General features: G+C 39.0%; 104 protein-coding genes, 1 tRNA gene, 5 pseudogenes and 3 riboswitches (2 of these 113 only partly in view). Of the genes and pseudogenes, 18 read left to right on the top strand and 92 right to left on the bottom strand.

The features are described from left to right. The 14 genes from TEPIRE1_RS02230 to TEPIRE1_RS02165 all read right to left on the bottom strand — a co-directional run. Positions 1-1,188, bottom strand: the 5' portion of a protein-coding gene (locus tag TEPIRE1_RS02230) for a Sapep family Mn(2+)-dependent dipeptidase (RefSeq protein WP_013777567.1). 219 nt of this gene lie to the left of the window's left edge; 1,188 of the gene's 1,407 nt are visible here — the first part of the coding sequence; it begins with the start codon at positions 1,186-1,188; its stop codon lies beyond the left edge, outside the window. Positions 1,189-1,206: 18 nt separating this feature from the next. Beyond that, the gene (locus TEPIRE1_RS02225) at positions 1,207-2,217 is read right to left on the bottom strand and encodes an ABC transporter ATP-binding protein (protein WP_013777566.1); all 1,011 of its coding nucleotides are present in this window, start codon (positions 2,215-2,217) and stop codon (positions 1,207-1,209) included. Then, positions 2,189-3,154, bottom strand: a complete 966-nt coding sequence (locus TEPIRE1_RS02220) for an ABC transporter ATP-binding protein (RefSeq protein ID WP_013777565.1) — start codon at positions 3,152-3,154, stop codon at positions 2,189-2,191. Before TEPIRE1_RS02220 ends, TEPIRE1_RS02225 begins: the two co-directional genes overlap by 29 nt. A gap of 277 nt (positions 3,155-3,431) precedes the next feature. Beyond that, on the bottom strand, positions 3,432-5,066 hold the full coding sequence (locus tag TEPIRE1_RS02215) for an ABC transporter substrate-binding protein (RefSeq protein ID WP_013777564.1): 1,635 nt from the start codon (positions 5,064-5,066) through the stop codon (positions 3,432-3,434). A 172-nt stretch (positions 5,067-5,238) separates the two neighbouring features. Beyond that, a complete protein-coding gene (gene opp4C, locus TEPIRE1_RS02210) occupies positions 5,239-6,105 on the bottom strand; it encodes an oligopeptide ABC transporter permease (RefSeq protein ID WP_013777563.1) in 867 nt (288 codons plus the stop codon). Positions 6,106-6,120: 15 nt separating this feature from the next. Continuing rightward, positions 6,121-7,074 (bottom strand): ABC transporter permease, encoded by a 954-nt coding sequence (locus TEPIRE1_RS02205; RefSeq protein ID WP_013777562.1) that lies wholly within the window; start codon positions 7,072-7,074, stop codon positions 6,121-6,123. A 52-nt stretch (positions 7,075-7,126) separates the two neighbouring features. After that, on the bottom strand, positions 7,127-8,602 hold the full coding sequence (locus tag TEPIRE1_RS02200; RefSeq protein WP_013777561.1) for an FGGY-family carbohydrate kinase: 1,476 nt from the start codon (positions 8,600-8,602) through the stop codon (positions 7,127-7,129). A gap of 4 nt (positions 8,603-8,606) precedes the next feature. Next, positions 8,607-9,797: a trans-sulfuration enzyme family protein gene (locus TEPIRE1_RS02195; RefSeq protein ID WP_013777560.1), complete on the bottom strand. Its 1,191-nt coding sequence runs from the start codon at positions 9,795-9,797 to the stop codon at positions 8,607-8,609. Between the two features lie 24 nt (positions 9,798-9,821). After that, positions 9,822-10,880 carry an alcohol dehydrogenase catalytic domain-containing protein gene (locus TEPIRE1_RS02190; RefSeq protein WP_013777559.1) on the bottom strand — a complete coding sequence of 353 codons (1,059 nt, stop codon included), beginning with the start codon at positions 10,878-10,880 and terminating at the stop codon, positions 9,822-9,824. A 3-nt stretch (positions 10,881-10,883) separates the two neighbouring features. After that, entirely contained in the window at positions 10,884-11,867 is a 984-nt protein-coding gene (locus tag TEPIRE1_RS02185; protein WP_013777558.1) for a sugar phosphate isomerase/epimerase family protein, read from the bottom strand. A 32-nt stretch (positions 11,868-11,899) separates the two neighbouring features. Further along, positions 11,900-12,931, bottom strand: a complete 1,032-nt coding sequence (locus tag TEPIRE1_RS02180) for a 2-hydroxyacid dehydrogenase (RefSeq protein ID WP_013777557.1) — start codon at positions 12,929-12,931, stop codon at positions 11,900-11,902. Between the two features lie 46 nt (positions 12,932-12,977). Then, the gene (locus tag TEPIRE1_RS02175; protein ID WP_013777556.1) at positions 12,978-13,643 is read right to left on the bottom strand and encodes an L-fuculose-phosphate aldolase; all 666 of its coding nucleotides are present in this window, start codon (positions 13,641-13,643) and stop codon (positions 12,978-12,980) included. 26 nt (positions 13,644-13,669) lie between these two features. Beyond that, entirely contained in the window at positions 13,670-14,632 is a 963-nt protein-coding gene (locus TEPIRE1_RS02170) for a sugar-binding transcriptional regulator (protein ID WP_013777555.1), read from the bottom strand. Between the two features lie 291 nt (positions 14,633-14,923). Beyond that, on the bottom strand, positions 14,924-15,436 hold the full coding sequence (locus tag TEPIRE1_RS02165) for an L-2-amino-thiazoline-4-carboxylic acid hydrolase (RefSeq protein WP_013777554.1): 513 nt from the start codon (positions 15,434-15,436) through the stop codon (positions 14,924-14,926). 342 nt (positions 15,437-15,778) lie between these two features. Between TEPIRE1_RS02165 and TEPIRE1_RS14370 the strand changes: the two are divergent. Then, positions 15,779-15,950: pseudogene (locus tag TEPIRE1_RS14370) on the top strand (carboxymuconolactone decarboxylase family protein); the annotation flags it as partial. A gap of 415 nt (positions 15,951-16,365) precedes the next feature. Here the strand turns inward: TEPIRE1_RS14370 and TEPIRE1_RS02155 are convergent. From TEPIRE1_RS02155 to TEPIRE1_RS14365, 36 genes and pseudogenes are all read right to left on the bottom strand, one after another. After that, on the bottom strand, positions 16,366-16,602 hold the full coding sequence (locus TEPIRE1_RS02155) for a DUF3343 domain-containing protein (protein WP_013777553.1): 237 nt from the start codon (positions 16,600-16,602) through the stop codon (positions 16,366-16,368). Beyond that, positions 16,599-17,741 (bottom strand): aminotransferase class V-fold PLP-dependent enzyme, encoded by a 1,143-nt coding sequence (locus TEPIRE1_RS02150; protein WP_013777552.1) that lies wholly within the window; start codon positions 17,739-17,741, stop codon positions 16,599-16,601. The genes TEPIRE1_RS02155 and TEPIRE1_RS02150 overlap by 4 nt, the downstream gene beginning before the upstream one ends. After that, positions 17,738-18,358, bottom strand: a complete 621-nt coding sequence (gene yedF / locus TEPIRE1_RS02145; protein ID WP_013777551.1) for a sulfurtransferase-like selenium metabolism protein YedF — start codon at positions 18,356-18,358, stop codon at positions 17,738-17,740. The genes TEPIRE1_RS02150 and yedF overlap by 4 nt, the downstream gene beginning before the upstream one ends. A 108-nt stretch (positions 18,359-18,466) precedes the next feature. Next, entirely contained in the window at positions 18,467-19,492 is a 1,026-nt protein-coding gene (selD, locus tag TEPIRE1_RS02140; RefSeq protein ID WP_013777550.1) for a selenide, water dikinase SelD, read from the bottom strand. Between the two features lie 188 nt (positions 19,493-19,680). Beyond that, entirely contained in the window at positions 19,681-20,802 is a 1,122-nt protein-coding gene (locus tag TEPIRE1_RS02135; RefSeq protein WP_013777549.1) for an ABC transporter substrate-binding protein, read from the bottom strand. Positions 20,803-20,852: 50 nt separating this feature from the next. Continuing rightward, positions 20,853-21,635, bottom strand: coding sequence for an ABC transporter ATP-binding protein (locus TEPIRE1_RS02130; protein ID WP_013777548.1), 783 nt, complete (start codon positions 21,633-21,635; stop codon positions 20,853-20,855). A 2-nt stretch (positions 21,636-21,637) separates the two neighbouring features. Further along, positions 21,638-22,690 carry a FecCD family ABC transporter permease gene (locus TEPIRE1_RS02125; RefSeq protein WP_013777547.1) on the bottom strand — a complete coding sequence of 351 codons (1,053 nt, stop codon included), beginning with the start codon at positions 22,688-22,690 and terminating at the stop codon, positions 21,638-21,640. Between the two features lie 22 nt (positions 22,691-22,712). Then, a complete protein-coding gene (locus TEPIRE1_RS02120) occupies positions 22,713-23,339 on the bottom strand; it encodes a nucleoside-triphosphatase (RefSeq protein WP_013777546.1) in 627 nt (208 codons plus the stop codon). Positions 23,340-23,396: 57 nt separating this feature from the next. Beyond that, entirely contained in the window at positions 23,397-23,732 is a 336-nt protein-coding gene (locus TEPIRE1_RS02115; RefSeq protein WP_013777545.1) for a winged helix-turn-helix domain-containing protein, read from the bottom strand. Positions 23,733-23,747: 15 nt separating this feature from the next. Beyond that, on the bottom strand, positions 23,748-24,551 hold the full coding sequence (gene yqeB, locus TEPIRE1_RS02110; protein ID WP_013777544.1) for a selenium-dependent molybdenum cofactor biosynthesis protein YqeB: 804 nt from the start codon (positions 24,549-24,551) through the stop codon (positions 23,748-23,750). A gap of 2 nt (positions 24,552-24,553) precedes the next feature. Next, positions 24,554-25,390: an XdhC family protein gene (locus TEPIRE1_RS02105; RefSeq protein WP_041591475.1), complete on the bottom strand. Its 837-nt coding sequence runs from the start codon at positions 25,388-25,390 to the stop codon at positions 24,554-24,556. Positions 25,391-25,409: 19 nt separating this feature from the next. Beyond that, a complete protein-coding gene (locus tag TEPIRE1_RS02100) occupies positions 25,410-25,988 on the bottom strand; it encodes a nucleotidyltransferase family protein (RefSeq protein WP_013777542.1) in 579 nt (192 codons plus the stop codon). After that, positions 25,988-26,755 (bottom strand): selenium cofactor biosynthesis protein YqeC, encoded by a 768-nt coding sequence (gene yqeC / locus TEPIRE1_RS02095; protein ID WP_015294905.1) that lies wholly within the window; start codon positions 26,753-26,755, stop codon positions 25,988-25,990. The genes TEPIRE1_RS02100 and yqeC overlap by 1 nt, the downstream gene beginning before the upstream one ends. 221 nt (positions 26,756-26,976) lie before the next feature. Continuing rightward, entirely contained in the window at positions 26,977-27,807 is an 831-nt protein-coding gene (locus TEPIRE1_RS02090; RefSeq protein WP_013777540.1) for a UPF0280 family protein, read from the bottom strand. Between the two features lie 3 nt (positions 27,808-27,810). Beyond that, entirely contained in the window at positions 27,811-29,325 is a 1,515-nt protein-coding gene (locus tag TEPIRE1_RS02085; protein WP_013777539.1) for a 4Fe-4S binding protein, read from the bottom strand. 24 nt (positions 29,326-29,349) lie between these two features. Further along, complete coding sequence (locus TEPIRE1_RS02080; protein ID WP_013777538.1) at positions 29,350-30,510, bottom strand: amidohydrolase family protein; 1,161 nt, start codon at positions 30,508-30,510, stop codon at positions 29,350-29,352. A 77-nt stretch (positions 30,511-30,587) separates the two neighbouring features. Beyond that, entirely contained in the window at positions 30,588-31,574 is a 987-nt protein-coding gene (locus TEPIRE1_RS14325) for a xanthine dehydrogenase family protein molybdopterin-binding subunit (protein ID WP_013777537.1), read from the bottom strand. Beyond that, a complete protein-coding gene (locus TEPIRE1_RS14320; protein WP_331704466.1) occupies positions 31,571-33,397 on the bottom strand; it encodes a molybdopterin cofactor-binding domain-containing protein in 1,827 nt (608 codons plus the stop codon). The genes TEPIRE1_RS14325 and TEPIRE1_RS14320 overlap by 4 nt, the downstream gene beginning before the upstream one ends. Before the next feature lie 5 nt (positions 33,398-33,402). After that, complete coding sequence (locus TEPIRE1_RS14040; RefSeq protein ID WP_231848355.1) at positions 33,403-33,675, bottom strand: FAD binding domain-containing protein; 273 nt, start codon at positions 33,673-33,675, stop codon at positions 33,403-33,405. Positions 33,676-33,828: 153 nt separating this feature from the next. Beyond that, positions 33,829-34,274: pseudogene (locus tag TEPIRE1_RS14035) on the bottom strand (FAD binding domain-containing protein); the annotation flags it as partial. 101 nt (positions 34,275-34,375) lie between these two features. Continuing rightward, positions 34,376-35,467, bottom strand: a complete 1,092-nt coding sequence (locus TEPIRE1_RS02060; protein WP_013777534.1) for a PTS transporter subunit IIC — start codon at positions 35,465-35,467, stop codon at positions 34,376-34,378. Between the two features lie 839 nt (positions 35,468-36,306). Next, entirely contained in the window at positions 36,307-37,815 is a 1,509-nt protein-coding gene (locus TEPIRE1_RS02055) for an FAD-binding protein (protein WP_013777533.1), read from the bottom strand. Between the two features lie 66 nt (positions 37,816-37,881). Beyond that, positions 37,882-38,469 carry an amino acid synthesis family protein gene (locus tag TEPIRE1_RS02050; protein WP_013777532.1) on the bottom strand — a complete coding sequence of 196 codons (588 nt, stop codon included), beginning with the start codon at positions 38,467-38,469 and terminating at the stop codon, positions 37,882-37,884. 284 nt (positions 38,470-38,753) lie between these two features. After that, positions 38,754-39,914 (bottom strand): amidohydrolase family protein, encoded by a 1,161-nt coding sequence (locus TEPIRE1_RS02045; RefSeq protein ID WP_013777531.1) that lies wholly within the window; start codon positions 39,912-39,914, stop codon positions 38,754-38,756. Between the two features lie 175 nt (positions 39,915-40,089). Continuing rightward, a complete protein-coding gene (locus TEPIRE1_RS02040) occupies positions 40,090-41,361 on the bottom strand; it encodes a purine-cytosine permease family protein (protein WP_013777530.1) in 1,272 nt (423 codons plus the stop codon). A gap of 241 nt (positions 41,362-41,602) precedes the next feature. After that, positions 41,603-42,475 (bottom strand): isocitrate lyase/PEP mutase family protein, encoded by an 873-nt coding sequence (locus tag TEPIRE1_RS02035; protein ID WP_013777529.1) that lies wholly within the window; start codon positions 42,473-42,475, stop codon positions 41,603-41,605. Positions 42,476-42,495: 20 nt separating this feature from the next. Then, positions 42,496-43,911 (bottom strand): glutamate mutase L, encoded by a 1,416-nt coding sequence (locus TEPIRE1_RS02030; RefSeq protein ID WP_015294899.1) that lies wholly within the window; start codon positions 43,909-43,911, stop codon positions 42,496-42,498. Positions 43,912-43,916: 5 nt separating this feature from the next. Next, on the bottom strand, positions 43,917-45,071 hold the full coding sequence (locus TEPIRE1_RS02025) for a 2-methylaconitate cis-trans isomerase PrpF family protein (RefSeq protein ID WP_013777527.1): 1,155 nt from the start codon (positions 45,069-45,071) through the stop codon (positions 43,917-43,919). 33 nt (positions 45,072-45,104) lie between these two features. Continuing rightward, positions 45,105-46,952 (bottom strand): cobalamin-dependent protein, encoded by a 1,848-nt coding sequence (locus TEPIRE1_RS02020; RefSeq protein ID WP_013777526.1) that lies wholly within the window; start codon positions 46,950-46,952, stop codon positions 45,105-45,107. Then, positions 46,933-47,475, bottom strand: coding sequence for a LeuD/DmdB family oxidoreductase small subunit (locus TEPIRE1_RS02015; RefSeq protein WP_023211354.1), 543 nt, complete (start codon positions 47,473-47,475; stop codon positions 46,933-46,935). The genes TEPIRE1_RS02020 and TEPIRE1_RS02015 overlap by 20 nt, the downstream gene beginning before the upstream one ends. Then, positions 47,456-48,673 (bottom strand): 3-isopropylmalate dehydratase large subunit, encoded by a 1,218-nt coding sequence (locus TEPIRE1_RS02010; RefSeq protein ID WP_013777524.1) that lies wholly within the window; start codon positions 48,671-48,673, stop codon positions 47,456-47,458. Before TEPIRE1_RS02010 ends, TEPIRE1_RS02015 begins: the two co-directional genes overlap by 20 nt. Positions 48,674-48,690: 17 nt before the next feature. After that, positions 48,691-50,106, bottom strand: a complete 1,416-nt coding sequence (locus TEPIRE1_RS02005) for a hypothetical protein (protein WP_013777523.1) — start codon at positions 50,104-50,106, stop codon at positions 48,691-48,693. 1 nt (position 50,107) lies between these two features. Continuing rightward, positions 50,108-51,001, bottom strand: a complete 894-nt coding sequence (locus TEPIRE1_RS02000; protein ID WP_013777522.1) for an NAD(P)-dependent oxidoreductase — start codon at positions 50,999-51,001, stop codon at positions 50,108-50,110. A gap of 239 nt (positions 51,002-51,240) precedes the next feature. Beyond that, positions 51,241-52,809, bottom strand: coding sequence for a sigma-54 interaction domain-containing protein (locus tag TEPIRE1_RS01995; protein ID WP_013777521.1), 1,569 nt, complete (start codon positions 52,807-52,809; stop codon positions 51,241-51,243). A 250-nt stretch (positions 52,810-53,059) separates the two neighbouring features. Next, positions 53,060-54,160 carry a tRNA 2-thiouridine(34) synthase MnmA gene (gene mnmA / locus TEPIRE1_RS01990; RefSeq protein WP_013777520.1) on the bottom strand — a complete coding sequence of 367 codons (1,101 nt, stop codon included), beginning with the start codon at positions 54,158-54,160 and terminating at the stop codon, positions 53,060-53,062. A gap of 2 nt (positions 54,161-54,162) precedes the next feature. Next, positions 54,163-54,234, bottom strand: coding sequence for a hypothetical protein (locus TEPIRE1_RS14365; RefSeq protein ID WP_197537071.1), 72 nt, complete (start codon positions 54,232-54,234; stop codon positions 54,163-54,165). Between the two features lie 239 nt (positions 54,235-54,473). Here TEPIRE1_RS14365 and TEPIRE1_RS01985 point away from each other — a divergent pair, with 239 nt between their 5' ends. Then, entirely contained in the window at positions 54,474-55,055 is a 582-nt protein-coding gene (locus TEPIRE1_RS01985) for a YdcF family protein (protein WP_013777519.1), read from the top strand. 8 nt (positions 55,056-55,063) lie between these two features. Here TEPIRE1_RS01985 and TEPIRE1_RS01980 read toward each other — a convergent pair whose 3' ends face one another. The 4 genes from TEPIRE1_RS01980 to groES all read right to left on the bottom strand — a co-directional run bounded on the left by TEPIRE1_RS01980 (position 55,064) and on the right by groES (position 59,057). Next, positions 55,064-55,900 (bottom strand): amidohydrolase family protein, encoded by an 837-nt coding sequence (locus tag TEPIRE1_RS01980; protein WP_013777518.1) that lies wholly within the window; start codon positions 55,898-55,900, stop codon positions 55,064-55,066. Between the two features lie 32 nt (positions 55,901-55,932). Beyond that, complete coding sequence (gene mtnA / locus TEPIRE1_RS01975) at positions 55,933-56,979, bottom strand: S-methyl-5-thioribose-1-phosphate isomerase (protein ID WP_013777517.1); 1,047 nt, start codon at positions 56,977-56,979, stop codon at positions 55,933-55,935. Between the two features lie 154 nt (positions 56,980-57,133). Beyond that, a complete protein-coding gene (gene groL, locus TEPIRE1_RS01970) occupies positions 57,134-58,750 on the bottom strand; it encodes a chaperonin GroEL (protein WP_013777516.1) in 1,617 nt (538 codons plus the stop codon). A 22-nt stretch (positions 58,751-58,772) separates the two neighbouring features. After that, on the bottom strand, positions 58,773-59,057 hold the full coding sequence (groES, locus tag TEPIRE1_RS01965) for a co-chaperone GroES (RefSeq protein ID WP_013777515.1): 285 nt from the start codon (positions 59,055-59,057) through the stop codon (positions 58,773-58,775). 697 nt (positions 59,058-59,754) lie between these two features. Between groES and TEPIRE1_RS01960 the strand changes: the two genes are divergently transcribed. From TEPIRE1_RS01960 to TEPIRE1_RS01940, 5 genes are all read left to right on the top strand, one after another. After that, positions 59,755-60,924 carry an ABC transporter substrate-binding protein gene (locus TEPIRE1_RS01960; protein WP_013777514.1) on the top strand — a complete coding sequence of 390 codons (1,170 nt, stop codon included), beginning with the start codon at positions 59,755-59,757 and terminating at the stop codon, positions 60,922-60,924. An 87-nt stretch (positions 60,925-61,011) separates the two neighbouring features. Beyond that, positions 61,012-61,881, top strand: a complete 870-nt coding sequence (locus TEPIRE1_RS01955; RefSeq protein ID WP_013777513.1) for a branched-chain amino acid ABC transporter permease — start codon at positions 61,012-61,014, stop codon at positions 61,879-61,881. Between the two features lie 11 nt (positions 61,882-61,892). After that, a complete protein-coding gene (locus TEPIRE1_RS01950; protein ID WP_013777512.1) occupies positions 61,893-62,756 on the top strand; it encodes a branched-chain amino acid ABC transporter permease in 864 nt (287 codons plus the stop codon). A gap of 3 nt (positions 62,757-62,759) precedes the next feature. Next, positions 62,760-63,542 carry an ABC transporter ATP-binding protein gene (locus tag TEPIRE1_RS01945; protein ID WP_013777511.1) on the top strand — a complete coding sequence of 261 codons (783 nt, stop codon included), beginning with the start codon at positions 62,760-62,762 and terminating at the stop codon, positions 63,540-63,542. Then, complete coding sequence (locus TEPIRE1_RS01940; RefSeq protein ID WP_013777510.1) at positions 63,536-64,240, top strand: ABC transporter ATP-binding protein; 705 nt, start codon at positions 63,536-63,538, stop codon at positions 64,238-64,240. Before TEPIRE1_RS01945 ends, TEPIRE1_RS01940 begins: the two co-directional genes overlap by 7 nt. 73 nt (positions 64,241-64,313) lie before the next feature. On the opposite strand, the gene TEPIRE1_RS01935 is transcribed toward TEPIRE1_RS01940, so the two are convergent. The 4 genes from TEPIRE1_RS01935 to TEPIRE1_RS01920 all read right to left on the bottom strand — a co-directional run bounded on the left by TEPIRE1_RS01935 (position 64,314) and on the right by TEPIRE1_RS01920 (position 68,334). Further along, positions 64,314-65,222, bottom strand: a complete 909-nt coding sequence (locus tag TEPIRE1_RS01935) for a DMT family transporter (protein ID WP_414929839.1) — start codon at positions 65,220-65,222, stop codon at positions 64,314-64,316. A gap of 77 nt (positions 65,223-65,299) precedes the next feature. Further along, positions 65,300-66,712, bottom strand: coding sequence for a peptidoglycan D,D-transpeptidase FtsI family protein (locus TEPIRE1_RS01930; RefSeq protein WP_013777508.1), 1,413 nt, complete (start codon positions 66,710-66,712; stop codon positions 65,300-65,302). Further along, on the bottom strand, positions 66,705-67,928 hold the full coding sequence (locus tag TEPIRE1_RS01925; RefSeq protein ID WP_013777507.1) for an FtsW/RodA/SpoVE family cell cycle protein: 1,224 nt from the start codon (positions 67,926-67,928) through the stop codon (positions 66,705-66,707). The genes TEPIRE1_RS01930 and TEPIRE1_RS01925 overlap by 8 nt, the downstream gene beginning before the upstream one ends. Beyond that, positions 67,897-68,334, bottom strand: coding sequence for an FHA domain-containing protein (locus TEPIRE1_RS01920; RefSeq protein ID WP_015294884.1), 438 nt, complete (start codon positions 68,332-68,334; stop codon positions 67,897-67,899). The genes TEPIRE1_RS01925 and TEPIRE1_RS01920 overlap by 32 nt, the downstream gene beginning before the upstream one ends. 131 nt (positions 68,335-68,465) lie before the next feature. On the opposite strand from TEPIRE1_RS01920, the gene TEPIRE1_RS01915 reads away from it, so the two are divergent. Further along, the gene (locus TEPIRE1_RS01915; RefSeq protein WP_013777505.1) at positions 68,466-68,957 is read left to right on the top strand and encodes a YhcN/YlaJ family sporulation lipoprotein; all 492 of its coding nucleotides are present in this window, start codon (positions 68,466-68,468) and stop codon (positions 68,955-68,957) included. 145 nt (positions 68,958-69,102) lie between these two features. On the opposite strand, the gene TEPIRE1_RS01910 is transcribed toward TEPIRE1_RS01915, so the two are convergent. Together TEPIRE1_RS01910 and alr are read right to left on the bottom strand one after the other, a co-directional pair. After that, a complete protein-coding gene (locus TEPIRE1_RS01910; protein ID WP_013777504.1) occupies positions 69,103-70,170 on the bottom strand; it encodes an NAD(P)/FAD-dependent oxidoreductase in 1,068 nt (355 codons plus the stop codon). Between the two features lie 48 nt (positions 70,171-70,218). Then, positions 70,219-71,361 carry an alanine racemase gene (alr, locus tag TEPIRE1_RS01905; protein ID WP_013777503.1) on the bottom strand — a complete coding sequence of 381 codons (1,143 nt, stop codon included), beginning with the start codon at positions 71,359-71,361 and terminating at the stop codon, positions 70,219-70,221. 327 nt (positions 71,362-71,688) lie between these two features. On the opposite strand from alr, the gene TEPIRE1_RS01900 reads away from it, so the two are divergent. Together TEPIRE1_RS01900 and purE are read left to right on the top strand one after the other, a co-directional pair. Then, positions 71,689-72,831 (top strand): 5-(carboxyamino)imidazole ribonucleotide synthase, encoded by a 1,143-nt coding sequence (locus TEPIRE1_RS01900; RefSeq protein ID WP_013777502.1) that lies wholly within the window; start codon positions 71,689-71,691, stop codon positions 72,829-72,831. Positions 72,832-72,834: 3 nt separating this feature from the next. Further along, complete coding sequence (gene purE, locus TEPIRE1_RS01895) at positions 72,835-73,356, top strand: 5-(carboxyamino)imidazole ribonucleotide mutase (protein ID WP_013777501.1); 522 nt, start codon at positions 72,835-72,837, stop codon at positions 73,354-73,356. 145 nt (positions 73,357-73,501) lie between these two features. Here purE and TEPIRE1_RS01890 read toward each other — a convergent pair whose 3' ends face one another. The 15 genes and pseudogenes from TEPIRE1_RS01890 to TEPIRE1_RS01815 all read right to left on the bottom strand — a co-directional run bounded on the left by TEPIRE1_RS01890 (position 73,502) and on the right by TEPIRE1_RS01815 (position 89,738). Next, complete coding sequence (locus tag TEPIRE1_RS01890) at positions 73,502-74,464, bottom strand: acyl-CoA dehydratase activase (RefSeq protein WP_013777500.1); 963 nt, start codon at positions 74,462-74,464, stop codon at positions 73,502-73,504. After that, entirely contained in the window at positions 74,465-75,592 is a 1,128-nt protein-coding gene (locus TEPIRE1_RS01885) for a 2-hydroxyacyl-CoA dehydratase (RefSeq protein ID WP_013777499.1), read from the bottom strand. It lies immediately after the preceding gene. After that, positions 75,589-76,548, bottom strand: a complete 960-nt coding sequence (locus TEPIRE1_RS01880; protein WP_013777498.1) for an acyl-CoA dehydratase activase-related protein — start codon at positions 76,546-76,548, stop codon at positions 75,589-75,591. The genes TEPIRE1_RS01885 and TEPIRE1_RS01880 overlap by 4 nt, the downstream gene beginning before the upstream one ends. 161 nt (positions 76,549-76,709) lie before the next feature. After that, positions 76,710-78,104: an NADPH-dependent glutamate synthase gene (gene gltA, locus TEPIRE1_RS01875; RefSeq protein ID WP_013777497.1), complete on the bottom strand. Its 1,395-nt coding sequence runs from the start codon at positions 78,102-78,104 to the stop codon at positions 76,710-76,712. Then, the gene (locus TEPIRE1_RS01870) at positions 78,092-78,940 is read right to left on the bottom strand and encodes a sulfide/dihydroorotate dehydrogenase-like FAD/NAD-binding protein (protein WP_013777496.1); all 849 of its coding nucleotides are present in this window, start codon (positions 78,938-78,940) and stop codon (positions 78,092-78,094) included. The genes gltA and TEPIRE1_RS01870 overlap by 13 nt, the downstream gene beginning before the upstream one ends. A 33-nt stretch (positions 78,941-78,973) precedes the next feature. After that, entirely contained in the window at positions 78,974-79,810 is an 837-nt protein-coding gene (locus tag TEPIRE1_RS01865) for an Asp23/Gls24 family envelope stress response protein (RefSeq protein ID WP_013777495.1), read from the bottom strand. Positions 79,811-80,016: 206 nt separating this feature from the next. Next, positions 80,017-81,444 (bottom strand): stalk domain-containing protein, encoded by a 1,428-nt coding sequence (locus TEPIRE1_RS01860; protein ID WP_013777494.1) that lies wholly within the window; start codon positions 81,442-81,444, stop codon positions 80,017-80,019. A gap of 249 nt (positions 81,445-81,693) precedes the next feature. Beyond that, the gene (locus TEPIRE1_RS01855; protein ID WP_231848353.1) at positions 81,694-82,263 is read right to left on the bottom strand and encodes a DUF2284 domain-containing protein; all 570 of its coding nucleotides are present in this window, start codon (positions 82,261-82,263) and stop codon (positions 81,694-81,696) included. A 424-nt stretch (positions 82,264-82,687) separates the two neighbouring features. Beyond that, positions 82,688-83,007 (bottom strand): annotated as a pseudogene (locus TEPIRE1_RS14360) (reverse transcriptase domain-containing protein); the annotation flags it as partial. 1,117 nt (positions 83,008-84,124) lie between these two features. After that, entirely contained in the window at positions 84,125-84,787 is a 663-nt protein-coding gene (locus TEPIRE1_RS01840; RefSeq protein ID WP_013777491.1) for a hypothetical protein, read from the bottom strand. A 440-nt stretch (positions 84,788-85,227) separates the two neighbouring features. Beyond that, positions 85,228-85,305: transfer RNA gene (locus TEPIRE1_RS01835), tRNA-Arg, on the bottom strand. 56 nt (positions 85,306-85,361) lie between these two features. After that, entirely contained in the window at positions 85,362-86,129 is a 768-nt protein-coding gene (locus tag TEPIRE1_RS01830) for a prolipoprotein diacylglyceryl transferase (RefSeq protein ID WP_013777490.1), read from the bottom strand. A 106-nt stretch (positions 86,130-86,235) separates the two neighbouring features. Beyond that, positions 86,236-86,655 (bottom strand): PaaI family thioesterase, encoded by a 420-nt coding sequence (locus tag TEPIRE1_RS01825; RefSeq protein WP_013777489.1) that lies wholly within the window; start codon positions 86,653-86,655, stop codon positions 86,236-86,238. Between the two features lie 300 nt (positions 86,656-86,955). After that, positions 86,956-88,608: a cobalamin B12-binding domain-containing protein gene (locus tag TEPIRE1_RS01820; RefSeq protein WP_015294880.1), complete on the bottom strand. Its 1,653-nt coding sequence runs from the start codon at positions 88,606-88,608 to the stop codon at positions 86,956-86,958. Beyond that, positions 88,605-89,738 carry an NAD/NADP-dependent octopine/nopaline dehydrogenase family protein gene (locus TEPIRE1_RS01815; protein ID WP_013777487.1) on the bottom strand — a complete coding sequence of 378 codons (1,134 nt, stop codon included), beginning with the start codon at positions 89,736-89,738 and terminating at the stop codon, positions 88,605-88,607. The genes TEPIRE1_RS01820 and TEPIRE1_RS01815 overlap by 4 nt, the downstream gene beginning before the upstream one ends. Positions 89,739-89,834: 96 nt before the next feature. Beyond that, positions 89,835-90,002: riboswitch (cyclic di-AMP (ydaO/yuaA leader) on the bottom strand. A gap of 221 nt (positions 90,003-90,223) precedes the next feature. Between TEPIRE1_RS01815 and TEPIRE1_RS01810 the strand changes: the two genes are divergently transcribed. Next, complete coding sequence (locus TEPIRE1_RS01810) at positions 90,224-92,083, top strand: IS1634 family transposase (protein WP_231848312.1); 1,860 nt, start codon at positions 90,224-90,226, stop codon at positions 92,081-92,083. A 218-nt stretch (positions 92,084-92,301) separates the two neighbouring features. Here TEPIRE1_RS01810 and TEPIRE1_RS01805 read toward each other — a convergent pair whose 3' ends face one another. Further along, positions 92,302-92,448 carry a hypothetical protein gene (locus TEPIRE1_RS01805; RefSeq protein WP_013777485.1) on the bottom strand — a complete coding sequence of 49 codons (147 nt, stop codon included), beginning with the start codon at positions 92,446-92,448 and terminating at the stop codon, positions 92,302-92,304. Between the two features lie 253 nt (positions 92,449-92,701). Between TEPIRE1_RS01805 and TEPIRE1_RS01800 the strand changes: the two genes are divergently transcribed. The 4 genes from TEPIRE1_RS01800 to TEPIRE1_RS01785 all read left to right on the top strand — a co-directional run bounded on the left by TEPIRE1_RS01800 (position 92,702) and on the right by TEPIRE1_RS01785 (position 95,973). Beyond that, on the top strand, positions 92,702-93,793 hold the full coding sequence (locus TEPIRE1_RS01800) for a D-alanine--D-alanine ligase family protein (protein WP_013777484.1): 1,092 nt from the start codon (positions 92,702-92,704) through the stop codon (positions 93,791-93,793). 370 nt (positions 93,794-94,163) lie between these two features. Beyond that, positions 94,164-94,499: a rubredoxin-like domain-containing protein gene (locus TEPIRE1_RS01795; protein WP_013777483.1), complete on the top strand. Its 336-nt coding sequence runs from the start codon at positions 94,164-94,166 to the stop codon at positions 94,497-94,499. A 42-nt stretch (positions 94,500-94,541) separates the two neighbouring features. Further along, positions 94,542-94,700, top strand: a complete 159-nt coding sequence (gene rd / locus TEPIRE1_RS01790; RefSeq protein WP_013777482.1) for a rubredoxin — start codon at positions 94,542-94,544, stop codon at positions 94,698-94,700. A gap of 64 nt (positions 94,701-94,764) precedes the next feature. Then, entirely contained in the window at positions 94,765-95,973 is a 1,209-nt protein-coding gene (locus tag TEPIRE1_RS01785; protein ID WP_013777481.1) for an NAD(P)/FAD-dependent oxidoreductase, read from the top strand. 63 nt (positions 95,974-96,036) lie between these two features. Here TEPIRE1_RS01785 and TEPIRE1_RS01780 read toward each other — a convergent pair whose 3' ends face one another. The 4 genes from TEPIRE1_RS01780 to sfsA all read right to left on the bottom strand — a co-directional run bounded on the left by TEPIRE1_RS01780 (position 96,037) and on the right by sfsA (position 99,890). Beyond that, a complete protein-coding gene (locus TEPIRE1_RS01780) occupies positions 96,037-96,792 on the bottom strand; it encodes a fumarylacetoacetate hydrolase family protein (protein ID WP_013777480.1) in 756 nt (251 codons plus the stop codon). Between the two features lie 88 nt (positions 96,793-96,880). Beyond that, the gene (locus TEPIRE1_RS01775; protein WP_013777479.1) at positions 96,881-98,032 is read right to left on the bottom strand and encodes an iron-containing alcohol dehydrogenase; all 1,152 of its coding nucleotides are present in this window, start codon (positions 98,030-98,032) and stop codon (positions 96,881-96,883) included. Positions 98,033-98,119: 87 nt separating this feature from the next. Continuing rightward, positions 98,120-98,887 carry an IclR family transcriptional regulator gene (locus TEPIRE1_RS01770; protein ID WP_013777478.1) on the bottom strand — a complete coding sequence of 256 codons (768 nt, stop codon included), beginning with the start codon at positions 98,885-98,887 and terminating at the stop codon, positions 98,120-98,122. 322 nt (positions 98,888-99,209) lie between these two features. Continuing rightward, positions 99,210-99,890, bottom strand: coding sequence for a DNA/RNA nuclease SfsA (gene sfsA / locus TEPIRE1_RS01765; protein ID WP_013777477.1), 681 nt, complete (start codon positions 99,888-99,890; stop codon positions 99,210-99,212). Positions 99,891-100,285: 395 nt separating this feature from the next. Here sfsA and TEPIRE1_RS01760 point away from each other — a divergent pair, with 395 nt between their 5' ends. Together TEPIRE1_RS01760 and TEPIRE1_RS01755 are read left to right on the top strand one after the other, a co-directional pair. Further along, positions 100,286-101,362 carry a coiled-coil domain-containing protein gene (locus tag TEPIRE1_RS01760; RefSeq protein WP_013777476.1) on the top strand — a complete coding sequence of 359 codons (1,077 nt, stop codon included), beginning with the start codon at positions 100,286-100,288 and terminating at the stop codon, positions 101,360-101,362. A gap of 141 nt (positions 101,363-101,503) precedes the next feature. Then, the gene (locus TEPIRE1_RS01755; RefSeq protein WP_231848310.1) at positions 101,504-102,472 is read left to right on the top strand and encodes a LysM peptidoglycan-binding domain-containing protein; all 969 of its coding nucleotides are present in this window, start codon (positions 101,504-101,506) and stop codon (positions 102,470-102,472) included. Between the two features lie 212 nt (positions 102,473-102,684). Here the strand turns inward: TEPIRE1_RS01755 and gcvPB are convergent, their stop codons facing one another. From gcvPB to deoC, 8 genes are all read right to left on the bottom strand, one after another. After that, on the bottom strand, positions 102,685-104,133 hold the full coding sequence (gene gcvPB / locus TEPIRE1_RS01750; RefSeq protein ID WP_013777474.1) for an aminomethyl-transferring glycine dehydrogenase subunit GcvPB: 1,449 nt from the start codon (positions 104,131-104,133) through the stop codon (positions 102,685-102,687). Next, a complete protein-coding gene (gene gcvPA, locus TEPIRE1_RS01745; RefSeq protein ID WP_013777473.1) occupies positions 104,134-105,465 on the bottom strand; it encodes an aminomethyl-transferring glycine dehydrogenase subunit GcvPA in 1,332 nt (443 codons plus the stop codon). Between the two features lie 2 nt (positions 105,466-105,467). Next, complete coding sequence (gene gcvH / locus TEPIRE1_RS01740; RefSeq protein ID WP_013777472.1) at positions 105,468-105,854, bottom strand: glycine cleavage system protein GcvH; 387 nt, start codon at positions 105,852-105,854, stop codon at positions 105,468-105,470. A 17-nt stretch (positions 105,855-105,871) separates the two neighbouring features. Beyond that, positions 105,872-106,936: a glycine cleavage system aminomethyltransferase GcvT gene (gene gcvT / locus TEPIRE1_RS01735; protein WP_013777471.1), complete on the bottom strand. Its 1,065-nt coding sequence runs from the start codon at positions 106,934-106,936 to the stop codon at positions 105,872-105,874. A gap of 162 nt (positions 106,937-107,098) precedes the next feature. Next, a riboswitch (glycine riboswitch) is annotated at positions 107,099-107,190 on the bottom strand. 254 nt (positions 107,191-107,444) lie between these two features. Beyond that, positions 107,445-108,845, bottom strand: coding sequence for an MATE family efflux transporter (locus tag TEPIRE1_RS01730; protein WP_013777470.1), 1,401 nt, complete (start codon positions 108,843-108,845; stop codon positions 107,445-107,447). A 259-nt stretch (positions 108,846-109,104) separates the two neighbouring features. After that, the gene (locus TEPIRE1_RS01725; protein WP_013777469.1) at positions 109,105-110,013 is read right to left on the bottom strand and encodes a diaminopimelate dehydrogenase; all 909 of its coding nucleotides are present in this window, start codon (positions 110,011-110,013) and stop codon (positions 109,105-109,107) included. A gap of 100 nt (positions 110,014-110,113) precedes the next feature. Beyond that, positions 110,114-110,288, bottom strand: a riboswitch (Lysine riboswitch). Positions 110,289-110,366: 78 nt separating this feature from the next. Then, a complete protein-coding gene (locus TEPIRE1_RS01715) occupies positions 110,367-110,918 on the bottom strand; it encodes a pyruvate kinase alpha/beta domain-containing protein (RefSeq protein WP_013777468.1) in 552 nt (183 codons plus the stop codon). 27 nt (positions 110,919-110,945) lie between these two features. Further along, positions 110,946-111,617: a deoxyribose-phosphate aldolase gene (gene deoC, locus TEPIRE1_RS01710; RefSeq protein WP_013777467.1), complete on the bottom strand. Its 672-nt coding sequence runs from the start codon at positions 111,615-111,617 to the stop codon at positions 110,946-110,948. 187 nt (positions 111,618-111,804) lie between these two features. On the opposite strand from deoC, the gene TEPIRE1_RS01705 reads away from it, so the two are divergent. Beyond that, positions 111,805-112,242, top strand: coding sequence for a DUF1540 domain-containing protein (locus tag TEPIRE1_RS01705; RefSeq protein WP_013777466.1), 438 nt, complete (start codon positions 111,805-111,807; stop codon positions 112,240-112,242). 20 nt (positions 112,243-112,262) lie between these two features. Here the strand turns inward: TEPIRE1_RS01705 and TEPIRE1_RS01700 are convergent, their stop codons facing one another. The 4 genes and pseudogenes from TEPIRE1_RS01700 to TEPIRE1_RS01690 form a co-directional block, all read right to left on the bottom strand. Then, positions 112,263-112,676, bottom strand: a complete 414-nt coding sequence (locus TEPIRE1_RS01700; protein ID WP_015294874.1) for a YbaK/EbsC family protein — start codon at positions 112,674-112,676, stop codon at positions 112,263-112,265. 231 nt (positions 112,677-112,907) lie between these two features. Next, positions 112,908-114,767: pseudogene (locus TEPIRE1_RS01695) on the bottom strand (heavy metal translocating P-type ATPase); the annotation flags it as partial. A 90-nt stretch (positions 114,768-114,857) separates the two neighbouring features. Beyond that, positions 114,858-115,016, bottom strand: a pseudogene (locus TEPIRE1_RS14545) (cation transporter); the annotation flags it as partial. Positions 115,017-115,185: 169 nt separating this feature from the next. Continuing rightward, positions 115,186-115,343, bottom strand: partial view of an anaerobic nitric oxide reductase flavorubredoxin gene (locus TEPIRE1_RS01690; protein WP_013777463.1) — the end only. The gene runs 1,036 nt beyond the window's last position; the window shows 158 of its 1,194 coding nt (coding positions 1,037-1,194); its start codon lies beyond the right edge, outside the window; it ends in the stop codon at positions 115,186-115,188.

Below are 115,343 nucleotides of genomic sequence, written 5' to 3'. Positions count from 1 at the left end.
ATTTAGAACGTCATTGCATATGTCATTCATTGCTTGAATTGCTTCACTATCTGCTGATACATATGATGGTGGATTGTTATCTGAGCTTTTTACATATACACCATAACGATTACCAACTTCATGTATTTTACGAATCATATTTTCTTGATCAGTTGTAATCGGATATCTAATATTTATTTTAATAGTCAGTTCTCCATTTTCCATCTCGGCAACAGAACCGACATGTGTCAACTTACCTGATATATCATCACTGTAGGCAATTTCTAACCCGCCGCCATAAGCATCGTGAAAAGCATCCTCAATGAAATAAAGAACCTTACTGTCATTTTCTTCCACCAGTGAGTATTTATTGAGAAATGCAGCAAGTTTTTGAATGGCATTAATCGTTCCTTCCGGGAAAGCCGCATGACCTGAAACTCCTTTTGCGGTAATCTTTAGACATTCGCCCTCACAGGAAGCGAAAATACCTTCAGTTTTTTGCTCTGCTATCATATTTATAATTTGTTCTTTGTCATCACAACTCAAAACAGCACAGGCGGTATCAGGAACCATGTTTGATACGGTTCCACCATAGAAATTTTTCAAATTAGAATCAGATATTTTGCCTGCTAGTTCCATTTGAAGAATACCTTTTTCCCCATTGCAAACTGAAAAGGCACAATCAGGTACAATAGAAAAACTTGGTGCCTGGTGGTGGTCTAAATAATATTTCACATCACTCATACCGGTCTCTTCGTCACATCCGTAAAATATTCTGATGGAGTGATTCAGCTCAATACCCAATTCATGTAAGCATCGGACGGCATAGAGCGCAGCCATAGCAGGCCCTTTGTTGTCCCCCGAACCCCGTCCGATAATATACCCTTTTTCTACAACTGCATCATAGGGACTATATTCCCAACCATTACCCTCCGGAACAACATCTAAGTGAGTAAAAATACCGATTTCTTTATCTGTTTTTCCTTCAAGCACCGCTGTACCGCAATAATACTGATGATTTTTTGTTGAAAATCCATATTTCTCACTCATGGCAAGTGCTTTATCCAAGACCTTCCCGCAACCTGTTCCAAAGGGATATTTCCCGTAGGAAGGTTCTTTAACACTTTTAATGTTAATAAGTGAAATTATATCTTCTATCAAATGAGATTTGTTGTTTTCAATCCATATATCAATTTGATTTTTTAACATTTTCCATTCCTCCAAAGGCTATTCATACAAATGACAGGCAACCATTGTTTTGTCTGAAACGTTAACAAGGGCCGGTTCTTGTACTTTGCACTTTTCCATACAATGAGAACACCTAGTATGAAATCTGCATCCTGTTGGCGGATTCAAGGGACTTGGCACTTCACCTGTCAAAATAATTTTTCTCTCAGGTGCATCGATATCAGGTATAGGAATAGAGGACATGAGTGCTTTGGTATACGGGTGCAGAGGATCAATATACAGACTTTTTTTCTCTGCAATTTCCACGATTTTACCTAAATACATAACTGCCACTCGGTCACTTATGTGTTTTACCACACTGAGATTATGTGAGATAAATAAAAAGGTCAAGTTCAACTCCTGCTTCAGCTGTTGCATCAGGTTCAGTACCTGTGATTGAATGGATACATCTAAGGCAGAAACAGGTTCATCACATACAATAAACTCAGGATTTAAAATCAATGCCCTCGCTATTACAATACGCTGTCTCTGACCACCTGAAAATTCATGTGGATACTTGCGTAGATTTTGTTTGTCCAATCCCACAAGCTCCAGTATATCAATAACTTTTTCTTCTCTTTCTTTTTCCGTTCCAATATTAAAAGCGTCAAGTGGTGCTCTGATTAATTCTAACACTGTCATTCTTGGATTGAGGGATGCATATGGATCTTGAAAGATTATCTGCATCTTTTGACGCATATTTCGCATATCATTTTTGTTCAATTTTAAAATATCAACACCATTATAGTGAACCGAACCGGATGTAGGTTCCGTCAGCCTCAGTACAGCACGGCCAAAAGTGGACTTTCCGCATCCGCTTTCTCCAACCAACCCCAGTGTCTCACCCTTGCTAATGAACAAACTGATGTCATCTACAGCCCTGACTCTTTTTTCCTCTTTATTGAAAAAACTTTTTGGAGTTACGAAATGTTTTTTTAAATTTTTTACCTCTAAGATACCTTTCATTTCCGTCTTCTCCTGTTCATTTAGTATATTTCCAACACCTGACACTGCAATCTCCGACGGTACATAGAACAGGTGGTTTATTCTTGCATATTTCCATTGCATCTTGACATCTTTCACAGAAACGGCATCCTTTTGGCACGTTTTGAAGACTAGGCACAGAACCCTTAATCGCATATAAAACGTCTACATCTTTATCCAAACGGGGAATTGATGACAATAGCCCTCTTGTATAAGGATGGAGCGGGTTTATAAAGATACTTCTGGCATCAGCGTATTCTACCACCTGACCAGAATACATAACCATGATACGATCTGCCATCTCGGCTACGACACCCAAATCATGTGTAATAATTATAATAGCAGCTTCTGATGTTTTTTTAAGATCTTTCATTAATTCTATAATTTGTGCTTGTATTGTCACGTCTAAAGCAGTAGTCGGTTCATCTGCAATTAACAAAGATGGGTTGCATGACAATGCCATGGCTATCATCACTCTCTGCCTCATCCCTCCGCTCAATTGATGGGGGTATTCATTCATTCTCTGTTCTGGAGAAGGAATCCCCACCTTTTTAAGCATGTCAATTGCTTTTTTCTCCGCCGTCTTTTTATTCATCTTTTCATGCACAGTGATGGTTCCTATTAACTGTTTCCCAATTGTCATTACAGGGTTTAACCCTGTCATTGAGTCCTGGAAAATCATTGCAATTTCTTTCCCGCGAATTTGGCACATATCAGATTCAGATTTTTTAAGAATATCCTGACCTTCAAAGAGGATTTCACCTTGTGTGATTTTCCCGGTCTTACCTAAAAGTCGAAGGATTGCCATAGATGTAACACTTTTCCCACATCCCGATTCTCCAACAACTCCAAGTGTCTCACCTTTATTGACAGAAAAACTTACTCCGTCAACTGCAGTCACTGTGCTGTCTATTGTACTAAATTGTACTTGTAAGTTATTAACTTCCAGTAATGTATTTGCCATCTTTCGACCCCCAGTCAGATGCACATTGTCTGTGTATATCAAGTAATGGTTAAAAACTTTTTTAATCTTGATTCAATGTAGCATCAGGATTTATACACTTGCTAACAAAAATAGGGATTCAATTTGGACGCGAATAAAAGAACATCTGTTTTTTTGGTCAAGTTTAAACTGCTCCATAGTTTAGATAAAAGGGCTGGAAGATTGTATATACTTATTTTCACAGCCCCTTTATACTACCATTAAATTATATTATTATTATTCTTTTTTATCGGAGCAATTAGTCAACTTTCCATTCCCATACGCACCAGTTCATAAAAGCAAAATCTTCAACAGGCACGTTGCTTAATCTCTTATTGTATGCTTGAAGCTTATTGGGAAAATACAGCCATACAAATGGCATCTGCTCATTTAGGACCATCTGGTATTCATCATAAATCGGCTTGCGTTCTTCAAATGATGTTCCCCTCGAGCCTTTTTGCCCTAAGTTTCCAAGGGTAGGATCTGTCAGATGTGCGAAATTATTCATATGTCCAACTGTTACATTAAATACACTTTCACCGGGGTCTAATGAACCGGCTGAACCGATTAGACCTAGATCGTAATCGCCGTCACGAAGCATGGTTAACAATGTTGGGAAATCTGTTATTTGAATTCTTGTTTTTATACCGATCTTCTGAAGATCCTGTTGAATCAAGGGAGCAGATTTCTCTCTAACCTGATTACCCTGAGGAACTATCAGCAGTAGTTCTCTAGACTCGTCCCAACCTTCTTCTTCAACCATTTGCTTTGCTTTTTCCACATCATATTCGATAGGAAGCAATTCTTTATTGAAATAAAGATGGGTTTCGGGTAGGGGACCTGTAGCAGGAACTCCCTCACCTTTAAGAAGTTGGTTGATAATGACATCTCTGTTAATAGCCAAATCAATAGCCTGTCTAATCTTTTGTGTCATGTATGGCTTAGAGGTGTTGCATGTCATGTACTGATAGCCCAATGAAGGTATTGATACTGTAACAAGATTTTCCTGTGCTTGTGCCATATCCCAGTCCTGCAGTGAGATTGAACCCTCTGCGATAATGTCAATGTCTCCGCTTATCAAACCTGATAGAAGGTTTTGTGCCCCAACCACTTTAATTACCAACCTGTCAAAATCCGGTTTCCCTAGATAATAGTTTTCATTAGCAGTTAATTCAACTCTTTCACCTGTTATAACATTATCGAATTTACATGGTCCGGAACCAACTATTGGTTTCTGCCAAAACTCATTTTTGTTGATGTCTGCCATTTCAACACCTTCAAAAACATGTTCCGGAATTATATAAAAGTCTCTATTAAAAATTGCGAGGAAGTAAGATGGGTCCATAGGTGATTTCAAATGAAAGGCAACTGTTTTCTCATCTACAGCTTCCACTCCTATTGAACCGGCGGAAGTCTCTATACCACTGTCATCTGTACCTGTAAAGTATCTTGTACTTCTGCGTGCTGCAGGTACGTCGGCATTGGACATCACCTGTGCAGTAAATACCACATCATTTGCTGTAACCGGTTTGCCATCGTGCCACTTAGCGTTTTCATTCAGCTTAAATGTAAATACTGTGCTATCCTCGTTCATCTCCCAGCTATCTGCCAGCCTTGGTGCAAAAGTGCCATCACTTCTGATAATAGCCAGCTTATCAAAGATCTGGTTTATTATAACATCACTGTAGCTGCTGGTGGTATCATGAGGAATAAGAGAATCCCAATTTGAAACAATTGCCATGGTTACTACTTTAGGGCCCTGTTTGTCAGCATTTTGCGATGTTACCTCAGAATCCGGATTTGCACCTGATCCTCCACAACCCGTGAGTGCAATAAGTAGCACCAATAGTAATGACACGAGCATGGTTGCTGTTTTTCTTGTGGATTTAAACATTTGATTTGCCTCCTCTTTTTGTGCTTTTCTTGGTTTGATTTTTATGATATAGATTATGTGTTTTTTGCTGGTCACCTCCATAACAAATAATTCATTGCACTAGCCAAACTCATTTATATATACATTAAATCTAACAAGTTTGAGAAGGTTTAATAATAAGTCAAATATGCTGTTAAATTTTCATTTTTGTATCAAGAGCATCCCTTACACCGTCTCCAAAAAAGTTTATGCTAAGAACAGTAAGTACCAATGCAATTCCAGGAGGTACCCACAACCACGGCTTTTGTGAAAGAACTGTAATGGATTGTGCATCATACAAAATATTTCCCCAGGATGCTTGAGGAGGTTGAACACCCATGCCCAAAAAGCTTAAAGAGGATTCCATGATAATAGCATTTGCAGTGGAAAATGTAAGTGCTATTAGTACTGGAGCAAAAGTGTTAGGTAATATATATTTTGTAATGATACGAAAGTTTTTTTCACCAATTGCTCTTGCTGATTCAACATAATCCTTTTCTCTAACTGATAATACATTTCCGTAAATCAACCGTGCAAATTGTGTCCATCCCATTATTCCTATGACAAGTGTCACCGTAAAAATAGACGGTCCCACCACTGAAACCAATACCAATATTAGAATAATTGATGGAAAAGACATAAATACATCAGCAGATCTCATAACAATTGTTTCGAAAGTACCTCCATAATATCCAGCAATAACACCAAGGGGTACACCAATTGCTACACTGATGAGAGTGGATACAAGACCTACAAACAGCGAAACCTGTCCACCATATATCAGCCTTGCAAAGATATCTCTTCCAATATCATCAGTTCCCAAAATGTGTTCAGCACTTGGAGCGGCACCGAATGCATTTATATCTGAAGTATATGGGTCAATGTCAAAAATCATAGGTAGCAAAAAAACTAATAAAACTTCTAATATAATCACACACAGACCAACCATTGCCAGTTTATGTGCCTTAAATCGTCTGAATACATCTCCTAAATATGAACTGGATTTTCCCTGCTTTTTCACTTTTTCACCTCAGTATTATCTGTTTCGTATTCTTGGATCGATTGCACTGTATATCAAATCTGTTACAATGTTTCCTATTAATACAGCCACTGCAACAAAGACGGTTATTCCCATAATAACAGGATAATCACGCTGTGTTATGGACAGCACCATCAAACTTCCTAAACCCGGCCATCCAAAGATTTGTTCAGTAACAACTGCTCCTCCGATTAAAAAGGGGATCATCAAACCTAGCTCGGTTACAATTGGAATCAGAGCATTTCTCAGTGCATGCCTAACCAAAACTAAATTTTCTCTCAGACCTGTTGCTCGCGCTGTTCTTATATAATCCTCTGATAAAACCTCCAGCATACTGCCCCGGGTTTGACGTATCAGTCTGCCCACCTGCTGAATGGACAACACTGCCGCAGGAAGAATAAGATGCTTTACAAGCATTGGCAAAGTTCGTATACCGGATGTATCATACATACCGCCGATAGGCAGTATGTTTAACCGAACTGCAAAAAAGTAAATCAAAATTAAACCGGCAAAAAAGTTAGGTGTAGCAGAACCTATAAAAGATAGGCCTGATGAAGCATAATCCCAAAGCGAATAGGGCTTATATGCGGCCATAATACCAAGAGGCACCGCAACCAGCACGGAAAAAATGGTGGCAGAAAACGTGAGAACCAGTGTTGGTCCTAAGCGCTCTACAATCATCCCCCATACAGGTAAATGTGTTCTATATGAGAATCCCAAATTTCCCTGGAGCAGTTCCCCGAGCCATCTGATATATTGGATAATTACATGCTGATCAAGACCATACTCGATTCTTTTTCTTTCAATTTCCGCTGCCGTTATGAATGGATCCTGCAGTAATAGATCCAAAGGGCTGCCAGGTGCAAGAGATGAAACAATATACACCAAAACTGTTATTCCAAAGAAAGTCGGGATTGCAATCAGCAATCTTTTTATGACGTATTTTCCCATCTTCCCATTTTTCCTCCTATTCCTGTACAGAATTTCCTACTCCGATAGAACTTCATATCATTCTCTCTTCCCAAAATGGAGCAATATATTGCTGGAGATTGGTGAATGTTCTGTATAACTGCTTGTATTTTTTGTGATTTGCATAGTTGGGCTTGAAGCAAATATTATCCTCGTCACTTATATTTGTGATTTCGCTAAATCCCCATGCTGTTCTCATCATTTCCCCTATACCTGTAATACCTAGTTCCTTACTGTTTTTTCGAATGACAGGTTGCCCTAAGCAGTCACTTATAATTTGGCAAAGCATATCGCTTTGAGAAGCACCTCCCGCCACATTGATACCATTCTTGCCCTGAGGTAAATGATTGTAGCAATCGTACATAGAGAGGGCAAGCCCTTCATAAGCTGCTCGTGCCAAATGATATTTTGTATGTGATGCGGTTATTCCATAAAACCCGCCGCAGGCAAAATCATTGCGAAATGGAGCTCTCTCTCCAAAAATATAAGGATGATAAAAAACGCCTTGGCTTCCTATGGGGATTTTGCCAACCTTCAGTTCAATATCCGCATAGTTTTCCTTATTTAATATCTCTTTTCGCACCCAATCCAACGTTGATGCCCCACTCAATGCAGCCATTAATCGAATATATTTCCCTTTTTTTATATGACAGAGAATACTCCCAACAGAATAATCATTTTTGACATCCTGCCGGTCAAGAGCAACATAGTTGCATAAAGTTGTGCCTAATATGCTTCCTTTTTCACCGGATTCCGTTACATTACAGCCTACTGCAACAGCAATTACGTCCAAGACACCGGCTATTACCGGCGTACCGGCTTTCACATAAAGCTGTTTCATCGCTTGAGGAGTAATCCGGCCAACAACATCAGCAGGAGATAATATCGGCGGAAACTTACCTTTGGTTTCTGCTATATCCAGTGCATCAAGTATTTCGTATACATATTTATTAGTAAAGATATCAGTCAGCGATGTAGATGCATCAGTCCAATCAGTTGACAACTGTCCGGTCATCTTAAAATTAATCCAGTCCTTACAGTGCAGCACCATGTGTATTTTTTTATATTTATCAGGATGATTTGCTTTCATCCATTTAAGAATTATCGGGGCCGCGCCAGCAAAAAGTGGAGTGGTGCAGTATCCGGAACACATTTTATTAATGGCATCATAGTCCAAATCCACCATGGCTTTCGCTCTGGTATCATTCCACAAAATGGCATTACAAACCGGATTTCCATCTTTATCAACCAACCATGCACCATCGCCCTGAGCGGTTACCCCAACTCCAACTATGTTGTTCCAGACAGATTGATTGTTTTGATGCAAACGGCCAACAGCTTTACAAACTGTTTGCCACACCTCATTCATATCCATTTCGCTGGCACCTGTTAACGGGGAGTGTGTGGTGATATACTCACTGACCATATCGACCTGCATACCGTTAGATGCAATTAAAGCAGCTTTAATCTTCGTAGTGCCGGAATCTATCACCAAAAACACTTTTTTCATGAGATTATACACTCTCCAGGGCTTGTTCTAAATCATGAATGATATCTTCGGAATCTTCAATTCCCACCGAAAGTCTTATCATTCCATCGGGAATTCCCATGCGTTCTCTTTCTGTCGGCGATATCTTTCCATGGGTCATGGTGGCAGGCTGTTGAATCATGGTATCCAAATCTCCTAAGCTCACACAATACTTTGCAAGTTTAATATTACTGATGAAACGTGTAGCTCCTTCCATTCCGCCTTTGACCACAAAAGATACCATCCCACCGTATCCTTTAGCTCCGAACTGCTTTTTTGCCAGTTCGTGCTGTGGGTGGCTCTCCAGCCCGGGATATATGACTTTCTCAATCTTATCCTGTTTCTCAAGCCACTTGGCAATCGTCATGGCATTACTACAATGCTCTCTCATCCTAATATGAAGGGTTTTCATGCCTCTGAGCATCAGCCAACAGCTAAATGGACTGGGAGTGGGCCCCAACTCCTGATAGATAGAGCTTCTAATGTTCTCAATAAAATCCTTGTTACTGATAATGACACCACCGATTAAATCTCCATGTCCGTTCAAGTATTTAGTTGTACTGTGTACCACAACATCAATTCCATACTCCAGCGGTCTAAGTAAATATGGTGACATAAAGGTGTTATCGATCATTGAAATAACGCCTTTGGATTTTGCCCATTCTGCAATAAACTTCAAATCAGATACAACTAGGGTTGGGTTATATACACTTTCTGCATACAGTACTTTTGTATTTGGCTTTAGAGCTTTCTCTAATGCTTCCTCTGTCATTTCCTCAAGGAATGTTACCTCAATATTTAGCTCTTCAAATATTTTGGTGAACAAGTTGTAAGTGCCACTATAAACCGTACTGCAGCTGATTACATGATCACCGGAGTGAACACAGCTAAGCAGTGCCAGTGAAATTGCCGACATTCCAGAGGCAGTAACCAGCGCTGCCTCTCCACCTGATAGTGCACAGATCTTATTCTGCAGTTCATTTTGGGTCGGGTTCCTTGAACGCCCATATGTGAAGATGCCCTTTTTATCGCCCGCCAGATAGCGTGCCATTTTCTCAGGTGTATACTCATATGTGCTTGTCATAAACATGGGTGAAACTACTGCGCCTGTTACAGGATCTCCATGTTGACCTGCATGAACGGCTTTTGTAGCAAATTTATGCTCATTTGAACTCATTATGATTAGCCTCCATTATAAATTTTATTTTGTATCTACAATCTTAATAGCGACCTTAATATGTTTAGAAGCGTTTTTCAAAAGCTCTTCAAACCCGTCCTCTACAAGAGTATCAAGTGTTACTTCTCTTGTAATTAGTTCATCTGCATCAATTTTTCCTTTAGAAAAGTACTCCAATGCAGTTTCTATCTCATTTAAATGGGCTTGTGATGTCATCAGCACCCGCTCGCCCTCCTGTAAATCATTCATGGAAATCAGCGGTTTCTGGCCAAAAACACCCATTACCATTATTTTTGCTCCAGGTTTTGAGATGCTTATTGCATTGTTTAATGTTTGTTGAACTCCAACACACTCGTAAACAATATCTGCCATTTTACCATTAGACCAGTTTTTAACATACTCAGCCAAATCTGTCTTTTGGGTATCAACATAATCGCCATTATAACGGCGAATTAACGCCTCCCGATTATCACCTATTCCCGCAACCAAAACTTTTGATGCGCCCTTGAGAGTTGCCGCGAAAAAGCATCCTAATCCAATAATACCGGGACCAATGACAACGACATCCTTACCTTGAACGTCATTTATAAGATTTGTAGAATGTATGCCACAAGCGATGGGCTCAGCCAGTAGGCCTTGTCTAAGTGTAACATTATCCGGAATACGGAACAGCCTATCAGCCTCTACAGTGACATATTCGGCAAATGCTCCATCATCGCCTACACCTAGAAATCCCAGTTTTGAGCAAATGTTGTACCGTCCTGTTTTGCACATTTCACAGCTTTTACAGGTTAAACTTCCATTTGCAGTAACCCGGTCTCCCACTTTCCATCCAGTAACATTTCCCCCTACCTCTACGATGATTCCTGTAAACTCATGCCCAATTATTAATGGAGCTGTTCGCTGAGTTAATCGATGGGGCTTTTCTGTAGGAATAAAATTTGGGCCAACATACTCATGGCGATCTGTACCGCATATGCCTGCCCAGTAAACCTTAATTTTCACGCAATCTGGGCTCAGTTTCGGTTCAGGAACGTCTTCTATTCTTACATCTTTGTAGCCATGCCAAACAGCAGCTTTCATCCGTTACTCCCCCATATCAAACATTTTAGTAAATAAATTACACATATTTTTGCTTGCTGCAGTTTCTGCCATTTCATGAAAATCTAAATCCTTTAGTTTCTTTTCCACCATCTTTTCGATCATTCTAATAAAATGAATGGATGTTTTACAGGCTTCGTCAGGATCATCCCTATATGGATAAAGGTCAAGAGAATACCAACCTGAATATCCTAGTTTTTTCAGCCAATAGATTAATTCCACAAAATGTAAGAAGTGTACACTGCCTACAGGCATATCATCATCAGCTATAAAGTAGTTATCATTAAAGTGCAGATGAAACAGCTTGTTTTCGGCCATTAAAATGCTTGCAATTTCTGCCGGGTTTTCTTTGGCATTTAGAGCATGCCCAATATCCAAAGTTACACCTACATTGCTGCAGCCTGTTGCCTGGGCAACAGCTAAAGCTTTACCGCCGGAATTTAAAAAGCAGTTAAGACGGGGTTCACTGGCTTTATACTCTAAACCCAGTTTAACCTTTGTATTATGATTGGCACATTCCCTCAGGCCTTCTATCAGGAATTTCCACGCATCCACGTAATTTGTCTGCATTAAATAATCAAACCCGTCCTGCCCAAGCCATAAATTTACAATTTCTACGCCAATTTGATTGGCAAAATCCATGGCTTTTTTTACAAGCTTGATAGTCTCCTCACGAACTTCCTTATGTGGAGAACAGAAGGAACCGGTCTTCCACTTTCTATCACATACAAGCTCAACACCAATACAGGAAATGGTTAAGCTTTTCTCTTCCAACAAGGTTTTATAATGATCATAGTTTTCTTCGTTTATGTCAAATGGATAGGTAATCTCAATACCTTTAACTTCCTCAATATTTGACAAACGTTCAACTCGGGAAACAAAGTCCATCTTATCTTTATATCCATCACTTACATATCGGTCACTGCATGTTCCATAGACCCATGCGCCTGCACTAATATTTGCAAACATTTAATTTCTCCTTTTAAACTATGTTTACTTTATTACGATTTATATTCATACTTTAAAGGCTTTCCTTCTAAAAACAGTTTCACATCTTCCACCAATTGATGTGTATGGTTATCTATTGCATCATATGTAGCACCCGCCAGATGAGGCGTAATTACCACATTATCAAGTTCCGTGATGAAAGGATGATCTGCTGCAATTGGTTCACTACTAAATACATCTAATGCTGCTCCGGCTATTCTTTTACTGGCCAGCGCGTCAATCAGAGCCTGCTCATCTACCAATGCCCCTCTTGAAGTGTTAATTAAAAATGCTGTTTTTTTCATTAATTCAAACGCCCGAGCATTGATCAGATTTTGCGTTTCCTCACAATCCTTACAGTGGACTGAAACTATATCTGCTTGTTTTAACAACTCATCGAAAGATACAAATGTGACACCAGTGATTTCATCGGTATTTTTGAAAAACGGATCATTTATCAGAACATTCATCCCAAATGCTCTGCAAATATTTGCCACCCTTCTTCCAATACTTCCATAACCTATAATTCCTACTGTTTTTCCCTTCAATTGCGTACCTTTAAACATAACATAGGGAGATTTATCATTTAAATCCCATGTCACATCTCTTCTTAATCCCGCTTTAATTGTCTGCTGTTTTTCCTTTAACCCGACATGCTTACCGTCTTTCAGTGCTTTATAGGCCATAGGAATCTTGCGAGTTACAGCTAACATTAATGCTACGGTAAATTCCGCTGTGCAATCGGAGTTTCGTCCAGGTGCGTAGCTGATCTTAATATTTTTTTCTCTGGCATATTTAATATCTATGTTCACCGGATTTGAACGGGTGCACACAATCAGTTTTAGATTGGGGCACTGACCTATGACTTCTTTTGTAATTGGATCATAGCTAGTAATAATAATATCTTTATCCCTTGAATAAGAAATCATTTCTTCTTCGGTTAAAACTCGGTATTCCTTTTCCCAACCCTCATAAGTAATATCAATTAAATTTTCCAGCTCTTTTATGATGTCAGAATTAACCTCTGCTGTAACTAAAGCCTTCATACATTACCTCTCCTAAGTTGAATTCGACTCTGTTTATTTTTATTATCTATATTTCCTGGTGATCCTCTATTGTTTTCCCATAGCCTTTAAATCGCTCAATCATCCTAACCATTTCTTCCGATGGAAGAATAACCGGCTCACCAATTGATTTTGCACGATAATACAGCTCACAGCAGAATTCTATTTGTTCTGTTACTGCATAGGCTTCTGCCAAACTTGCACCTCCAGCTAACAAACCGTGATTAGCTAGCAATACTGCTTTACGGCCTTTCATTGCCTCAAAAGCATTTTTTGCAAGTTGAACTGTTCCGTAGGTAGCATATTCGGCACAGCGAACATCTTCACCGGCAAATGCAACCAGATAATGAACTGCTGGTAGTGGCTGATTCAAGCAGGATATCGTAGCCGCAAACGTTGTATGTGTATGGATAATGGCATCCAAGTCCGTTCTATACTTATAAAAAATGCGGTGCATATCACGCTCGCTTGACGGCACTTTATCTCCATCCACCATTTTCCCAGTTTCAACTTCAATTATGGCAATGTTTTCCGGCTTAATTTCATGATATTCAATACCGCTTGGAGTAATTGCCATCATTCCTGATGCTCTATCACAGATACTTAAGTTTCCACCTGTACCTACGGTAAGATTGTTATCAAGCATCTTTATTCCGTATTCAATTAATTCTTCTCTTTTTTTCTGTAAAATCATGTCATTGCCCCTCTCGCAAAATACACTTAATAAGATAGTCCAATTCGATCTGCAAGCCCCTTAGCTAAAATACTGTCAGTTATCAGCACATCGATACAACCTGTTTTAAGTGCTCCCAGAACTGCATTGATTTTATCTATTCCACCGGCTACTGCAACAACATATGGAATTTTTTCCAGCATAACTGCATCTATGCCTATCACCTTACTATGATGAGCAGATTTTTGCCACTGTCCATCCTGTTTAAAAGGATTAAATGCGATTTCCCCTACATATCCTTCATCCTCATATGTTTTAAGGTCATCTTCAGACAGATATCCCAATTTAGCAGCAGTGGATTCAGCACTGAGTTGGCCTATACCTACAATGGCCACATCACATTTGGATATCATTTCAAACACTTTACGAACAGTAATATCATTTATAATAACCTCTCTAGCCGTATTACTTTCCATTACGGCCGGTGCATAAAGCAGTGTATGGTTGCATGACAGTTTATGCGCAAGTAGGCGGGTAAGCTCATCCGGTTTAATCATTCGAAGATTATGGTCAATATCCATTCCGCCAACCAACTGCACTACATTGCAAGAACTTTTGTTTTGCACACGCATATTGGAAACTGTTGCACTTAAGGCTTCACCCCACGAAATACCAACAACCTGTTTATTCTTTATGAACTCATCTAACCAATAAGCAGCCTTTTTCCCGAGCTGTCTAAGCATTTGATTTGGACAATGGTCGATATCTGCAATTACAATCTGGCTGACTGAAAACTCCTTTTCTAATGCGTTTTCCAATCTCACATATTTATCATCGTCCATGCCGTTGATGCTAATTGTTACTACACCCATATCTACCAGTGAATTAATGATCTTATTAATCTTTTGACGTGTACAATTCAACTTGATTGCAATTTCTTCCTGTGTCATTCCTTCGTTATAATACCAGTGTGCAATCTTTATTAAATTCCTTTTATTGATATCCTCCATTTCATCCACCCCATTCATACCCCCTTAAATCAAGATTAACAATATTTTGATTTTGTTAGAAAAACTCACATAAATCCTAGCAAAATGCCGACAAGAAGAAAAATTCTGTATTGAGCATATCGGTTAAAGCTATACAAATTAAAGATATAAACAGGCGTCAGGATGAATTAAGGATGTTAGTACTTCGTCAAGTTTGTACCGACAATTATCGGCCAAGCCTTCCTCAGTCATTAGGATATAAACTTGCAACAGTCTGATGCCCTAACCGTTTATTGACAGGTTTAATAAGAACTATTTTTTCTTGTTAAACCTTATTTCACAACAATTATGCCCCTGTGCAATGGTTTTCCCCAAGGTAAATTCGAAATCGTTGAAAACGCTTGCAATCCCGCGATCACCATTCATGGCTATATCGCATAACACTTCAATTTCTTCGTCAGTACAACCCAATTTCTGCCATGCTTCAACAAGCGGACAGTAGTGAAAATCCAAATAATACTCGTTATCTGTTTTGAGAATCTCTTCCATTTCGAAGATTTTTCTTCCGTTTCCGTTTGGCTCTGCAAACTCAGTTTCAAAATCTTTCAGAGTGGTTCCATTGATTAATGTCTTAAAATGTTCACCATGAAAGCATCCACAGCGAAATGTTGCCTTATACCCAATATCTTTCCAGTTTTCACACCCGGTTTTTTTTACTTCGTCCAAAAGGTAATACAACCACATTGCACGATGACCGAAAGCATCGCGTAAAGCTTGTATTTTGTCATCGTTTACATTCTTTGCTATGTTATTTATCTTAGACATGAAGAACCTCCTTCAATTGGTTAATTTTACAAATGTAACGTAGCATTACATTTGTAAAACTTATTTTAATAATATCATTCAAAATAACTACTGTCAATTTTAATATATAAGATTTATATAGAGCTCTAAGCCTATCCCGATTAAATATATACTCTAAAGTTAAGGTTTCCTCCCATTATCATAATCTTACATAAAAATAGATAATCATATCTAAGGCTTATATGGGAGCATTTCTTTCCACTTAAAACAATAATATGATTGTGCTTTGAAGGTTCTTAAACCAGAAGGGGCTGATAATAGATTGTTTGACTTAGATGAATGCGTAGCCTTTATTACTAATAAAACCGCTGTAAATATTGCATCACTTGCCATGTTTATAAAGCACTTGTAGCAAGTGCTACTCGCGGAAACTGCAATGGTAGCCGTGGCTTTTGGCGGCGGCCCTTCAATGGCCTATAGCGTATCATTGCTCAAGGTTTCAATTGATGAATTTGAACCGGATTTTAAAAAGTAATTGTAAATTTTGATAATGGTTTTTAATGCAAGAAAAGACACTGAACAAACAATCAGTGTCTTTTCTTACTCTCGGTATTGCTCATCTGTAGCACCTAATGCCAATCCGATTTTTCATATTGACAGAGGATATTAGCGTAAAAAACAATCTGGAATATAGTAAAAAAGGGTACACTTACTAAAGGCCTACATAGGTCTCAAAAAATTTTACTTTATTTAAGCTTAACCTATGCCACGGATATATTTGGAATCTATTTTTTCCACTACTTTTACAAGAAACAAGTTTTGAATGATAACGAGTGTATTCACGAAGAGTACGAATTGGTTTATAAGGTATGTCCAATTTGTTGGGGTTCAGGCCATTTTTATCTGATTTTTGGTTCAAAAGTCAAAATTTGACCCTAACACACTTTAACTTAAATCACTAGCTCATAGATTTTATTATATACAAGATTATGTTCATTAATAAGCCTTTCAAGTAAGACTCTGTATTTTGGATCTTCTTTCCACGCCAGACCACATCCAGCTGCAATAGCTCTTGGTAATGGAATAATACGACCGCTAAGACCTGCCGCTTTGGCAACTTTCTCAAATGTCATGGCTTCCGTGGTTGTTTGAAATGTCACAACACATTGCAATTTCTTTGGTCTCATCGGCTTTCCTCCTCCAGAATCTTCAAGGCATCTATTGCTTCATTTACCTCATTTCTGGTGTTGAAATGTGAAAAACTAAAACGCACCATGCCTTGGTCTTCAGTTCCAAAGGTTCTGTGGACGCCCGGGGCACAATGTACACCTGCCCTGGTTGCAATTCTAAAACGCTGGAAAAGTTCATCTGCTATTTCTTTTGAATCAATGTCTCTTATATTAAGTGCAACAACCGGAGTCCTTAACTCAGACTCAAAATCACCATACAAGGTGACTCCGGGTATATCTTTGACACCCTCTATAAACAGCTTTGCATATCCAATGGATTCTTTAAAAATCCTTAACTGCCCATATTTGTTCAAGTAATCACAGGCCGCTAAAAGTCCCGCTAATCCATGAATGTTTAATGTACCTGCTTCAAGGGTTTCTGGCAGGAATTTTGGCATTGTATGTGAAAAACTGTCAATCCCTGTTCCGCCAAGTTTAAGAGGTGTAGGAAAAACTTCCTTGGCAAGGCACAGCACTCCAGTGCCTTGAGGTCCAAGAAGGTTTTTATGTCCTGAACAACAAAGTGCTGATATGTTAATGTTTTGCATATCTATAGGAATTAAGCCTGCACTTTGAGAAGCATCTAATATAAATAAAATACCATGCTTGCTACATATCTTACCTATCGCTTCAATGTCCAGGACATTCCCTGTTACATTTGAAGCGTGAGTTAAAACTACTGCTTTCGTTTCTGCCTGAACTGCTGATTCTATCTGAGATACATCAATATTCCCCTTTTTATCTGCAGGAATAATTGTCAGTTTAACGCCACGCTCCTCCATCAGATAAAGTGGCCTTAACACGCTGTTATGCTCAATAGCCGTGGTTATGCAGTGGTCTCCCGGTCTGAGAAGACCTTGAATAGCAATATTTAGACTCTCGGTAGCATTACTAGTAAACACCACCCGAGAAGGATCCCCTAAATTAAACATACCAGATATAGCCTCTCTGGCGCGATAAATCACTCGGCTTGCATCCAATGAAGCGCCATGTGCACCGCGTCCGCTGTTACCGGTTCCTTGCAGAGCACGATAAACTGCTTCTGCAACCTCTGGCGGCTTGTGAAAAGAAGTTGCTGCATGATCTAAGTAAATCATACTTTCACAACCTTCCTTGCCTGCAACTGTTTTTCCACTATAGCATACATATTTGTGGCAGAACCTACTCCTAATTTTTCAGTCAAACTATAATGATTTAGACATGTTCCGCAAGTTAAGATCTCTACGCCTTGGGATTCTAAAAGTTTCAAGTCTGCCAGAGAATCTGATCCCTCTACAGACAAGTATGCTCCACGATTATATAATAGAATTGTCTCAGGCAGCTTATCCTGTTCGGTCAATGCGTAGATAAACCCTTTCATGAGTATATGGCCTAATTTTTCATCTCCTTCTCCCATTTTATCTGACGAAATTACTATAACTGTCTCAGCTAATCTATTATCTAGTAAACAAACAGTTTTTTCTGCAGTTTCTACCGTTTCATTTTTTGAAGCGCCAATCACTGTTATCGTCACAAGGTAGTTATTTTCATTGATTTTTTTTGAAGCAATAGGTAACTTCTTTTGCTCAGCCATCTTGCTTAGATTCTGTACAGCAATAAAATTATCTACAATCACCTCCATGGTATCACCCTCATGAAGTGTTTCCAATACTTTCTTTGTCTCTACAACAGGTATTGGACAAGCTTTCCCTCTAGCATCAATAATTTGTTTCATATTAACCTCCATTCCGCCGCAACTACTAGCAGCACAAACAGTAATGTAAAAATGGTTTTATTTCCTATGCTAGGCATGCCCGGCAAACCCATTACACTTCCATATTGCTTATCTTACAATGATTCGCTTATCATCTTTTCGTGTAACTTCTCCGACCAATCCACAAGGCAATCCCAACGATTGAATCTCTTTTAAAGCAAGTTTTGCATCTTCAGGCGGCAGACTTACTAGTAGTCCACCAGATGTCTGTGGATCAAAAAGTACCTCTTCCATTGCAAACGGAATATGCCTAAAATCTACCCTATTTCCTACGTGATTGCGATTCCTCTGAGCTGCTGCTGTGAGGAAAAACTCATTTGCATAGTGTAATGATTCCGGAATATGTGGTACTTGTAAACTATCAATCTCTGCTCCAAAATCATATCCTAACATCTCCTGAAGATGACCTAAAAAGCCAAAACCTGTCACATCTGTACACGCATGTACTTGATACCTTTTGATTATTTCTGCTGCATATTTATTAAGTGTTATCATGGAGCGAATTGCAATATCCATAGCTTCATTAGAACTTTTACCTACTCGCTGGGCAGTACATACAATGCCTACACCCAGAGGCTTTGTCAAGAGTAGCTGATCACCCTCTTGACAAGAATTGTTCCTATAAATCTTATCTGGGTGAATAATACCCATTACAGAAAGGCCATATTTCACGTCAATGTCTGCAATGGAATGTCCCCCCACCAAGACTCCTCCAGCCTCTTGAACTTTTTCATTGCCCCCAAGCATAATTTCCCCTAAAACATTCAGATCCATATTTTCAGGGAAACAGACAATATTTAGAGCCGTCTTAACTTCTCCGCCCATTGCATAGATATCAGAAAGTGCATTAGTTGCTGCAATTTGTCCAAAAGTATAAGGGTCATCTACCATTGGTGGAAAAAAATCCAGAGTCTGAACAACTGCTAAATCAGGTGTCAATTGGTATACTGCTGCATCGTCAGAGCTGTCAAAACCCACCAGCAAATTAGAATCTGTAGTAGCCTTAGGCAACTTCTCAAGCACTGAAGCTAAAATTCCCGGCCCCAGTTTAGCTGTGCAACCTCCACCTTTGCAAAACACAATTTCATCATGCACACTGCACACCACCTTTTCCCAGCTTAGACTTATTTATATATGGAACGTCAACACTCAATAAGATCTATTTCACATATATTCTTGAAACTTTCTATAATCCACTACTATCCCTTTATGTTTCTCTCTATCTTATAAGTTTAAATTATTCATCTGTCATAAATAAAACGATAAATTTGGTATTTTTTGATTTATTGCCTTCTTGTAGAAGTATCAACCAGTTTTGCCAGCTCTTCCTCCGTCAGTTGATAATGGTAAAATTGTTCGTAAAAATACTTCACTTCTTTCTTTATATCATAATCAAATACCTCAGGATACAAAAGATTGCCTAGCCATTTTAGACCTAAAATTCGATTTACAGATGGCGGGCGGTCAAACCAGCTAAAAGGAAAATTGGGTATTTCATAAACTTCACCATTTTTCACCGCATTAAGTCCGCTCCAATTTTCATCTTTAAAAATGTTTGAGTAATACCCTCCTCGATCATCAGCCCATGCAATTATCAAATCCGGATTCCAGTTCAAAAGCTGTTCCAAAGAGACCTTAAGTCGGCCGGAGCCTTCTATTTTTGAAACCTCCGCAACATTTATCCCACCTACCATATCTAAGACTTGCACATGCCCCGAACCCCTGGGATCAGTCTCCAGGCCATCATTCCCTTCAGCATAATAAACCCTTACCTTTTTATCTTCAGATATTGATTTTGCTTTGTCCTGAATCTCTTGTATCGTTTCTTTTATATAAGCACATAAATTTTCCGCTGTGGCTTCATCTCCGATAATTTTCCCCAACAAGGCATATGTATCTGCAGTTTTTTCTATATCTCCATCAAGGACTACCACAGGAATATTCAGCTCATTTTGAAACTGCTCCGCCGTAGATATGTTTGTTTCATTTATATCGGTAACATAAACAATTATGTCAGGTTTTAGCTTTAATATTTCTTCAGCATTTGGGGGGTTTTTACCGGCTCCGCCCAGATTTGGCAAATCTTTATACTGTGGAAGTATATAATATTTCTCCATTTCGCTTAATTCGTAGTTCCAACCCAAAAGTTTTTCCGGACACAAGGTGTATAGCATGATGGTCCCTACGGGGCTTAAGGAAAATATCTTTTCTGTTTTCTCGGGTAGGATTACTTCTCTGCCGGCCATATCTGTAATCACATTTTCATTTACTTCTGGCTCTGGTTGTTGAGGTATCTCGGCTGTCCCTTGAGGATTATTGGTACACCCTGTAGCTAATGATAATAAAATCACCGCTAATAAAGTAATACTGAGTATTTTAACAGTTGTTCTTTTTCTTAAAATCATTTATTCATCTCTCCTTTTTTTATTATAATCTCAATTTGCTTACCACTAACCTAAACAACTCCTGGAATACACACTTTAAAACTAGGATAACATTCACTTGCAACCGGCATTAGTTTTAAATTTACACCATATAGTTTTTTGAGATTCTCTTCGGATAGGATTTCTTTGCTTTTGCCATATGCTAAAACATACCCGTCTTTGACCATAAGTACTTTATCAGCATACAAAAAGGCGTGTTCCGGAACATGAGTAGCCATAATGACCGCTATGCCTTTTTGGGAAAGCTTTTTTATTTGGTTTAGTATTAAAACTTGATTTCCAAAGTCTAAGTTATTAGTTGGCTCATCCATAATCAGAAGTTTTGTCTGTTGAGCTATTGCCCGCGCTATTAAAACCAGTTGTCTTTCTCCACCGCTTATTTTTGTAAAGATTTTATCCTTTAAATGAAGTATGCTTAATGCTTTCATAGAGTCCAATGCAATTTGTATATCCTCCGCTTTAGGTACTGACCATATGCTAAGTCCGGGAGTTCTTCCCATAAGTACCATTTCTAAGGCTGTATATGGAAAAACTGTACTATAGTTTTGAGGAATATATCCGATATAAGTGGCGATTTTGTCATAAGGCCATTTTGAGATATCACAGCCGTCAATGGAAATAACACCGGACAAAGGCGGTTTAAGTTTCATGATTGTCTTAAAAAGCGTGGTCTTGCCCGAGCCGTTAGGACCCAATATACATAAAACTTCTCCGGTGTTTAAGGTAAAGGATACATCCTTTAAAACCGCTATACCCTTATACCCAACTGCAACTTCGTTTAGGTCCAACTTCACTTTTATTCCCTCCAACCCTTGTATAATAGTATTAAAAAGAAGGGAGCACCTATAAAGGCCGTAAGTATTCCCAATGGCACTTCCACAGGAAAAAGGCCCCGAGAAACACAATCCACTCCCAGCAAAAAAGTACCGCCCATGACTATGGTTGCAGGAAGAAGATGCATATAATTAGAGCCAACAAGTAATCGCGCTAAATTTGGTATCACCAGCCCTATCCAACCGATAACACCGCTTATACATACGGATGTTGCCGTAAGAACAGTGGAGCAAATGATAACAATCAGCCGCAGACGTTGTGTATTGACTCCAAGGGCTTTAGCCTCTTCATCTCCCAGTGACAGCACACTTATTTGCCAACGCAATAGGCAAAGCACCGTTAAACTTATGAATATGGGAATACACGCAAATTTTACACTACGCATGCTCATACCTGATAGGCTTCCCATTAGCCAAAAGGTTATGGTGGGAAGCTTATCAAAAGGATCAGCCACATATTTTATAAGGGATATTGCCGATGAAAAGAGTGTGCTTACAAGCATGCCGGTTAGAACCAATGCCACCGCCGAATCGGTGCGAATCCTTTGGCTTATGATAAAGGCCAACAACACCGAAATTATTCCAAAGATAAAAGCTGAAAGCTGTATTCCGTAATGGCTAAATGAAAAATAAATGGCAAGACTTGCCCCAAAGGCCGAACCGGCTGAAGCCCCTAAAACATCCGGCGAAGCCAGAGGATTTTTAAAAATACCTTGATAAGCTGCGCCTGAAGCTGCCAGAGATGACCCTACCAAAACTGCTGCTAAAATTCGAGGAAGCCTCAGATTCATTATAACGGTCTCGACTACATCAGGTACTTCTTTGGAAACATGGAAAAATCTAAGTATAAGAAAATCCAAAAGCTGTTTTATTGTCAAAGGATACCGACCTACTGTAAAAGATATTATAAAGACTACAGCAAATATTATGGTGAGAAATGTAAATTTATTTTTGATATGTGTATGCCTTATTGAGATGAGGTTTTTATTATTGACTTCATTGATTTTTATATCCATAGATGTCTTTCCTTCCGTTTAATTAATTTACTGCTGTGATAGATTTTTTCACAAATGCCTGCACCTGTGACACAACTTCATTGTTATTCGCCCCTGGAGTTAACAGAATTATTTGAGTCTTTTGGCTTACCAAGCTTTTGAATTGCTCCACGTTTTTATAGGTTGTTTTTAAAAGAGTGGTCTTTTTTAGTTTTTGAAAATTGCTATGGGATTTTAATACACCTAAAACAGGCACATCGCTTAGGAAAATTTTTACTACCTCCTGAAGGAAATCATCCCTTTGAAACTCCATACCTCCAAGTTCATCAGCTATAAGCAGTTTTTTACGCTGCTGCAGACCCTTTGATAAATATTTTATGCTAAAGTATGTAAAGACTTCGTTATCAAAAGACCAAGTCCCATTGGGGTTTTTATATATAAATAGCCGCTGTCTTCCTTCCGGCTTTATGTCTTTGATATCCCGATTCAAACCATAGGTTTTTACACTCTCTATGGGATTTATCAAGAAACCTACCTTTTGTTTATTTTTCAATATCCTTTGAGTATAATAACCTCCGACAAAGTCGATATAAGGTATTATTGAATCCATTATAATTATAGATTTACCTATGCCGATATCGCCTTGCAGTAGCAAATTCTTGTATCCCATAGCAAGTCTCCTTAGCGTTGTATTTATGTTCGAATAACGCTTTCATTAAAAAATGCTCTAAAGCAACTCACTAAAATATTTATTATATAGTTTTGTAAGTATTTCCCCAGCTTCACTGCAAAATTCGTCATATTGGTTTAACAGGGTCTTGGCTTGAGATGTAAGGCATGAACCGCCACCACCAGCACCCCCTGTATTGCTTTCGATAAGCTTAATACCTAATTCCCTTTCAGCTCTTTTTATTATAGACCAAGCTTTACTATAAGACATATTCATATCTTGGGCCGCTTTATTTAAAGAACCTAGTTGTTCAACTTTCTTTAAAAGCATATGGGGCCCTTCACCAAAGGCCTTGGTCTTCCCCTCGATCCATATCTTATAAACCAGTTTCAACTTTTTCTCCACCTCTTACGGATTTACATCATTTAAAAGAAACAGTATAGCTTCCAATACTCCTCCGGAAATAGTTCTGCCTTTATCACTTATGGTATTACAGTAATCTATCTGTCCCCGTGGATCTATATCCCCAATTTTTTGCCCTGCTATAACGGTTAAACCATCATAAATTAATCCTCTCAACACCCCATCAATTTTTGCAAAAACCGGTCGATCTGCTACACTACCTATGATGTCACCTTTTTTTACAAGGCTCCCTATATCTAGAATATTTTTAACCACTCCCGCTCTAGGTGCCCGCAATACTCGATCATCTGTAATACCCTGAATTGGGCCCGGAGTACCTGTATTTTTCTGTGCGGCTCCCTTTAGAATCACTCGTCCCAGATCGTGTCCCCGCATGGTCTCAATCACTGCATGGACATCTTTGCCTGCTTCAAAACCCGGCCCTAATCCAATTACCACCTGTGCATCTTTTATAGTTGTACCAGTGTTTTTTTTGGCTAGGATTGCATCGACTATTACATTTGGACTTAAAGCTCGAGAAATTTCACATTTTTCATCGATTAATACTGGTATTTTTCTTCCTGCTAAAGCATCCCGGATTTCTTTTAAATCTCTGACCTGCTTTGATTCCACACCTTCTACCTGCCAATTGCCTTCAAATATGCAATTTCCGAAAGATACATGCCTTCGTACCATCAAGGGTTTTTCCACTTCGGTCATAATAATTTGAAATCCCGATCGGTATAGTCTGTGCGCTACAGCAGACGCCATTTCGCCGGCACCCTTTATTAAAACCACCAAATCTTGCAAGCTCAGCCCTCCTGATTTTTTTGTTTCATAATATACTTCATGTGCGGCACGCTCTTGTTATAAGTAATAGCCTGAATTTGAGCCATAATGGAAAGGGCTATTTCTTCAGGGGATTCACCTCCTATATCTAAACCTATAGGAGAGTAAACTTTACCAATGAGTTCATTGGATATACCCTTTTCCCGTAAATTCTCAAAACATGTCCTAACTTTAGAAACACTCCCTATCATACCTATATATAATGCATTTGAATCAATTACAGCCTCCAGGACAGCTTGATCATATTTATGAGCATGTGTTACTATTACTATGCAGGTATTCTCATCGATAGAAACTTTCCTCAAGTTCTCCAGAATATCACCCACAAGAAGCTGACTTGCTTCCGGAAAGTTCTCCTTCGTAGCACGGTTTTCCCGATCATCAACAACGATAATCGTATATCCTAAAATATTAGCCATTTTACATAGTTTTTCCCCTACATGTCCGGCTCCTATAATTATAAGCCGTTTTTTTTTGGGAAATACTTTAACAAAATACCTAATATTTCCACCACAAATCATAGGCAATGATTTTTCATTTTCCGCACCCAGTTCATAGAAAAAAAGTTTCGATTCCTTTACCCTGAGACATTCGGCCGCATCGCTTTTAGCCCTTTCTTCGAGAATTCCTCCGCCAATAGTCCCTTCCAAAAGCACACCCTTTTTATCAACTAACATCATACTTCCTGGCCCTCGGGGAGTAGAACCAGAAGATTCCACTACCGTTACTAGTGCCGCAGGTTCATTTTGAGCTATCATGCAAGCAAGCTTCTCTATTACTTTAGAACCTTCCAATACCATCACCTCATAATAATCATCATTAATAATCAATGTCTTTTAATATACCTGGATCATCGGCCTGCCAGTACATAACTTCATCTATATGCTTTTTTATAATTTCCCGTGCTCCCCTATCACCTGAGATATTGTATATTTCATCATTGTAAGTGCAAGCCATTAAAACCGGATGGCCTTTCTTTCCATTGTAGACAGGGATGATTATCTTACTCCTAGTTGTTTTATGTAAATCAATAATAGAATCTAAGGTTTCCCTTTGAATATACGGCATATCTCCTAATATTATTACAACAGCAGAAATCCCTTGGGGCACCTTAGATATCCCCAGCTTGAGCGATGTGCTCATACCCAATGGATAGTCGGCATTATAGTAGGATCTAATACCAGCACGCTTTGCTATTTTTTCACCTAAATTTCTTTCATATCCAGTGACCAATAGGACATCATCTAGACTAGATTGTACTGCCATCTCAACAACGCACTGTAGCATGGGCTTTCCCTGAATATCCCTACTCAACTTGCCTCCACCGGCCCTTTTCCCTTCCCCTGCCGCTAAAATAATACCGCATATTTTTATACTATCTTTTGATGATTCTCCCATTATAAAATCACCTTGATTCTAGAAGTTTCACAATTAAAAGATGTGAGTAAAATGCGAAAAATCTCTATATTGCTTACGTTTTTTATGGATTCCGCCAACTTTATTGCAAGGTCTAATATTTGATTATTATCAACTTTATTTATCACAACAACTTTCTTCATTTGCTCTGTAGCACCTTTAAACAGACCATATGGAGAAAATATTAGGTTTTGTATCACCGCCTCATCGATAATCCCACCTAAAGGTTTCCCTGATATCATGCTTAAAAATTCAGGCCGGTGTACAGTCTTGTCATCTATAGTGCGACCTAGAGCATCAATCCCAATTACACCTATCAATATGGTTGTTTTCTTTGGGATAACAGGTTCATTATATGCAGGCGCTTTTATAGGCAAGCCTTTGGATCCGTCAGCTTCTATTAGTATATTATCGGCAATGCCCATATCGGCGATAATATCAATACTTTCCATGGATAACCCACGTATTTTTCCATCAGACACTTCGTTATCTGCCCAAAAAGCCACGTTCGATGCATCAAATATTTGGTTTATTTTATTGGCGGCTCTTTTGGGGCAATTTTCTAGAATCATTAGTTCATAAGCTTTTCCCGTAGGTTTTTTGAGATGAGTTGTAGTTGTTATAAGGACTCTCCTCTGCAATGAGGATAGTTCACGGGCTAAGGCATACATGAAAGAGGTTTTACCTCCTGCCCCTACTAGAGATATTACTTCATTATTCTCAATTATGTTTAAAGCATTAAGCAGCATATTGCTACCCCACATTTTTTGATTATATAAAAAGAACAAGACACGTTTGTAAATTATATCATTAGAAAGCATACTCTACGCTTATTGTTTATTCTACTATCAAAAGTCAATTATTTCTACATTATTCTAATTATAATCAAACGCACTAGATGTTGACCGTACAATTATAAAAATAGGTTATACGGTAAATAATCATTATATTATGAATAGTATGCAGTATTTCAAGAGATATTAATTTCCGATGGCACAGTTACTATCTCTTTATCTATGCATAATATAGAACCCCATATTATGTGTCGTTCATATATATCCTCCGCAGCCTTCATACCATTTAACAAAGCACTATATATCTTTTTCTTGCTTAGGCATCCTACTTTCAGTGTGATTTGATGGCCGGGTATGTCAGTCTCTGAATCTATCTCCTCTGCATAACATCGAATTATTTCAGGGTCTTCCACATTAGTCTCATTACCAAGATATGTAGCGCAAGCATCTGCCAAGGTAGCATTTTCAGCTATAGCTACCGCTGCAGTAGCTATGCCTTTAGTAAAACTCCTACCTCCTATCCCACTGGTACAAATTCCAGTCACATTCTTATCGGAAATCATCAGGGTTAAAAAGGGGGTAGGAGAATTTTTTGACACAGGAATACCTATCTTTATAGGATTTCCCCTTATATCTTTAAATGCAATATCTCCGCCGTTGTTTATAATGACTCTTTCGGCTCCAAGTGCAAGTGCCTTTTCAAGGGCAATATCGGAAAAAGCACCTGCTACTGCCGCCAGAGGAGTAAGGGTTTCATCCCCTACTCTCTTGACTGCAGCTAGCATCTTTTGTACTGATATGGGATAGTTTTGTACAGACTCCCTTACACGATCTTGACCTTTAATAAGAGACATGTATTCACAAGCTCTTTTGAACTCTTCAATAACATCTAAGCCTACCATAAACGCCAGTTCTGGTTGTCTTTGTACTTTAATTGAAACATCCATTAACATGCGTATGGGTCCATATTCAAGAAATACTCGACCGTCCTCCAATTGGTTCATCATTTTTTATGACTCTTTCAGTTTCTTGAGAAGTTCTTGTTTTGACATAACATGGTTTACATGGCCACCGATTTCTTCGTATTTTTCACGAGTCATAGTGTATTCCACCGGTGCAACGGTAGCTGGCGTCGGCACCCAAGTTAACGGTTCGGGAACCATTTTTGAAACATCCACCATAAAGTTTATGCCACCACCGGGAAGCACAAAAGTTGGAGCTCCTGCGATAGTTAATTTTATTTCTTCCCTATGTATAGCATCGGTAAGTGCTTTGGGCAAATTAGTCACCCCGGCTCTGGCACTTCCTCCAGTACCACCGGTATATATAACCGAAACCATTGACCGCTCACATGTATCTGCAATGATCTTTACTGCATCCCTCACCGATGGGAGCATTTCTATAGATTTTACAGTACCATCCTCTTGTATCTCAAAAAGGGCAGCTTGCTGACCTGTAGTTTCGGTCACCAATATTTTCATACCAGGACGGGCGATACCCATATCTATGGACTTTATGGCATCCCTTGGATCGGTAATTTCCGTTCCTCCCCAGCCGTGTCCCGGTTTTCCAAAATATCTACCGTTGGTACTCTTGCGGCCGTATGGAACCACACCGCTATAAGCCATGCCTACCGCCTTACCAGCCATATGCTCCGATAAAAGCCCTATTATGTGATAGTCAAGAATTATCGCCTCGTCTACTACCTTAGATAATTGCCTGGCAAACATACCTACAGTAGCACTGCCACAACCTACCCGCATCAGTTTTTCTTCCTGACCGTCAATTACTGGAGGAAAACCATGTTGAATTTCCATAGTACTTCCCTTATCCACTTTTAATGTAACCCTGCGGCCATTAACTAAGTCTACTATGGTCCTGGCTACTATAAAGCCATCATTGCTACCGCTTAAGAGATTTGCACCACCAATAGTCAGCATCTTAGAACCATATTCCTCCGTTGTAACCATTCCTACAATCTTCCCATCCCGTCGAACTTTTGCCCCCTCTTCCCCAATGTGAAGATTTGTATCGATTTTAACCTTGACACCACTGTAACTAAGAGGTGCTTCAGTGACTACGGTAATCACATCAACTCCATCAATAGACTCACTGACAATATATGGTGCTGGATAGGAACAAGGGTAGTTGGTACCACTGCCTACAGCAGTAATGAGCGGCTTATAAGGCAGCTTGGCTGTCTCCGTTTCGGCTGTTATGGCTTCCACTACCAGCTTTCTATTTCTCATTAGTTCTCCGTTTACATGAGTATATCGCTTGCACGCACCGGTTTTTTCCGGTGGAATTGAACAGTTTACAGGGCAGTGGGTACATGTAATATTCTCCGGTGCCCTTTCTTCAGTCCTTTTAATAGCTTCAAATGTGCAGACTCTGAAACAAATTCCGCAATTAACGCAATTATCATTTATTTTTGCCTTTTTGTTAATAACTTTGATTGCTTCAAGGGGGCAATTTTTAACGCATAAACTACAGCCCCTGCATTTTTCCAAATCAATCACAATCATAATCACTTTACCTCCGTATATATTTTAGCAAACAACCGCTTTTATTGCGGGAGGAGGAGTATTTCTACTCTTTGTTGCCACTAGCTTTCCATCAATTATTACCATGGAAATCCCGGGGAGATCTCCGGCTTCCAGTGCTTGAATGCAATTTTTGCCTACAGAACCCATAGGAGCATCCATCAATACAAGATCTGCTTCCCGACCTTCTTCTATTATCCCTACATTAAGGCCATAAACACGAGCAGTATTGCCAGTAGCCATACATAGGGCTTCTTCAGCTGATACACCTGTCATAGAAGCTATAAAACATACGGATCTTAAGATTCCCAAGGGTATAATCCCAGTTCCTGACGGCGAATCATTACCAAGGATGACCCGGTCTAATTGATTTTTCTCTTTCAACCATTCAATAGCTTGTTTAAATACTTTGAAATTACCGCATTGAACCATTTCCAGGGTTATTGATGTTTCATCGATCAACTTTTTTACTTCTTCTATCGGTATAGCAGTAGGACCTCCATTCAGATGAGATACCACATGAGGATTGACTTGCATTACATCAGCAGCTGTAACGGTAGTGCTACCGGGAATCGATGTGCCTCCGGTATGCATCATTGTCTTAAATCCATGTTTTTTCGCCCACTCTACCATAGGGGCTGCGTCTTCAGGTTTGTTAATACTACCTAGGCCTATCTCCCCTACTAACCATACTCCCTCCCGGGCTAGTTCCTCAAAATCCTTTTCTGTAAGGCCTTTTTCCAATATGAGGGCACCACCGTGAAGTTTGACACCGCCAGGTCTCATATTTTGGAAACTTTTGTGTGCCAATATAGCTAATGCCTTAGTTCCTGCTACATCTTTCGGTCTGCCAGGAGTATGACATTCCCCTGCGGATATCATTGTGGTTACTCCTCCATGAAGGGAACTATCAATAAACCCTAATGTGTTTTGGCGTGGTGTAAAATCTCCTATAACCGGATGCACATGTGAGTCTATAAGGCCTGGAGTAACGGTTATGCCTTTTGCATCAATTACCTTGTCACATTGGTATTGCTTTAATAATTCCTCATTCCCTAGCTTTGCAATTTTCCCGTCTTCAATGATAATTGTGTTAGACGAAGAAATTGGTTTTTTAATATCACCACTTACCAAAGTTCCTATGTTTTTAATAGCTATAATAGTCATATTTAAGACTCCTTTTTATTTATATTTTTGATAAGTAATTAGGTGATTTATATAAAGTAAAATTGTCTTCAATCAATTTATTTGTCAAATTTATAATAGGTCTGTTCGATAAATCTTTCCTGTGTCACCGGAATATCCGTAAACCGTTCACCTGTAGCATTATAAATGGCATTTAGTATAGCAGGGGCTGTAGGAATTAGTGACGGTTCACCGACACCCTTTGCTCCATAAGGACCCGTTTCTTCTTTCTCTTCCACAATGATTGGGTATACTTCAGGTACATCCTTTGCTGTGAATAATAGATAATTAGATAAATTCGGGTTGGTTATTCGACCATTCGACAACAAAACCTCCTCTAAAAGGGCATAACCTGCACCCATTAAACACCCCCCTTCAATTTGTCCTTCAATCAGCGACGGGTTTACAGCTTTTCCTACGTCATGAGCAGCTATAATTTTTTTAACTTTAATTTCTCCAGTCTCTGTATTAACTTCCACTTCCGCTATGTGAGTAGCAAATGCATATGTAGCATATGGTATGCCAGCCATTGTTTGAGCATCCAAATAAGTTGTATCCGGGTTAAAGGAACCGCTGCCTATTACTAGTATCCCACGCCGGTCGCATTCCTCTAAGAGTTTTGCCATGCTGATGGATTTATCTGTATCTTTTACAAAAGCCATTTTATCTTTTAAAAGGATTTTATCTTTATCATCCTGTAGCAGATCTGCAGCTAGATCTACAAGGGTTTGCCGAGCCATTTCTGCAGCCCGCTTGCACGCATTGCCGGAAATGTAGGTTTGTCGACTGGCCGATGTAGCACCGGCTTCGGGTGTTACCCCAGTATCAGCAGAAGTTACGAATACATCTTCAAAATCTATACCTAAAGTCTCAGCTACGATCTGGGCAAGAACAGTATTGGAACCCTGACCAATATCTGCGCATCCGGTGAGTAAAGTCGCTGAACAGTCACTATGCACCTCGACAAAAGCTGCAGCAGGATTGGGTAGGCCGGTGTTCCCTATACCGTACCACATACATCCGATACCTATTCCAGTTTTTATCACAGAATCCCCTCCCATCCTTTTAACATTTCTTTTGCCTTTTCGACTGCTGCATCTAAGGTCTTTTCTATTCCAACACTTGAGGTAAGCAGTTGGTTTGTAGCAGTGTAAGATCCAGGTTTTAGAACATTTCTTTTTCTTATTTCATAGGGACTTATCCCTAGCTCTTTTGCCAGTATATCCATTTGACTTTCGTGAACTATCGCTGCTTGAGGGACACCGAAACCTCTCATAGCGCCAGCCATAGGATTATTTGTATAAACTAAATGACCTTTAACTTTTACATTTGGAATATCATAAGGGCCTGTAATATGAACCACAGTCCTAGTGATTACTCCAGGCCCATAAGATGCATAAGCTCCTGTATCCAGAATCATATCAGCATCCAAGGCCATCAGCTTTCCTTCCTTGGTAGCACCTGTTTTGCATCTGATTATAGCTGGGTGTCGTTTAGATGAAGCCATAGTAGACTCTACTCGAGAGTAAATGATTTTTACTGGTCTCTTTGTATAATAAGCTAATAAAGCCGCATAACACTGAGTGGATATGTCTAGTTTTCCACCAAATCCCCCTCCGGTTTCTGCCTGGATTACTCGAACCTTGCTTCTTGGCATATTTAGAACACGAGCTACTTCAGCTCGATCAAAGTGAACATTTTGTGAAGAGCACCACACAGTTATAACTCCATTTTCATAACTACCTATACCACACTCTGGTTCAATAAACATATGTGAAACAAAATTAGTTTTATAATGGTTTTCTACAATGATGTCACTTTTTCTAAACCCTTCTTCAACATCGCCCTTAATAAGGTTTTTTATTGCTATTATGTTTGTATCTCCGTGAACTTTTACAGAATCTTCTTTTATAGCTTCTTTAACATCGACTACGGGCGGTAATTCTTCCAACTCAACTTTAATCCGTTCTAGAGCCTCCTCGGCTATCTCTTGAGTTTCTGCCGCTACTAAAGCTATGGGATCTCCGATATGGGCAATTTTATGATCCACTAAAACAGGCTCATCTTTTAGTATGATTCCTACACGATTAGCTCCGGGAATATCTTTGTAAGTCAGAACCGCTTTTACACCGGGCAAACTTTTAGCATCTGTTGTATCTATATTCTTCAGAATTGCATGAGGAACCTGACTTCTAAGGACTTTTCCGTAAAGCATATTTTCAAAGCGCATATCGCCAGCAAAAAGAGCTTCTCCGGTTGTCTTTTTTAAGGCGTCTTTTCGAATAATACTTTTCCCTATCACTCTTATATCATCAGAAATAGCTTCTTCAGTTAGCTTTTTTAAAGTTTCAGTCTTTTTTCTATCATTTGTCCTGTTATTTTCATCTTTCCCTTCAAGATATTTTACAGCTGTTTCGACTGCCTTTATAATCTTTTCATAACCGGTACACCGACAGAGATTTCCTGAAATTGCAGTTTTTATGTCCTCACGAGTTGGATGTGGATTTCTGTCCAGAAGAGCCTTAGCAGCAAGTATCATCCCCGGTGTGCAAAATCCACACTGCACTGCTCCGGAATCAATAAAAGCCTGTTGAAGTGGGTGTAACTCTCCATTTTTTTGTAGACCCTCGATAGTTGTAACTCTATGTCCATTGACCTGTGGTGCCAAAACAAGGCATGATGTTACCGCTCTCCCATCTATCAAAACTGTGCAAGCACCACATTCTCCCACAGAACAACCCTCTTTTACTCCTGTGAGCAAAAAGTCCTCTCTCAACATATCCAAGAGTCTTTTTCTCGGATCTACCTCCACCGATACACTTTCATCATTTAAAATAAAAGATATTTTTACTTCTTCCAAACCTGTCACCTCCATCAGTTTGACCATAATTCCATGTAAAGTCGATTCAGTAATTCCCTTGAAATGCCCTTTATGCTCTGTCGCTTGAAAGGTAACGATGGCCTGTTTCCTATATTTTTCACCGCTATTTCTGATATTACTTCAACGCAATCATCAATAAGCTTCTGTGAGATATCTTTTCCGATTAGCACTTCTTCGGCTGAAGTCGCCCTTATAGGATTTTTAGCTACTGCTCCCAAGGCTATTCTAGCGTCTCGACATCTCATAGTGTTTTCTTCAACTTCAATAAGACATGCTATGCTTATTCTGGCAATGGATAAAGCGGCACGCCGACCAAGTTTTCTAAAACCTGTTACAGTGTTTTCTGACGGTATCTTAAATGATATTTCTGTCAGTATCTCATTTTCATTTAAATTGGTCTTATTTATACCTTTTAAAATATCTTGAACCTTGAATTCTCTAATCCCCGAAACACTCTCAAGCTTAACTGTAGCATCAAGAACCATAAGGCTGGTACAGAATCTGTAGCCGGTGAAGCATTGATAATGTTACCCCCAATTGTAGCCCAGTTTCTAATCTGGGGGGAACCCATTGAATAACAAGATTCATGAAGTACTCTTGCCTTTCTTTTGATGAGTTCTGATTCAATAACATCGGTAAAGGTGCTCATGGAACCTATCTTGATGTATCCGTTTTCCTGTTTTATATAATTCAAATTTTGGGTATTCTTTAGATCAATTACTACTTCAGGGTTTATTTTCCTTTCTCTAATAGCTATGACTAGATCAGTTCCTCCAGCTAAGATTCTTTTATCACCTTTTACACTGTCAAGAATTTTTAAGGCTTGATTTATATCTGAAGGCGCAAAGTATTTGAATTCCTGCACTAACCCTACCCCCTTTGTTTATTACAATATTATAAAAAGTATTTTTTTACCAGAGTAAAGGCTATTTACCTTTACTCTGGGTTTTGGTTGAGTCTTTAACTTTAGACCTCGATTTTTAAATCGCCGGGCTCGATTATTTCCTTCTTGCGCATAATTTCAGAGACAATCCAAGCTACTACCGCCGGGATCACGACACTGACCATAATTAAGCCAATCCAATCCATGGCGGTGGGGATCATGGCTACCTCGCCGTGGGCAAGAGCTTGCTCCGAAGGCGTATACCAACCGGTGATAACGCCGATGGGACCGACGAGACCGGAGGTGCCCATACCTGAGGAGATAGGAGGTCCGTTTTGTTTAAGCCTAAAAACAACAGTAGCAACAGGGCCATTGATGATAGAAGCAACCACTGCTGGTATCCATAGAACCGGTTTTTTCAACAGATTAGGTATTTGCAGCATGGATGTACCAAGACCTTGGGCTGCTAAACCGCCGATTTTATTTTCTCTGTAAGAGGCGACTGCAAAGCCAATCATGTGAGCGCAGCAGCCAGCATGGGCAGCGCCGCCGGCCAGACCAACCAGCCCTAAAGCGGCAGCCAGTGCCGCAGAGCTAATTGGTAGTGTAAGAACGATACCCATAATAGCGGAAACCAGAATTCCCATTATGAATGGCCTCATTTCTGTTGCCCAGATAATGATGTTGCCAATCCAAGAAGCAAAGGCACCGATGGGCGGAGCCAAAAAATAGGCAGCTGTGACGCCTACAACAATCGTAACAAAAGGTGTAACAATTAAGTCAATACGCGTTCTTTTGGAAACCAGCATACCGCAAAAGGCAGCAATAAGGGCAATGAAGAATACGGCCAAAGGGCCGCCAGCGCCGCCTAATTTGTTAGCAGCCTGACCTACAGCCACCAAAGAATAAAGAACGAAGGGAGGTGCTTGTAAAGCGTAACCGATGGATACTGCCATGGCTGCGCCGGTACCTGCCGTGGCATAGGCACCAATTTCGTTAAGAAACGGGAATTTAAGTAGATTGCCCAGGGTGTTAATAATTGTACCGATTAATAATGACGCAAATAGACCGTGAGCCATAGCACCAAGAGCTTTGATACCAATTCTGTCAAAAGTGAGTTCGATGTTTTGCTCTTTTAGATAAGCAGAAAAACCCTTTTCTTTCTGTTCGGACATTTTATACCCTCCTTGTATAAAATAAAATTAGTTTAAATCCAGAGTAATTAAACCTAATAACCGCAAGGTTTAGAGCCTCTTAAAAAAGTTTCATTTTTTCTCTTTATAACTAAAGACCGTTTACACAAATCAGGGGTCTTCCATAATAATACTTAGTATTATTATGGAAAAAACAGCCTCTCCTTGTTACACCTTTTGGTAACTTCTTTTTTTGAGTGTACCACCTCCTTATGTTTTAACGGCAGCAGCAAGTGTTAATGGGTATGTGTTCCTATTTGCTCTAAGAGTTATGAGATTGAATGTTCTCGGGTAATAAGCCGCAAGAATTGGTATTTCTTTTTGCATTTTTTTAGCCTGATATTTGTTTCCTTACTCTCATTTTGTTTTTTTTTGCTTTCACAGCTTAAAAGTTTTTGTTTTGTTATTTTTAGTGCTTTTATTGGTTTTTTACAGGCATTTTTTCCTGTTTCCGAACTTACTCGTAGCTGTTATTAAATTGATTGTATTCGCATAATTTGTGAGATATTATTTAAATCTAAGATATTATTTTGAATATACGTTCCAAAACAAACTTGATATTTTTAAATTGCTAAAATATTTTTTGTAACTATTATTATAGGTTTGACCGAGTTTGGGGTCCTTTATCTGAATTTAGGTATAACTAAGTTATGGGATTTTGCTTCAGAACAATCGTTTAATAGCGTTAAGAATGATTATGAGATTGATAGATGTAGGTTAATAAGCATGAATGGGTAATTCTTTTTAAATTTTTCTACTATGAATTGTAATGTTGCTAAGGCTGAAAATGAGCATTTTTATATGTGGTTTGAAGTATTTATTTAGTTTATTATTATATTCCGCTGCCAATTAATATCTTCTTCAGGAAAGTCAGATCTATAGTGTGCTCCTCTACTCTCTTTTCTTAAAATACAAGAATCTATTATCATTTTTGAGGTCTGGATCATATTTTGGCATTCAATCCAATCTCTCAATTTTAGAGGTTTTAAGTTTTTTATTTGTTGTTCTAGTTCTTCTACTTTATCTTTTGCTCGTTGCAGATCATCTTCATTCCTAACAATTCCTGCTGATTCCCACATATTTCTTCTTAATATATTTTTTATATTCGTTGGACTCTCCTCGCCTATATTAGGAACCCAATTAGCAGTTTCTTCTTTAACAAAGTTTACAGAAATCTTTGTTTTGCTTCCAGCATAATGAGCGGATTCCTCTCCTGCAATATGACCAAATACTACAGTTTCAGTAAGGGCATGCCCCGCTAACCGATTTGCTCCATGTAAACCTCCGGCTACTTCTCCGCAACAGAATAATCCTCTTACATCTGTAGATGTATCTGCATTTATTTTAACGCCGCCCATCATAAAATGAGCAACAGGTGAAACTTTGATTTGCTCACCTTTATATTTTAAATAATTGTCGTATAAGTCATCACATTCTTCTTTCATAAAATCCTTGTCGCAATCCTCTATATTAAGATATATTTCCTTTTGAAAAAACATTTCACGAGATAAAATATCTCTGTTCTCCAGCTCCTTTTTGGGATACTTATCCATAAATCTTTCGCCTTTTTCGTTTAAGTATTTAGCCCCATGGCTAAAAATATCTGGGAAAATATCGTGTTGAAAGGGATATACTGTTCTATATGGGTAGAACTGAATAAACTCCATATCTATCAAAGGCAAGCCAGCTCTTAAGGCCATAGCATACCCGTCCCCGGTTAAGTCATTGGTATTGCTAGTTTGGATGTAATTATATCCTCCTCCACCTGTCGCAATTACCACAGCTTTTGCACCGAGAAAATATAGGCGATTCTTATTTTCTATTAAAATTCCGCAGACAGTATCTCTTTCTATTACTATCTGAACTGCCATGTATCCTTCCATTATATTTATGTTGTCTTTAGTTTTTATAATGTTCGAAAGCGGTATAGTAAGATGTTTGCCCATCTTAGGCTTGCATGCAGCAAAATATTTATGATTCTTGCCATCTATAAGTTTTTCTTTAAAGTTCAATCCGACTTTTAACTTTTCAATATTATCCATTTTTTGTGAGGCATGCTCTACGAAAGTATCTACTAAATCCCTATTATTAATATATCTGCCAGCCTCAATAATCTTATTTTTATATGAAAGCTTCTCCTTTAAATGGTCAGGGGGAAACCTATGAACCGATTTAGAAATAACAGAAGCACCGGATCTACCCACAGGTTTTTTTGATATAATGACTACGGATTTATCATAGTTGCTTGCTTCCAAAGCTGCATACATGGCTGCAAGCCCACCACCTATTACTGCTACATCTGTAATTCCTATATTCATTATTTGAAGCATGCTTTTGCTCCTTAAATAAGAAATGTTGTTTTGCCAGGTAGGGAAATCCCCCGCCTGGCAATGGTATTACCATAAACCATCTTCGCATTTGGCTTCTTCTTTTGTAAGTCCGCCAACTCTCGGGTGAGGCCTGCCACAGTTAGTAACAGAAAGTATTAAAACTATCTCATTGTCTCTAGGTGCGTCAGGTACTCTTACTTCCATAGCATCAAAATGCGATCTGACAAAAGCCGCATCCTTGAAATGCAGTGGTACATCTATGGCGCACCCTGGATATCCCATCTTTTTAGCTGATGGTATTATTGCCTTGCCTCCATTAACTTCGTCTCTAAAGGGTTTGCCCAGTTTTGGGTGAAGAAGTGCCGCTGCGTGTTCTAACTCTCCATTTCCGCCGACTATAGCTGCTTTTCCATAGCTTTCCACTTCTGTTTTATTCATGCCAGCGGCAGCAAGGGCTTTTTGGGTCAGTATTGGTGCGATTTCTACGCTCCACTCTGTCAATGGCGATAAATCCTCTACATATTTACCTGCAAATGGATTTTCAATTACTACTGCAGCAGCAGCCCGTTTGTGGGGTTTACCTTCAATTTCTTTTCCGCCATCGCTCTTGATCTCTTCAACAATGGTGTAAAACTTTCTTATTTTTACATCCATAATCCAAATTACTCCCTTCATTATTTTTTAAGCTATACCTTGGGGATGACTATAATTTCATTCCCAAGGCAAATGACCAATTCTTTGATAATTCCAACATTAATAAACGCGTCTGTTTAAATGTAAAAGTGCTATCACCTCCATTGCTTACTATAAACTCTAGTTGCACCCAATTCTATGGCTTATTTCAGTGTAGCATCGCTTGCATTTATCATTATTAATTAGAATCATGTGATAATCTATTTGCTCCCTTTTAAACACTCATATAAACATATATTGTTTTCTTAGCATATTGCCGCTTTGGTTACAGGTGGTGGCGTATTCCTACTTTTAGAAACAGCAATATTTCCATCGATTATAACCATTGAAATTCCAGGTAAATCACCCGCTTCGAGTGCCTTTAGGCAATCTTCTCCTACGGACCCCATAGGTGCATCCATGATTACAAAATCAGCTTCACGGCCTTCTTCGATAATTCCAACATTTAACCCATATATCCTTGCCGTATTACCTGTAGCCATACATATGGCCTTTTCAGCAGGAATCCCCGCCATAGAAGCTATATAGGCAATTGATCTCAATATTCCAAGTGTTATTATTCCTGTGCCTGATGGTGAATCGTTACCGAGTATTATTCTATCAAGTTGCCCTTTTTCATTAAGCCATTCTACTGCTTGCTTTAATACTTTGAAATTTCCACACTGGACAAGTTCTAAGGCATAGGATGTTTCGTCTATAAGTTTTTTAACTTCGTTTAAAGAAATCGCTGTGGGACCACCGTTTAAATGTGATACAACATCTGGATTCACTGTCATAACATCTTCCGCTGTTATAGTAGTGCTACCCGGAATCGAGGTTCCTCCCGTATGCATCATGACTTTAAAACCGTATTTTTTAGCCCACTCTACCATTGGTGCTGCTTCCTTTGGATTGTTAACTGTACCAAGGCCTATCTCGCCAACTATCCAAACGCCCTGCTTTGCTAATTCCTCGAAATCTTTTTCCGTCAATCCCTTTTCTAATATTAATCCACCACCGTGAAGTTTAACACCACCGGGTCTAGCATTTTTAGAAGACTTATAGGCAAGTAGAGCAAGGGCCTTTGTTCCTTCAACGTCTTTTGGTCTTCCCGGGGTATGGCATTCACCTGCGGATATCATGGTTGTTACTCCACCGTGAAGTGAACTGTTAATAAACCCTAACATGTTTTGTCTTGGTGTGAAATCACCTATAACAGGGTGTACGTGAGAGTCTATAAGCCCCGGTGTTACAGTTGTTCCTTGAGCATCTATAACTTTATCGCACTGAAACTTTTCTAGTAGTTTCTCATCGCCAATCCTCTTGATTTTTCCATCTTCTACAACAACGGTATTTGCCTCTGATATAGGATTATTAATATCTCCGGTAACCAAGATCCCTATGTTTTTAATGGCTAAAACTGACATGATCTCTTCTGCCTCCTTATTAATTGTTAATTTTGAAAAGTTACTTTATAATTAGTCACTTACTACTGCCTGTGGACAACCTTTTGCAGTTCCCTACACAGGTTTGAATTTTAATGCTTTGAAAAACTATATATTCATTTCACTATTGCTTTGTTGAACTTCTTTTTCAACTTGTTTATTTATCAAACAGTTTACTTAAGACTGTATAAATTACACCTGCGGCAACCATGCCTACAACAGGGGGAATGAAGAAGTTCGTTTTAAGTGAAATATATCCTGTAGTTCCACCTAAAACCCACGCTAACATTGCTAACCAATTTGTTGTAATATTTTCTTTTGAATTTTTTACAAAATAATATTCGGCTGTAAGTAACCCTGGTACAGGTGGTATTAGAACTGATAAGAATTGTATTATAGGCAGTATATATTTATAAATTCCCAAGGCAGCAAATACAGCTGAAACACCTGCTACTGCAATTGCTATTTGCATGTGACTTACTTTTCCTTTTGCTGAAGTTTCTCTTAAAACATTTTGTATTGCAAGGCTTGCCCCGTATATGTTATTGTCTTGGGTAGTCCAAAGGCAGAATATAGCTGCCACAAAAGCAACACCTGTAAGACCTAGCTCAGCCATTGCTAAAGTAAAATCACCTTGTCCTGTAGCAAGGGCTACCAGCGCACCTGCAAGCTGTAAACCAAAACAACCAACTATAAATGCTACTAAACCGGCTATTACTACATCTCTTTTGCTTTTTGCAAAACGACAGATATCCGGTGTAATTGTTGCACCAAATACCCAGCCACCAACTATTGAAGCTGTAGCAGCTGTAAAAGACATTGGTTTCTCAGGTATATAACTTGTTAGCCCAGCAAAACCATTCGTTGCATTGAATGCAGCAATAACACCAACTAAAGACATGATAAGTGCGGCAGGAACACCAATAAAGCTTACAACTTCTAACCCTTTATAGCCTCTAATTGCGGATTGCATCCATATTAATATTACAATTACAGCGGTAATAGGAATGCTAATCGGCCACCAAGGGAATGTAGTTTTTATAAGCCTTGAAAATATGTCACCATTCAATGATATCCATGTAACTGAAGACATTGCCAACAATAAAGAAAATATGCTAGAACCATTTTTGCCAAAAGCTCTTCTTGATAGAAATGCAGTGGACAATCCTGTCTCGTAAGCCATTAAACCCGTAATTATAACTATCGCAATCAATATCCCGTTCCCAATAAATAACGCTAATAGTGCTTTGTCAAAGGTCAATCCAACTCCAGCCGCTCCTCCGATAACGAAATTGGATAAGGCTATAGGATATCCTGCTAAAACAGCGGTCAGGCTTAATAAAGTTTTTCTTTGAGATTCCGGAACTGGTGCAAATGCGCTTTCATAAATATCGGTATTTTGCTCAACTTTTTTTGTCTCTGTTTGCATTAACTTTCCTCCTCATTAAAATACTTAATATTGGGAGCTGAGTTGGAGTGCACTTTCACAAATACTATTTTAGCTGCCAATACACCTTTTCACAATGAAAGTCACTCATGGGTTACTGCTAGTTCTTAATACAAACAACACATACATTCCTATTAGCTTTTTAAAAAAGTAAAATAAACTCTGCTGACAAAATTATTGATCTGGTTTAGTATTTATCCAACTGTTTAATTATTTTTTATATCTACACCCCTCCTCTTACATACTTGTTTTCTAATTCTCTTATCTCAGGCAATCCAATTAAATCATTAAACTCCTGAAAGGGGATCATCTTTTCAATAGAATCCCGTGTAGTACCTTTACTTTTCAATTCCTGCATTAGCTCCATCATTGATTTGGCAGTGGTATAAACTGATGCTGTAGGAAATATAACTAGCGCATATCCCATTTCCTCCAGCTCTTTGGCGCTAAACAGGGGGGTTCTCCCGCCTTCCACCATATTTGCCAGTGTAGGAACGTTAAGCTCTTTGTTGAGCCTTATCATCTCTTCTTTGCTCTCCGGGGATTCAAAAAATATAACATCTGCTCCAGCTTCAGCATAGGCTTTTGCCCGCTTTAATGCCTCTTCAAAACCCATAGATGTCCTAGCATCGGTACGTGCTATAATCACAAAGTCTGGGTCCTGTCTAGCACTTATTGCTGCCTCAATTTTCCCTAACATCTCATCCATTGAAACTACTTGACGACCTATCATGTGTCCACATTTTTTTGGAGCAACCTGATCTTCCAATTGTATAGCAGCTGCTCCTGCTTTTTCATACTCTTTAACGGTTCTCATAACATTTATTGCATTGCCAAAGCCTGTATCTCCATCCGCTATAACTGGTATATCCACTGCTGCAGCAAGTTTACTGACTTGATCCTGCATCTCCGTCATGGTTATCAGTCCTACATCGGGCTTGCCGAGATAACTGGCAGCCCGGCCATATCCTGTCATGTACACTGCATTGAAACCTACTTTTTCGATGACTTTAGCTGTTAATACATCATGAGCACCGGGTGCTACAAGAATTTGTTCATCTTCGATTAGTTTTCTTAGTAAAGTTGTTTTCTTCAACTTCAGTTCCTCCTTAAAGCTCATATTCCAAAATAATTTTTAAGTAATGTAAACGCATATTCTCGATCGATTTGTGATATAGCACCTGCTGCATACAAAAGATAGTTTTGGTCGATAAGGATTTCAGGATTCTCCGGGAGCAGGGAAAATTCGGGTTTTTTGATAGCATTTTCTATTCTTTTCTGCGCATCACTTAATTTGTTGTGAACAAAAAATCCGCCTACCCCTATTATGTACTTTACCTTTCTAAGGTCTCTGCCAATAGGCATCCCAGGTACTGTACCCATAATTGGATCAAACTCTTGGGTTATGAATCCCGCATGACGTTTTAAGGCAACTTCTATAGCGGTTTCTGCCAAAAGTTCATCGAATAGTTTTTCTCTTTCATTCTTAGGCAGATGCCCCGGATTCTTTTCTAAAAAGCGTACATATTGAGTAACTTCCCTTTCAACGGATTTATCATCAATATTTCTTTTCTTTAATAAACCTTTACTCCCCACCACATCGAGAATACCTTGAGCACTGACACGCATACCTAAATTTCCTTCTACGGTTCTATAGGCGACCTGCTTTTCATTGGCCACTATTAATCCTTTCTCTTCATCAGCTAGTTTTTCTAAGCTAGGAAGCACCGAGTGTACATCTGTAGTTGCACCTCCTAAATCAACCAGCACTAAGTCGCCCAAGCCTTTTTCATCATATACGCCCTTTGCGAGAAGTTCGGCTCCCATAAGTACCGCTCCAGGGGTAGGTATTATCTTGTCAGTGGTTATCTCTTGTTTCAGGGGAGCAAGGCCTGGAGCCTTTGTTATCTGTCGTATGAACTCCTGATGAATGGCTTCCCGAGCTTCCCTAACTCTAAGTTCATGAATTGTAGGCATTATATTTGGTACTCTTTCGTAGGCAACTCCGCCATCATGTAAGATCCCAGCTACTTCTGATTGAGAGTTGATGTTTCCTGCTATTATTACAACAGCCTTTATCCCGCTTTCCAGTATCAATTTTGCATTTTCAATGATGGAAGATTCGTCACCGCCGTCAGTTCCCCCAGCCAACAAAATTATATCTGGATTTATCTCTTTTAAAATTTCTACTCGGTATTCTGGGGGATCTTCTTGTGATACTATTTCCAATACTCGGGCTCCCGCATTCATAGCTACTTCTTTAGCAGCTTTTGCTGTAACTCTGGCCATATAACCCATAGCTACCATTCTAAGGCCGCCGGCGGCACTGCTGGTAGCAAGCACATGACAAGCATCGATAGATGTATCTCCGGTAGCTGCACATATTTTTGTCTTTCCCAGAGTTATTCCCTTGTATACATTTTCAATAGTAGTAGGTGCCTGAGCTGTAGCTACCAATCGACAATCTTTAAACAATCTTAGTTTTGTATAGGTGCTGCCTATATCGATAACAAAATAATCGTATTTGGCCACGAATATCACCTTTCTTTAGGTATATAGCAGTATCCCTCCATGATTCTTCTTGCAGTTCTACTTATGGCAGCCTTTTTAAGATTCCACTTTCCCTCTTCATGATTTGCACATACATCAATAGTAATTATTCCTGCAGGATGCCCTATTCTTAGAATTGGATCTTTGCCCCGATGTTTTTCTTTCATCACTTCATTTACTACAGTTCCATCAATTCTTGCAGCAGCACCTGTACAAATAGTCCCCGTTCCGGCATAAGTTTTGTGCATTATTTGCATAAACATCAATCTGGATACAAAATCTATATCTTCTTCCCTGATCTGCTGTCCTGTGGTAAAATCTTTATAATCTGAAGCCGGAGATACAAAGGCCACCATAGGAAAGGCTGGAGATTTCGTCTTAGCTTCTCTCCAATCCTTAACCATTCCAATGGTTTGTGCAGTTTTCGATCGGATTTCCTCGAGTATATCCAGTATCTTTTGATTGCCGTCGATTTCTTCAGGTGTCTCAGTGCCTGTTAGTCCTAAGTCTACAGCCCTAACAAAAACCATGGGATTGGCTGCATCCACTATGGAAACTTCCAATTCTCCTAAATTAGTTATTTGGATTTTATCTTTCACATTTCCCGTTGGTAATAGTTTACCGGTCTTGGCACCGGCAGTTTGAGAAAAATCAATGGAAATTTCTGCTCCTGTTCCAGGTACTCCATCTATTTTATAGTCTCCGAGCACTTTTGCTTTTCCGTTTACCACTTGGACCTGCTCTATTAGAATAGAGTTAGTGTTTGTATTGTGAACTCTTACTATCGTATATGGCTCTTCAACCTTTACTAGTCCTTCATCTATAGCAAACGGACCCACTCCTGATGAAATGTTGCCACAGTTGCCTGAATAATCAATGGTAGGCGCTACATAAGACACTTGCCCAAATGTATAATCGATATCGGCATCAGATCTTGAAGGAGGACCAATAATGGCTACTTTGCTTGTTAATGGGTCTGCGCCCCCAAGGCCGTCAATCTGTCTTACATCCGGACTTCCGAATATCTTCAAAATTGTCTCATCCCTCTTATCCTTATCCTTGGGCAAATCTTCATCTCTTAAGAATATACCTTTGCTGGTTCCCGCCCTCATTATTACAGCCCTTATTTTTTCCTGTTCCATAGAGTTCTCCTCCTGTAAGTATTTTAGAAAACATTATTTTTGAGTCTTTTCATCAATCCATGCCACAATATCATCCAACTTGGAACCAGGACCAAAAAATCCGTCAACTCCAAGAAAACCGGGGCCTTCATTTTTAATTTTATCCTCGTATTCTTTGTGGTCTTCTTCCTTTTCTGCAATCCTGCCCCCAGCCATTAGCACAACATCGTCTCTTATGCCCAGTTCCTGTAAACGCTGGTTCACCCGTGGAAATAAGGTAATTCCAAGACCCAAAAGGTTACTGACTCCCACTACACTGGCTTTAGTCTCTGCAGCCACTTCTGCTACAGTTTCCGGTAGGTTCATGCCCCTTAAGAATATAACCTCGTAACCTGCCTGTTGGATGGCTTCTCGAACTTGGTTTATCCCAACTACGTGAGCATCGGCTCCAACTGTGGCAAGTACTACTTTATGTTTTTTAGTAATTGGAACCTGTTTAGGAACTTGAACTTTCTCTTTAGTAACAGGCATATATTTTTTGTCCACTCCCAGTGGAGTATAGCCTGGTACATATCGTCTGATTCCATCAGGATCCCGATGGGTTTTTACAAATCGCTTCAAGTCCCACCCTCCGGCTCGGGGAGTATCTAATATACCGCTTTTACCGGCTTTTACTATTAGCTCTATAAGCTCCTCGGGATTGTACCGCTTCCAGAAATCCTCAGTGATCTGCTCTGGCTTAAGCATGGTTGATTCACCTAAAGCAGCTGTTAATACTGCCAAGGCCTCCTGTTTTATTTCGTTTTTGCGCTGCGTGATATATTCATCATGGATATCAATTTTATAAGTGTTTTCAAATACATTCATAGTGGCCCAAATGGCTTTTGCCATAGATTCCCCTGTAGGTATTCCCACAGATTCGGCAGCTTTTGGTCTATAGAAATTGGCACCGCCCAATTTTGCACTTATAGCCATTCTAGCAAAGTGGGCTTGTTCCACTGTTAAATCAGCAGGAGGATTCTGGAAGGTTTCGGGAACTACAACAATGAACTCACTCCATATCATCTCTCTGAAGGCTTTCATCAGTGCTAGATCTGCCATAAGGTTTATACCGGCTACATTCATTTGAATACAACTCAAAGCCCGGTCAAGACCCCCCAAAACTGCTAATCCTTCAGCTAATAAGCACATTGCTAGAGCCATTCCATCGGTACCTTCAATATTGTTTATATGTTTGTGAGAATCAAGTTGGACGAAAATATTGTTTTCCGCACAAATCTGAATAGCTTTAAAACCGTTTAACACCTTGGTTTTATAATCATGAATACCTCGACCTCCAAAATGCACGTGGATAACCGGCCCTATATCAGTACCATCGAAACCAGCTATAAAAGAGTTTAATATGGATAAGTGTGGAGTATCGCCGGTGGCATTAATCCGCATTGGGTGTTTTGAACCCCCACCCAGTTTCACAAACTCTCGCTCACCAAGAGGTGTAATCCCACCTTTACCTCGGGACTGTTCTATCAGTTCGATGCCGTCTAAAGGATCTATATGGCGAGTCGCTTCCGAGTGTACGAAGTGAAAAAGAGTAGTACCTAGTTTTTCCGCCATATCGTACATATGTTTTGATTCTCTGTAAGTTTCCTCCGCGGTATTTCTGCCCAGTATAGGATTCATTATAGGAATGCTGTCTTTTTTGGCCTTTCTTCCTAATTCCGTCAACCGGTACCCGCTTCTCATCACTCCGTTAACTTCCCGGGGATAAGGCTCTGGAAGCCCTTGAATAATTCCTTTTTCATCGATATATGGCATTTTAACATCAAATGCCTTTTCATAGGCTTTTATTCGCTCCATATCTTCTTTGATAATTCTTTCAGTATTAGGCCTTTTTACAGTCAATTAGCTCACCTCTCTCACACAGTATATCCCTTACACGATTTATAAGACCGCCGGCTCTCAGTGTAGCCAAAGCCGGTTCGGAAAGTTTTTTTAACTCATAGACCCTACCTGAATCAATATGCAGTAAAATTCCCGATTCAATATCAACTTCTACTTGATCGCCTTCTTGAATTTCTCTTTTCATTAGGTCTATGCACTCAGATGTGATTACCGGCAACCCGATATTTATAGAGTTTTTTCTGAATATCATAGCAAAAGAAGCGGCTATAACGGCACCAACTCCAGCGTCCTTTAAGGCCACAGGTGCCTGTTCCCGGCTTGAACCGCACCCGAAATTTTTGCCTCCTATGATCACATCCCCAGGTCTTACTTTTTCGACAAAATCCGGAATTGAGCTTCCCTTTAATGCATAATTTTTTAGTTGACAAGCTGGAACCGACATGGCATAGCCGGGTAAAATCTGATCTGTATCTATGTTATCTCCCAGAAAAAATACTCGACCTTTAACTTTTTTCACAATCATCCCTCCATGGCAAAACGCTTCCCGGACTTACAATGTATCCGGCTATGGCACTTTCCGCAGCCGTTCTGGGAGAAGCCAAGTAAACCTTTGCTTTATTGTGGCCCATGCGACCGGGAAAGTTCCTGTTTGTAGTGGAAACGGCAATATCGTCTTCACTGAGTAAACCTTGATGGGCACCGAAGCACGGCCCACATCCCGGATTTACCACAATAGCACCAGCATCGCGAAATATTTTGGTTATACCTTTGTGGTCCATTTGTTCGATAACTTTCTTGGATGCAGGAACTACTATCATGGTCACCATATCGGATATTTTTTTTCCTTTTAAAACCTCGGCAGCAATCTCCATATCTTGAACACGACCATTAGTGCAACTTCCTATAACAACTTGAGTTATTGGTGTCCCCTCTACATCTTTCACCGGTTTGACATTGCCCGGAGAATAAGGGCAGGCTACTTGTGGCTGTATGTCCGATGCTTGTATCCTGTAAGTTGCCTCAACTTCTCCTATGGGCTCACCTTGGTTCACATACCCTATCATGGCCCCCATCTCTATGGCCATATTGGATATAGTCATCTTTTCATCAAAGGACATGTTTGTGATAGTATTACCGCCAAAAATCACCGCTTTGTCCGTAAAACCGTGGGTGCCAAATTTGCCTATTAAATAAAGAATGACGTCTTTGGCATATACGCCGGGATTTAAATGCCCTTCAACCTCAATTAGATAAGTTTGGGGCACTTCTATATCTATAGTTCCTAAAGCCATTACCGCTGCCAGTTCTGTTGCTCCTACGGGAATAGCTACGGCACCGAAGGCACCGGCTGTGCATGTATGAGAATCGGCGCCTACCACAATATCTCCCTCTTTGTATAGGGCTTTCTCAGCCGCCAATTGATGAATGACTCCATCTCCCTGGTGGTACAATTTAATTCCCATATCTTTGTAAAAGCTTTTTAAACTATTATGTTGCAATCGTGAATCAACAGAAGAAGAAGGTATGTTGTGATCTATGACAAATACTACTTTGTCCTTGTCAAAAACTTTCTCGGCACCGATTTTTCTAAATTGTTCTATGGCCATCGGACCGGTAACATCATGGGCTATTGCCAGATCTACAGGCACACACAATTCATCTCCCGCTTTCACTGTTTCTTTTCCGGTCTTTTGCGCTATAATCCGTTCAATGATATTCAAGCTTAGTTCACCGCCCCTTAAGGATTTATAACTACTATACCCAGTTCTTTTGCTATCTTTAAAGCCTCATCTTTAGAAGGGCTTGCATCTCTTAGAACTAATCGTCCCCCGCCTCTATTTAAAGTATCTACCATAGAAGTCACTTCTTCTGCCACTATGGTAATTCTCTGCACCTGATATTCCTGGGTTTCTAAAATCTCCACTTCTATTCCTTTTTCCTTGACTTTATCCATAACTTTACCGTACATCTCATAATCAGCAGTAGAGGATCCGAACACAGCAGCCATCAGTATGCCAGGGATATTTATCCCTCGCCGGGCAAAAAGTTCAGGATAAAGCTCTATCTTTACTTTTTTAATATTTCCCTTACATAAAAAGTGGGCAATTCGTGCTGCATTAGTAGGAGAACCCACTGCTTGACTGCTACCGCCTACAACAGCTTCACCTAAGGTTTCCGTAATAGGTCTTGCACCGGTGACAAGCCTTTTTGAAATTTCCTTGGCTTCCTTTATGGTTTCTTCAATTCTTGTTTTTTCTTTTGATTTAACTGTGTCGTCTATCAGTTCTTCCACCATGGGCTTTGTTTTGAAAAAAGGCTCCATGAACTTTATCACAGTAGGAACAATCTCTTTGGCTGAAATAGGATGAATCTCTGCAGCCATAGATACCATAACATCTATCGGAACATTCACCTCGATGTTAGTATTTATTGCTAGACTTGCAGCCATTGCCCCTATTAATATGGCTCCACCGATATGGGTGGCGCATAAACCCGGCACCATAACCCTAGGAGTGCACGGAACTGCAATTGTAGGAGACAAGGCTAAAACCATAGCTCTTTCCATTGCCTGGGGGCTGCCTCCTTTAAGTTCTACAAAAGCTGCAGCCATGGCACAAGCTCCTGCACCGAAGCCTTCCATATTACAGCCGGTGCCAATTTTGCCCACTCTGAATACGGATCCTACCTTCAAAATAAGGCTGGCCAACTGAGCAATTCGATCTTGATCATAACCGCTATCCATCATGGCTTTTATGAAGCCCGTATAGGGGCAAGGATCTCCTGTACCCGCACATGGCCTAAGGCCTATAGTATGATTTCCCACTTGGGCTGCTAAGGTATACATTAATGCCTTATCGATAAATTCATCTTCAAAGATTTTAGACCCATCAATAGCTGCAAGTTCAGCACCCACTTTACCAAACAGCAGGCTTTCTCCTGTAGTCATACCAATTTCTACAGCTTTAAGATTATGCTCAAACTGTTTTAGGACAAGGTCTAAGACTTCTCCTCTGTTTTTACCCGTCTGATTTTGCGCCTCTTCAATGACCACAACTGCTGGACTTGATTTGGTCTCATTAGCGATCTCTATTACTTCTCCCAAAGTTAAAGGCATTTTTTGTTCAATTAGACTCTTAAGTTTAGCAGTAGCCACTTCATTCCTCCTTCCTTACCGTAATGCCAGACCATTTTTCATAAAGTTTTACAACTGAGGAAATATCCTTTTGTCCCAAGCCTTCAGCCTTAGCCATTTCATAAATTTGCTGAGCCATATTTCCCATGACAAGAGGTAAGTTTAGGTCTTTTGCTGTATCAACTGCCAATTGCAGATCTTTATATTGTAAATCAATCATAAAACCCGGTTCAAAGTTACCCTGTGATATAAATTTCGGATACTTGGCTTTGAGTGCATAAGAGTTGCCTGAACTGTTTGTGATAACTTCAAACATTACTTCAGGATCCAGACCTGCTTTTACACCCAGTGTTAGAGCTTCCGCCACAGCAACCATATTAGCTCCTAGCAAAAGATTGTTCACGAGTTTTACAGTATCTCCTGCTCCTACATCGCCAACGTGATAGATAGTTTTACCCATAGTTTCAAGAATTGGCATTACTTCGTGTAATATTTCTTTTTTTCCTCCCACCATTATAGTCAAGTTTCCAGATTCCGCCCCGGCAGAACCTCCACTGACAGGTGCATCTAGAATTTCTACCCCTTTTTGGCTTGTTTTTTTGTAAATATCACGGATAGCTTTAGGAGTGATACTGCTTAAGTCTACTAATATAGTGCCGGGTTTTGCCTTAGAAAGAATGCCGTCTTCTCCTAGTATTACATTGGTTACGATTTGTGAATTGGGTAAGGACATTAATATTACATCAGTGTCAATAGCTACATCGCCGGGGGAGCTTCCGACTTCGACTCCCAGCTTTTCAAATTCCATAACCGCATCTTCCATTACGTCGAAAACTTTTAGATTATACCCTGCATTATGTATGCGCTTTGCCATGCGACTTCCCATTACACCTAAACCGATAAAACCTATCTTCATTTTTGACCTCCAATATTGTTTTTAATTAACATAACAGGCTTTATGCTTTAAACAGTCAATAATATATACTTGCAAGTTTTATGCCGTTAAAACAGCCTTAAAAAAGGCCACATATTCAACAAAAAGCCCAGAAAGTATTGCAAATATGAAATGCTTCCTGGGCTTTTATCAGAATACACAGTATAATTGAAGATTGCATCATTTCGTTTTTGTTATGTAATTTCAAAAATGAAATGTTTTCAGACTTCAATATTTAATTCTTTGATTTTTCTCCACAGAGTAGTAGTGCTTATTCCAAGGATCTTTGCAGCTTGTACTTTTACCCCTTTTGTTTCTTTTAGCACTTTTTCTATTACTTTTTTTTCATAATCGGCCAACATAGCCGACAATCCTTGACTTGCATCCCCTATATCATCCATATTGAATTTAAAGCTTAGGTGATCTTTAGTAATGTATTTATCATTTCCTAAGATATTAAAGGCCTTTTCAAGACAATTTACAAGTTCTCTGACATTTCCTGGCCAATCATATTGCATAAGCAGCCTTGTAGCCTCATCATCAATTTTCTCTACATATTTTCCAAAGATCACGTTCATTTTTTTTACTATCTCACTAGCTATGAGAGGTATATCCTCCCTTATCTGCCGCAAGGGTACCAATTTAATGTCAAATACATTTAATCGGAAAAATAAATCCTGTCTGAATTTACCATCTTTTACCATTTTATCTAAGGGCTTATTAGTGGAAGCTATTACTCGAACATCAAGTGGTATAGCCTTTCTTCCGCCTAAACGTGTTACTTCCCGCTCCTGAAGAACTCTTAGAAGTTTTGCCTGTAAATCAATGTCCATCTCGCTGATCTCATCTAAAAATAATGTACCCCCATTAGCTTGTTCAAATACTCCCGGGTGACCACCTTTTTTTGCACCGGTAAAAGCACCACTTTCGTATCCAAAAAGCTCACTTTCTATTAAAGTAGGCGGTAGAGCAGCACAGTTTATAGCCACAAAGGGTTTATTATGCCGCTCGCTGGCATTATGAATCGAGTGGGCAAATAACTCTTTGCCCGTCCCTGTTTCACCGTAAATTAGGACATTTGAATTGGATTTTGCCGCTAGTTTTGCAGTCTCTTTTAATTTTCTCATTGCCGGACTTTCCCCTATAATATCTGAAAAGTTGTACTTCGCAGTTTGATGTTTTCTTACTTCACTTACAAGTTTATTGCTGCGCCTGACCATTTCTTCGTTATTAAATCCGAAGCCAAATTCTTTGGTTATTGGTATTCGCACAGCCATGGCGCCGCTGACAGACGAAGATTCTCCGATAACAGGTTTTTGCTTTATCATTGATTCTCTGGCGCCCTTGCTTACTAACCCCAAATTTTTATGGTCTGTATTGCCTTTGGAATCAACAGTTGCTATTCTTTTACCTTGACTGTCAAATACTACCGCTTCTCCCCCTGCTACACGGGCTATAAAGGGCAGAGACTCTATAAGGGATAATTTCAAATCATTATTTCGTTTAACCCTTTCTATGTTGCTGCAAGCTAAGACATACTCACTTATGGGCAGGCACCACGATTCCGCTCCATCTTCCAGTTGAGACATGCCACTAATAGCTTTGCCTGTTTGAGCTGCCTTTTTTGCAAGCCCAAATACTACACCCTTTAAAGATTCTATTTCATTACCAGATGAGTCAACGGTTTTTAATCTTACTCCATCTCTATCAGTTACAGTGGCATAACCTCCGGTTATTCTAGCTAAGACTTCCAAACAGTCTATCAAGATTTCCTGTAAATTTGCGTTCATTAAGTATGCCCCCTTAAGTATACCCCCTTAAGTATACCCCCTGTTGATCCTGTTAATTATGACTGAATTATTTAGTAATTCGACAAACTTGTTTTAAAACCCTTCTTTAAAACAATAATCGGGTAGTAGATAGACAATTATTTTATCTACCTCCTACCCGATTTTTTTACCTCAAATATAGCTTATCACATATTTAGTCGGTAATTGCAATATAACGATAAACCAAGAAATTGTTTAATGTAAGGTCTTTCTAAAAAGATTTTTCAGAAAGACAGCGCCGTTTTATAACGCCGCCGCCTAATACTTTATCACCGTTATAAAATACCACTGATTGGCCGGGGGTAACGGCTTTTTGAGGATTTTCAAAAATTACTTTTACCGTATCGATATCAAGTGGGATGATTTCGGCCGGCTTTTCAGCAAAATTGTACCTTATTTTTACATTTGCACTAAACTTTTCGTAAGGTGCATCTATTGATACCCAGTTAATTTGATGGGCTGTAAACTCCTTTATATAAAGGTCTTTTTCGTCCCCTAAAATTACGGCATTATTCCGAGCATCTATATCTACTACATAAAGAGGCTTACCGGCAGAGATGCCAAGGCCTTTCCTTTGGCCTATTGTATAAAACGAAATGCCTTTATGCCTTCCAATTACCTTGCCGTTTATATCTATAAATGGCCCTTCTTTGATTTTGTCCGGGACTTTCTTATATAGAAAATCACGGTAATTGGTATCGATAAAGCAAATCTCTTGGCTGTCAGGTTTGTCCGAAACAGATAGACCTATTTTTTGAGCTATTTGGCGAATTTCCTTTTTTGTATAATTGCCCAGCGGAAAAAGGACATGCTCAAGTTGGCGCTGAGTCAAACCATATAAAACATAAGATTGGTCCTTGTCGCTGTCGACAGATTTTTTTAAAATATATCGGCTTAGAGTATCATCATATTCTACCCTGGCATAATGACCGGTTGCAAGATAAAAAGCGCCAAGTTCAAAAGCCGCTTTTAGAAGTTCGGTAAATTTTAAATATTTATTGCAAACAATGCAAGGGTTTGGCGTCTTGCCGGACAAATACTCGTTTGCAAAATATTTTATGACTTTTTCATTAAAGCAGTGTTTTAAATTTACCACATAATGCGGTATGCCTAGTTTTTCTGCTACAAGCCGGGCGTCCTGCACAGCTTCGCTAGAGCAGCCGCCTTCTTTAGCTTCGACTTTGCGTGGCGCATCATCGAATATTTGCATAGTTATTCCGATTACTTCATATCCCTGCTCTTTTAACAGATATGCACAGACAGAACTGTCTACCCCTCCGCTCATCGCTACTGCAACTTTATTTTTGTTCAATATTAACCCCTACTTTTTTTATAATCATTTATCGCTTCCTTAAGCGCGTCAGCAGCAAGATTTGAACAATGCATTTTGCTCGGTAAAGTTTTCTGAACTTAATTATAGCATAAATTACATCATTGTAATAATAGATCGGAAAAGCTTCGATAAATTCATTTATCCATAGAACACATAACTTTAAGGTTGATAAAATTTACGACAATGATAAACTAAAGACGGTAACTTCGTAATTTGATGCCGGCATAGTTAAAGAATAGAAAATTGCAGGGAAAAATAAAAAAGTAAAGGGGTCAGGGAAATATCTGATTTAATGCTCAAACGGCTCTTGTTTATAATAGTTTTTGTTTTGCTGTTCTCTTTTCTGATAATTGAAAGCTTGATTATAGTCAACTCATTTTCTAATGATGATATGCCCGTTGATTATATGATAATTTTGGGTGCAGGATTATATGGCGATGAACCGTCACCGTCTCTGAGGTATCGGCTGCAGCAAGCTTTAGAATACGCAAATAAATACCCTCAAGTGCCCATAGTAGTATCCGGCGGCCAAGGTTCCAATGAATGGATAAGTGAAGCTGAAGCAATGCAGCGCTTTTTGGTGAAACACGGAATCAAAGAAGAAAGAATAATAAAAGAAGATTGCTCAACAAATACCGGTGAAAATTTACTTTTTGCAAGAGAAGTAATTAAATATACAGGTAAGGCAGAAAGACCGAAGGTCATGATTGTAACCAGTGAATATCATATGTTCCGTTCCAAGTTTTTAGCAAGGCGATACGGATTTATCCCATACGGGATATGTGCGCCCACTCCGGCATATCCCAGATATTTAAAGCCTCTATATTACATACGGGAATATTTTGCTGTGATTAAATCCTTTTTATTTGATTAGCTTCATGCTCAAAGGCCTAGGAGGCGACAGGCGTTTTGTCCGCTTACTAGCTCTTGTTCTTCTTGGCTTAGGCCGGATTCTGATATTTCCTTAAGGTACCTTTTCATAGGCAGCAAGGGAAAATCACTTCCAAATAGCACTTTATGTAAAACTTCGATATTACCGGCTGCTTTATATATATTTTTATTATAAAGCAAAGGAGATGCAGCCGTATCATAATATACGTTTTGATTTTGTTTTTTTATCTCAGGCATCAATTCATAAAACATAAGCCCACCGCCCCAATGGGCAAATATAACTTTAATGTCGGGAAAATTTTGAGCAAAGGCACCGGCTTTTTCTGGAGTGGTGTTAGTCTTTCCGGCATAGTAATGGCCTACAGGCTCATTTGTATGGATTATCAGGGGAAGTTCTCGCTCTATACATAAATTAGCTAGGTTTGACATCTCTTTAGAATCTGCTATATCAAATCCCTGCCCTTGAGGAAAAAGTTCTCCAACGCCCTTAAGTCCGGCAGCTCGGCATCTGTCAATTTCCTTTTCCAGTTCCGTCGCTGTAGGCATAGCTACCATATATCCTATTAGTTTTTCGGGATATTTCTTTACGGCTTCAGCCGTATAGTCGTTGACATAACGGCAAAGACCCATATCTTTAAAGGCAAACCCAAAGATGACTGCCTTATCAACCCCTGAGCCTTCAAGTTCTCTTACAACATCATCAGCCGTAGCAAACTTATTTACAGGACTTTCACTTAGAAGCTTAAAGTAGTCCTCTTTTTCAGCTATTTTCTTCCAGTCTTTTATAATATCCGGCGGTGTTACATGTACATGAAAATCTATCTTCAAGTTTAACAATCTCCTTTTTTATTTAATTGCTATTAATGCCGTTCTTTAAGTTTACTTAAATTTTCTAAATATGGCGGCCTCATAATACCCTTCTCTGTTATTATTCCTGTTATATTCTCATTAGGTGTCACATCAAAGGCGGGATTATAAACATCTATGCCTTCCGGAGCAATTCTTACGCCGTTTATATGAGTAACCTCAGTTGCAGCCCTTTCTTCGATTACTATCTCTTTGCCGCTTTTTATATCAAAGTCAATAGTTGAAATAGGCGCTGCAATATAGAAAGGAACCTTAAAATCTTTTGCCATTTGTGACAGCATAAATGTGCCTATTTTATTGGCTGTATCGCCATTTAACGCAATCCTGTCAGCTCCCACAATAATTACATCAATTTTTCCATCTCTAATTAGCACGGCAGCTACACTGTCGGGGATGAGCTTAGCTGGAATCTTCTCCTGCACCAGCTCCCATGCCGTAAGCTTGGCACCTTGAAGCCGCGGCCTTGTTTCGTCGGCAAAAACCCGTATGTTCTTACCCATGTAGTGAGCTTCCCTTATAACGCCTAGTGCTGTGCCATATCCTGTGGTAGCAAGGGCACCGGCATTGCAATGAGTCAGTATGGTAGCTCCCTCCGGAACAATTTCATTTCCATACCTGGCTATGGCTTTATTTGTTTCTAAGTCTTCTTTCTCTATATTTTTCGCCTCATCTAATAAAATCTCGTAGATTTCACTATTTGCTCTATCTCTATTTACTTCTAAAACATTCATCATCCTCCGAACAGCCCACATCAAATTTACCGCTGTAGGTCTTGCATTTCCTACAATTGCAGCACTTTCTTTTATTTTTTCTAAAAACTTTTCTTTCGGCAAATCTAAAAATTTTTTAGCGGCAAGGACTATGCCATAAGCTCCGGCAACTCCTATGGCCGGGGCTCCACGTACTATCATGTCCTTTATGGCAAACTCCACATCTTTATATTCTTTACATTCAAACATAGAAAGTTTTTCCGGCAATTTTCTCTGATCAATCAAGTAAAGTTTTCCGTCCTTAAATTCTAAACTTTGAATCGAAGTCATTTGAAATAACCTCCCTGTGTAATCGTAAACTTAAAGCAAACTGTTTCTTGAATTACATTTCGATAATTCTCATGATTTTTCCTTCTTAAATATCTGCCAGCAATAAGCAAAAAGACCCGCAAATCACTTTGCGAGTCTTTTTATTTACGTTTTATTAATACATCATGTCTCCGCCGGGCATGGGTGGCATTGGTTTTTCTTTTTCCGGAATATCGGTTACAACAGCTTCTGTGGTAATTACCAAGGATGCTATGCTAGCCGCATTCTGGAGTGTCGATCTCGTTACTTTTGTCGGATCTACAATACCCTTAGTAAGCATATCGCCATATTCTTCGCGTAGGGCGTCAAATCCAACGCCTTTTTCACTGGCCTTCAGTTTTTCTACAACAATTGAGCCTTCATAGCCGGCATTTGCTGCAATTTGTCTTACCGGTTCTTCTAATGCTCTCTTTATTATCTTTATGCCAATAGCTTCATCGCCTTCTGCTTGGATTTTATCAAGCGCTGGTATGGCATCAATAAAGGCTGTTCCGCCACCTGGAACTATGCCTTCTTCTACAGCAGCTCTTGTAGCAGACAGAGCATCTTCTATGCGAAGCTTCCGCTCTTTAAGTTCTGTTTCAGTAGCGGCACCGACTTGAATGACAGCTACACCGCCGGCTAATTTTGCTAAGCGCTCTTGAAGTTTTTCCCGATCAAAATCGGATGTGGTTTCTTCAATCTGGGCTTTGATTGCGCTAATACGCTTCTTAATATCTTCAGTTTTGCCGGAGCCTTCGACAATTGTAGTATTTTCTTTATCTACTCTTACCTGTCTTGCCCTGCCCAGCATGCTCATATCAATATTCTTAAGATCCATACCAAGGTCTTCGGAAATCACCTGTCCACCAGTCAAAATAGCTATATCTTCCAACATTTCTTTTCTGCGATCTCCAAAGCCAGGAGCTTTAACTGCTACACATGTCAATGTTCCGCGCAGTTTATTAACAACTAGTGTTGCAAGTGCTTCGCCTTCTACGTCTTCTGCAATTATAACGAGTTTCTTGCCCTGCTGTACTATTTTCTCCAGGATGGGTAGCAGGTCTTGAACTGTTGTAATCTTTTTATCAGTTATCAAAATATAAGGATCATCAAGGACAGCTTCCATTTTTTCAGTATCGGTTACCATGTAGGGAGATATGTATCCCCTATCAAATTCCATTCCTTCAACTACTTCAAGGGTAGTTCCCATTGTCTGTGACTCTTCAACAGTAATGACACCGTCTTTACCTACTTTTTCCATAGCTTCGGCAATAAGTTCTCCGATTTCTTCATCGGCTGCCGAAATTGATGCTACTTGCGCTATAGCCTCTTTCGTTTCAACGGGTTTGCTGAAGGTTTTAATCTCTTCGACTACTGCATCTACAGCTTTTTTAATACCCTTTTTCAAAATTATAGGATTGGCGCCTGCCACTACATTTTTCATACCTTCATGTATAATGGCCTGAGCAAGCAAGGTTGCTGTAGTAGTTCCATCACCTGCATCATCTTGTGTCTTTGTAGCAACTTCCTTTATTAGTTGAGCTCCTGCATTTTCATAGGGGTCCTCAAGTTCTATTTCTCTTGCTATGGAAACACCGTCATTAGTAATAGTGGGTGTCCCAAACTTCTTCTCTAAAACAACATTACGTCCTTTAGGTCCTAAAGTTACTTTAACAGTATCAGCAAGCTTATCAATACCTTCCAATAAAGCTCTACGAGCATCTTCTTCGAATTTTATCTGTTTTGCCATTTAAAAATCCCTCCTCGCATTTTTATTCCAATATAGCTAGAACATCACTTTGTCTTAATATCAAATACTCTTCACTATCTAGTTTAACTTCTGTCCCTGCATACTTGGAGAAAATAATTTTATCTCCTACTTTTACTTCTAATGGAACCTTTTTCCCATCAATGATTTCACCGGACCCAACTGCGACTACTTCACCTTTCTGAGGTTTTTCCTTCGCAGTATCTGGCAATACTATGCCTCCCTTAGTCCTCTCTTCTTCCTCCAAAACTTTGATGACAATTCGATCACCTAGTGGTTTAATATTCATTGTATAACCCTCCTTTTATGATTTTATTTATCAATCTTGTTTAAAGCAAAAGCTTTTAACAAAGCATGAAGGACACTGCTGTTAAATTCTATTAAGCAAGTTGTTAGCACTCCATCGTGATGAGTGCTAACTTCATTTAATATGATATACAAAGCTTCCATTAAAATCAATTTCTCTTATTCTCGCTGTTAGTTGAATAAATTGTATTTTTGCCGATTATGCTGCTTTTTTCTTTATTTTTCGCGTTATTTAAATAAAATCCACTTTTGTATTTTTCCACTTATAGAAGAAAAATATGCATGTTTTATGCGAATATATTTATAAATTATCATTTTTGTTAGTGACATTTTGATTGATTTAGATTATAATATGATATAAAATCTAATGTTTTATTATATATAGGATGTGGGAGTGTACCTAGGGTTCCGGCTATATTGCGTCTGGTCCAAGCGGTACAGCTAGTTTTTTCTAGTACACCGTGAGTATAAAAGACTCTAGCGGCAGGTTCCACTTATGGCTTTGTCATGAGTAATCTGCTATTTTTTTATACTTGGAACTTTGGGGGTGGTGTATAATATAGTAGGGTTGAAGTCTAAAGTAGTTTAAATATTTACGAATTGAGTTACTTGTCTGAAGAAAGCTTATTTTTATTAATATCATTAATATCATTTTGAAAATACTCGCAGGAGGTTATTTTATGCTTATGTCTAAACACTCAAGGTTTCTAACCATACTTTTTATAATTATGTTGACAGCAGCACTTTTATCCGGCTGTAGCCAAAATCAGTCGGAAAAAAGTCCTGATACATCACAACCAGCAAAAGCTGATGAAACAATTAAAATTGGTACTATAGGTCCTCTTACCGGAAATATTGCTACTTATGGTCTAAGTACTAAAAACGGTGTAGAGATAGCTGTGGAAGAGTTTAACCAAAACGGTGGAATCAACGGTAAGCCTATAAAGCTAATATCGGAAGACACACGCGGCGAACAAACCGAAGCTGCTAATGCTGCTTCAAAACTCATAGAGCAGGATAAGGTAGTAGCCATTGTCGGAGGCGTAATAAGCTCGGAAACGCTCACTGCCGGTCCGATAGCCAATGATGCTAAAGTTGTTATGATTTCATCTTCATCAACAGCAGCCGGAGTTCCGGAAATTGGTGATTATATTTTCAGAAACTGCCTGTCAGATGAAGTTCAAGCTATACAATTAGCTGAATACGCCGTTAAAGAATTGGGACTTAAGAAATTTGCCATAATGTTTACAAACAATGATTATGGTCTTTCCCTCAAGGAAGCTTTTGAGGCAAAAGCTAAAGAACTTGCAGGAATAACAGCCATAGAAACCTATAATGATGGCGAGAAAGACTTCAGGGCTCAGCTCACTAAGATTAAAGGAACAAATCCTGATGCTTTATACATCGCAGGTTATTATACCGAAGCTGCCAAGATAGCCCAACAGGCAAAAGACCAGGGTCTTAATGTTCAAATTCTCGGCGCAGACGGTTTTTATTCCCCGGTATTACTTGAATTAGGCGGTGATGCCGTGGAAGGTGCAGTTTTTACAGCCGGATTCTTTACTGATGATCCTTCTGAAAACACACAGAATTTTGTTAAGGTATATAAAGAGAAATTCAACAGTGAACCTGATATGTTTGCGGCCCAAGCATATGACGCAACAATGATACTGCTAACTGCTATTAAAAACACTGATGGCAAAGGCGGAGAAGCCCTTCAACAGGAAATGGCAAAAACTAAGGATTTCCCAGGTATCACTGGAAATACATCTTTTACAGATGTTGGAGATGCAATAAAAGATATAATTATATTAAAAGTAGAAGATGGGAAATTTACCAAGCTTCGTTAACAATAACAGTTGATGTTAGATAAATTTGTCAATGGATGGACTAGTCCATCCATTGACTTTGCCCTTTAGAAAGGAATTGATTTAGAAATGTTTTTCGAACAAATAATAAATGGTCTAACACTTGGCAGCACATATTCATTAATAGCTCTCGGTTATACAATGGTATATGGAATTTTGGAACTTATTAACTTCGCACACAGCGAAATATATATGATTGGAGCCTTTATAGGCCTTACAATGGTTTCGGTTTATAAGCTGCCTTTTTTTGTAGCACTTCTTATTAGTATGATAGGATCATGTATATTAGGCATTATTATTGAAAAAGCCGCATATAAACCGTTAAGGAAAGCTAATCGAATAGCTCCGCTGATTAGTGCAATAGGAGTTTCTATCTTTTTGCAAAATGCCGTCTTGATGATAGCAGGCCCACAAGCCAGGGCATTTCCTTCCGGTCTTAATATAACAACTTTGAATATCGGAGGATTTCGTATTTCAACATTACAGCTTTTAATTTTGTTTGTATCTATTATTCTTATGGTAGGATTGCACTTTTTGATACAAAAAACTAAACTTGGTCAGGCTATGAGGGCTACTGCTCAAGACAAAGAAGCTGCTCAGTTAATGGGAATAAAGATCGATCATGTTATTACCTTTACTTTTGCCATAGGTTCGGCATTAGGTGGGGCCGCAGGAGTACTTGTCGGAGTTTATTTTGATTCAGTTGATCCAATGATGGGATTCTTCCCCGGTTTAAAGGGATTTGTAGCAGCTGTACTAGGGGGAATTGGCAGTATTCCGGGTGCAATGCTTGGTGGTTTAATTCTCGGACTTGTCGAAATGGTTGGAGCGGTTTATATGTCACGATATAAAGATGCTATTGCTTTTGCAGTTTTGATATTCATTCTATTACTTAAACCTACCGGGCTTTTGGGCCGTAGTGTACAAGAGAAAGTGTAGGTGAAGCAAGGTTGAATTACTATCTTCAAATATTGACAGTTATTATGATAAATTCTATACTAGCTGTAAGCCTTAATTTAATAACGGGATATACCGGTCAGCTTTCTCTTGGTCATGCAACATTTATGGGCATAGGAGCATATGCTGCAACCTTGTTTACGTTAAAGCTGCATTTACCTTTTTTAATCTCCATCGTTTTAGGTGCTTCTGTAGCAGCTTTTTTTGGATTCATCATTGGAGTGCCTACATTAAGATTAAAAGGCGATTATCTTGCTATCGCCACTCTCGGCTTTGGCGAAATTATGAAAAATATTCTCTTAAACCTTAAAATTACAGGCGGTCCCATGGGTCTTCGAGGTATCCCAAAGGTTACAAATATATATATAGCAGCAGTAGCACTGTTTTTGGTCATTTTTTCTCTAAATCGAATAATGAATTCTCGTGTAGGGAAATCTTTTATTGCAATCCGCGAAGATGAATTGGCGGCCGAAGCAATGGGAATAAATACTACTCAGTTTAAAATTCTCGCATTTATTATAGGTGCATTTTATGCCGGATTGGCAGGAGGGCTATACGCTTTCTTATTCCGGTACATAAATCCGAAAGACTTCGGATTTATGAAGTCGATTGAAATACTGTGTATGGTAGTTTTGGGCGGAATGGGTAATACCTATGGTGCTGTTTTAGGCGCATGTATAATAACTGTGCTGCCTGAGCTTTTACGATCAATATCACCGGTAATCGCTCAATATCGTATGGTCTTTTATGGTTTGCTGCTTATTATAATGATGATTGTAAAACCTGAAGGGATAATAAGTGCACCATCTTCAAATAAAAAAGAATACAAAAACTCGCTCGAGAAAGGAGGTCAATAATCAATGGAACTATTAGAGGGTAATAATCTTACTATGGTTTTCGGAGGTCTTTCAGCATTAAACTCAGTTGACATTAAAATAAATACGGGAGAGGTTTTAAGTGTTATCGGTCCCAATGGTGCCGGCAAAACTACTCTCTTTAATCTCTTAACCGGAGTATACTCACCTACAGAAGGTAAAATATACTTTAGAAAAAAAGAGATTAAAAATCTTAAGCCTTATGAAATTACAAAAATGGGCATTGCTCGAACCTTTCAAAACATAAGGTTGTTCGGTGAAATGAGTGTCCTCGATAATGTTATAATAGGACAGCACTGCCGCACTAAGACAGGCGTTTTTGGCGCTATATTTAAAACCCCGTCAGCCAAGAAAGAAGAGGCACTCGTTAAGGAAAAGGCTATGGATGTTCTCAAGTTTGTCGGTCTTGAAGCACTGCACAATGAAAAGGCCAAAAACCTTCCATACGGCAAGCAAAGACGTCTGGAAATGGCAAGGGCTTTAGCTACAGACCCGGAACTTATTTTACTTGACGAGCCGGCTGCAGGTATGAATCCTCAGGAAACCAACGAACTCATAGAGCTTATTGAAAAACTTAATGACAAGGGTAAAACAGTGCTTTTAATAGAGCACGATATGAAATTGGTCATGGGTATTTCTAAGCGAATTATGGTGCTTGACTATGGTAAGAAAATAGCCGATGGACCTCCTGACGAGATAAAAAATGATGAAAAGGTTATAAAAGCTTATCTTGGGGAAAGTTCCCTCAAGGAGGGCCGTGCATGCTAAAGCTAGATGATATTGTAACACATTATGGTAACATTCAAGCATTAAAAGGAATATCTATCGAGGTAAAGCAAGGAGAAATCGTTACAATCATAGGGGCTAATGGAGCCGGTAAGACGACTACATTAAAAACCATCTGTGGCCTTATATCTCCTACTTCAGGTAAGGTTTATTTTCAAAATAAGGATATAACGGGCAAAGCAACTTCGGATATAGTAGAAGCAGGTATAGCCATGGTTCCCGAAGGGCGTAGAGTTTTCCCCAGGATGACCGTACTGGAAAATCTTCAGTTAGGTGCTTACCTTAATAAAAACCGACAGGAAGTAAAAAATTATCTTGAAGAAGTTTTTACGCTTTTTCCTATTCTTAAAAATCGTAAAAAGCAAATTGCCGGCACACTTTCCGGCGGTGAGCAGCAGATGCTGGCCATAGGCCGTGCATTAATGGCCAAACCAAAATTGCTGCTTTTGGATGAACCTTCCATGGGACTTGCACCTAAAATCGTAGCAAATATATTCGATATAATAACAGAAATAAACAAAGAAGGAACCACTATCCTATTAGTAGAACAAAATGCCAGAATGGCTTTATCCATAGCTAATAAAGGTTTCGTCATAGAAACAGGTAAAATAGTACTACAAGATACTGCAGAAAATCTTTTAAAAAATGAAGAAGTAAAAAAAGCCTATCTTGGAGAATAAAAAAGTGAGCGTCTCAAAACTATTTTTTAAATAGTTTTGAGACGCTCACTTTTTAATATAAATTAAATACCTCTTACAGTGTTGTTGTTTCTGCCGATTCTTTAATGCATTCGGTTGCTCTGGCGGGAACTATTTCTGTAATTAAAACTCCTGCTAGAACTAAAACAAAACCAACTACTGTCTTTAAAGCCAGGGGTTCTCCCCAGAACAGGTAAGAAAAGATGCCTGCAAAAATTGACTCAGTGCACAGTATCACAGCAGCATGTGTAGAATTGGTATATTTTTGAGCAACATTTTGAACAGCAAAAGCTCCAGCAGTGCAGAATACCGCGCCAAATAAAATTGAACCCCATATTTCTAGGTCATAGCTTAAAGATATGGCAGGTTCTTGGATTATTGCAATACCCATAGTTATTATGCCTGTCAGTGCTATTTGTATAAATGCTATATTTATCGGATTGGATTTTTTTACATAGTATTCGGTAAAGGTAATCTGCAATGCAAAACATAATGCACACAATAATGTGAGTATATCCCCCCAGCCAATAACTAAGTTTTCATCGATAGAAACAAATCCTAAACCCACAAATGTTATTATTGCTCCGACTATTTGGTTTAGTTGGGGAAATTCTTTTGTTATAAAGTAAGCCAAAAATGGAACCATAACCACATTACTGCCAGTAATAAATCCGGACTTTGACGGGGTTGTATAAACAAGACCAACGGTCTGAGTTACAAAACCCAACAGCACAAACAGTCCAATGATTAGGCCACCCTTAATATCTTCCTTAGTTATATTTTTTAATTGTTTATGAAATATTACGGCCATAAGCAATGCACTTAGAATGAACCTTAAGCCCAGGTACATGAGTGGAGTAATCATTGTTAAAGATTTCTTTTCTACAACAAAATTCAGCCCCCAGCCAAGAGCCACGAAAAATAATGCTATGTCTGCAATCGTACTTTTTTTCAAATTGTTCACCTCTAACTTCTACAATAAAATTTAGTCATTTATATTAGGTTTTACAAGTGCAAGTAAATTCAGCTATATAGAGCTAACTATTTTAAGCTGTTTAAATACTGTAAGATTACATCTCGCGCAATAGGGCCGGCCACCGCACCTCCTGAACCTGCATTTTCCACTATAACCGCTAATGCAATCTCGGGGTTTTGTGCCGGAGCAAAGCCGATAAACCAAGCGTGTGCCCTACCATGCGGATTTTCAGCACTTCCTGTTTTACCGGCAACTTCAATTCCATTTATTGCTGCAGCGGTTCCGGTACCGTTTCTTATGACTTCTACCATAAGGGCTTTTATCTTATCGGCTACTTGCTTGCTCACTATTTGAGTCGTGCTTGTGCTAGATTTTACAGTTTTTACATCCCCCAGCGGAGAAATAATTTTTTCCATAATATATGGGGTTACTACTCTGCCTTCATTTGCAATAATCGCAGCTACCTGAGCCATCTCCATTGGTGTAGCCAAAATCTTCCCTTGGCCTATAAAAGCCTCGGCCATTTCAACATCACCTCCAACCATAGAAGGTCTGGGAAAAGTGCTTTTGGCTACGGGAATATCACATTTATTGGAGCTATTAAAGCCAAAACTTTCAGCCATCGATATCATTTTTTCCCTTTGCACCCTCTGCCCTATTTGAATAAAAACAGTATTGCTCGAATATCGAAAAGCTGTGGACAAATCATACTCACCAGGCCATAAATGTTCTGAATCTCTTATAATGTTTCCATTAACTTTTATATATCCAGGAGTATAAAAGGTTTCAGTCTCTATTTCAGGATTATGTGTTAACGCTGCTGCTAATGTTATGATTTTAAAAATTGAACCCGGAGGGTAAAGACCCTGTGTGGCTCGATTCATTAGAGGTTTGTCCTCATTATTGGAAATGGTTTCCCAATCTTGCTTAATCATTGACGGGTCATAGCCCGGAGAGCTCACTAATGCTAAAATTTGGCCGGTTTTCGGTTCTAGTGCTACCAATGCTCCTTTACGACCTTGAAACAAATTATAAGCCTTTTTTTGCAAATCTAAATCTATGGTAAGATATAAATTACTTCCGCGTTCATTTACTCCTAATATCTTTTGGCGCAGAAGTGCAACCGGATCCTGCTCAGATATTCCCAGCAATTCACCGTTAAAAATACTTTCAAGCCCTGCTCTGCCTAGAATTCGGTCCGAATATCCTACAAGCGGTCCTATAGCTTTTCCGCCATTATATATCCTTTTTTTATTTCCACCCTCTATGCCTGACTCGGCTAAAGGTCTGCCTTTCCTATCATAAATGGTCCCCCTCATTACTTTTTCTTCCTGCTCCCATAGTCTACGATTATATGAGCTTTTGATAAGCCTTTCCCGCTCGACAGTAGTAAAATATGTTAAATATATTATAAGCGAAATAAAAAGGAAACAAAAAACAGTAAATAGGAGTTTTATATTTCTTTCAAGCTTATCCATCCTTTTCACCGCCTGAAGCCCTTATCTTTATGCCGTTCAATATCCCCAAGGAAATGAAGCTCATAACCATGGAGCTGCCGCCATAACTCATAAAAGGTAATGTAACTCCCGTCATTGGAATGAGTTTTATCACTCCACCTATTATAGTAAAAATTTGTATTCCGAAAAAAGACGTAATACCTAAAGCCGACAAACTTAGAAAGCTGTTTTTTATGGATAATGATATCCTTATCCCTCTATATACCAATAAAAAATATACCACAATTAATGCCGATGCGCCTAAAAAACCAAATTCTTCAAAAAATGCCGAAAAAATGAAGTCCGTGGTAACAGCCGGTATATAGTCAGGACGCCCGAGACCTAACCCGGTACCAAAAAATCCGCCTTCAGCTATAGCAAAAAGTGATTGTACGATTTGATAACCCTTACCTGGGACATCTTCCCAAGGATTTAACCACGCCTTTACCCTAACTTGTACATGTCCAAAAAATTCATAGCCTAAAAGGCCTGCAATACATGCAATGACAATGCCGATTATTGTAAAATCTATGCGAGATGTAGCTACGAAAATAATTGCAAGAGCCGTACAATAAAAAAGCATTGCTCCACCTAAATCTTTGGCTGCTGCCAAAAGAGCCAGGATTATAAAAATTTGCCCAAAAAAACGCAATGGATTCTCTATCTTTTTATTTTTTAAGCTGTCAGCCAAAAAAAGGCTGAATGTTATTTTTGCCAACTCTGAAGGCTGAAACGAGAAATTTTGAAATGATATCCAGCTTTTAGAACCCCATCGTTCCACTCCAAAAACTAGTGGTGATGCCAATAATAATGCAGTTATCACAAAAAGGTAAAATGAACCAATCCTAACTTCAACCCAAGCTTTAGATATAAATGTACTTGCAAAAAATAAAAATAAACCTATCCCAAACCAAGCTAGTTGCTTGACAGCCGATTCGGGGTTTATTCTGTAGAGCATTATCAATCCTAATTGAGCTATAAAACTTACAAGAATAAGTAATGCTGGATCTTGTTCGGGAAATAAAATATTACTTAAAAAATATCCAAAAAACATAATCACCATAAAAATTATATCACCATAAATAGGCACAGGGGAAAAAGAACCTTCACGCACTGAGAGCAGCAGAGATGCTATAAGTCCTATTAATGCAGTTATTGCTATATTTTTATTGTAAGTAGCTTCGGTCCCCGGTTCCAATGGTTTCACCTCTTAAAAATGTAAATTTTTTTGTGCCCAAACGGATTTCATCATTTTCCTTTAACCTAACCGGCTTTTTAATTTTTTTGCCATTTAAAAAGGTGCCATTTGTACTGTTTAAGTCTTGAATTACTAACTTTGAACCTCTTTTTGCAATTAACGCATGTTTGCTGGAAATAAAAGGGTCGTCAATAATTATATCCGCATCATCAGCTCTGCCTATCGTATTTATGTCAAACAGCATGTGTTTTTTGCCATTTTCTTCTACTAAGATAAATCCAGTTTCCTTTGGATAGTTTTTTTCTCTTCTTAAATCTGCCATCATTATTTTTAGGAAATTGAACAAAAAATAATATATGAGAGCAATAAAAATATATTTTGAAACTCGTGACAGCAGTTCAAACACTAAAACCACCTCAAGTATATTATACCACAAATCACACATGGTAAACTCTGGCTGATAATTTTACCCTTAAACTTACAGTATAAAATACCTTCAAATTTCTTATGATAAAACTAGATAGGAGGGAAAAAGCCATGAAAAAAATATTGGTATTAAGCTTAATACTGTCTTTAAGTCTTTCATTGGCCCTTGGTGGTTGTAGCACAACTAAAAAACCAGCTCCAAAGCCGGCTCCTCCTGCCAAAATAACGCCTACGCCGTCGCCTGCTAAAAAGCCGGCAACTTCAGCTCATACAAGAGCTACTAAGTTAGCTAAGGCAGCGGAGAAGGTCGAAGGTGTTAAATCGGCTACTGTTGTTATAACTGATTCTACAGCCATGGTTGGTTTGGAAACAAATCCGAATATTGAAGCTAAAAAAACCGAAGAAATTAAGACTAAAGTAGCCGATGAAATCAAAAGAGCCGATACTAGTATTAAAACAGTCAGTATCACAACAGATCCGAACCTAATCACTCGTTTAAAAAAAGTAGCCCAAGGTATAAAGGAAGGAAAGCCGATCTCTAGCTTTGCTGACGAAATAGCTGAAATTACTCGTAGAATAACTCCAAAAACCAAAACAAAGTAAATCTAAAAAGGAAGCGTCGTATGGTTGCTTTTAAGTAACTTGCGATACTTCCTTTTTTTTTGAGAAAAATTAAAAAATATTTTTTATTAACACAAAAATTTTCGTTTTCTATGATATATTTACTTTATAATAATATTTTTAGCATTCAACAGACTGCTGTTTTGCAAAAAAACTTTTCTAATAAAGTTATCGTGGTATCATTTATCAGATGAGGATTTAGCATAAAACCATATATTCTATTTTTTTCTAAATTCTTAATTAACTCATCCATTTCATCGAGATTCCTTTGACACCATAGTTTAGCTAAAAACCTTTCAAACTTCAGTTTTGCAGCAAAAACTGCTCTCAAATTCTTATCATAGGATTGAGCATTAGAAGCTATGGCTTTTACGGCTTCCATGGCACTTATAACAGCCATATCAAGTCCGCCACCATGCAAAGGAGATGTAAGACCCGCCGCATCGCCTACCAATAATATATTATCATACTTTAAACTTTCAGGTATTGCCGTCGGGCATATACCGCCGATTTTTTTTAATATTTCATACTCGCTTAAACCTTCTTGTTCAATTATCTTATCAAGGCGTGCCCACAGGCTTTCACTTTGCACCGGATAGAAATCTCCGACACCGACGTTTGCAACATCCTTGCCTTTCGGAAAAATCCAATAATATCCCCAAAAATCCGGCATCAGACCAACTTTAAGGCAATTACCGATATGAGAAAAATCCCCTTTTAAAGTGTACTGAACTGTCCTTGCGGAATTTTCTTTATGAAAACTTGAAAAACCATATAACCTTGATGTAACAGAGGGGGCACCGCTTGCATCTATAATATAATCATATGCTGTTCTTAGTTGTTCTAACTCTCTATGCTGAACAGGAAAATCTTGTTTAATTATAACCTTATTATTTTCTGCTTGCTTTGCCAATGCTTTTTGCCAAACTGCCCTATCAATCATCCATAAATTTAAATAACTGGCATCAAAGCTATACGTTGATTTAGCTTTTACTATAATTTGTTCCACTTTAAACAATACACCTGCACATGGTTTTCCCAACAATTTCATGGTATCGAAAAAGCCTTCGGCACATTTTATATTTTCACCGATTTTAGCTTTTTCAAAGAGTGTTACATCAAATCCTTGCTTAGCAGCTTCAATGGCTGCTGTAAGCCCTGCCGGCCCACCGCCTATAACTAAAATTTTGGTCAAACAATCACCTCCGTTGATCTTGGTATTAGTAAATTATTTTTAATGCGTTTAAAATACCTTTTCCCCAAATATGCTCTTGACTTTCCACGGTTTATTATTTTTTATAAACACTTTTGGAACTCTCTGCTTGTCACCCATAAAAATATAATCATATACAGGCAGCACCGTTTCATTGCCTTGTCTTCCCCACAAAACAACCTCATCGCCGACCTTAGCATCCTGAATATTTGTAACATCTATCATCATCTGATCTGCACATACTCTTCCCACCACAGGAGCTTTTTTGCCTCTTACGAGCACAATACCATTATTTGAGTATAGCTTAGTATATCCGTCATTATATCCTGCAGGCAGTGTTGCAATAATTGTATCTTTATCGGTTATGTATGTTCTATCATAGCCTATACTGGTGTTTGGGCCCAGTTTTTTTAGGAATACTATGGTTGTTTTAAAGGTCTGAGCAAAATTAACTTTGATTTTATCTTTTTCTTCTTCTGAGTTATAAACACCATATATAAGATCACCGATTCTAACCATATCAAACTTTTCCCATGTATCTGGCATGGCAACAAATGCTTCGCTCGATGCACAGTGTTTAAGCGGTATTGAATACCCTTCTTGATTAAGCCGTTTCAAAACACTTGAAAACAGTTTTAACTGATAACTCATAAATTCTTTATCATGAGGAGTGGCAAAATGGGTATATACACCCTCTATCTCTATGTTCTGCATTGCGCTAACTTCACTGATGAAATTCAATGCATCCTCCGGGAAAATACCTATTCTGCCCATACCCGTATCAATCTTAACATGGATTTTTGCACTTTTATTCATTTTTGCCGCTTCACAGGAAAGCCTGTGTACGGTATCCAAATCGCAGACCGTCTGTGCAATATCATACTTAACGATTTCTCTTTCTTGACCTTCCATATTCAAACACATATTTAAGATTGGCGCGGTTATACCTGCCTTCCGCAAGTAAATTCCTTCTTCAAGTCTTCCAACACCCAACCTTGATGCACCATTCTTTAGAACAGTTTTGGAAACTTCAATCATATCATGTGTGTAGGCATTGCCTTTTACAACAGCCATCAGTTCTTTATTTCCAATTAATCTCTTTATATTGTTCGTATTACTTGCTATCGTATCCAAATTTATTTCCAAATATGTTGGACCGATTGGTAATTCCATCAATTTACTACCTCCGAGTTAATTTAGTTTTATTATGTCAATTTTGAATATACATAATATTGTCCGGCAGCTTTTACAGTCTGCTAAAATGATTATGGGCCGCTCATCTATTATTATAGCATTTGGTAAAATATCCATCAAATTATCGTTATAACTCTATTTTTTTTGGGAAATATAATATTACCTGTTAATGACTAGCGAGGTACTTTTACCTAATGGTATCGATAGTTAGTCATTAACAGGTTTCTTGTGTTTGTATAAAATTGTCCAAGTTTATGATATAATACTTTTCAAACAAAGTAATTATTTTAGGAGATGAACTACTTTATGGCTCACCCAATGGATTTTAAAATTGGCATTATCGGAGGCGGTCAACTGGGGAAAATGCTGGCACAGGAAGCAAAAAAACTTAATTTTACCGTAACTGTTCTCGATCCTACGCCTGAGTGTCCAGCCTATTCATTAGTAGACCGCCAAATCGTAGCAGGATTTTATGATGAGGATAAAATTCGTGAACTTGTCGTAAATAGCGACATTACTACTTTTGAGATAGAACATATAAATACTCGTATACTTAACGAACTCAGCGCAAAAGGACATAAAATATTCCCTTCTCCTCATGTTCTTGAAATTATACAGGATAAATCTAAACAAAAACAGATGCTGGACAAAAACGGAATACCTACCGCCCGCTGGGTCATGGTAAATGATGATTTGTCCGATGCTATTGAGAATTTCGGGCTTCCCGCAGTTCAAAAGGCATGTAAGGGCGGTTACGATGGCCGAGGTGTTTATGTAATTGAAAAACCTGAAGATATTTCAAATGCCTTAAAATGCGACTCATTTTTAGAGGAACTTATTCCTATTGAAAAAGAATTAGCAGTAATGGTTGCGCGAAACACAAATAAGGAAATAAAATGTTACCCTGTCGTAGAAATGACCTTTGACCAAAGGGCCAATATATGTGATAATACAGTAGCTCCGGCCCGCATTGAAGAATCTATCAAAAAACAAGCTTTGGATTTGGCTATGAGATGTGTCGAGGCTTTGGATGGTGTCGGTATTTTTGGTATAGAAATGTTTCTGACACCGGATAAAAAGGTTCTTGTAAATGAAATAGCTCCTAGGCCTCATAATTCCGGGCATTATACCATTGAGGCCTGTATTACATCACAATTTGAGCAGCATTTAAGAGCAATAACAGGTTTACCTCTCGGTTCTACTGAATTAATAATACCGGCAGTGATGGTTAATCTTCTTGGTGCTGAAGGCTACAAAGGCAAACCTTGTTTTGAGGGTGTGGAAGATATACTGAGCATACCAGGCGTAAACCTTCATATTTACGGAAAAAAGGAAACAAAGCCTTTTAGAAAAATGGGGCATGTCACCATTGTTGACAAAAATCTGGATAGTGCTTTAAAAAAGGCTGATATGGTAAGAAAAACTATAAAAGTCATTTCGGAGGGATAGAAAATGGATGATAAGGTTTTGGTAGGTATAATCATGGGTAGCGACTCAGACCTTCCCGTAATGAAGGAAGCTGCTAAAGTATTAGAGAAATTCAACATAAATTATGAGATTACCATAGTATCTGCTCATCGAACCCCTCAGCGGATGTTTGACTACGCTCGATATGCGGAATCAAGAGGCATCGAGGTAATTATAGCAGGTGCAGGGGGGGCTGCTCACCTTCCCGGAATGGTAGCAGCTATTACTACATTACCGGTCATCGGCGTGCCCATCAAAACCTCCACTTTAAATGGTCTTGACTCACTGTTTTCAATAGTTCAAATGCCCGGCGGCGTTCCTGTTGCTACTGTAGCAATAAATAATGCAATAAATGCCGGCTTGCTTGCGGCACAAATCTTGGGAATTAAATATACTGCCATTAGAGACCACATAAAAAAATATAAGGAAAATATGAAGTCCGAAGTAACGGCTAAGGCCGAAAGGCTTGAAACAATAGGATATAATGACTATTTAGGCGATGAGTAATTCTCGAAAAGAGTACTTACACATGTGGCAATGCAACCGCTAAGCTGTATGAAAGGTATTACTGTTATACCCAGCATTTAAGGGGTGCCGCTCAAATGGCACCCCTTATCATTTTCACTCTTTCTTTACTTTTCAAAGTATATTATTATGCTACTCCGTTATCTACGATTTTCCACTTATTGCATCTATCTCCCCATCGAGCTATGACCTTGCCCTCCATCTTTATATTAACAACCTCACAATGGTTTGGGCAACCGCTACATTCGAAACTGTCGGCAGTAAATTCTATGTTTGATAATCCAAATCCCTTAAATCGGGTTTTGGATATCTCCGCATCCTTTGCCAACAATGCGGCACCTATTGCACCCATAACATCATAGTGCTTTGGAATGTATATTTCTTCTTCAAGAGCATCTTCAAAGGCTGCTTTCATACCAGTATTTGCTGCTACCCCACCTTGAAAAACTATGCGGGGACGAATTTCTTTACCTTTTGCAATATTATTTAAATAGTTTCTTACTAGAGCTTCACACAAGCCACGAATGATATCCTGGGTTTTATATCCTAACTGCTGTTTATGAACCATATCCGACTCGGCAAAAACAGCACATCTGCCGGCAATGCGCACAGGACTTTCAGACTTTAAAGCATAATCGCCAAACTCCTCTATAGGAATATTCAACCGATTGGCTTGTTGGTCAAGAAATGAACCTGTCCCTGCGGCGCATACCGTATTCATGGCAAAATCAGTCACAACTCCATCTCTAAGAATAATAATTTTAGAGTCCTGACCGCCTATTTCAAGAACCGTCTGGACATCCGGAACTTCTCGCAGAGCCGCTACCGCATGTGCGGTAATCTCGTTTTTTATTACATCCGCACCAACGATTACACCTGCCAATTGGCGGCCGCTTCCGGTAGCCCCAACTCCCTTTACATTCCATTTACCCTTATTCCGAAATGAAAGCTGTTCCATCCCTTCTTGAACAGCTTTTATGGGATTGCCCTGTGTCCTGATATATATTGCCTCTTCTAAAAAGCCGTCCTCATCTATTAAAACAAGGTTCGTGCTAACCGAACCCACATCAACACCTAGATAATGGGACAATTAAGCCATCTCCTTTACATACTGTGATTTAACCCTAAAAGACTCGGCTTTTTTTCGTTTAGCCATAAGTAAATCTACAAAAGCCTCCAGCCGGGTTCGTAAGCCTTCTTTCCCTGTCTGTTCATCAAGACTTATGGTTAAAAAACCTAGCCCATGCTCTTTACATACCTTTGGAAGAATACTCTTTGCTACGATTTCAGGTATGCAGGTGAAAGGTGAAAGCTGAATTATCCCATCAAAGCCTCTTTTTGCAAAGAGCACCGAGTTTCCTACCGATTCCCTGCCATGACCTCCGCACATTTCCTTAAAATAAGGAGCAGCCATTTTCTTAGCATCTCTATCGCCTGCAATATGGAATAAATCCATTACTGCATTAGATATGGTATATTCTGATAGAAACATGGAACGCTCAACATAAACTCCCAATTCTCCCAGCATTTCTTCGATTTCCAAATTTGAAGAGGGCTCCAGTAGAACATAGATTTCTCCTACAATTCCAATTTTTATCGGATCGTAATCTTTTTTTTCTATCGCATCATATAAAAGCTCCACTTCACGTTCTATTTCCCTTAAATCACTATATTTTTTTGCTCCTGCAATTAATTCTACACATTTTTTATATGTTTGAGTGGTGTCACCTCTTTTGACCTCCAAGGGTCTCATCTTGTGTGACAACCTCTCCACCTTGTCCAAAAGAACTAATTGTTTCCATGCAAATCGGCCTATAGATATATAATCCTTTAAACTAAGCCTGTCGTTTATCAGTTTTTTTATATTATCTATCAAATCCCTGAGATGTCTTCCTGGCGGCTCTAATGTAATCATTTCAAATTCGTATCCTAAATCTTTTAATATTTTTTCCTGTAGAGTCGTATACAGGCCTGCTCTACAAGGTCCGACACCACCGGAAGAAACCAAAGTATCGGCTCCTACTTCAAGCACTTGGATATATGTTCCTAAGACAATCTTGAAAGGATAGCAGGCAAATTCGGGAGCATATTTAGTCCCATAGCTGATTGTTTCTTCAGTAGGTCTTGGAGGAACTACCACTTCATTCCCAAATGCTGTTAACAATCTTTCAAACGGGATATAAGATGTTCCCATATAAGGAAAGGAAACCTTTCTCATGCCATTGCCGCCTCTTTCTTTGCTTTTTTTATTTTCAGCATATCAACAAAAGCTTCAAGCCTTGTATTTAAACCTTCCTGACCAGTTTGCTCATCAAGTGTTATAGTCAGATATGGCATTTCGTACTTCTTAGCATCAATTTCCATAAGTTTATCAACAATAAAGTCAGGGCCACATCCGAAGGCTGTAACGTGTATTATTCCATCAACATTTTGATTTTCAAAAAGACAGTATGCCGACCTTATAACTTCATTGCTAAATGTCCAGAAAAGCGTTTTTTTAAGTTTACCTGCTTGTTTTTGTTTATCCTTTTCCCTAAGCATCTCAGGAGTAACCACATATACACCCATATTTATCAGTTTTTTTATAAGATCCAAACTTAAGTATGAATCATAGAGCATATATGGATAGCCCAAAACCGCAAGACATATGGGACTATTTTTTTTCTGCCCAACAATTCCCAGAGGCGGGATACCTCCTTGCAGAAATTGATGAGTGTAATTTTTAAAACTGAGTAATGCTTTTAAATATGCATTATATGCTTTAAAAAAACTTTTCTTAAACTTCTTGGCAAATTTCATGCAGAGCATAAATAAGTCAAGTCTGCCTCTTTTTAAATCCACCCTTACTTCTAACATATTTTTAAACTGCGGTATGGAACAAGAGAGCATGTCCGGCAATCCTAAAAATTTAGGGCAAAAGGTAGCATCATGTTTTATCTTCACTAGCCGTGGAACTAGCACGTAATCAACTCTATCCTTGAGATTCCGCACATGACCGTGAAATAATTTAATAGGAACACAGGCATCAGTGATAGCATCTTCAATACCCAAATCCATAATTTCTTTAGTTGTTTCGTCAGATACCACCACGTCAAAACCCAGCTTCTCAAAAAATGTTTCCAGAAACGGGTAGTAGGCATAATAAGCCAGTGCTCTAGGAATACCTATCTTCATCCTTATCTCTCCTCTAAATTACGCCTTATTAAATATATTTCAACGAGGATTTAATAATTCCTTCATCAGATTCATAAAAGGGCGGAAAAAGTAACTACACTAATTATCAAACGGTTCCGCCCTTTATGCATTATCTTTTATATTTTATCGCTTTGCGCTGCTTATTTACCTTGCAGATACTCATGTATCGATTGAGCAGCTTTCTTGCCGGCACCCATTGCTAAGATAACCGTAGCCGAACCAGTAACTATATCTCCGCCTGCCCAGACTCCTTCTTTTGAAGTCCTGCCATCTTCATCGGTTTCAATATACCCATACTTGTTGAGCTTAAGACCTTCCGTAGCCTCAATTAGTAGAGGGTTTGGACCGGTCCCTATGGCAATCACTACCGTATCCATATCCAGGGTGAATTCCGAACCTTTTATGGGAACCGGCCTGCGTCTGCCCGAGGCATCAGGCTCGCCAAGTTCCATTTGAATACATTCCAAGCCTTTTACCCATCCCTTTTCATCGCCGATTATGCGGGTTGGATTTGTCAGGAATTTAAAAATAATTCCCTCTTCCTTAGCATGTTCAAACTCTTCTTTTCTTGCAGGCATTTCTGATTCCGATCGTCTGTAAACTATGTATACCTCTTCAGCTCCCATTCTAAGAGCAGATCTTGCCGAGTCCATAGCTACGTTGCCTCCACCTACAACTGCTACTTTCTTGCCAACCTTCACCGGTGTATCGGTTTCAGGAAATTTGTAGGCCTTCATGAGATTTATCCTCGTTAAAAATTCATTAGCCGAATATACACCTAGATAGTTCTCCCCGGGAATTTTCATAAACTTGGGCAGGCCTGCACCTGTTCCTATAAATACAGCCTCATATCCCTTCTCGAAAATATCATCTACTGTCAATACCTTACCCATAACCATATCTGTTTGTACATTTACACCAAGTTTTTTTAAGAAATCTACTTCTTGCTTTACTATTTCTTTCGGTAATCGGAACTCAGGTATACCATAAATCAAGACTCCGCCAGGTTCATGAAAAGCCTCAAATACTGTAACATCATAGCCTAGCTTGGCTAAATCTCCGGCGCAAGTAAGACCTGCAGGACCGGAACCTATTATTGCCACCTTTTTACCTATGGGATTAGCTCTATCAGGAATTTTTACCCCCTGCTGCCGCTCCCAATCAGCCGCAAATCTTTCAAGTCTCCCAATGCCTACCGGGTCTCCTCTTTTTGCCAGTACGCATTTTTGCTCACACTGTTCTTCTTGAGGGCAAACTCTTCCGCATACTGCCGGAAGACTATTGGTTTCTTTTATAACGCTTATGGCGCTTTCAAAGTTTTTTTCTGCTATATGTTTAATAAAACGAGGTATTTGAACCTGTACCGGACAACCTTCCATGCATGAAGGTTTCTTGCAGTTTAGACATCTCTGGGCCTCATTTATTGCATCTTCTTCTGTATAGCCTAGGGCAACTTCATTAAAGTTTTTGCTGCGCAATTTTGCATCTTGTGAAGGCATGGGGGTTTTTGTTTTGCTTCTGTTTATTGATGGCATTTGCAGGCACCCCTTTCGCTATGATATTTATCTAATGCTAATTTTTCTTCGCTTGTATATGTTTGGAGCCGTTTCATAAGTTCATCGAAATCTACCTTACTTCCATCAAATGCAGGACCATCTACACACACAAACTTAGTTTCTCCACCCACTGTCACCCTGCAGCCTCCGCACATGCCTGTACCGTCTATCATAATTGGATTTAAGCTGACCATTATAGGTATATTATATGGTTTAGCAATTTCTGTCCCAATTTTCATCAGTATTGGCGGGCCTATGATAATGATTTCATCAAATTTTTCTCCCTGCTCAAGCAGCTCCTTAAGAACTACAGTGACAAAGCCATGACGCCCTTTTGAACCGTCATCTGTGCACACATATGTTTTATCACTGACCGCCTTTATTTCTTCTTCCATTATAAGCATATCAGCTGTTTTTGCACCAATGATGCTGATTACCTCAGCTCCATTTTCATGCAGCATCTTGAGTTTTGGATATAGTGGGGCTACTCCAAGTCCTCCGCCAATTCCGAGGACTTTTTTGTGGTTTGAAAATTCTACTGCCTTGCCTAATGGACCTACAAAGTCTGCCAAGTAATCCCCAGCTTTAAGTGTTCCTAGTTCTTTGGTTGTTTTGCCCACTTCTTGAAATACTATTGTTATAGTGCCCTTTTGTGTGTCATAGTCAGCTATCGTAAGGGGGATTCTTTCTCCACCTTCTTTTATCCGCAGGATTATAAACTGCCCGGGCCGGGCTTTTTGAGCTACTAGCGGCGCATCTACAACAAACTGTTTGATAGATGGTGCTAGGTCTTTTTTGTCTATTATCTGAAACATGGTAAACCTCCTTAAATTTTAATATATTTTATATTAGTTTTTATTTTTCGGCTCAGACTTAAAATAAAGATTTTTTGCAATTACTTCAACACTTAAAACATTTAATCCTGTCATATGTTCAATCATATCGGTTACTTTCTTTTTTACCTTAGTAAGGACTGGCTGCATTTGTATACCATACTCAACAGATAGCTCAAGTTTTAATATAACTCCATTTGCATTGTTTTCAATAAAAACTCTCCCTCCAGGACCGATTCCCGGCACCTGTCGAGCAGTATATAGAGCAATCTGATTTACAGTAGTATCGTTTATGGTATACCTGCCCATATAGCTGTAAGTGGGTCTTACAACGGATTTTTCCTCCAACATTTCCGGATATTTGCTCTTTCCCTTTCTAAATATTCGTAAAGGGTCTAAAAGAAATCCGGAAAAGTCTTTTTTTATTTCCAGAGTAGGGACGGGGATTATATGTTTCCCGGTTGTTTCGCGTATCCTGATAGCAGTGTTAATTTCCCTCGGTGAAGAAACATCTTCTATTTTGATAATCTGCTCCGGCATTGGTATATCAAGAGTTTTACATATTACTTCAATCATGGAATATGACGTGCCAAGAATAAGAAGGCTGTCTACCTTCATCTCTGAAATCTTGCTTTTTACTTCATCTGCATGTGCCGGATCTTGAAAGATAGCTCGACGAATCGCTCCTACCCGTGTAGTTTCCCTTTTAGCCGAATAGCCGGCAAGCACCCTGCTGCCATGTATAAGAAGACCGTCATCTATTATAAAATTTATTCCATTTCTTTTTGCGACTATTTGAGCTTTATGGCTTTTGCCTGTACCGCTCTTTCCTATGAGAGCTAAAGTTCGCATGATTGTGCCTCCAAATATGTATCTCATTTATTATATCATCTTTTTAAAGATATTTGTATACATGATAACTGTTATCTTGCCATATAAACTTTTAAATTGAATTTCATTGATTAATTAAAAGCATATCAGCTAAGATATAAATTAAGACCCTAATGACATAAGGGTCTTAATTTGCTATACAATATACAGATAAAAACAGATGTATGTTAATTCATTTTCACAGGTTCAAAATTATTTTCTAAAGTATCCCAAAACGATGGAGTAGTATAGCCTAATCTCCATATGGCAATACCTTTTAAGCCCTTTTGCAAAACCATTTTAGCCTTCGCATCTATCGAATAATCGCTTTCCATCCAAACTTCGTGTATCTGTCCATTCTCATCGGTGTATTTTCCGTTAAGAAGTCCTGAATTTTGATCAAGATTGAGGTTTAAACCATATTTTTTCAAAAGTTCATCGGCGAATTTTAAGTAGGTTGCACCGTTGTTTTCTAAAATAACAGTGCTTCTTCCCCCATTAGCCCAATCATATCCGTAACAGCCTATACCTAATACTATTTTTTCTGCCGGAATGCGGGCTATGGCATAATCTACAACTTCCTCCACCCAATCGATTCCCGATTGGGGACCGGGTGTACCCGGATTCTTGTCGTAGGCCATTAAAACTGCAAAATCACAATACTTGCCAAGTGTTACATAATCATATCCCGGTCTCCAATCAACTTTTTCAGTCTTAACTGGCAGTGAAAGGTTTAACGATTTGCCTCGGGCTTTTAAGTTTTCGTAAAGGCTCTTTATAAATTCATTGAACTGCTCCTTTTCTTCACTCGTTACAGCCTCGAAATCAATATTAACTCCATCGAAACCTTCGCTTTCAACTGTTGCAATTATCTGGTTTATCAAGCCTGCTTGAGATTCAGGAGTTGCCAATGCAGTTTGAAGCCTGGTTTTATCGCTTTCAAATACAAGCATGTGAATCTCTATGCCATTTTCTTTAGAGAGTTTAGTCACGCTGTCATAACCCTCAGGAACATTTATATGGCGCAAATTATCTTTATTAGTTAAGCCGCCGCTATCGTCTAAAGTGTACCATTTAACTGCTATAGCCGACATTTTATCAAGGTTTTTTAAAAAGTCTTCATAAGATTGGGAGTAGTAATAGCCCATTATGTATTTTGAAGGCTTTTCGCCCGTATTTATCACAACCGTTCGAATGGCATTATCCCACATAACCGTAGCTCCAAAAGCTTCGCTAAAAAACCTTATAGGTATCAAGGTTCTATTGTCTTTGAGTACAGGAGGCATGTCCAATTCTACAGGAGTTTGATTTACATAGGCTGTATAGTCTCCAATACGCAGGATTACTGTTTTATCTTCCTTATAAGCCGTAACAGTTTTGGTCTCCTGATCCCATTCGACTTGAGCGCCAAGTGCTTCGCCAATTTTCCTAAAAGGCACTAATGTGCGATCATTTTCTATAATCGGCGGCACATCAAAGTCCAAATTCTCTCCGTTTAATAATACCTTAACCTGGGCTGCAGCCAAGCAAGTTTTTATCGGTACAAAAATTGCCGAAATAAGTAGGGTAATAAGAATACATGTAATAAACTTTCTCCAACTTCGACTGCTAGTCATATTTATCTTCCTTTCAGATAATACAAATCTTTTAAGTAAGAAAAACTGCGGCATATACTTGTCGATAAGGACTTGTTACATGCCGCTTATACGTGCATAATTTTTTGAATATTATACATCCTCCTTGTTTTTATGTACTCCGAACGTGAAAATATGCAGCACTATTTAATTATAACACCTCTTTTATGGAAAGTGGCTAATTAAACATAACTGTAATGTTTTTGTAATATTTTATCGGTATTTATCTTATTAAGCGAGCAACACCATTCCCGTCCATATGACCTTTGTCGGCGAAAACTCCACTTTTATTCCTGTGTTCTTACAAGTCGATAACACATCGATGCCCATGGCTTCCATTGAAGGTCTTGCCTTTTCCCGATGCAGGCACTTAGCATTAGTATCGTTTTCTCCCGGACAATCCTTGCATAGTTTACATGAACCTCCAATTAATCCTGCTGCAAAAGGAAATCCAAGTGAAAAAGCCTTTTTTTCTAATTTATAAATAATATCATGAAGCTGCAATGCCCACCGATCCGTTTCAGGCTCCCAATTATCTTTATTTACTATGGCTCCTTCTAATTGTACTAAAACAGCCATATAGTAGTTTGATAAAATCTTTTTAAATTCATCCACGCCGGGAGTATGCGGAGGGCACATAAGCTTTCCTCCATAATCCCTACAACCTGAATAGCTGCACTGAAATCTTACTCTTTCATCCACTACAATATCTCTTGAATGTATTAGCTTTGCCTCGACAATACCGTTAAAACTTAATGCCATATCTACTAATTCCTTGGCTTTCTCGACTTCGGCCAACATATCCACTCGATATTACCTCCTCCACTAATTTTCAGTTTCATTATATGATATTTCCCCATAAAATTACAAATGAATCCAGCCATTGATTACGTCAAGGACGCTTCGAGTATTTACTTTTATATAAATTGTGTTATAACATATGAATCGGCACTGCAAGATGCGGTTGCCCATTTATCGAGTAAGGTAAAGCCGAAGTAATTTGCTTCGGCTTTATCCTTCTCACAGAACCGTACGTACGGGCCTCGTATACGGCTCCTGATAAATCTCAGTAACTACTCTCTGTAGTTATGCAAAATGCCGACTTTATATTTCTCCAGATTTATTAGTCTAAGTTCATCAAATCACGCATTCGGTAAGGCCATGCTTATTAGTGGACTAGCTGAGTTTCTCCATGTAGTCATGGATATTTTCTCAAACGAGCCCCTATAACCCCTTCGGTGAGAAATTTCTTCATTAGTTTTAGGATGCTGCCATCACTGATCCTTCGGTTAACTCTTTTGAGGATTAGCTCATGGTCCAGTCGATCAAAGCATTTGGATAGATTCATGCCTACCACGTGCCTTAGACCGTATTTGTTCATGAACATTTCTGCTTTGGCTACCGCCTGATGGCAGGAGCGTCCCGGCCTGTACCCATAGCTTGATGGATGAAAGTCGGGATCAAAGATTGGTTGCAGAATGTTAAGAAGGGCTTGTTGGACTACCCGATCTTTTCGGTGGGTATTCCAAGCGGGCGTTTGCTTCCACGGTCACCCCACACCACTTCTTCCCGCCCTTGTGTCTCCACTCGTTTGGACTTACCTTTATGCAGGATGATGCCGGGCTTCTCCGGTTAAGTTTGCCTGCCTGAATTTGAATCCATCCGTCCAAATTCCCCCTTCAACTTCCTTCAGACACCACCGTTAGCCAGTGATGCCCTTGCTTACGGGTTATCTTTCTGCTGGTTAGGCGATAGGGTTTCTTTCAACCCATCGGCTTGGTAAACATGCCGGACGAACATATATCGCCGAGGCGTATGCCCCGGTGTAAGGAAGATTTTTGATGATGACAGCAATCAGAATTTCCAAAATCAGAGAATATTGCGGTCGTTCTATAAACAAGCGTGGTGAAAAGCAACATAAAGAATTATAAAGGCAGCGACTTTGACCTGAACAAATTCAGCGAAGGCACTGCATAATATTGCTTTGCCGACCGCATTGTAGAAATCACACTGGAGGACTACCTTTCAGAGAACCCTAGCAAGTCGGCACAGACTTTTATGGAGTCTGATAGCACCAGCCGGATTGCATATAATACCTTTGCTTCGTTTTCAGACTCTGCACTGGGTACATACAATTGTCCATGGGTGTGACACCGCGCTCAATCAGTTTTATGTATCCTGTACTTAATTTTACGTATCGTTAAGATTAACTTGCGAAATACTTTTGACATACAAAATAAAATTAACCAGATTGCAATTATATTTCCTATGAATTGTATAGGATTAATTAAAATACCAAAAAGAAATTCGGAATTCTGCTTGTTTAGAGTAATAAATGTGTCAGGAAATCCGAAATAGTAAACATTTTCTAAATCACTTCTTGTTACTGTGAATGCCCCTAAAATAATGGAGATTACCATTGCGAGGATGAATAGTTTCCCAATGTAGTGTCTTGAAGAATTTTTCATTTTTCACCTCGAAAATTATAATATGGTTATATATAATTAGTATACCATAATAATGAGGGTGGATACAATTCCTAGATGCATCCTAGGTATGTACCCACCCTCAATTTCTGTTCTGCCAATTCTACTAGGGCCAAGACATTTACAGCGACTTAGATTGTAGTGTTGATACTAAGTAAATCTCATGACAATATTATTTACCGCACTGATAGGGTGGGGCTTGTTAGCGTTTCATTAAAAGACGCACCTACAGGAAATCCCCATATGTCCAGACCAATGAGCCAAGTTTCGGTCACTTTAATTACTGCATTTATTCCACCTTTCGAGGTTGCAGAACCGCTTCTGTGTGTCCAGGTGGCCCCGACAATACCTGTCATATAAGAATCAGTTACAGATATATTTGAAGCTACACCATTGTTATAATAAAAACGAACTTCTGCATTAGTGCGTGAAAGCAGGCTAGTGTTGCCGCCCCCCCACCACCAACAAGTATTTGTATACCATCCTGTGTTTGCTGTGTTGGCTCTGGTGGTGTGATTTTCAGATTGGGGTTTACTTTGTCCAAATTGTGTGGTTTCGGCTCGTTTCACAAGAAGTTCTTTGAAATAGATTTCAACTTCATACAAAGAATCAAACGTAATCAAATCTTGATTGCTTGACTTTGTTTGCATTAATGGTGCAAAGGTGATATCTGATCCGAAATCAATAGAATTTAGATAATTAATCAATTCATCCATGCTCATTGTAACAGGTTTACTAACGTTATTAATATTGTTAAGCTGTTCAGCCGCAAAAGCAGCGCTTCCCATAGACATTGTCATGATTACGCTAAGTAAGATGGTTAACATTTTCTTTAACATTTTAGCTCCTCCTCGTATTTTTGTAATAATCTCATCTCTGTCTATAGAATACACTATCACGTTACGTGAAAGTCAATACTTTTATTTAATTATTAAATTTTCGTCAGCTATTAATCTTATTGTTTTGTTTTGGGCGGAATTGATCTTTCCTCTATCCATTCGACATTTGTCCGCTCATACAGGATAAAATCTTCGTTTCATTTTTATGGTACATGTAGCCTTTAATCTATAATCGCTTCAAAGTTGTCCTATAGGGCATTGGCTTTATGCAATGCTTTGACAGACTGATTCCGGCCTAAAACGAGAAACACCTCACTTTTTTGTTAAAAAGCGAGGTGTTTCTATGAAAAACGAGGGCCTTGAATTCTCCATTCAAAACCCTCGCAAAGCCGCATAGATACCGGACTTTTCAGCCCTGCATCAATTTTGACCTAATCTTCTGGTGCGCCTGGAGGGACTTGAACCCCCGCAAAACCCGGCTCCGGAGGCCGGTGCTCTATCCGCTGAGCTACAGGCGCATAGCGCTTATGCTACATATAAAATGATACCTCAATTCTCATTGCAAGTCAATGATTTAACTATCGCTTTTTACATTGCCTTTATTGGAGCTTTTATACATATAATATGCAATGCCCATTACAAGTGGTGTAAACCACTGTGTCAGCGTTACCACTCCCAAGCCCCAGCGTGGATTTACATATTTTATTAAATACACCGGGTTTTCCCTCACTGTCTCTTCTATAACAGCTCTAAGCAGTTGGTGATACCAAATAAATGAACAGAACTGATATCCCGGAGGAACCTCCTTTTTTTGGAGATAAATATATCGTATCAGCAGTATCAAGCCGATGGAAGAACCTATAAGCTGAGCCGGCCAACGGCCAAATGAAAATTGAGTCATCCTGCCTAAAACTTCTTGATTAAAAATATTGGCTATTCTTACAAGGAAATACCCGAAAGATAAGCCAACCACTGTCCAATCAGCCAAAACATAAGGGTTTACTCCGTTTTTCTTACAATAAGACCAGCCGGCTAAAAGGCCGCCAAGAAGTCCGCCATGCCAAGCCAAGCCGCCTTCCCATATTTTTATCACATTCAAAGGCGCCGAAATAAACCATTGCGGGTAATTGCACAGTACAAACATCAGTCTTGCCCCTATTATCCCTGCAATGATTACCGTCATAGCAAGGTTTAGTAAAAAATCTTCATCAAAACCCTTCTTTTTGCCCATCTTTAATAAGTGATACGAACCCACCAAAAATGAAATTGCCATGAATATTCCGTACCAATGCACAGCGATAGGCCCTATCTTAAAAGCATAGGGACTTAAATCAAGCAGCATAAATAAACCTCCTTGTAAAATAAAAATATCCAGGTAATGGATAACCCACCTTTAGGCTCTCTTATATTTAAGGTTTTATCAGTAAAATAGCGTGTAAATACACTAGTCAGCCTACAATTTCCCTTGGTTGTTTTACAATATATGTTCCAATGCTTTTAGCTATAAGTTTATCGTTATAATATATTTCACTTTCGGCAAATATCAACGTGCGACCCTCTTTAATAACTCTGCCCACAGCGATAAATTTGCCATCAGTGCCGCCTGGAGATAGGTAATTTACTTTCATCTCCACAGTTAAGGGATTAACACCCAGTGTCATTGCCGAAGCACCCATGGCTGTGTCACATAAACTGGCCGTTAACCCACCATGAATTATACCGTTGCTGTTCAAAAATTCTTGCTTTATATTCAGCTCTATAACTGCCTTGCCCCTTTCCACCTCAACCACTCTTAATCCTAATTTCTTGTCAAAAGGGGAATTTATATTTTTCAAAAAATCAATTGTTACTCCATTGTTTGTGGTCATAGACAACCTCCGTTTTAAAAAGCAATTGTTTTTCTGTATTTTTATATAGTATCTTGACATGCTTGAGTAAATATGTTTCTACTTTAAAAGTAATCTTGTTTTATAATATTAGCAGAATACCGCTATAAAAACAAGAGCAGCACAAAAATGAGAACACTGATTCTACAGATATAAAAAAATCAAAGCATAAACTTTGATTTTTTATTAATAAATTTTAATTTCAGCGCAGAAAGCAGCTCACATAAAGCCAATTTTTGCTAAGGAGAATAAAGGAAAAATTATAAACCGGCTTTTGCCGGTTTATACTGCCACACAGCTTACTTTATTTTTATTTAATATCCTGTCAATACGTTCTTTTTCGCTAATGATGCGTTTTTCCTGCGGATCGTATGCATATAAAGCCCCATCAACCAACTGTGTTACTAAATCTCCCTTAGCAGCAGGATTTCCTCTAAGATGTGGCGCATCAAGTATTCCGATTTCCACAGCTTTAGTAAGAGTGGCCGGATCTGTCAATGGGTCCTTTACATCAGGACTTAATGCCCTTATAGCTTGTAAGGTAATACTCGCTTCTTCGATCAGCTCATTCTTTCGTTCCTGTATCTTGGAGTCTTTAGTAATATCCACAGCCCCCAACATCGTGTTTCTGATAATGCCCCGCACTATTTTGCAGCTTTCGATGACATCGTCGGCAGTTGCCGCGTGGTGAGCTTCACAGTAACCTACAACATGATAAATATGCGGCTTTATGGCCATAGCAAGATAAGCAGATGCTGCAAGCTGTCCTTTAGCCTGAGCAAGATCCGCAGGCAAGCTGGCAATACCTGCCCGAGCCTGACGGTATACGGTAAAGTTTTCATCTTGCAATCCCTCTATCATTTCAATTTTTGCTAGCATTTTTGCAAGATCCATTGCCGGTGAGATGGAAGGGGGAACGTTGAACATATACTGTGCAACATAATCCTTAACTCCCATTTTCTTGGCATTATATGCCGCCAAATATGCAGTGACCACACCTATCGTGTCATGAGCATCTCGCAGGCTCCAATGGTGGGACTCATTAACTTCAACCGGGATTGACCGCTCGCCGTGCCATTTCATAACCTGCTGATTTTCTCTAATGGCTTCTTCAACCGTGCGGGGACCTCTACGGTCTAAAACACTGTACCAGTAAAGTGGAACCGCACACCATGCATTTTTTATGGTTTCATTTAGCATCTCTGCGAATGGAATAAGGTCTTTAGTTCCACTATAGCAACGAAGGATTGGATAATTTCCACGGCGGGATGCCTCATAGATTGCTTCAAAATCCTCTCTGGAACGCAGTGGCACACCGCCCGCACCGTCCAATCTATGATCCATCTTCTCTTGTTCAAAAAAGTGCTCTTGTGCATTTTGGTCCGGTGCTATTGATATAACGTCTAAAACTTTGGATTCAGCTATTTTCTTAATGGCATCAATGGTTTCCTCCAGTGAAGGTAAACCAATATGATGGCGCAATATCGGATACGGATATTTTGACAAAATCCTTGAAACAAGGTCTTGTGGATAGTCATCGCTCTTTGTAAATGTAACACCTTTTAAGAATCCAATCACTTCATCGGGGTCTTCTGTTCCATTAAAGATAAAGTTAAATATCCCGCTTTCTTCAGCAACTTTAGCCGTAGGTTCGGTCCCACCGAAAATCCACTTTACATCCTCTAAGTGTTCAAGAGATATTTTTTCCTTTAGTTCTGCTAAGATTTTTTCCAGCGGTTCAGGTGTAAGTCTATAGCTTACTCCGACATAATCAGGTTTTTCCTCTTTCACAGCTTTGATAAGTTCATCAATGGAAATCGCAGCTCCCAAGAAGTGGGTACTATATCCTTCCCTTTCTGCCAGAGATAAAAAATTCATTATACCTGCAACATGGACACAATTGCCTATTGAGGCAGCAATTACTTTTTTCATCATGCTACCACCTCCTCATCTTCACTTGAAGTAGTAATCACTTCTCCTGAGTGAACAAGCTCAAGAATTTGTGATGCAGTCATACCCTTTAGGCCAAGTTTTTCGACTGTCCTGCCTTCGTCTAGGAAGTTTTTTCCCGTTATAATATTGGCCAATCTAATAATGGTGTCTATGGCAGGAGTTTCAACACCGAGTTCTTTAGCAATAGATGCAATAGGAACCAGACTGCATGGCACATCTTCATATATATATCGCGTATCTAGGCCTTTAGGTGCTGTAAGCCCCTTATAAGCCGGGTTGTTCTGAATTGCTTCATAAATGGTATCGCCCTTTGCTCCATATGATTCCTCTAACCACTGTCTGGCTGAAACGGCTTTTACGCCCAGCAGCGTAGCCACCTTCATTCTTTCGGAATCGAGCTTTTCAAGCATTTGACCTATTGATGGAGTTATACCTTCAATGTAATACTCAAAAGTCTGTCCTCGCTCAATATGACCACTGTTTAGCAATGTCGGTGCAGGATGAAATATTGCACCAAAATTGTTGAGACTGGTTTCCATTACATTATCAGCAGGAGTAAACTGAGGATAAGCCCCGGATAAAAGTCTTATGACTTCTTCTGTGTGTATAGCCGGAATTGTCGCTAGGGCTACCTCGTTTTTTACGCTGAATATCTTAGCGCTTTGAGGTCCTGTTGCTCTGCAGGCATAGATAAACGTTTGAGCTTCTGCAACCACTACTTCTTTTTGGCATCCAAAATTTCTCAAGGTTTCATACACCTCTAGTGCCCCACCGGTGCGGCCTGGATTTAATACTATAATCTGACCATCTTCCAAGTAGGGTGCCATTAGCCGAGCTAAGTCATAATGACCTGTAGCAGGTGTGGTCACCATTATGATATCCTTTCCCTGTATAGCCTCTCTAAGATCGCTTGTGACTAAATTGAGTACTCCTGTACCTTCTATGGAACCGCTTAAGTCAATACGAGGATTATCTATTAAGTTTTGAATTTTCGACTGAGTTCTGTTGTAAAGACTAACTGAAAAACCTTTATAGGCCAAGTAACCTGCCATGGCCAATCCGCCATTACCTGCACCTACAACTGCATAGCTTACATCCATAGGGCTCATCATCACAATACCCCTCCTTTTTAATATATTTTTGGACAAAATTAAAGCTATGGAGATCCATAGCTTCTGAGTTACTTTTAATAGCACTCAATACTATCAACCTCCTCTTGCCACGCTTGCGAGGTTAGCTGTCGGGTTCGGATTGAAGAGTCTAACCCTACCCCTTTGATTAAGAACGAATCATTATTCTTTAATCGAAGGGGATTCACCCCAAAATATTGGTTCCCCCGCTTCTTTCTAACTGAAAGAATTAAGCGCTCAGATTGAGAGCTTAGATTTTATTGATTTCAGTTAATTATAACAAATATTTCAACTGCTGTCAACTACTCTACACCTAACGGGAGTTTGACAGTTGCGCATGAATAAAAACCTTACAAAGGCCGATATCACAACATTTTTGTTGTCAAATTTTTAATATATTTTGTTGTATGGTGTTGTATATTAATCTTATCCATGATATAGTAAGCTTAGCAGAGGATGGTGAATATATGAAACTATATTATGATAAGAAGTCTAAGGATCCTACATATTTTATCCAGATGGGGTTTCGCAACGGTAAAAAGACAACAACTAAAAATGTAAAGAGAATCGGCAAACATTCCGAGCTTCTTAAAATATCTTCTGATCCCCTTGCTTATGCTAAGGAACAGGTGCGTAAGTATAATGAGGAATACAAAAAAGGTAAAGCTGATATGGACATAAAACTTGATTTTAGTGAGAAGCTGACGGCTGCTAATTACATTGCATCAAAGTCAACTCTCGTAAATATCGGCTACTTTATTCTACAGAAAATCTATCATGATCTTAAGATCGCTGATTTTTTTAAACAGATTCAGACAGATAGTAAGGTTACATTTAGCTGTAATGACATAAACAGATTTTTTACCTTTGCAAGGATACTTGACCCTAAATCCAAATGGGGGACATTTGATAAGCTGGATACATATTTTGAGCAGCCCTCATTTGAGTATCAGCATATACTGCGTTTTATGGATATATTGGAAGATAATTATGATAGGTATTTAGAGCATCTTTATTTAAACAGTGAAAATATCGCTGTAAGGAATACATCGGTATGCTATTTTGACTGTACAAACTATTACTTTGAAACCGAAGAAGAGGACGAGGACTTTGTAGATGAGGTAACAGGGGAGATAATTAAAGGGTTTCGCAAGTATGGCCCTTCAAAGCAGCACCAGCCCAGCCCTCTTGTGCAAATGGGGCTTTTCATGGACGGTAACGGCATCCCTATATCAATGTGCATCAATCCCGGCTCTGACAATGAGCAAAAATCCGCCATCCCTTTAGAAAAGAAAATCACAAAGATGTTTAAGGGAAAGCCGTTCATCTACTGTGCAGATGCAGGCCTTGGCTCTCTTGATATAAGGCAGTACAATTCATTCGGGAGAAGGGCTTTCATTGTAACGCAATCAGTAAAGAAACTGTCCAAACCTCTAAAGGATGCAATGTTTAACGATTTCGGCTACAGGCTTCTTTCAGATGACTCTCCTGTTACGATTTTCCATATGAAGGAGTTTGACAGATTCAATAAAGAAAACCTTTCTTTGTACAACGATGTCGCCTATAAGGTAATAGATGCGTCAAAGGCGGTAGATGTCGGCCTGTATGAGGAAAAGACGTTTAAGAATGGCACTAGCAAGAATGTAAAGTCCAAGGCTGCTTTAAAGCAGCGCATCATCGTCACATTTTCAAGGAAAATGATGGAATACCAGCGAAGTATAAGGAATAGGCAGATTGAAAGAGCAAAGGACATCATAAAGCATAATGCCGTAGAGGATGTAAAAAAAGGGCCGCATGATGTGACCCGTTTCATAAGGAAGATATCCGTCGGAAAAAGTGGGGAAAAAGCCTCTGATTGTTATGAACTCGATAAAGCCGCAATTGAAAGAGAGGAAAAATATGACGGCTACTATGCAGTTGCGACAAATCTGGAAGATAGCGCAAAATCAATACTTGAGATAAATTCAAGGCGCTATAAGATTGAAGACTGTTTTCGGGTACTAAAGACCAACTTTCGCGCAAGGCCAATCTACCACAGAAACAAGGAAAGGATAATAGCGCACTTTATGATTTGCTACACCGCACTCCTGATTTACAGGTTATTGGAGTATAAACTGGATCAATACTGCAAACACTTTACAACGGAAAATATTCTAGAGACGTTAAAGAACATGAATGTTGCAAACATGAATGATATGTGCTATATGGCAACATACACGGCAAGTAAGGTGTGTACCGCTTTAAACGGCATATATGTCTTGGGGCTTGATAAGAAATACTACAAGCCGAAGGAGTTAAATAAAATCATTAAAAAAATCTCTAAGTAAAATTCCCATACAACATTTTAAAAAACCTAAGAATTAATGGAATTCACTATTATAGCGGATTCCATTAATTATGCATTTTTGCAAGTGTCGAAAACGGGATTATAACAAATATTTCAACTGCTGTCAACTACTCTACACCTAATTTTCACGGTTTTTATATGACGGCAATCGACCTTTTAAGCCTGCTTAGTTGGATTAAAAGGTTAATTATTATCAAATTATGCACCTTTTTTTAATTCATCTATCTGCTCTTCGATTTCCATAATACGAACCAAAAGGTTTATCCTGCTGCCTTCATTTTTTGTCCATTGGTTTAAAAGGCTTTCTCTTTCTAACTTGAGCATGGATATCTTATCTCTTGCCATAGAACATCCTCCTTCTGTGTCACTGATAATGCAATTCAATATCGATTGTATAATAATATATTATGTCAAAATTATCAAAAAGTCAATAGTCTATAAGACATTTTTAGAATTTTTGCTATGTGAGGTATTTTTGGTTTGTTATAAGACTTTTTTTATATTATAATGAATACTATATTAATGATTACAGATTGCAAATACGAAGTTATTATAGATAGTCTTCCGTTTTTATGTTAAATTGAAAGGGGTATTATCAGTGCAAAAAATAAAGGTCGGCATTATATTCGGAGGCCAATCCGGGGAACACGAGGTATCGCTAATGTCTTGTGTTTCGGTTATTCAAGTAATGGATAAAACAAAATACGACATTATACCTATAGGAATAACGAAAAAGGGAAATTGGAAGCTTTTTTTAGGTGACATATCTAAAATTGAAAACGGCAGTTGGGAAGATGAAGCTATTCCAGCCTTACTGTCACCTGATCCGAGTTGCAAATGTGTTATTACGTTAAAGGATGGAATGGAAAGCCGCTACTATCTTGATGTGGTTTTCCCTGTTCTGCACGGCCCTCGCGGCGAAGACGGCACAGTTCAAAGTCTTTTCGAGTTGATGAACATTCCTTATGTAAGCTGTGGTGTCACTTCTTCCGCCATTTGTATGGATAAAGTTTTTTCCAAAAAAATCCTTGAACAAAGCGGCCTGCCCATTGTAGACTATAAGGCGTTCTATAAGAGAGAATTACTTGCTCGAATGCCTGAAATCATTTCAGAAGTAGAGGAGTTCTTAGGTTATCCTTGCTTTGTTAAGCCCGCCAATTTAGGCTCAAGTGTTGGTATCAGTAAAGCTGGCGGCCCTAGCGAATTGGAGTCGGCTATGAGATTGGCGACACAGTATGATACAAAAATACTTGTAGAAAGGTTTATTGATGCCCGTGAGATTGAGTGTGCGGTTCTGGGCAACGACGAACCTAATGCTTCATTGCCTGGAGAAATAATCCCCAGCCGTGATTTTTACGATTATACCGCAAAGTATCTGGACGGTGATAAATCCAAGCTGCTGCTTCCCGCCCCTGTTTCACGAAAAGATATAACACGAATCCAAGAGTTAGCCATTAAAGCCTTTAAGACTTTAGACTGCAGCGGTATGGCTCGAGTCGATTTTCTCATGAGTAAGGTTTCGGGTAATATATATATAAATGAGTTAAATACTATTCCAGGATTTACCAGAATAAGCATGTATCCTAAAATGTGGGAGATTTCCGGCCTTTCGTATAAAGACCTTATAGATAAACTAATTAATCTTGCTTTTGAACGCCACAGGCAGAAGAATGAATTGACTTTAGCGTAAGTATGGAGCTTGTTTCACATTTGTCCGCAAAATAGCTTATATTGTTTCGAATTTTGTTCCAAGTCCAAAATGCCGAAAATCGGCATTTTTTTAATTTATGTATTGACATGTAATAGTAATTATTATTATAATATGATTGGAGTTACAAAAGTATTAATAATATAAATGTTTCTATTGTTAAGTTTGATTGTACTGTAAAAATCAAATTTGACCTTAGATACCAACACACATTGTTCCCGATTATAGCACGACATACTATATGCTGCCATAAGTTTAGGAAAGAAGGTTTTTACAGTAGAATCAAGTTTTAATTATGAGGTTGTAGTAGTAATTTTTAAAATTATTAATTAATAATAAGGAGGTCGTTTTAATGTCTAAATGGCAATGTGGTGTCTGTGGTTACATATTCGACGGAGATGAAGCTCCTGAAAAATGTCCTAAATGTGGTGCACCTAAAGAAAAATTTCAAAAATTAGATGATGATACTGCCGCTAAAGTGGAAAGATCCAGGTATACCAATAACCTGCATATGGAACTGCTAACTTTGCTGGAAAAGGCAAAAGAAGTTAGCGAGAAAGGCATTGAAGATGAATTGGATCCGCCTTGTGTTCAAATATTTGAAGCAACGAAAGCTTTTGCTACTGATATTCAGCAGAGGATAAAAGCCGAAATCAAGGGACATATTAGTAAAAACAAATGGGGTTAATACCATAATATTATTAAACAAGAAACAGGGAGGATGAATCTCGTGAAAAAATGGGTTTGCACTATCTGCGGATATGTTTATGATCCCGAAGTCGGAGATGCGGACGGCGGAATTGCTCCCGGCACTGCCTTTGAAGACATCCCCGATGATTGGGTATGCCCCGAATGTGGTGTTGGAAAAGATATGTTTGAGGAAGCTTAAACTTTTTAAGGCCCGATAGAGCGGGCCTTATTGTGTCTAAATAAACTATTTAGGGAGGATGAATATGAATCCCGTTATTATTATCGGCAATGGTATAGCTGCCGTTTCTGCTGCCGAAGTATTTCGCGAGCATGACAAGAATACACCTGTTATTATAATTAGTGGCGAACCGTATTATGCCTATTACCGTTTGCGATTATCAGATTTGCTGGGTAAAACACCTGATTTAGACAAATTATATATTCATAAACCGGAATGGTACCGCAACCTTAATATAGATGTATGGCTCGGTCATAAGGCAAGCGAAATTGATACCAAAAAACAGTCAGTAACCCTTGATAACGGAAAAGCCGTTAATTTCTCAAAACTTCTTCTTGCAAACGGCAGCAGTGCGTTTATTCCGCCTGTTCCAGGTACAGATATTCCAGGGGTGTTTTCAATACGGTCATTGGATGATGTGAATAATTTCAATAAATTTATAAATGATAGAACGCGGGGTATTGTTATTGGTGGCGGACTCCTTGGCTTAGAAGTAGCCTGGTCTTTAGCAAATAAAGGTAAAAATGTATGTGTCGTAGAGGGTTCTCCACATATTCTTTCTAAGCAGGTAGATCAAACTGCCTCAGAACTCTTAATGGCCTTGGGCAAAAAGGCCGGAATTAATTTCATTACACAAGGTCGGCTTTCACAGATTATAGGAGATAAGGCAGTTACCTCTGTTCAATTAAATGATAATCAGACTATCTCAACAGAGTTTGTAGTATTCTCTACCGGTGTCCGCTCTAACATCGACATTGTAAAAAATACTTCAATACAGAGCACAAGAGGTGTACAAGTTAACGAGTATATGCAGACCTCGGTTGAAAATATATTTGCGGCCGGCGATATTGCCGAATATAAGGGACAGGTTTACGGAATATGGCCAGTAGCAAGGGAGCAAGGTAAAACTGCCGGATTTAACTTAGCTGGAAAACAAATTCCATACAATGAAGTAATTCCTTCCAATTATTTAAAAGTATTTGGAGTAGAAATATATTCAGTAGGTGATTTGTGTAAAGATGACAGTTCTTGTAGCACTATAAAAAAATTTGATAAGGAAGATAATATTTACAGTGTTGTATTTTTAAGAAACAACATCCCTGTCGGCGCAGTTCTTTTCGGTGATACAAAACCAGCTATGAAGATTTCTAAAGCTATCAAATCAAGTATACAAATTCCTGATGAAATAATACAAAAGAACAGTTTTGAAGAATTTTTGAAGGTCCTGTCCTAATCCTACGAAAATTATTAGAGGTGGTTGCCAATTATTCGAAACTACCGGCAACCACCTCTAATTTTATTTTACTATATTTTTTAATCTGCCTATGCCTTCTAGCTCGGCTTCGATTACATCACCGGACAATAGATTTCCTTTTCCTGGAGGTGTACCGGTACTGATAACATCTCCCGGATTTAATGTCATTATATTGGAAACAAAAGATATGATTTGTGCAACATTAAATACCATATTCGAAGTGTTGCTGTTTTGAGTAATTTTTCCGTTGTGATACATCTTAATGTTCAGATTGTCACCATCAAGTCCTTCCGCTATGCAAGGACCTATGGGCATAAAAGTATCATAGGATTTGGCCTTAGTCCATGGTTTACCCTTTATCATGAAGTCCTTGGCGGTAATATCATTGCCGCAGGTATAGCCTAAGACATGGCTCTTGGCATCTTCTACACTCACGTTTTTAATCCTATTTTTTATTACTACAACAAGTTCAGCCTCATAGTTTAATTCTTTTACGCCTTTAGGTGAAATTATCGCCTCATCCGGACCTATAACCGATGTGCTTGGTTTTAGGAAAATCACCGGCTCTTCAGGCATCGCATCACCTTTTTTATTTACTACTTCTTTATAGTTTATTCCTATGCCCACAACTTTGCTGGGTTCGCAGGGGGCCAGCAATTTTACGTCTTTCAAATCATATATTCTGTCAGTTTTTTCCCACTTCTCAAAGATAGAACCTTCCAGTGCAATTATTTTTTCACCTTCAAGCAGTCCATATTCGATACTCTTACCATTATCAAATCTCACATACTTATTCAATTTTACCGCCTCCAAAATATAATTAAATTACATTTTACATATGGGCAACTAAACCTTATGCGTTTTTTGTGCATGAAAACTAATGACCTTATAAGGAATCCCTATATATCTTCCTTGCATCATCTAAAGTTATCTCGCGGGGACTAGCTTTGAAATTGCCAATCGAATTTTCATAAGCATTTTGTGCTAATTTGTCGATATCCTCTTCTTTAACGCCAAAAACAGATATTTTTGTGGGCAGAGCTAAGCTTTCCATGAAGGTTTCTAGCGCTTCAATAGCCTTTTCGGCGGCTTCATCTTTTGAAAGTCCCTTAGTTTCTACTCCAAAAATTTCTGCTATCGTTGCTAATTTATCAGAAGCCTCCGGAATGGAAAACCGCAGAAACGCAAGAGAAACTGCCGCAAGGGTTTCACCGTGTGCAATGTTATAATAGGCACTTAATGGATGTCCTAAACCGTGTATTCCGCAATTACCCGCAAGGTTTATGGCTATTCCTGCAATCGTGTTGGCCCACGCCATACGTTCACGATACTCAATATTATCCCCATGCTCATATGCACCTTTTAGATTTTCCACTACTAAACGCATGGCTTCAAGAGATAATGGCCTACTTATAGGCTGACACCTTTTGCTAAGATATGATTCCATTGAATGGAAAAAAACATCTATTCCGGTAGATGCCGTAACCTTTTTAGGAACTGTAAGCATAAGTTCAGGATCAATAATTGAAATCTTGGCAAACATATCGGGAGACGATAGGGATTTTTTAACATGTGTTTCTGGGTTGGTCATTACAGCATAATTGTTAGCTTCACTTCCCGTTCCGGCAGTGGTAGTAATAAGTACAATTGGCAGCACTTCTCCGGCCGGTTGAGTACCAAAGTAGTTAGCAATAGAATCCTCTTTTTTTACTCCAAAAGCAATGCACTTAGCTGAATCCATAGCACTACCGCCGCCCAATCCGATAATAACCTCTGCTTTGCTTTTTCGAGCTAAACTTATTCCTCGATCTATGGTTGTAGTGAGAGGGTTTGGTTCAACTTCATCAAATAAGGCCCAGTCTATTCCCTCCTTTTCCAAGCTTTTTGTCACCAAATCCAGATACCCGGCTTTTTTAGCACTAGATTTACCAGTAACTATTAAGGCTCTATTAGCTATGGATTTAACATATGAGCCTATACATTTAGCTTTTCCCCGGCCGAAAATAAGCTGTGCCGGCATAAAAAATTCAAAATCCATTAAGAGAAAGCACCTCCTTATATTTTAAGGCAAAGACTTGTGCAGGTAGTTCATTCGTTAAAGCCTTTGCTAAGATACCAAGTGTATCTAATCCACCTTCCACCCCATTCTTTGGGATATTTTTCGTGCACACTCCATTACATCTTCACTGATTTTCTCTACCTGTTTTTTAGTAACAGTAACAGTCGGACCCGATACGCTTATGGCTCCTATTACTTTTCCGGTGTAATCAAATATCGGAGCCGCAATACACCTTATGCCTTTCTCATTCTCTTCATCATCAATTGCAAAACCACGCTCTTTTATTATTTCTAAATGCCGCATCAATTCTCGCGGCTCTGTTATAGTATTTGCAGTATATCTTGCAAGTCCCTGCTCAATTACTTCATTTACAAATCGCGGGCTCGAGAATGCTAAAATAGCCTTGCCCACAGCCGAAGCATGCAAAGGTGCTATACGGCCTATCTGTGAACACATGCGAATTGTCTTATTGCTATCCAGTTTATCAATATAAACGGCTTTAAAACCATCAGGTATAACCAAATGCACAGCTTCATTCACTTTTCCCGAAAGCTCTTCAAGTAAGTCATGGGCTTCATGGCGAATATCCATCCGCTCCAGAATGCTTCCGCCTAAAAATAAAATTTTCATTCCCAAACGATACTTTTCCGACAAGGCATTTTGTTCAACATATCCCAGATTTAAGAGTGTCGTAAGCATGCGATGTACAGTGCTTTTATGCAAATTGACTCGCTGGGAAAGTTCCGTAACACCTAGACCTTCTTTTTCTGCAGCCAGCTCTTCCAGAATCTTAATCGCTCTTTCCACTGATTGTACCGTATTATCCTGAGCCATAATTTCACCTCTACATGGAATTTACATAAATCTCAAATATTGTACCACTTTACGGAATGTTGTTTCATTAATTATATATATAGTATATTCTACATAATACTGCAAAATCCTTTTTTAAAATTTTACGCCTTCGATACTTTATATCACATAGGATATTTAAGTGATTTTTATTACAATACACTTATATTATATTATGGGCGTGTCCAAGTATAATGTAATGAAGGCAGCCATTGTAAATCAAGGAATTTGCTTTGAGCTTATTATCAGCAGCAGTCTGTGCATGCACTAAAAAACGCTTCAGTATATCATAACCTTGGCAATTTTATAATCTTACTTCTACAAAATCCCTTGCCTTTATAGAGTTTTTTGTTACATCACAGTCAAGAGCAACAATATTTACACTATGCCTTTTTGCGTCTATGAGTGCATCACCAAAGGCTTTATGTGTGTTTATGTTTGGTGTAAAATAAGTTACATCTTTCATCTGAATTATAAAGGCAATCCACGCGTCATAACCATCGCTTATACTGTCAATAAGCTCATTTATATGCTTCACTCCCCGCTCTGTAGGTGCATCGGGAAACAACGCAACGCCGTTTTTCTCTAAAGTAACGCCTTTAACCTCCACAAATGTTTTAGCATTGGCTGTTTCTACATAGAAGTCAAAGCGAGAGTTTTTATATCTTGTTTCAGGCTTTATAAATGATATATCTTTAAATAAATCAGAATCCATCATCCACTGATGAAATATCTTGTTCGGTGCTTGGCTGTCTATATTAATCAGTCTGTCACCTTTATACACCGATATTAAATCATACTTTGTCTTGCGTGTGTTATTGTCATGTTCTTGGACAAATACGGTTGCATTCGGTATTAATAACTCTTTACATCGACCTGTGTTTTTAACGTGACAGACTTCATTTCTACCTTCAATCTCAATATTTGCAATAAATCTGTTTGGTCGATTTATAAATTTTGCTTGTTTGATATTTTTATAGAACATTTATGCTATTTCCCCTTCTAAAACTTTAATATGCATATATTATACTTCATTAAATATTTGTTTCCACCGTAAAAAGTCAATTTTGACCTAAGAATATCAGCATCCTGCTCCTTATTACAATAAGACACGCTGCATGTTGAACACTTGATTATATAAGTCAAAATTATACAGGAAACATCGGTTTGTGCTATGTAGCCAATTATGTAAACCACAGCGAAAGCGATTTAAGCCTATTTTTTGTTAAAAGTAAAGTTGAGCTTGACTTCACATATAGTCGTATCATTCCAACTAGACATGCTGTCTTCCGGAAAATTAGATAATGTAGAGGATATTTGCGGTTTTTGTAGAATAAAATATTATAAAATATAGTGTTTGCTCAGGCCAGGAGGAATATGATGCAAATTTCTAAATGGCATATTTTTTTAATAGTCATTATTTTTTTCTTAAATCTAATATTTGTAGATATCGTGCCGGGAGCGCAAATATCTGAGACAGAGCAGCAACTAATAGAGGAGATTTTGACTTTAGACGCCAGGGTCCTTTCACTTAAAAAAGAAGTTGAAAAGCTTTCTGTTCAGAATCAGGAGCTTAAGAAGGAACTTGAGATAAAGCAAAAAGAACTCTCTTCATTAAACAGCAGCTTTAATAAGCGACAGGAGGAGTTATCCCGCTGGATAGTATTTTCTTTCAAGGGTGGTGTGGGCAACCTGTTTGCAGTTTTAATCGGAGCTGATGATTTAGGAGATTTTTTTCGGCGTTTTGACAACGTTATGTTCTTCATGGAATACTATAATAATATAATTCTCGAAACCAAAGCTCTCATCACTCAATGCCGGCAGGAGGAAAATGATATTATGGAAAAGCAGCGGGAAATTCAGTCTCTAGAAAAGCAGGCCGAGTTGGCTCTTGAAAAAATAACCCAGACGATATCGGAAAAGCAAAAAGAGCTGCAGCGTGCAAGGATTATCCTGAAAGACACTGAATTTTTAGAAGAAATCAGCAAGGATTGGCAGAAGTCTCTGCCTTCATTGGACTATTTACTAACGAATTTGTCTTCGCTTCCATGGTCCAGTTTAAGCCCTGACAATTTAAAAATTAACTATTTTGCCATGACAGCTCGTGCTGAATTTTTTGATACCAGTGTCACAAGAATTCTGTTGTCTAAAGATGAAAACTTAAAGGATGTATATTTCTCATTTAATTCAGAAGGAATTACGGTTGCCGAAAAAAAGCCCGATAGCGATGCCCCTACCTATTCTATTACATGCGGTATACAGCTTACTGAAAAACAGAAAATAAAATTTATTCCTAAGAGGTTGGAATTCAGTGGTGTAATACTGCCTGCCAAGGTCATAGAAGAACTGATGGCCGATTATGATATGACTTTTACACCGCCGCCTCTGCCTTATGATTTAAAAATAACATCCGTAAACACCGGGGACGGAAAGCTTATAATAAATTTCAAAAAGTAAAGGCACTCACTTACGCCGGGTCGCTTGAAAAGCTGGGCCCGGCGGCTTATTTTTCCCATATTTTTCTTTGGTGAATTTTACTTGATGAAATCTACAGCGGACTTATAGTATAATCATCCAAAGGAAAGGGGTTGGTATTTGGTGTATTTTGTCAGAAAACTGAATATAGCAATTTTCTTATTTGCCTTTCTGATATTGCTCTCCGGAAGGGCTGAAGCTAAAGTTATTACCGTACAAGCCGGGGATACTCTATATTCCTTGAGCAAAATTACAGGAGTCCCAATAGACAAGATAAAACAGTGCAATAATTTGTACTCGGATTCCGTAACAGCTGGACAGGCTTTGCTCATTCCGGAAAGATACACGGTAAAATCCGGTGATACCCTTTATCTCATCAGTCAAAGCTTTGGTATAGATGTATCAGAGCTTAAAGCTTTAAATAACCTGAATTCCGAAGTTATTTGGCCGGGACAAGCCTTATATATTCCTCAGAGAAGTCTATATCAGCAGATAACTGTAAAAAAGGGAGATACTCTTTATCTAATCTCTAAAAATTATGGCGTGTCAATAGATGATTTAAAAGTCATTAACGGGCTTTGGGGAAACGAGATTTATGTTGGGATGAAACTTTTAATTCCATCAAAAGCATCATCTTCTACACAAAAAACTTCGGATTTGCCTTCCAGAGGAGGTATTAGTCGAGGACAATACATAAAATATGGTACAGGCGTATATCATACTCTAGAAGAAAGAGCTCTTTTGGCAAGACTTATTGAAGCAGAAGCCGAAGGTGAGCCGTATATTGGAAAGGTAGCCGTTGGAGCAGTTGTGGTTAATCGGGTCTTAAGCGATAAATTCCCAAATACTATTAAAGATGTAATATACCATGTGGATGAAACGGGTGCATATCAATTTGAGCCGGTGCTTGACGGAAGACTTTTTACCGTAGTTGTCAGTAGCGATTCATATAAAGCAGCCGATGAAGCACTGGGCGGATTAGATCCTACAGGAGGTGCTCTGTTCTTCTTTAATCCATATAAAATATCGAATAAGTGGCTGCTTTCGAAGCCCATAATTTACAGAATCGGTAATCATGTATTTGCAGAGTAGTTATTTATTACAGTTACAGGTGTCAGGTATATACCTGACACCTGTTTTTATGCGGTTTAATACTCTTTCAGCATCTATTTTTAAATTGCTTCTTATACATATACATTGCTGAAAACAGTGTTTATCATTTTTGAACAATCAATATTTCGGCCGGTTATTGTTAAGATTGGCAGTTATTCATATTGCCGGATAATTAAATCCGTTGTCGGGCTTTAGCCCTGATATTTTAATTTCATCTCTCGAGCAGCTTTTACTTCATCAACTCGTCTGACCGGTGTAGCATGTGGTGCTGACTTTAATATATCCGGTGTTTGTTTGGCTTCTTCATATATTTTTCGCAGTGCATCGGCAAAAGAGTCCAAGGTATCTTTACTCTCGGTTTCCGTTGGTTCAATCATCAAAGCCTCATCAACTATCAGCGGAAAATAAATTGTGGGCGGATGAAAGCCGTAATCAAGTAAACGTTTAGCTACATCCAAAGCTCTTACACCGTATTTTTCTTTCCAGTTTTTACAGCTTACTACAAATTCATGCTTGCACAGAGCATCTTTAGGAGCATCAAACATATTCTCAATCTTTTTCAATAGATAATTGGCATTTAATGTAGCAATTTCACTGGCTTCTTTTAAGCCTTTAGCTCCTAGGCTTCTTATATATGCATAGGCCTTAAGAACCACTCCGATGTTTCCATAAAAACCATGTATTTTGCCGATACTGTAAGGTATATCATAGTCCAAAAAATACATTTCATCATTTTTAGCGGCTAAAGGTTTGGGTAAAAAGTCTCGGAGAAACGCCTTCACACCTACCGCCCCAGAACCGGGGCCGCCACCGCCATGAGGTGTGGAAAAGGTCTTGTGAAGATTGAGATGAACTACATCAAAGCCCATATCTCCCGGCCGTGCGATGCCCATGACCGCATTTAAATTTGCCCCGTCATAATACAATAAAGCACCTTTATCATGTAGGATTTTAGATATTTCCAGTATATTCTTTTCAAAAAGTCCTAAGGTATTTGGATTTGTAAGCATAAGTGCCGCCACATCTTCATCAACCACTGTTTTTAATGCTTCGATGTCTATCAGGCCTTCACTGTCGGATTTTACATTGACAATATCAAAACCTGCCTGATTTGCAGAAGCCGGATTAGTGCCATGGGCCGAATCAGGTACGATAATTTTAGTGCGTTTTTCGCCCTTGTTCTCAAGGTATTTTTTAATAATCAATATCCCTGTAAGTTCGCCATGAGCACCAGCGGCAGGCTGTAGGGTAAAATAATCCATACCGGTAATTTCTGCAAGCAGGTTTTGTGTGTCATACATAATCTCAAGCGTACCCTGAGAAAGCTCTTCCGGTGCATAGGGATGCAGTTCGGTAAAACCGGACATAGCCGCAATTTCTTCATTTATTTTAGGATTATACTTCATGGTGCAAGAGCCTAAAGGGTAAAACCCATTATCAACTCCAAAATTCATTCTGGAAAGTTCAGTATAATGCCTTACCACATCAATTTCTGATACTTCCGGTAAATCCAATTCGTCCCTTAATAGGTCTTCACCCAATGTTTGAGATACTTCAATCTCCGGCACCTTGAGGGAACTTAATTTAAAACCCTCTTTCCCTTTCCTTGACTTTTCGAAAATCAGAGAAACATTTTCCATCTAACTCACCCCCAGCACTTTTAAAAGCTCTTGGATTTCCTGTTTGGTGCGTTTTTCGGTAAAAGCTATCAAAAGTCTATTTTTTTGTTCGGGATAGAATTTATTAAGTTTCAGGCCTGGTAGCATTTTATGTTCTATGGCCGTCTGATATTTCTTGTCAAGGTCGTTTACTTCTACCACCACTTCATTGAAAACTTTAGGGTTGATGATTTTTATATGGTCGGATTTTTTTGCTTCATTAATGAAATATTGAGTATTTGCATGGGAGTGATATGCCACATCTCTAAAGCCGTTTTTGCCAAGATATGCAAGGTATATAGTTGCAGCTAAGGCATTTAAAGCTTGATTTGAACAAATATTGGAAGTGGCCTTTTCCCGTCGAATATGCTGTTCTCTAGCTTGAAGTGTAAGCACAAATGCTCTCTTGCCATCAGCATCTACTGTCTCCCCTACAATCCTGCCGGGCATCCGTCTCATATACTTAGCTCTTGTTCCCATAAATCCAAGATATGGACCGCCAAAGTTTAATGAATTGCCTAAAGGCTGCCCTTCTCCCACCACAATATCAGCCCCATAATCTGATGGAGGTTTTAAAAGCCCTAAGGTAATGGGATTTGTCGATACAATAAGCATAACATCCTTTGCTTGAGCTATTTTTTCGACCTGTTTAACATCTTCAACTACCCCAAAAAAATTAGGCATACTTATTACAATAGCTGCGGTGTTGTCGTCAACCAGCTTTTCGAGCTGTTTCCAGTCGGTTTCACAGGATGAAGTATATACTGAAGATGCAATATCTATTCCATTGCCAAAACCATAAGTTTTAGCAGTAGTCAAGTATTCCGGATGTATAGCGCCGGAAAACACTACCTTATTCTTTTTCTTGATATTACAGGCCATTAGAATAGCCTCGCCTAAACTCGATGCCCCATCATAAATTGATGCATTTACTACATCCATTCCGGTTAGTCTTGCCATCATCGTCTGATATTCAAAAATAGCCGCTAAAGTCCCCTGGCTGCGCTCAGCTTGATACGGCGTATATGAGGTATAAAACTCAGAACGGCTTACTAAAGCCTTCACCACCGCAGGCACATAATGGTCATAAGCTCCGGCTCCGATGAAATTTACATAATCAGCAGCCTTATTTTTTTTGCTGATATTAAGTAATTCACGTTTAAGCTCTATTTCATCAAGCGGACGGGGAAGATTCATTTCTCGATTAAGTTTCACATTATCGGGGATATCATTAAAGAGACTTTCTATACTGGAAATGCCCAAAGTTTCAAGCATTTCATCGATTTGAGAAGGCGAATGACCAATGTATCTCATCACTACTCACCTTCCACTAATTTTTTGTACTCCGCAGGTGTCAGCAAATCATCAAGCTCGCTTTCGTCTTCCACCTCCACCACTATCATCCAGCCGTCATCATAAGGTCTCTCATTTACCAATTCCGGTCTGTCAATGAGGGCTTCATTTATTTCCACTACCGTTCCGGAAACCGGAGCAAACAAATCTGAAGCAGCTTTTACTGATTCTACCGAGCCAAAAGGCTCACCTTTGACAATTTTATCGCCCACTTCCGGCAATTCTACATACACCACGTCACCCAACTCTTCCTGAGCATGGTCGGTAATGCCGATCTTTCCAAGACTGTCCTCAACAAAAATCCACTCATGTTCTTCCGTATACTTTAAATCTGTTGGAATATTACTCATAATAATCCGTCCTCCTTTTATCCTTTTAAAAAGTTCGTAGATACCTTTTCGGCTCGATGTTTTTTTCCGCGAATTTCAATCTCAAATAACTTATCATTAGCATCATCCAAAGGTATTTTTACCAGAGCCATAGCCAAATATTCCTTAACGTATGGCGCAAAACCGCCGGATGTCACCTTTCCAACCTGTTTGCCGTCATAATACACAGGATAATCAGGTCTTGGCACTCCACGATCAAGAAGTTTAAGCCCGATAAGACGTCTTCTATCTCTTTGCTCGCTTTGAGTGCGCAGCACATCACGCCCTTTGAAAGGCTTACTTAAATCTATAAATCTGCTAAGTCCCGCTTCAACAGGCGTAATATCCGGACCTAGCTCATGGCCGTATAACGGCAGACCTGCCTCAAAACGCAACGTGTCCCTTGCTCCAAGCCCGCAGGGAATTACTCCAAAGTCAACTGCTTTACAAAACAGCCTTCTCGTCATCTCCGGAGAGCCGTACACTTCAAAACCCTCACCGCCGGTATAGCCGGTACGGGATAAAATCAGTGAATCACTATCAAATTCAATGGTTCGAAAATTAAATGGTTTGAGTTGTATCTCTCCAAAGAGTTCTTTTACAAATCCGGCACTTTCCGGGCCTTGAATGGCAATTAGACCATAATCATCACTCACATCTTCCACCACAACATCCGCAGGAGCCAAACTTTTGATGTGTTCAAAATCCTTGTCCTTGTTGGCCGCATTTACTACCAGCAAGTAGCGAGTTAGGCTCAGCTTATAAACCATGAGATCGTCCACGGTTCCACCATCATCATATGTCATGATGGTGTATTGGGCCTGGCCTTCTTTGATTTTATGAATGTTATTTGTGAGAATATCATTTAGAAAATCTCCGGCATTTTCTCCTTTGACCAAGATTTCTCCCATGTGAGACACATCGAAGATGCCCGATTTTGTCCTTACAGCCATGTGTTCATCGATTATCGATGAATACTGGATAGGCATTTCGAAACCTGCAAAATCCACCATTTTTGCCCCTAATTTTAAATGCTCTTCATAGAGCGGAGTTCTTTTAAGCATCTCATCCCTCCTTTTTAATATTTCAGTAATGCGTAAATTTTTAGTTATTTTAGTGACAAAAAAATGTTCTAAGTATAAAACAATAAAAACAGCTTATACCTAGAACCTCTGTCCCTTTGCCTGAAAGATTTCCCTCGTCGGCGCCAAAGCTCTCCAGAGGTTGGTCCAAAGATGATCCTTTTGCCTGAGAGTTTCACCTGGATCTGGTTTACCCCTTCGGCGCCTTTTAGAAAGGCCTCTCTCATCCTCTTCATACCATCATATGCCATATGAACTTTTTCTTTATCATAATCATAACAGTTTCCTTAAAATTTTACAAGACTCTCAATGGACAAAGGATAATTCTCAATTATCACACCATGTATGAGGTTGAATATGTCCTATGGGACTATTTTATCACACGACTATGATTTAAAATCCCAAAGGGAAAAAATAAATTTTCCCTTTGAGCCAAAATATATGGGAACTTGTGAAAAATCTGATATACATTTCGTGCATTCGAACTGCTCTATACTCTGAGTCTTTTCCATCTTCCTGAATTATATCTTAAGTAGATAAAAATCGAGCGAAACACCTGATCACATGCCTGTGCCGCCCAAGCACCCGTAAGGCCGAAACCCATCTTGATAAATACTTTCGCTAGCATAACCCGAATACCCCATATTCCTATGACAGTTGCAAAAAGCGGGCCCCGCGTATCACCTGCACCTCGCAATGCCCCTGCGAGAATAAATTGAGTTGACTGCATAGGCTGCATAATAGCAATTATTTTCAAACAACCCATTGCCAGCAAAATAACTTGAGGATCATTAGTATATATACTTGCAATTTGTCTGCCGAAAAAGAAGAATGTAGATGCAATGGCAACTGCAACATACATCCCCATTCGCCGTGTTTCCAATCCGTATTTTTCAGCCATATCCGGCCTCCCGGCTCCAAGACTCTGCCCTACCAAAGTGGTAGCTGCCATGCCGAAAGCCTGACTAGGTGAAAAGGACAGGCCAAATACGTTTAAAGCTACCTGATGAGCCGCAAATACCGTTGTGCCAAGACCTGCCACAGTTCTTGCAAACTCTACCTGGCCTAAGCGCAGTACAAACTGTTCTACGCCCGAAGGTATCCCAATTTTTAATATGCGTTTTATTATATCATAATCAAGGAAGATACCCTTTCTTTTTGAAAGACTCAGCAAAGAATCTGGATGATATATCGCTAAAACTGCCATAATCATTGCCACAAAACGTGAAACTGTTGTTGCTATAGCAGCGCCGGCGACACCCATTGCCGGAAATCCCAATTTGCCATATATCAAGATATAGTTCAAGCCTACATTTATAAGGTTCGAGATTAAATTGTATCTCATGGGTGTAACAGTATCCCCTGCGCCTCTTAATGCAGCGGCTATTCCCATACTGGTGGAAATAAATATACCCCCAAGTGAAATAATTTTTAGATATTGGACAGCAAGGGGAAATACATCAGGTTTTGCACCCATGAAATTTATTACATTACCTGCAAAAATATAACCCAATATGCTTACTATTGTACCCAAGATTACCGTCAAAATAAGGGTTTGCTTTACAACACTGCTTGCCGATTCATTATCATCGGTTCCCATAAAGCGAGCTACAAGAGCCGTGCTGCCCACATTTAGAGCTTGGAACACTGCCAAAGCCAACATAGTTGGCTGGTTGGTAATACCTACCGCTGCTAAAGATTCTTTATTTACTCGCCCTACCATAACCATATCTACCATGCCGAATAGAGTTCCCAGCAAAAGCTCAACAAGTGAGGGCATAGCAAGTTGTATTACCCGCTTGCGCAAGTCTTTTTCTTCATCCTCATCGATTATTATTTTGGTTTCCATATTAGCATTTGCTATGCTTTTGTTATCATCATCGTATTTCATCAGTTTATTTACACCCCGTCTAACTTTGTTTCATTATAGCCGATACTCATGGCTCACCCCCTTGATATTCCCGGCTAGATATTTTTATTATATAATAGTTTCATACTATTAATTATATCATTTATATGCAAGTTTAAAATTTGATTACTTAAATATGTTCTAATAGCTAAGATTAAGATTACTTATAATCTCGCTTGTTCGCAAATCTATTTTATATCAAAAAAGTGTTGACGATTTCAACACTTTTTTGAGAAATTGCTCATATCAATCGATGTAATAGTTGTTCTTTTTCTCCGCATAGAAAGTCTATAATTGGAATTTCTAGTGTGGTATAGCATCCGGGCTTTTGCCTAAGGCTTGCCCTGGCAGCAGCTGCCATTACCTGACCTGCGGCCGCCGGATTGCATATAGACATTATAAACTCCATTCGCTGATTATGGGTGGTGCCGGATACACCCTTCCTTTCCATATGCACACCATGACCCTTATCTATGAGACTTTTTACATCATCTACTTTATAAACATGGGTTTCATCATGGATAAAATAAGGATCATTTTTTATTGCCTCGGAAATTTTTTCAAAATCATACCCTTCCTTAATCTTTACGTATACTAAACGCCTATGAAGGCCGGTGCCTTCCGGTATCGTCATCGACAGGGCATCTTCTACGCCCTCAATAGCTTTAACTGCTACGGTATGTCCAAGGCTCATACCCGGGCCGAAATTAGTATAGGTCAACCCTTTTGGAGCAACTACCTCTAATAAACCTCTTACAATAGAATCCGAACCCGGATCCCAGCCTGAAGAAATTACGGATACGGCATCATTGGCTTTTGCAATCTGATCCAAGTTTTTCCTCAGACTCATGATGGAATCACCGTGAATATCGAAGCTGTCAACAGTATTAATGCCCATTTTTAGATACTGTGGAGCAACCTCAGGAATAGAACGGCTGGGTATACTTAGAATTGCAACATCAATTTTCCCCAGTTCCTTTATATCTGTTACTACCGGGATATCGCTAACTGTTTTTTTAATTGAATCAATTTTCTTGGGATTCCTTAGGACAATTCCCGCCACTTCCATATCTGGGCTTTCCTTAATAGCAGGTACTACTTCTCTTCCTACATTGCCAAAACCTACTACGGCAATTCTGGATTTTGACACATTTATTCCTCCCTCTGTATGTTTGGATTAAGAGGTTTTTTGCAGCAAAAAACAACCGGGGTCATTTGCCGGTTGTTTTATTCCTTGGCAAATACCTCTCTCTTGAAGTAGCTCTCCACCGAATTACTTCGGTGACAGTCCTATACCTATTCGATATAGGCCCAGCATGGTCTTTGGGATAAACCATACTTCGGCGATAATCCCTTTTGGCTTGTTTCATCGGCCTCCCCGCCTCCACGAGCTTACTCTTGATACATCGCGCCTCTACCTCAACTCTTTGCGAGATGAGGTACATGTTCAATTTTATAAAACATATCATAAAATCTTTCTCTTGTCAATCAACTTCTTGTAAATCATTTGCTTGCGGGCTTACATAAAATCTCTGAAATCCACGTATCAAAAATATTTGATGCATGAGCCGGCCGCAAGATTACTGCTGTGTCAGCTCCTCTGCTGCTACCACCCACAGCTATTATATCTTCTCCGTATGGAATAAGACCGGCATCCAATGCCATTACAGCTATCTCAACACACACCTTTGTGCCCTGACCCAACATTCTTAAGGTATGTGCTATAATTTCCACAGGATATGCCCCGCCGAACTTGCGGCTGATGCCCCTTTCAACACCTGAAAGCACATGAGTAGTTGTAAGAACTTTAACCCCGGAATCTACAAGTTCCTTCCTGATGTCTTCAGGCATTTCCATTTCACCTGGTGCCTCAAAACCAGCTGCATGTGTTACACAAACAAGATTTACCCCTAGATTTGCTTCTTGAAAAAGTTTTGCGGTATGACCTTTACATGACGCTACTACCACATGTTTTATATTATGCTCTCTTACAGCTTTTTTAACAATTTCAAGGGTTTTTTCTGTATTTTGCTTGCCAGGTTTCTCGAAATACATATATATCAACCTCCATAATTTCATTTACTATTTATAGTCTTGTATTATAGTTATCCCTGAACTAGTTCCTATTCGCGTTGCCCCTGCTTCAATCATTGCAAGTGCGGTTTTTGCATCCCTTATGCCGCCGGAGGCTTTTACACCCATAGCATCGCCAACTATTTTTCTCATAATCCTCACATCTTCAACAGCAGCGCCACCAGGTCCAAAGCCGGTCGAAGTTTTCACAAAGTCAGCTTCAGCAGCTTTAGCTAACTGGCATGCCGATACTTTTTCATTTTCATCAAGATATCCGGTTTCTAGGATTACCTTGACTTTGGCGCCGGAATTAATCGCTTTTACAGCTTTTACAACCTCTGCAATGTCTTCTTGAACTCCATAGAAATCTCCACTTTTTAACAAACCTAAATTCATAACCATATCTACTTCCATTGCTCCTGCTTTAATAGCTTCTGTCGCTTCAAATACTTTTGCGGTAGTTGCCATAGCTCCCAATGGAAATCCAACGGTTACACTAACCTTGACATCTGAACCGTCTAAAACATTTACGGCATGCTTTACATAGCATGAATTAACACATACTGCATAAAATCCATATTCCTTTGCTTCTAAACACAATATTTCAATTTCTTCAAATGTGGCAGTGGGTTTTAATAAGGTGTGGTCTATGTATTTAGCCAGTTCGCTTTTTGTGAGCATAAAATCACCTAACCTTACATTTATTTTAAAATATGAAAAACAGTGAGATTTATAAAAAATCATTCATCTTATTCAGATTCATTTTACCTTAAATTGGATATTCAATCAATATATTAAAGCGAAAAACATAATAATTTTCCCAAGCAAAGTAAATACTATACTAAAATAACTGTTGGGGAGTGTACTTATGTCTAATAATACAAAAATTCCTAATCCTGAAGTCAAGTGTAGTGTAAATGCTTGCACTCACTGGATTCCCGGAAATATTTGCAGTGCTGGTAACATCAACATCTTGAATGAAACAGTAAATACAACATCAAAATCTAAAGAGGAAACAATATGCAGCACTTTCGAAAAGCGACAAGGCTTAGATGGTTTTATTGATTCTGCTGACAATATAAATTGGGTTGAATTCGCTGAAGAATTGGTAGGCATCGGACGCCAATTAAATCCGACTGTAACCTGCATAGTTGATACATGTAAATATCATAATAATAAAGACGACCTTTGCCAAATTAACAGCATTGAAATTACCTATAAAAAGAATAATGAATACAATAAATCTACCAATTGCACAACATTTGAATATGATGGGAAGTCTACTAAAGATAAAAATTTCAGCTAAGCCATTTGTCAAAAATAGTGCTAATTACTTATGTCTATCCACTTACCTCCAGTCAATTCGGCTAATTTTTGAACAGAAAGTTTCACGGCTGCATTAGCTTCCCCTGCAGCAGGATATACTATATCATAAGCTTTTAATGATATGTCCAGATAAACATTTATTGGGTTTTTTAAGCCAAAAGGACATACACCTCCCACCGGATGACCGGTTATCTCCATAACTTCATCCGGGTTAGGCATCTTAGCCTTGCAAAAAAAGGCGTCCTTAAATTTTCGGTTATCTATTTTCTTATCTCCGGCCATTAGCACCATTATATAGTCTTCTTTCACTTTAAAAAGAAGCGATTTAGCTATTTCACCCGGTGTAACACCAAGTGATTGACTAGCTTTGTCCACTGTGCTGGTATCTTCGAAAAATTTAATGCTTACATCCATGTTTTTTGTTTTAAAATATTCTCTTACGATTCCACAGACAACTAAAGTCACCTCTTGGTTTTATTTTAAGAATCTTTAGGAGTTGTACTTTATACCAATTATATTCGGAAATTTCAAAGGATGCAACCGCAAACGCCATCAATGCCTATTAGGGCAGTCTTCGACCGCCCGCTATTAAAAAATTGCGATAAGGACGGAAGGATGCACCCTTATCGCAATTTTTTAGCTTTATTATGCTTTTCGTAGCAGAGTCCTTGTAGAATTTAATACGGCAAGAAGAGCTACGCCTACATCAGCAAAGACTGCTTCCCACATGCTGGCTACTCCTGCTGCTCCAAGAGTCAGAAAAATGCCCTTTACTCCCAATGCAAATACTATGTTTTGTACAATGATATTCTTGGTATATCTTGCTATCCTTATCGCTTCAGCAATTTTTGACGGCATATCTTCCATAATAACCACATCAGCAGCTTCAATAGCGGCATCAGAACCTAATCCTCCCATAGCAATGCCTACATCGGCACATGCTATAACCGGAGCATCGTTTATACCATCTCCTACGAAAGCTACCTTATACCTGGTTCTATCATCGCCTTTAAGTTCTTCCAACTTTTCAACTTTTTCCTGTGGCAGCAGTTCTGCATAATATTCATCAAGGTTGAGTGCTTCAGATACATATTTAGCCGTTTCTTTTGTATCACCTGTGAGCATTACGACTCGTTTTACCCCTAAATTTCTGAGTTCTTTGACGGCTTTGGCCGAATCTAAACGAATCTCGTCTGAGATAGTTATTCTTCCTGCGTAGATACCGTTAACTGCTATATGGACTACGGTGCCGACTAAACCATCCTCATTAATTTTTATTTCTATGCCTCTGCTCTTTAGCAGCTTTTCATTGCCTGCCAATACCTGTTTCCCTTCGACTTTTGCCATTATACCGTGTCCTACTATCTCTTTATAATCAGTTACCAGTGATTTCTCGATAGTATCTCCATAAGCTTCCACAATTGATTTTGCTATAGGATGATTTGAGTAAGTCTCAGCATATGCAGCCATGCGTAAAACCTCTTGTGCCGCAAAATTGTTTGCAGGTTTTACATCATTAACTTTAAAAACGCCTTTTGTAAGAGTGCCTGTTTTGTCAAATACAACAATATCCAAATTTGCAAGGGTTTCTATAAAATTAGCGCCTTTAATAAGGATTCCCCTACGAGATGCTCCGCCAATTCCGCCGAAATACCCCAATGGGATTGATACTACCAGAGCACACGGGCAAGATATAACCAACATCGTCAAAGCCCTATACAACCAATTGCTAAAACTTTGCCCAGGAACTATCAGCGGAGGCAGTAATGCTATAATTACCGCTGCCGTTACTACCGCAGGCGTATAATATCTGGCGAATTTTGTAATAAACTGTTCTGTCTTTGCCTTACGTGAAGATGCGTTTTGAATCAGGTTTAGTATCTTTGAAACAGAGGATTCACTAAAGGTCTTTTCAACTTTTACTTTTAACAATCCCTGAATATTAACCATACCCGCCATTACTTTTTCTCCCGGATTTATCCGATATGGAACCGATTCGCCGGTTAATGCTGATGCATCCAAATAGGAGGTACCTTCCAACACTTCTCCGTCCAAAGGTATCTTTTCCCCAGGTCGCACTACTATAGTTTCACCAATATTTACTGTTTCCGGGGCAACTTGACTTATTTCATCATTTACCAAAAGATTTGCATAATCCGGTCGAATGTCCATTAGGTCTGCAATAGAACGACGTGATCTTTGCACCGCCAATGCCTGAAAATATTCACCTATAGAATAAAACAGCATAACACCTACAGCTTCAGGCAGCTGGTGCAGAATAAAAGCCCCTAATGTAGCCACAGTCATGAGGAAGTTCTCATCAAAGACTTGTCCTCGAACAATATTGCGAAATGCAGTTTGAACCACATCCCTTCCCGCCAAAATATATGCCGCTAAAAATGGCACATATTCTAATATCTCATATTGCCCGTGAAGTTTAGGAGCAAGAAATATCCCCAATCCTAAAAAAACTGCTGATAAAATTATATTCAAAAGTTTTGTTTTTAACAGAAATTTACTATCTCCGTGATCACTATCATTTTTATCCGTAACTGAATTTTCAGGAACAAGCCTTACATCAGGTTCTATTTTTTCAAGCACCTTTACTACTTCGCCTTCAAGCTCCTGCTCTATATCAATAGTTCGAGTAGAAAAGTTCACCGTCACATCCGATAAACCCTCAACCTTCTTTAATTCCCTTTCGATTTTAGCTGCACAATTAGGACAATCAAGACCTTCCAGTTCATATATCATTGTTTGGAAGCCTCCTTCCATCGTTTTTACATTTGAGCAACTGTTCAAATGTTCCTGTATAATTATTTTATCATGTAGACTGCGAAAAAACAATATACTTTTTTAAAAAATCATTAAAAAAGATATGAGACGGTTTTTAATTGATTACCGTCTCATATAGTTCAATCGTTCATGCCTTTAGTATTTCGCCAATCCGTTTCCCAAATTCTTCACATTTTTGTTTACTGTCTTCATCAGGATTCCAAAGTGTTTTTATGCCTTGATCGATTATTTCAAAGCCGGCCCTTTCAAGTTCTTCTGTAATTATTTTTACCGATTCGCCGCTCC

This window comes from Tepidanaerobacter acetatoxydans Re1 (assembly GCF_000328765.2).
In the GTDB taxonomy this organism is placed as follows: domain Bacteria; phylum Bacillota; class Thermosediminibacteria; order Thermosediminibacterales; family Tepidanaerobacteraceae; genus Tepidanaerobacter; species Tepidanaerobacter acetatoxydans.
Note: the sequence above shows the minus strand (reverse complement) of the source record. Positions and strands in the feature narration are given on the sequence as shown.

Coding starts and splice junctions, on each gene's coding strand:
- TEPIRE1_RS02220 (WP_013777565.1), bottom strand. CDS start 3,154: ATGGCAAATACATTACTGGAAGTTAATAACTTACAAGTACAATTTAGT.
- TEPIRE1_RS02215 (WP_013777564.1), bottom strand. CDS start 5,066: ATGTTTAAATCCACAAGAAAAACAGCAACCATGCTCGTGTCATTACTA.
- TEPIRE1_RS02205 (WP_013777562.1), bottom strand. CDS start 7,074: ATGGGAAAATACGTCATAAAAAGATTGCTGATTGCAATCCCGACTTTC.
- TEPIRE1_RS02200 (WP_013777561.1), bottom strand. CDS start 8,602: ATGAAAAAAGTGTTTTTGGTGATAGATTCCGGCACTACGAAGATTAAA.
- TEPIRE1_RS02195 (WP_013777560.1), bottom strand. CDS start 9,797: ATGAGTTCAAATGAGCATAAATTTGCTACAAAAGCCGTTCATGCAGGT.
- TEPIRE1_RS02190 (WP_013777559.1), bottom strand. CDS start 10,880: ATGAAAGCTGCTGTTTGGCATGGCTACAAAGATGTAAGAATAGAAGAC.
- TEPIRE1_RS02185 (WP_013777558.1), bottom strand. CDS start 11,867: ATGTTTGCAAATATTAGTGCAGGCGCATGGGTCTATGGAACATGCAGT.
- TEPIRE1_RS02180 (WP_013777557.1), bottom strand. CDS start 12,931: ATGAAGGCTTTAGTTACAGCAGAGGTTAATTCTGACATCATAAAAGAG.
- TEPIRE1_RS02175 (WP_013777556.1), bottom strand. CDS start 13,643: ATGATTTTACAGAAAAAAAGAGAAGAATTAATTGAATACGGAATAAAG.
- TEPIRE1_RS02170 (WP_013777555.1), bottom strand. CDS start 14,632: ATGGAGGATATCAATAAAAGGAATTTAATAAAGATTGCACACTGGTAT.
- TEPIRE1_RS02165 (WP_013777554.1), bottom strand. CDS start 15,436: ATGTCTAAGATAAATAACATAGCAAAGAATGTAAACGATGACAAAATA.
- TEPIRE1_RS02155 (WP_013777553.1), bottom strand. CDS start 16,602: ATGAGACCAAAGAAATTGCAATGTGTTGTGACATTTCAAACAACCACG.
- TEPIRE1_RS02150 (WP_013777552.1), bottom strand. CDS start 17,741: ATGATTTACTTAGATCATGCAGCAACTTCTTTTCACAAGCCGCCAGAG.
- yedF (WP_013777551.1), bottom strand. CDS start 18,358: ATGAAACAAATTATTGATGCTAGAGGGAAAGCTTGTCCAATACCTGTT.
- TEPIRE1_RS02135 (WP_013777549.1), bottom strand. CDS start 20,802: ATGATTTTAAGAAAAAGAACAACTGTTAAAATACTCAGTATTACTTTA.
- TEPIRE1_RS02125 (WP_013777547.1), bottom strand. CDS start 22,690: ATGGATATAAAAATCAATGAAGTCAATAATAAAAACCTCATCTCAATA.
- TEPIRE1_RS02120 (WP_013777546.1), bottom strand. CDS start 23,339: ATGGGATACAAGAATTTGCTACTGCAAGGCGATATCGGCATAGGTAAA.
- TEPIRE1_RS02105 (WP_041591475.1), bottom strand. CDS start 25,390: ATGGTATTGGAAGGTTCTAAAGTAATAGAGAAGCTTGCTTGCATGATA.
- TEPIRE1_RS02100 (WP_013777542.1), bottom strand. CDS start 25,988: ATGGGAGAATCATCAAAAGATAGTATAAAAATATGCGGTATTATTTTA.
- yqeC (WP_015294905.1), bottom strand. CDS start 26,755: ATGCTGCTTAATGCTTTAAACATAATTGAGAATAATGAAGTAATATCT.
- TEPIRE1_RS02090 (WP_013777540.1), bottom strand. CDS start 27,807: ATGATGAACCAATTGGAGGACGGTCGAGTATTTCTTGAATATGGACCC.
- TEPIRE1_RS02085 (WP_013777539.1), bottom strand. CDS start 29,325: ATGATTGTGATTGATTTGGAAAAATGCAGGGGCTGTAGTTTATGCGTT.
- TEPIRE1_RS02080 (WP_013777538.1), bottom strand. CDS start 30,510: ATGACTATTATAGCTATTAAAAACATAGGAACTTTGGTAAGTGGTGAT.
- TEPIRE1_RS02060 (WP_013777534.1), bottom strand. CDS start 35,467: ATGTCCGAACAGAAAGAAAAGGGTTTTTCTGCTTATCTAAAAGAGCAA.
- TEPIRE1_RS02055 (WP_013777533.1), bottom strand. CDS start 37,815: ATGCTTCAAATAATGAATATAGGAATTACAGATGTAGCAGTAATAGGT.
- TEPIRE1_RS02050 (WP_013777532.1), bottom strand. CDS start 38,469: ATGGATGTAAAAATAAGAAAGTTTTACACCATTGTTGAAGAGATCAAG.
- TEPIRE1_RS02045 (WP_013777531.1), bottom strand. CDS start 39,914: ATGTCAGTTTTAGCCATTAAAAACATAGGGATCTTGGTTACCGGAGAT.
- TEPIRE1_RS02040 (WP_013777530.1), bottom strand. CDS start 41,361: ATGCAAACAGAGACAAAAAAAGTTGAGCAAAATACCGATATTTATGAA.
- TEPIRE1_RS02025 (WP_013777527.1), bottom strand. CDS start 45,071: ATGGAACAGGAAAAAATAAGGGCTGTAATAATGAGGGCGGGAACCAGC.
- TEPIRE1_RS02015 (WP_023211354.1), bottom strand. CDS start 47,475: ATGATTGTGAAAAAAGTTAAAGGTCGAGTATTTTTTCTGGGAGATAAC.
- TEPIRE1_RS02000 (WP_013777522.1), bottom strand. CDS start 51,001: ATGAAGATAGGTTTTATCGGTTTAGGTGTAATGGGAAGTCGCATGGCA.
- TEPIRE1_RS01995 (WP_013777521.1), bottom strand. CDS start 52,809: ATGAACGCAAATTTACAGGAAATCTTGATAGACTGTTTGGAAGTCTTA.
- TEPIRE1_RS01985 (WP_013777519.1), top strand. CDS start 54,474: ATGCTCAAACGGCTCTTGTTTATAATAGTTTTTGTTTTGCTGTTCTCT.
- mtnA (WP_013777517.1), bottom strand. CDS start 56,979: ATGACTTCGATTCAAAGTTTAGAATTTAAGGACGGAAAACTTTACTTG.
- groL (WP_013777516.1), bottom strand. CDS start 58,750: ATGGCAAAACAGATAAAATTCGAAGAAGATGCTCGTAGAGCTTTATTG.
- groES (WP_013777515.1), bottom strand. CDS start 59,057: ATGAATATTAAACCACTAGGTGATCGAATTGTCATCAAAGTTTTGGAG.
- TEPIRE1_RS01960 (WP_013777514.1), top strand. CDS start 59,755: ATGCTTATGTCTAAACACTCAAGGTTTCTAACCATACTTTTTATAATT.
- TEPIRE1_RS01955 (WP_013777513.1), top strand. CDS start 61,012: ATGTTTTTCGAACAAATAATAAATGGTCTAACACTTGGCAGCACATAT.
- TEPIRE1_RS01945 (WP_013777511.1), top strand. CDS start 62,760: ATGGAACTATTAGAGGGTAATAATCTTACTATGGTTTTCGGAGGTCTT.
- TEPIRE1_RS01940 (WP_013777510.1), top strand. CDS start 63,536: ATGCTAAAGCTAGATGATATTGTAACACATTATGGTAACATTCAAGCA.
- TEPIRE1_RS01930 (WP_013777508.1), bottom strand. CDS start 66,712: ATGGATAAGCTTGAAAGAAATATAAAACTCCTATTTACTGTTTTTTGT.
- TEPIRE1_RS01915 (WP_013777505.1), top strand. CDS start 68,466: ATGAAAAAAATATTGGTATTAAGCTTAATACTGTCTTTAAGTCTTTCA.
- alr (WP_013777503.1), bottom strand. CDS start 71,361: ATGGAATTACCAATCGGTCCAACATATTTGGAAATAAATTTGGATACG.
- TEPIRE1_RS01900 (WP_013777502.1), top strand. CDS start 71,689: ATGGCTCACCCAATGGATTTTAAAATTGGCATTATCGGAGGCGGTCAA.
- purE (WP_013777501.1), top strand. CDS start 72,835: ATGGATGATAAGGTTTTGGTAGGTATAATCATGGGTAGCGACTCAGAC.
- TEPIRE1_RS01885 (WP_013777499.1), bottom strand. CDS start 75,592: ATGAGAAAGGTTTCCTTTCCTTATATGGGAACATCTTATATCCCGTTT.
- TEPIRE1_RS01880 (WP_013777498.1), bottom strand. CDS start 76,548: ATGAAGATAGGTATTCCTAGAGCACTGGCTTATTATGCCTACTACCCG.
- gltA (WP_013777497.1), bottom strand. CDS start 78,104: ATGCCATCAATAAACAGAAGCAAAACAAAAACCCCCATGCCTTCACAA.
- TEPIRE1_RS01870 (WP_013777496.1), bottom strand. CDS start 78,940: ATGTTTCAGATAATAGACAAAAAAGACCTAGCACCATCTATCAAACAG.
- TEPIRE1_RS01865 (WP_013777495.1), bottom strand. CDS start 79,810: ATGCGAACTTTAGCTCTCATAGGAAAGAGCGGTACAGGCAAAAGCCAT.
- TEPIRE1_RS01860 (WP_013777494.1), bottom strand. CDS start 81,444: ATGACTAGCAGTCGAAGTTGGAGAAAGTTTATTACATGTATTCTTATT.
- TEPIRE1_RS01855 (WP_231848353.1), bottom strand. CDS start 82,263: ATGTTGGCCGAAGTCGAGAAAGCCAAGGAATTAGTAGATATGGCATTA.
- TEPIRE1_RS01840 (WP_013777491.1), bottom strand. CDS start 84,787: ATGTTAAAGAAAATGTTAACCATCTTACTTAGCGTAATCATGACAATG.
- TEPIRE1_RS01830 (WP_013777490.1), bottom strand. CDS start 86,129: ATGCTGCTTGATTTAAGTCCCTATGCTTTTAAGATAGGGCCTATCGCT.
- TEPIRE1_RS01825 (WP_013777489.1), bottom strand. CDS start 86,655: ATGACCACAAACAATGGAGTAACAATTGATTTTTTGAAAAATATAAAT.
- TEPIRE1_RS01820 (WP_015294880.1), bottom strand. CDS start 88,608: ATGATGAAAAAAGTAATTGCTGCCTCAATAGGCAATTGTGTCCATGTT.
- TEPIRE1_RS01815 (WP_013777487.1), bottom strand. CDS start 89,738: ATGATGAGCCCTATGGATGTAAGCTATGCAGTTGTAGGTGCAGGTAAT.
- TEPIRE1_RS01810 (WP_231848312.1), top strand. CDS start 90,224: ATGAAACTATATTATGATAAGAAGTCTAAGGATCCTACATATTTTATC.
- TEPIRE1_RS01805 (WP_013777485.1), bottom strand. CDS start 92,448: ATGGCAAGAGATAAGATATCCATGCTCAAGTTAGAAAGAGAAAGCCTT.
- TEPIRE1_RS01795 (WP_013777483.1), top strand. CDS start 94,164: ATGTCTAAATGGCAATGTGGTGTCTGTGGTTACATATTCGACGGAGAT.
- TEPIRE1_RS01785 (WP_013777481.1), top strand. CDS start 94,765: ATGAATCCCGTTATTATTATCGGCAATGGTATAGCTGCCGTTTCTGCT.
- TEPIRE1_RS01775 (WP_013777479.1), bottom strand. CDS start 98,032: ATGGATTTTGAATTTTTTATGCCGGCACAGCTTATTTTCGGCCGGGGA.
- TEPIRE1_RS01770 (WP_013777478.1), bottom strand. CDS start 98,887: ATGGCTCAGGATAATACGGTACAATCAGTGGAAAGAGCGATTAAGATT.
- sfsA (WP_013777477.1), bottom strand. CDS start 99,890: ATGTTCTATAAAAATATCAAACAAGCAAAATTTATAAATCGACCAAAC.
- TEPIRE1_RS01760 (WP_013777476.1), top strand. CDS start 100,286: ATGCAAATTTCTAAATGGCATATTTTTTTAATAGTCATTATTTTTTTC.
- gcvPB (WP_013777474.1), bottom strand. CDS start 104,133: ATGGAAAATGTTTCTCTGATTTTCGAAAAGTCAAGGAAAGGGAAAGAG.
- gcvPA (WP_013777473.1), bottom strand. CDS start 105,465: ATGAGATACATTGGTCATTCGCCTTCTCAAATCGATGAAATGCTTGAA.
- gcvH (WP_013777472.1), bottom strand. CDS start 105,854: ATGAGTAATATTCCAACAGATTTAAAGTATACGGAAGAACATGAGTGG.
- gcvT (WP_013777471.1), bottom strand. CDS start 106,936: ATGCTTAAAAGAACTCCGCTCTATGAAGAGCATTTAAAATTAGGGGCA.
- TEPIRE1_RS01730 (WP_013777470.1), bottom strand. CDS start 108,845: ATGAAATACGATGATGATAACAAAAGCATAGCAAATGCTAATATGGAA.
- TEPIRE1_RS01715 (WP_013777468.1), bottom strand. CDS start 110,918: ATGTATTTCGAGAAACCTGGCAAGCAAAATACAGAAAAAACCCTTGAA.
- deoC (WP_013777467.1), bottom strand. CDS start 111,617: ATGCTCACAAAAAGCGAACTGGCTAAATACATAGACCACACCTTATTA.
- TEPIRE1_RS01705 (WP_013777466.1), top strand. CDS start 111,805: ATGTCTAATAATACAAAAATTCCTAATCCTGAAGTCAAGTGTAGTGTA.
- TEPIRE1_RS01700 (WP_015294874.1), bottom strand. CDS start 112,676: ATGGATGTAAGCATTAAATTTTTCGAAGATACCAGCACAGTGGACAAA.